This is a genomic window from Pseudomonas sp. Tn43 (genome assembly GCF_014192635.1).
Lineage (GTDB): Bacteria > Pseudomonadota > Gammaproteobacteria > Pseudomonadales > Pseudomonadaceae > Aquipseudomonas.
Genome location: NZ_JACHYG010000003.1, coordinates 56,995 through 172,337 on the forward strand (window position 1 = coordinate 56,995; position 115,343 = coordinate 172,337).

The window sequence follows — 115,343 nt, forward strand, 5'->3', positions numbered from 1 at the left end:
CGCGCGGTACTGGCGAATCTGGTAGACGTAGGCCAATACCTGAGCGACCGCCAGATACAACCCACCGGGGATTTCCTGCTCCAGCTCCGTGGAGTAGTAGATCGAACGCGCCAGTGCCGGCGACTCAAGCAGCAGCACATTGTTGGCCACGGCGATTTCGCGGATTTTCAAGGCCAGGAAATCACTCCCCTTGGCCAACAGCACCGGCGCATTGCCTTTGTCCGGGTCGTACTTGAGGGCTACGGCGTAGTGAGTCGGGTTGGTGATGACCACGTCGGCCTCGGGAATGGCCGCCATCATCCGCCGCTGCGACATCTCGCGCTGCAACTGGCGAATGCGCTGCTTGACCTCCGGTTTACCTTCCTGATCCTTGTGCTCGTCGCGCACTTCCTGCTTGGTCATCAGCAGTTTCTTGTGGCTTTCCCACAGCTGCACTGGCACGTCGACCGCCGCGATGATGATCAGCCCGCAAGCCATCCACAAGGTGCTCCAGCCGACCACTTGCAGGCTGTGAATGATTGCCAGATCCAATGGTTCGTGGGCGATGCGCAGCAGATCGTCGATGTCCGCCGACAAGACCGCCAACGCCACGAACAACACGATGAAAAACTTTGCCAGGGCCTTGAGCAACTCCACCAATGCCTTGGCCGAGAACATCCGTTTCAGGCCCGCCCCCGGATTCATGCGACTGAACTTGGGTGCCATGGAACCAGCCGCAAATAGCCAGCCACCCAGGGAGATCGGACCGATCAGCGCCGCCAGCAGCATGATGATCATCACCGGCTGAATCGCAATCAGGGCAATCTGCCCCGAATGCAGCAGATAAGTGCCCATGGAGCGCTGATCCAGAATCACTTCCCGCGAGAGCGAGAAGTTCATGCGCATCAGCTCCATCATGTCCTGTGCCAGTGCGCCGCCAAAAACCAGCAATCCACCGGCGCCAGCGAGCATGACCGCCAAGGTGTTGAGTTCCTTGGAGCGCGCAATCTCGCCCTTCTCACGGGAGTCCTTTTTGCGTTTCTCCGTGGGGTCTTCTGTTTTGTCCTGACCGCTTTCGCTCTCAGCCATGACTCAGCGCGTCCGTGCCAGTTCGCGTAGCAACTGCAAAGCCTCGGCGGCCAGCGGCTGATACTGATTGAGAATGTCCGCCAGGCCGACCCAGACAATGAACAGCCCGAGCACCAGGGTCAGCGGGAAGCCGATCGAGAAGATATTCAGCTGCGGTGCCGCACGGGTCATCACGCCAAACGCAATGTTGACCACCAGCAACGCGGTGATCGCAGGCAGCACCAGCAACAGCGCCGCACCGAGCACCCAGCCGAGTTTGCCGGCCAGTTCCCAGAAATGATGGACCATCAAGCCGCCGCCGACCGGCAGCGTAGTGAAGCTTTCGGTGAGCACTTCGAACACCACCAGATGGCCATTCATCGACAGGAACAGCAGGGTCACCAGCATGGTGAAGAACTGCCCGATCACCGCCACCGACACACCATTCGCAGGGTCGACCATCGAGGCGAAGCCCATGCCCATCTGGATCGCGACAATTTGTCCGGCAACCACGAAAGCCTGGAAGAACAGCTGCAACGAGAAACCCAACACCGCGCCAATAATGATCTGCTCGGCAATCAACAGCAGTGCACTCAGGTCCAGGGCATTGACCGGCGGCATCGGCGGCAGGCCGGGCGCGATCACCAAGGTGATCGCCAGGGCGAAATACAGACGCACGCGAATGGGCACCAGCGTCGTGCCGAAAATCGGCATGACCATCAGCAGCGAACCGATGCGAAACAAGGGCAACATGAACGTTGCCACCCAAGTGCTGATTTGGGTGTCGGTCAACTGCAGCAGCGACATGGCTAACCGATGACCTGAGGAATGCTGTGATACAGCTGCAGGATGTATTCCATGAAAGTCTGCACCAGCCACGGGCCGGCAACGATCAGCGTCACCAGCATCACCAGCAGGCGCGGCAGGAAGCTGAGGGTCTGTTCGTTGATCTGGGTGGCGGCCTGGAACATTGCCACCAGCAAACCCACCAGCAAGCTGGGAATCACCAGCACAGCAACCATCAGGGTGGTCAGCCACAGCGCTTCGCGAAAGATGTCTACGGCCACTTCCGGCGTCATGGTGAAACGCCGCCGAAGCTGCTGGCCAAGGTACCGATGATCAACGCCCAGCCATCCACCAGCACGAACAACATGATTTTGAACGGCAGGGAAATGATCAGTGGCGAAAGCATCATCATCCCCATCGCCATCAACACGCTAGCCACCACAAGATCGATGATCAGGAACGGGATGAAGATCATGAAGCCGATCTGGAACGCGGTTTTCAGCTCCGAAGTCACGAATGCCGGCACCAGAATCGTCAGCGGCGCCTGGTCAGGCGAAGCGATGTCGGTGCGTTTGGAAAGACGCATGAACAGCTCCAGATCGCTGCTGCGAGTCTGGGCCAGCATGAAGTCCTTGATCGGCACCTGGGCCTTGGTCACGGCGTCCTGTGCGGTAAGTTTTTCCGCCAGATACGGCTGTAAGGCATCCTGATTCACTCGATCGAATACCGGCGCCATGATGAACATGGTCAGAAACAGCGCCATGCCGGTGAGGATCTGGTTCGACGGTGTCTGTTGCAAGCCCAGGGCCTGACGCAGGATCGAGAACACGATGATGATCCGGGTGAAACTGGTCATCAGCATGACGAACGCCGGAATGAAACTCAGCGCCGTCATGATCAGCAGGATTTGCAGGCTGACCGAATATTCCTGAGCGCCTTCGGCGTTAGTGCCCAGGGTGATTGCCGGGATCGACAACGGCTCGGCGGCGAACGCCAGCGGCGCGGCCAGCAGCAGGGCCAGCGTCAACACGATGCGTAACGCACCCATTACTTCTTATCCTTCTGATCCTTGCCGAGCATCCTCAGCAGATGCTGGGCAAATTCCGGCGTGGCTTTCTCGGCATTGTCCGGCACCTGCACCGGCTCCTTGAGCACATGCAATGCGGTGATGCTGCCGGGGCTCAGGCCGAGCAGAATCTGTTCGGTGCCGACCTGCACCAGCATCAAACGGTCACGGGGACCCAGCGCGCGCGAACCGATCAGCTCGATCACCTGCCCCTTGCCGGCCGGCCCGGCCTGCTGGACCCGGCGCAGCAACCAGGCGAGGAAGAAAATCACCCCCAGCACCAGCACCAAGCCGAATACCAATTGCGTCAACTGCCCAGCCACACCGCTGCTGACGGCCGGCGTGGCGGCGGCTGTTGCAGCTGTCGTGACCGGCTCGGCCGCCAACGCGCTGAATGGCAAGGCCAGCACTAACCCCAGTACAAAACCCGGAACCTTTTTCACTCAGCGCAGCTTCTTGATGCGTTCGCTTGGGCTGATCACGTCGGTCAGGCGGATGCCGAACTTTTCGTTGACCACCACCACTTCACCGTGAGCGATGAGCGTGCCGTTGACCAGCACGTCCAGCGGCTCGCCGGCCAGGCGATCGAGCTCGATCACCGACCCCTGGTTGAGTTGCAGCAGGTTGCGGATGTTGATATCGGTGCTGCCCACTTCCATGGAAATCGACACCGGAATATCGAGGATCACGTCCAGGTTCGGACCATCCAGAGTCACCGGATCGTTGTTCCTCGGCACGCTGCCGAACTCTTCCATTGGCAAGCGGTTGGACGACGAACCGCTGGCATCGGCAGCCAGCAAGGCATCGATATCGTCCTGCCCGGCGTCACCGGTTTCTTCCAGGGCCGCAGCCCACTCATCAGCCAGTGCCTGGTCGTCCTGGGCGTTCATATCGTCGTTCATCATTTGTCCTCGGCGGGCACCTGCTCACTCAAGAGCAGTCAATTAAAGGGGGAAACAAGAGCGCCGGTCAGCGGCGCTCGATCGGCTCGATCACTTGCAACGCGAGGTTGCCTTTGTGCGAGCCCATCTTGACCTTGAAGGCCGGCACGCCGTTGGCGCGCATGATCATTTCTTCCGGCATTTCGACCGGAATAATGTCCCCGGGCTGCATATGCAGGATGTCGCGAAGGCGCAGCTGACGGCGGGCCACGGTGGCGCCGATCGGCACATCAACGTCCAGCACATCCTGGCGCAAGGCATTGATCCAGCGTTCGTCCTGATCGTCGAGGTCCGACTGGAAGCCGGCGTCGAGCATTTCGCGCACCGGCTCGATCATCGAGTACGGCATGGTCACGTGCAGGTCACCGCCACCACCATCGAGTTCGATGTGGAACGTCGACACCACAACCGCTTCGCTCGGGCCGACGATGTTGGCCATGGCCGGGTTCACTTCCGAGTTGATGTACTCGAAGTTCACTTCCATGATCGCCTGCCAGGCTTCCTTCAAATCGACGAAGGCCTGCTCCAGCACCATGCGCACCACACGCAGCTCGGTGGGGGTGAATTCACGCCCTTCGATCTTCGCGTGACGGCCATCGCCGCCGAAGAAGTTGTCCACCAGCTTGAACACCAGTTTGGCGTCGAGGATGAACAGCGCGGTGCCGCGCAAGGGTTTGATCTTGACCAGGTTGAGACTGGTCGGTACGTACAGCGAGTGCACGTATTCGCCGAACTTCATCACCTGCACGCCACCGACGGCAACGTCCGCCGAGCGGCGCAGCATGTTGAACATGCTGATGCGGGTGTAGCGGGCGAAACGCTCGTTGATCATTTCCAGGGTCGGCATGCGTCCACGGACGATGCGATCCTGGCTGGTCAGGTCGTAGCTTTTGACGCTGCCGGGTTCGGCAGCGTTATCGGTCTGTACCAGACCATCGTCGACACCATGCAACAGCGCATCGATCTCATCCTGGGACAGCAGGTCCTGCACGGCCATGTCGTGTTCCTACTGCAGTACGAAATTAGTGAAAAGCAACTGTTCGATCACCACTTTGCCAAGCTCTTTCTGCGCCACTTCCTGGACGCTGGCCGTGGCCTTCTGACGCAACATTTCCTGGCCGACCGGCGTCGCCAGCGTGGCGAAATCCTGACCGGAAAACAGCATCACCAGGTTATTGCGAATTACCGGCATGTGGACTTTGAGCGCTTCCAGATCAGCCTGATTGCGGCCCTGCAGGGTAATGCTCACCTGCATGTAGCGCTGACGGCCGTTCTGGTTGTAGTTAGCCACGAAGGCCGGCGCCATGGGTTCGAAGATCGCTGGCTGCTTGCCAATCACCGCCGTTTCAGCCGCGGGGGCAGGTTTGCTCTGGGCGCTGTGCATGAAGAACCAGGTCGCCCCCACGGACAAGCCGATCGCCAGCAACAAGGCCACGACGATCACAATGATCAGCTTGATTTTGCCTTTGGTTGCGGGGTCTTTCACGGGTGCTGCGTCGCTCTTAGCCATGCCAATAATCCGTCACTATTCGGGTTTTCACAGTCGCACGGCAAGGCCAGAGCAAGTGTTATGCCAGAAGTGTCGGGAGGGAGTTGAGGCGCAGGCTTAGATCCAAGGAACCGTGGGAGCGAGGCTTGCCCGCGAAGAACGATAACGCGGTTTATCGGTTAAACCGCGTTATCGTTCTTCGCGGGCAAGCCTCGCTCCTACAGGGGTATTGCGTTTGATCAGGCGTAATAATCGACGGCGCTGGAGCCAATCACGCTGGTGGTGTTGGCGGCCACCTCGGCGACAGTCGCGGGAAGCTCTTCATCGGCAGACTCGAGGCGACCGCCATTGGCGTTGGTACGCCCACCCTGCCCTTGTTGAGCCTGCTCCTGACCCTGCCCCTGCCAGCCACGGGACTGATCGGAAACGTTGACGTCGACCTGGCCCATGCCCTGTTGCGCGAACATGTCACGCAGGCGATGCATTTGCCCGTCGAGCGCTTCGCGAACGCTCGGATGGGCACTCATGAAGGTCACTTGGGTCTGCTGATCCGGCACCATGTTCACCCGAATATCCAGGCGTCCCAGCTCGGCCGGTTGCAACTGAATGTCGGCCGCCTTGAGATTGGCGCTGGACAGGTACATGACCCGGTTGACCACCTCTTCGGTCCAGCCGCTTTGATGCATGGCGATGGGCTGGTTCACCGGTAATGCATTGGCAGTCTTGGGCGTTGCCGCCTGTGTCAGTGCCGCCAGACGGTTGGCGAAATCATCGACGCGGGTGTCGCTGCTGGCGGACTTGAGATCCTTGAGGCCGTCATCGATCAAGCCGCTGAAAGCCTTCTCGCCGCCCTGGCTGGTGCTGTCCTGATCGGCTTGCACATCGAGCATGTTCGACATCCCCGTGGCAAAGTTCTGCGCCGACGTTGGCTCGCCATCGATTTGAGCCGGGGTCGGTGCCGCTTTGGGCTGGGCCTGGCTGGCGGGTGAAACGTGCCCGCCCTGCTCCATGGCCATGCGCACGGCTGGCAGGGCATCGAGAGGATCGGCTTCGGGATCGAAATCCGGATCGAGGGTTGCAACAGTCTGCGCCGCTGCCGCGGTAACCACGGCGGCAGGTGCTTCAACGGGTTGCACAGTGGCCACGACTGCCGGGGTTTGCGGTACAGCGGCTGGCATCACTGGCTGGATCAATGCAGGGTCGAGGGCCGGATCGACAGGCGCGGAATCAGCCACCGGCGTCGACGCCTCGGCCGATTCCGACGCATCATCGCTGACCGTCGTGTGGTCAGCCTGCGCCGGTTTATCGGCGGGCAAGGATTTGCCGCTATCGGCAACCGTCGGTTCCGGGGCGGCAGACTTGTCGTTACTCGCGTCCTTTTTGTCGACGTTGTCCGAGACTTTGTCGCGTGCCGGTTTAGCCGAGCTGTCCGCCATCGCGCCGGGTTTAGTCTGCGCCTGATTGGCATAGACCTGAGCGAAGCTGGAGGCCTTGTCCCCGGGCTCAGCGGTCAGCGCCGGGGCATTGGCGGACGCGGCTTGGGCCTTGGCCGTCGTAGCGGCCTGAAGAAGAATGTTTGGGGTAACGGGCATAAAACGGTCTCCGCTGCACTGGGATCGTAGGTACAGTTGAGCAAGTTCACTGCAAGGGTCGAGCCAGTTTGATTCACTGGTCGGTAAAAGCGCCGGACGGCTATGGGGTAATGCGATCTGTAGCGCTGGCGAAGCCTGCGTTCGGCTGCGCAGCAGTCGTAAAATGAAGTTGCGATACGTCAGGCAGAATGTGTCAGGCGGATTCACGACTGCTTCGCAGCCAGGTTTCGCCAGCTGCTACCCGGACGGTTGCTTTATTCAGCCAGGGAGCGTTGACGCTCCGCTTCGTAGAGAGGCCGGACAATCGCGAATTCGCCGTCAATTTCCCCGACTAGCGCTTCAATGCCTTCAAGGCTTTTTTGCTTGGCTCGCTGTTCCAGTTCATTGCATAACTCAGCCAGCCGGGTAGCGCCCATATTGCTGCTGCTGCCTTTGAAACTGTGCGCCGTGGCGCCCAGTTTATCGGCATCGTCAACTTGCCGCAGCAGACTCAAACGCTCTTCGGAATCGGCGAGAAAGGTATCGAGCAATTCTGGATACCCGTCCTCCATCACTTCCTGCAACGCGCTCAGCACGTCGCGGTCCAGATGTGTGTTGTCCACTTGTTCACTCCTTGATCAAGAACGCCTGGCATTATGCCAGAGCCTCCCAGAAAAACTCCACGCGAGCACTGCGACCATTATCGGACCAGGTCGCATGATCGCTCAACTGGCGAATCAAATTGACCCCTCGGCCTGACAGACGGACATCATCGAGGGGACGCGCCATGACCCGCGCCACATCGAAGCCTTTGCCACTGTCCTCGACCCGGACCACCAGGCAACCGCCCTCGCCTTTTGGCGTCACCTGCAAATGCACCCGCACATAGCCATCGCGCAACTCGTCCAGGCGTGCATTGCGCTGTTGATAATAACGCGCAAAACCTGCCGCATCGCGTTTCAAACTCGAATCCAGGCCCAGCACGCCATGCTCCAGGGCATTGGAATAAAGCTCTGCCAGCACACTGTAAAGCGCGCCGCTCTGAGCCCGCAAACCATGCACCTCAAGCAGCAACTGCAACAAGTACGGCAGTGGATTGAAGCGCTTGAGGGTGGCGGCGCGGAACTCGAAACTCACCGACCAGTCCAGCGGGCAAGACTGGCCGCTATCGGAATACACCGGCGTCGGCGGGCTCAGTTGCGCGGCCTCCAGCAGACGGACCTCGACCATGCTCACGTCATCACGAGCTTCGCCACGAAAGTCCCGTAGTGCCTGCTCGATTTCTTCAAACAGTGCGTCGGGCTGGCGATTGGCTGCAAACACTTGTTCCAGCCGCTCTACGCCGAACAACTGCTCATTGGCATCACAAGTATCGATCACCCCATCGGACAGCAGGAACACCCGATCGCCGACGGCCATCGGAAACACCTCGGTGCGATCATCGAAGGTTTGCGAGCTCAGTACCCCCAGCGGCAAGTGCCGTGCCGTCAGCGCCGTGCGCTCGCCACTGGCGATATTGTGCAGGTAACCGTCCGGCATTCCGCCGTTCCAGACCTCCACCGACCCTCGCTGAAAGCTCAGGCACAGCAGCGCCGCACAGCAGAACATGTCCACCGGCAGAATACGTTTGAGCTTGGCGTTCATCTCGCGCAGGGTTTCGGACAAACCGTAACCTTTGGCCGTCATGCCATAGAAGACTTCGGCCAACGGCATGGCACCGACCGCGGCCGGCAAACCATGGCCGGTAAAATCACCGAGCAGCACATGCATGTCGCCAGCCGGGGTGAACGCGGCCAGCAACAGATCGCCGTTGAACAGCGCGTAGGGCGATTGCAGGTAACGGATGTTCGGGGCATTCAGGCAACCGGAGTGGGCGACCTTGTCGAACACGGCTTTGGCCACCCGTTGTTCGTTGAGCAGGTAATCGTGGTGCCTGGCGATCAGGTCTCGCTGTTCCAGCACAGTTGCCTGCAAACGTCGCAAGCGATCCATGGCCTTGATCTTGGCCGCGAGGATCACCTGGTTGTAAGGCTTTGCCAGAAAATCGTCGCCTCCGGCCTCCAGACAACGGGCCAGCGCTTCGCTTTCGGTCAGCGACGTCAAAAAGATGATCGGCACCAGGGTTTCGCCGGCCAGCGCCTTGATCTGCTGCGCAGCCTCGAAACCGTCCATGACCGGCATCATGGCGTCCATCAGTACCAGATGCGGTCGCTGCGAGCGGAATACTTCGACCGCCTCGGCGCCATCGGCAGCCGTCAACACCTCATGGCCCTGACGCCGGACGATCGTCGACAGCAGCAAGCGATCGGCCGCGCTGTCTTCGGCGATCAGAATCGTCAGCGGTTCGAGCGACTGCATGACGGTCAACTGATGTCGAACAGCTTGTCGAAATTGGAAATGGCGAGGATTTTCTTCACATCGGAACTGCTGTTGACGACGCGAATATCGGAGCTGTCGCCACCGGCGTGATCACGCAGCAGGAGCAACATGCCCAGCGCGGAGCTGTCGAGATAGGTGGCTTCCTTGAGGTCCACGACTATGGATTCGGGTTTCTTGTTGAGTCGCTCGTAGGACTCACGAAACTCCTGATGCCGACCAAAATCGAATCGACCCTTGATCGAAATCGTCAGCTTTTGCCCATCCGGGGATACTTCTGTAACGACTGACATTTCACGGCTTCCTTGTCATTGGCGAACATACGTACGTGTACAAGGTTTAGCACCTGTTGGGGGCTGGAGCAAGGCTGAAGAGTTGTTCGGTTTGTGAAATCGCCTTCGCGGGCAAGCCTCGCTCCTACGAAAAATGGTCGAACACACCGTTGTCGTTCGACACGGCCTCTGTAGGCGCGAGGCTTGCCCGCGAAGAACGATAACGCGGGCTACCTGATTCAATACGGATCCTGACGCGGCAACCGCTGGGACAGCTCATCGAGCAGTTTCTGCTCGCGCTTGTCTTCCAGTTGCCGCGCTTCATCCCTGTAGCGCTGAACCAGTTTGCGCAAGCCTTCGACTCGGGCAAACGCCTGCTGCCAGGCATCCCGGGATTTGTTCAGGTTATTCTGGTGCCAGTTCAGGCTCTGACGCTGCTGGTCGATGGCCGTGCCCAATTGCGCGAGAAAGCCCTGATAACCCAGCAACCACTGGCCCGACACGCCGCCACTGCCGCGTACGATCCATTGTTCCTGGTATTCGAGGCGAAAGTTTTCCAGGTCGGCGAGTTTGCTTTCCGCCAGGCGAACCTGGCCCTGAAAGTGCCCCAGGCGCAGGACAGCGGTCTTTTCGGCCTTTTCAGCCATTTCCACCACAGGCGCCAGACGTGCTGCGCGGCTAGAGGCCATGACGGGTCAACCGCCCGGCGCTGGCGCAAAGATCGAAGCGAGATGGTTCTCGCTGGCGCCCATGCTGATGTTGTCATTCAAACCCTGGCGCAGGTACATGGTCATGGCCGGTTGCAGACTGATCGCGGTATCGGTTTCCCGATCACCGCCGGATACATAGGCGCCGACACTGATCAAATCGCGGCTCTGCTGATAGCGCGACCAGTATTGCTTGAACGTCTGCGCGTGGTTCATGTGCTTGATGCCTACCACCGACGGCATGACCCGGCTGATGGAGGCTTCGATATCGATGGCCGGGTAATGCCCTTCCTCGGCCAGACGCCGGGACAGCACGATGTGCCCGTCAAGCACACCTCGCGCCGAGTCGGCGATCGGGTCTTGCTGATCGTCGCCTTCGGACAATACCGTGTAGAACGCGGTGATCGAACCGCCGCCCTTTTCAGCGTTACCGGCCCGCTCCACCAGTTTCGGCAACTTGGCGAACACTGACGGCGGATAGCCCTTGGTCGCTGGAGGTTCGCCGATGGCCAGGGCGATTTCCCGCTGGGCCTGGGCGAAACGGGTCAGGGAATCCATGAGCAACAGGACATTTTTGCCCTTGTCGCGAAAATACTCGGCGATTCGCGTGCAGTACATGGCCGCGCGCAGACGCATCAGCGGCGCATCGTCTGCTGGCGACGCCACCACCACCGAACGCTTGAGGCCTTCTTCACCGAGAATGTGTTCGATGAACTCTTTGACTTCACGCCCCCGCTCACCGATCAGGCCAACCACGATGATGTCGGCCTCGGTGAAGCGGGTCATCATGCCCAGCAGCACACTCTTGCCCACGCCAGTACCGGCGAACAGCCCGAGCCGCTGACCGCGACCGACCGTCAACAAACCGTTGATGCAGCGAATGCCCACGTCCAGCGGCTCGCTGATGGGTTCGCGCTTGAGCGGGTTGATGGTCGGGCCGTCCATCGGCACCCAGTCCTCAGCCTTCATGCCACCCTTGCCATCCAGCGCACGCCCGGCGCCATCGAGTACCCGCCCAAGCATACTCATGCCCATCGGCAAGCGACCGGTATCAGCCAGGGGCACCACACGGGCACCGGGGGCGATGCCGGCGACGCTGCCGACCGGCATCAGAAAGACTTTGCTGCCAGAGAAACCCATGACCTCGGCTTCGACCTGCACCGGGTGATAGCTGTCATCGTTGATGACCATGCAGCGGCTGCCCATGGCGGCGCGCAAGCCTTCGGCTTCGAGGGTCAGGCCGACCATGCGCAGCAGGCGACCTTCGAGGATCGGCGCACCGGCAAGCTCCGTGGCCTCGGCGTAACTACCGAGGCGCTTGGCGAAGCTGGTGCGGTCAAGGCGCATCGGGAGCGTCCAGTGTCGGGTCGACCGGTGCAACCGCGGGTTTTTCGTCGATTGGCAGTTCCAGGCTCAGGTCCGGTGCGGCCGGGTGCAGCGCCTGATCGTGCAATTGATCGAACAGCTTGGCCATGACTTGGGTAACACGGGTTTCGATGGTGGCATCGATGCGGCTGTGTTCGGTCTCGATCCGGCAACCGCCCGGCAACAAGGACTCGTCCTCGACGATGCGCCAGGTTTCTTCATGGCGCTCGCGCAGGGCTTTGACTTGTTCGAAATCCTGCGGATTGATGTACAGCCGCACATTGCCCACCCCCAGCGGCAAGAGCTTGAGCGCTTGGCGCATGACGTGTTCGATCTGCGTCGAGTCGATGGCCAGCTCGCGCTGAATCACCTGCCTGGTGATGTGCTGCACAAGGTCGACCAGCGATTTTTCGATCTGCGTGTCCTGCTCGGCAATCGGCTCGAACAGGTTGGCCATCAGTTGTTCCAGGCCAGTGATCTTGGCCGCCAGGGCCACTTCGGCTTCCTGACGGACCTTGAGCGTGGTGCTGTGGAAACCTTCTTTTTCGCCAACAGCGAAGCCTTCGTTGTAGGCCTCCTGACGAATGCTCTCGAGCTCTTCAAGGGTCAGCGGCTGGACTTCTTCCAGCGGCACTTCTTCCATTTCCGGCGGTTCGGGTTCTGGCTCCGGTTCGGGTTCCGGCACAAACGGATCGAAACTGGGCAGCGACCAGATATCGAAACCACCGACGTCCTTGGCACGGATCAGGTCGGTATGAGACTCATCATGTTTGGACGACATAGTGACCTTAGATCATCTCTTCGCCGCCCTTCCCGCCGAGAACGATTTCTCCGGCTTCGGCCATACGGCGGGCAATGGTGAGGATTTCTTTCTGTGCGGTTTCCACGTCGCTGACGCGTACCGGGCCTTTGGCCTCGAGGTCGTCGCGCAACAGTTCGGCCGCCCGTTTGGACATGTTCTTGAAGATCTTCTCCTTGACGCCTTCGTCCGAGCCTTTGAGGGCCAGCACCAGGACGTCCGAGGACACTTCGCGCAACAGCGCCTGAATGCCGCGGTCGTCGACATCGGACAAGTTGTTGAACACGAACATGAGGTCTTCGATCTGACCGGACAGGTCTTCGTCGACTTCGCGGATCGAGTCCATCAGCTGACCTTCGATCGAACTGTCGAGGAAGTTCATGATGTCGGCCGCACGCTTGATGCCACCCAGGGTGGTGCGCGAGGCATTCGAGTTGCCGGAGAACTGCTTCTCGAGAATCTGGTTGAGTTCTTTCAGGGCTGCCGGTTGCACGGTGTTCAGCGAAGAGACTCGCAGGATGATGTCCAACCGGACCTTGTGGTCGAAGTTGCCCAGCACCTCACCGGCCTGATCCGGGTCGAGGTAGGCGACCACGATGGCCTGGATCTGCGGGTGCTCGTAACGAATCACATCGGCGACGGCGCGCGGCTCCATCCACTTCAGGCTGTCGAGACCACTGGTATTGCCACCCAGCAGGATCCGGTCGATCAGGCCGTTGGCCTTGTCTTCGCCCAATGCCTGAGTGAGCATTTTGCGCACGTAGTCATCGGAGCCGACGCCCAGGCTGGTCTGGTCGCCGACGATGTCGACGAATTCGCTCATCACCTGTTCGACCTGCTCGCGGTGAACGTTGCCCATCTGGGCCATCGCCACGCCAACACGCTGGACTTCTTTGGGCCCCATGTGGCGCAGCACTTGCGCAGCATCGGTGGAACCGAGGGACAGCAGCAGAATCGCGGCTTTGTCGACCTTGGTCAGTTTGGCGGCAACGGCTCGGTTATCACTCATCTGCGTTAATCCACTCTTTCACGACCTGGGCCACGCGACCCGGATCTTCTGCCACCAGACTCTTGATTGCGTTCAACTGTGCGTCATAGCCTTCGCTCGGGCTCGGCAGCAGGATGCTGGTCGGGCCACCGAGGCTGACGCGGTCGTTGGACAGTTCACCATCCAGGCCGCCCATGCCACCGAGCTCGACGTCACTGCCCAGGCCTGCGAGTTGCTTGTCTTTGCCGCCACCGGTGATGTTGTTGAGCACCGGACGCAGCACACCGAACACCAGCACCAGGATGAACAACACACCCAGCACTTGCTTGACGATGTCCCAGAACCACGGCTGGGAATAGAACGGAATCTCGGCAATCACTTCACCGCGCTCAGCGGAGAACGGCATGTTGATCACACTGACGCTGTCGCCACGACTGGCGTCGAAACCGACCGCGTCCTGTACCAGGCGAGTGAAGCGCGCCAATTCATCGGCGCTCCACGGCGCGCGAGTCGTTTCGCCGTTGGCCGCGTTGACCTTGACCTGATCATCCACCACCACCGACACCGACAGGCGATTCAAACGGCCCTGCTGTTGTTTGGTGTGGCTGATGGAACGGTCGAGTTCGAAGTTCTTGGTGGATTGTTGACGCTTGTCCGCCGGGTACGGCGCCAGCATCGGCTGGCCGGTGGCCGGGTCCATGATTTGCTGACCATTGGCATCGAGCAATGGCTGGCCTGGCTGCACCATGCCGGCCGACGCGGTAGCGCCACCGGTGGTTTGCGGCGCCGAGGCCGGCGATGGCGGCTGGTTGCTCAGAGCACCCGGTACACCTTGCGGGCCATTGCTGGCGGTGCGCTGTTCGTTGACCGATTGCTCACTGCGCAACGCCGGTTGATCGGGGTTGAACTGCTCGGAAGTCGACTCGACGGCGCTGAAGTCCACATCGGCAGACACTTCGGCTTTATAGCGATCATTGCCCAACACCGGTTGCAGGATGTTGTGCACACGCTGAGTCAGCATGCTTTCCATGCGACGGCTGTAATCGAATTGCTTGCCGGCCATGGTCAGTTCGGAGTTTTCCGCCTGATCCGACAGCAGGTTGCCCTTCTGATCGACCACAGTGATCTGGGACTTGCTCAGTTCCGGAACGCTGGTCGCCACCAGATTGACGATGGCGACAACCTGGCCCGGCTCCAGCGAGCGACCGGAATAGAGTTCAACCAGAACCGAAGCGCTGGGCTTGCGTTCGTCACGCACGAACACCGAGCTTTTCGGAATCGCCAGGTGCACGCGTGCACCTTTGACGTTGTTCAAGCTGGAAATGGTCCGTGCCAGTTCGCCTTCAAGGCCACGACGATAACGGGTCGCTTCCATGAACTGACTGGTACCCAGCCCTTGTTCCTTGTCGAGAATCTCGAAACCGATGTTGCCGTCGCTGGGAGTGACACCAGCGCCCGCGAGCTTGAGCCGCGCACGGGAAAGGTCCTCGGCCTTGACCAGCAAGGCACCGGAGTTCGGTTCAACGGTATAGGGAATGTCGGCGGCGGCCAGGGTTTCCATGACCTGCTTGGCGTCCATACCGGCAAGGCTGCCGTACAGAGGCCGGTAGTCTGGCTGCTGGGACCACAACACCACGGCAAAACCAATCGCCACGCTCGCGGCCAGGCCGACCAACAGGCCCACCTGACGCAACATGGTCATCTCGGAGAGGTTTTCCAGGAAGGACAACCCGAACAGCGGCGGTTTGCCGTCTATTGGAGTGGCCTTGGCCGGAACATTATCGGCGATTGCTTCTGCCATGACTCAATCTCGTCCTTAAACCGGCATCTGCATGATGTCTTGGTATGCCTGAACCAGCTTGTTACGCACTTGGGTCAACGCTTGAAAAGACACGCTGGCCTTCTGCGAGGAAATCATCACGTCCGTCAGGTCGACGCCGCTTTTACCGATCTCGAAAGCACTGGCCAACTGAGTGGATGCCTGCTGGGTCTCGTTCACTTTATTGACGGCCTGACCGAGCATGTCGGAAAAGCTGCTGCCACCCAATTCAGGGACTGCGGCAGTCGATTTCGGCGCAGACATGGCATCCATTTGCATGGAGCGCATATCCAGCATCAACCGATTGAATTCAATACCTTGGCTCATGGTTTCTCTCTTTGACGAAGCTACGGCTACCCGCAATTTTTTGACACTCACTCGGCGGGTAGTCAGGTGTTAGCAACAAGGGTGCCAGCTCGGTGATCGCTTGAAACAAAAGCCTTCCATGCTTTGCCTTAACCGCAAACCAGGGTGGGAGCGAGCCCTTTGTGGCGAGGGGGCTTGCCCCCGTTCGGCTGCGCAGCAGTCGCAAAATCTGAGCACACAGCAAAAAGAAGGACCGCTTCGCGCTCCAACGGGGGCAAGCCCCCTCGCCACAAAAGCTCCCTCACTACAAAACTCCCTCACCACAAAGGCGTGCTTCCAGATTTTGCTTGCATCAACTCTCAGGTGGCGAACAAGTAGCCTTCCACGTCCATTCCGGCATCGCGCATCTGCGCCAGCTTGTAGCGCAAGGTGCGCGGGCTGATGCCCAGTCGTTCGGCGGCCTCTTTGCGACGGCCGCGCTCGGAACGCAAGGTGTCGATGATCATCTGAAATTCACGGCGCCGCAGGTCATCGCCGAGGGCGCCCGCCGGTTCGGCTTCGACGGTTACGGCCCGCGTGGAGGTCGACACCAATGGCGGCAATGGCGCGCACGCCACAGGCCCGGCTAGGCAAAAATCCTGCGGCTGGATCAAGCCGCCTTGCTGCAGAATCAAAGCCCGCTGGATCGCGTTATCCAGCTCACGCACGTTGCCCGGCCACGGATAAGCGATCAGGCAAACTTGCGCCTCGGGCGAAAGCTTTGCCGCGGCATGCTTCATTTTATTGACGTGTTTGGCCAGCAGTCGCTCGGCCAGCGGCAGGATATCGGCGGTGCGCTCGCGCAGCGGACGCCAGGCCAGCGGGAATACCGACAGGCGATAGTAAAGGTCTTCACGAAAACGCCCCGCCGCCACTTCGGCGGCCAGGTCACGGTTGGTGGTGGCGACCACTCGAATGTCCAGCGTGATTGGTTTGCGTGCGCCGACTCGCTCGACTTCACGCTCCTGCAATACGCGCAGTAACTTGGCCTGCAGACTTAGGGGCATTTCGGAAATTTCATCGAGCAGGATCGTGCCGCCATCGGCCTGCTCGAACTTGCCGGCCTGCGCCGCAATGGCGCCTGTGAACGAGCCCTTTTCGTGACCGAACAAGGTGGCTTCAAGCATGTTGTCCGGGATCGCTGCGCAGTTGATCGCAATGAATGGCTGAGTGGCGCGATGAGAATGCTGATGGATGTAACGCGCCAGCACTTCCTTGCCGGTTCCGGACTCACCGGAGATCAATACCGTGGAGTCACTGCGCGCCACCCGCGCGGCCAATTCGAGCAATTGCGCACTGGCGGGCTCGAACGCCACAGGTCCTTCGCCCTCGGTCGCGCCCTGACTGCCCAGTGCGTGACGAGCGACCAGATCAAGCAAGGCTTTGGGCTCGAAGGGTTTGACCAGATAGTCCACCGCGCCCTGACGCATGGCGTCGACCGCCCGCTCGACCGCACCGTGAGCGGTCATCAGTAATACAGGCAATTGTGGCTGACGAGCCCGCAGCAACCCAAGCAGTTGGTGACCATCCATGCCCGGCATGTTGACATCGCTGAGCACCAGACCAAATGCCTCGGCGCCGACCGCCGTCAGCGCCTCTTCCGCCGAACCGACCGCCGTGTAATCGTGCCCGGCAAGCAGCAGCGTATCGGCCAATGCTTCCCGCAGTGCGCGGTCATCCTCGACCAGTAAAACCTTGATCGTCATGTCCTTCACTTCGCTCCCTGAGCGCCGGGTTGATCACCCGAAAAAAGCGGCAAAATCACCTGCGCGCAAGTGCCGCGACCCGGCCGCGAGCGCAATTGCAATTCTCCCTGATGGGCACGGACGACTGCCTTGACCACGGTCAGGCCCAGGCCGGTGCCGGTGGTTTTAGTGGTGAAAAACGGTTCACCCAGACGCGCCAGTACCTTGGTGTCGATACCGCTGCCGCGGTCGCTGACGCACAGGCGCAGATTGTTGCCACGGGTATACAGGTGAACCTTCAAACGAACGCCGCCGGCGCTGGCCTGGATGGCGTTCTCGATCAGGTTGAGGATCGCCCCGACCAAGGTGTCGCGATTGCACAACAACTCACCGGCATGACTGTCGCACTGCCAGCGAATCGGCAAGTCCTGAACGTGAGTCAGCGCCGCCGCTTGCAGCGCCTGCATCAGCATCCTGGGACTCACGCGATCGGTCAGCGGCAACTCGCCGCGAGCGAACACCAGCATGTCGCGAACCTGGTGCTCGAGTTCATGCAGACGCTCTTTCAGGCGCCCGGCAAAACGCTGCTGGGTCTCGACCGGCAACGCCTGCTCAGTCAAATGACTGGCGTAGAGCAGCGCAGCGGACAACGGCGTGCGAATCTGATGAGCCAACGAGGCCACCATACGCCCCAGAGACGACAGGCGTTCGTGGCGAGCCAGTTGATCTTGCAGATGACGGGTTTCAGTCAGGTCGTTGAGCAGCACCAACTGACCAGGCTCGGCGTCCAGCGAACGGGTAGCGATTGACAGACGCCGACCGTCCTTGAGAGAGATTTCGTGGCCGTCGTCTTCGCGCGGCGCAAAGCATCGAGCAATCACATGACGCCACAACTCGCCTTCCAGAGGCAGCCCGAGCAGCTCACTCGCAGCGGGATTCGCTTCGCGCACGATGCCTTGGGCGTCGATGACGATGACGCCGCCGGGCAACAGATCGAGGAGGTTTTGCAGGCGATTGGCCAGACGTTCTTTTTCCGCCAGCTCTTGCATGCGCTGAGCACTGACCACCGCCAGCTCGCCCTTGAGTTCGGTGACCCGGGCTTCGAGCATGCTGTAGGAATCGGTCAATTGGCTCGACATCTGGCTGAACAGCGCAAATGCCTGCTCAAGGCCAAGCCGACTTGCCTGCTCTACGGACGACGGTTGCCCCGAAGCATCAAGGGCAGGAGACATCTGGGCGGCTTGGGGCATCGGACTCTCTCGCAGGGTTGACCGTCAGTTAAACGGAACGTTGCGAGGGACATAGCAATACCCGTGCCTAAAAAAAACTCCTTATAAGTGAAGGAGTTGAAAAACAGGCGTCAATCATCCGCCTGTTCATCACCGTCTCGACGACTCATGCCGTACTTGCGCATCTTCTCCACCAACGTGGTACGACGAATACGCAGCCGTTCTGCCGCCCGCGCCACAATGCCATTGGCATCGTCTAGCGCCTGCTGAATCAGCCCTTGCTCCAGACCACCGAGGTAGTCCTTCAGGTCCAGGCCCTCCGGCGGCAGCAGGGCATTGGCGGTGAAGTCCGGGGTATGACCGTTGATGGCCACCCGTTCTTCAAGATCGCTGCGCAGGCTGTCGACCAGTTGCTCATCTTCGTCATCGACGTAGCGGAATTTTTTCGGCAATTCGACCACGCCGATCACCCCGTACGGATGCATGATCGCCATGCGCTCCACCAGGTTGGCAAGCTCGCGAACGTTGCCCGGCCAGCCATGACGACACAGCGACATGATCGCCGCCGAATTGAAACGGATCGAACCGCGCTTCTCGTGCTCCATGCGCGAGATCAACTCGTTCATCAGCAACGGAATGTCTTCGACGCGTTCGCGCAACGGTGCCATCTCGATCGGGAACACGTTCAAGCGATAGTAGAGGTCTTCGCGGAAAGTGCCGATCTCGATCATGCTTTCGAGATTCTTGTGGGTCGCCGCAATGATCCGCACATCGACGCTTTGGGTCTTGTTGCTGCCCACGCGCTCGAAGGTACGTTCCTGCAAGACACGCAGCAGTTTGACCTGCATCGGTAACGGCATGTCGCCGATTTCGTCAAGGAACAAGGTACCGCCGTTGGCCAGCTCGAAACGCCCGGCGCGACTGGTGATCGCTCCGGTGAAGGCGCCCTTCTCGTGACCGAACAATTCGCTTTCGAGCAGCTCGGCCGGAATAGCACCGCAGTTGACAGGCACGAACGGCGCATCACGCCGTTTGGAATGGTAGTGCAGGTTGCGCGCGACCACTTCCTTGCCGGTCCCTGACTCACCGAGGATCAGCACGCTGGCATCAGTGTCGGCCACTTGCTGCATCATCTGGCGGACGTGTTGAATCGCCCGGCTGGTGCCGACGAGGCTACGGAAAAGATTGGGTTCACGGTGACGACCGCGCTCACGCGCCTGGTCATACATCTCGCGATAGACCTGTGCACGGTGCAGCGAGTCGAGCAATTTGCTGTAGCTGGGTGGCATTTCGAGAGTCGAAAGCACTCGACGACGCTGGTCTTCCGGCAAGTCAATGGAAGAATTATCACCCATTAACAAAACTGGAAGGAACTCATCCCAGGTTGAGAGTGTCTTTAACAGGCCCAAAAGTGCACCAGGAGCATTTACCGTCCCGATGAGGACACAGATTACTTCACGACTTGATGACAAAGAGCCGACAGCCTGCTGCCAGTCATGGCTGCCACAGGGTAAATTTTCTTCGCCAAGAAAATTTAAAATCACCGCCAAATCGCGGCGGCGGACGCTATCGTCATCAATCAGCAGAATTTTGGTTTCACGCCACATGCAATAGCAACTTCCCTAGTCAACTCAATGCCCAAAATGAGGGGCAAGCTAGACGCTTGCAGACACGTTATGCCTGTAGACGCCTGAAATCTGGAACCAGCCACTAGTTAAGTCAAAAAACCGTGCACAGTCAAATTTATGGCGCACTATGTTTGGATTAACTGGGGGTTTAACCAAACAGATGGTAAACCTTTGCCGCGCTCTGCGCTTGGTGGATCTGCGACATCTCGTCGACTATCGCTTGGCGCTCCCCCGTCGCTGCCTCCAGAAGCTGTTTATACACCCCCAGCAACTCCTCAAGGTTGTCGCGCAACGCGGCCTCGTCCACCGAAGCTTCACTCAAGACATCTTCCATGCAGGAACGGCAAGCCAGGTCCAATTCACCAATGGCTTCCCAGTTGCGCTCGGCCAATGCACCCACGAGGGCATCCCGGGTTTGTTCGATTCGCTGCAAGACAAGACTCATGGTGATCTCCTTAGAACTGGGGAGCAGGTGCGCCAATGGCATCCCAACCGTCTTTGACCGTGCGAAGCAGATCGGCGACTTCGTCGAGAATCTTTGGATCGGTCCTGAGATTGGCTTCAGCCAGGCGTTTCATCATGTAGGCGTAAAGATTATCCAGCTCAGTCACCGAGTCGGCCTGATTTTCCAGGTCCAGACCTTCGCGCAGACCACCGATGATGCCAATGGCCTTGCCGATCAGAATGCCCTTGTTCGGAATATCCTTGCGCTCCATCGCGCCTTTGGCCTGGGCAATACGATCCAGGCCGCCTTCCATCAGCATCTGCACCAGACGATGCGGGCTGGCTTCGGAAGTTTGCGCCTGAGCGCCAATCTTCTGGTATTGGCGAAGGGCTAACATTGGATTCATGTTGTACCTCATCAGAATTCTGTGGTTCGTATAAACAATGTATCGACGACGCGTCAAAAAACTTTAGATTCAAAAACAAAAAGCCCGGGAGCGTGAAAACGCTGCCGGGCTTTTGGCACTCTGAGTGTTACGAGTTCTTCTGTTGCGCGGTCATGGCTTCGAAAATCGATGTGATGTTACTGGCGGTGGCCTTTAACTTGCCGACCAGGGTGTCCATGTCGTTGTACTTTTTGGTCAGTACCGCGGTCAGGGTCTCGATTCGGCGATCGAGGGCGGCCTGATCATTGCTCAACTTCGTCTTTGTCTTGTTCAGGCTTGTTGTGCGCTGATCCAGAATACCGCCGGTATCGGAGAACGGCGCGATAGCCTTCTGCATGCGCGCCAGCAAACCATTGTCACTGCCAGTGTCGCCAACAAACAGCTTCTGGACTTCACCACCCAGCTTCTTGTCGTTCATGGCACTGGTAAACTTAGTGCTGTCGAAGTTGAGGGCACCGGTTTTCTGATCGGTGGTGATACCCAGCTGCGCCAGAACAGTCAATTTCTCGCCCGCACCGGTTTCCGATAGCGGACCGCGCATGGCCGACAGAATCGAACGCGGCAACGCGTCACCGGTCAATGCAGCCGCAACGGTGGGATTGCCGTCATCGTCGAGCGAAGGCTTGGTCAATGCTGTGATGCCGTTGGCCAGAGCATTGTAGGCATCAACGAACTTCTGGATCGAAGCTTTCAGACCATCGTTGTTGCTGGCCACAGTGACGGTCGACGTACCCGCTGCCACCAAGTTTAAGGTCAGCCCGGAAACGGCCTCGTCTACAGTATTACTCTTGCTGGTCAGCTCCATGCCATCGATGGAGAATTTAGCATCAATGGCCGTAGCACCGATCGAACCGGCCGAGGCGGCAGTCATTGCCGGGCCGCCGCTGGCGCCAACGACATTGCTGCCATCGATGGTCAGTTCCGAAATACCGCTGACGGAAATGTCGGAGCCCGCACCCGTCGTGGTCGAGCCAAGCACCAGGCGCGAACCAAAAGAGTCGGTGATGATGTTGGCACTGATCCCTGCGCCCTTGAGCGAGGCATCGGCATTGATCGAGTCGCGAACCGATTGCAGCGTCGCCCCGGCCTCGATGTCGAGGTTGTAGGTGCTGGCGCCCTGCGTGATGCTCAACGTACCCGCAGTGATCGGGCTGGTCGTACCGCCGGCGAACGCCGCGCTGGTGACTTTCGAGGATGTAGCCAGATTGTCCACTTTCACGACGTAGCTGCCGTTTACCGCCGAGTTGCTGGCAGTGGCGCCGACGATCTTCACATCGGAGGAAGTGGCTGCAAAACCCGGAAATTGCGGGCTAGTCGTGCTGCCCAGCCCCTTCATGGCCGTATTGAAGGCAGCCATCAACGACTTCAAGGTCCCGATACCGGAGATACTCGCGGTATTGGTCGCAGTCCCACGATCGATCTGACCTTGCTTGGCCGCTTTATCAGCGTTCACCAAGGCTTTGACGATGGCACCGGTATCAAGGCCAGAACCTAAACCCGTGCCCGGTAGGATTATACTTGCCATGTGAAACTCCCTTCAGTGTGTCGCCGGCCTTTTGACCACTACAACGCCCAAAAGAACATAGCAACAAAATTCGTGCCAGCTGTCAGACTTTTGCGCTGAACAACAGGCTGCTTGCATCATTCAAACTGTTCGCCAGCTTAAGGACTTCTTCGTTGGGGATTTGACGAATCACCTCACCGGAGTCACTGGCAATCACTTTGACCACTACTTTCCCTGAAGGCTCGTCAATCGAGAACTCCAGGTTGCGCTTGACTGACTGAACGAACTTTTCGATTTCCTGAACGGCCATCTTCAGTTTTTCCTGCTCGGTCTTGTCGCTTTTACCTTCTTCCTTGACGGCAACCACTGGCGCAGTTTCCGCTAGAGGCTTTTCCGCAGACTGATCAGCAACAGTCGTCGCCTGCTTGGCCACAGGATAAGACAAGTTCAGCTTGACGCTCATATCCATGTCCATCACCTCTTAAAGTAAAAAGCGAGAGAGCGCGACAAGCGCACTCCCCCGCCAGAACTTATCAGCTATTACTGAAGCAGTTTCAGTACAGCGGATGGCAGTTGGTTGGCTTGGGCCAGAACCGCGGTGGACGCTTGTTGCAGAGTTTGTTGCTTGGTCAGCTGTGCAGTTTCAGCAGCGAAGTCGGTATCTTGTACGCGACCCAGTGCAGCAGCGGCGTTTTCGTTGATGTTCTGCAAGTTGGAGATGGTGCTGGTCAGACGGTTTTGTGCAGCACCGAGGTCGGCACGAGTGGAGTTGATGGTCGACAGAGCAGCATCGATCGCATTCAACGCAGCAGCGGTGCTGGCTTCTGCGGTGGCGCCATCGGTACCGGTGATGGCAATAGCGTCACTATCAACGGCCAGTGTTACGGCATCGGTGCCGGCAGCCAGAGAGATGGTGATCTGGTTAGTCGCGCCAGTGTTGGAACCGACCTGGAAAGTCATGGTGCCGGCAGTGCCGTCGATCAGGTTCTTGCCGTTCAGGTTGGTCGAACTGGCGATACGAGTCAGTTCGTCCGACATCGAAGCGAATTCTTTGTTCAGAGCGACACGGTCAGCAGTACCGTTGGAGTCGTTTCGTGCTTGAACAGCCAGTTCACGCATACGCTGCAGAATGTTGGTCTGTTCCTGCATCGCGCCTTCAGCGGTCTGAGCAATCGAGATACCGTCGTTGGCGTTTTTGATCGCCATGGTCTGACCACGGATCTGCGAAGTCATACGGGTAGCGATCTGCAGGCCGGCGGCGTCGTCTTTGGCGCTGTTGATTTTCAGGCCGGAAGACAGACGAGTCATCGAAGTCGACAGAGCATCGGAAGCCTTGTTCAGGTTCTTCTGTACGTTCAACGATGTAACGTTAGTGTTTACTGTTAAAGCCATGACGAATTCCTCGTTGGTTGGGTACTGCGGCTTCCGGCCCTGGCAACCGCCGGGTATGGCCTAGAGAACCTTCGTAATAGTTATCGTCGGGATTGGAACTTGCTTTAGGGGATTTTGAAAAATATTTGCCATCACGTTGCCACCCCCTGCAAATCAAGGGCTTGGCTATGTTCAAGCAGCGAAAAAATGACGTCAGGGAAATGCCGGTGACAGAGTGGCGAGGACTCGCCCGCACCGGCGGAGGAGAAACTGTTTAAATGGACAGACTGTCGCGCAGCAACTGGATCAGTTCGTATTCAAGATAGTCCGCCAGCGCCAGCCAGTTTTGCGCCTCCTGGCATTCGAGCATCCGGCCGAGCAAGAGAAGCCACTGTTGCTGAATAGCTTGTGGCAACAAATCGAAAGACGGCTGCACCGCTCCGATCAATTCGACCATCGCCAGCCCGGCTTCTACATCACGCCCCAAACGGAACAATGTTGCACATTGCTCTGAGTCGACGACAAAGGATTCAAGTCCGATCATGACGCCCACTCCGGATGAAATGCCGTACCGGCAATCATCGCCCCTGCCCGGCTGCTGTTATAGAAGCGCACCTGAGGATGGCCGGCGATAAAGCGCTCCAGCTCACACAGGTAACTGCGAAAATTGAGCTGGGTCTTGATGCGCTGACCGTTACCATCGAGCACCCAATGCTTGGCGGCGCCCAGTTGCGGTCCCAGGTCGCCATCGTTCCAGCCCGCATGGGTTTTGTCATTGGGAAAGGCAAAGTCGGCCCCGAGCAAGGTGATCTGCGCCGCGCCCATCTTCACCGCAAGATCTACTGCGGGATGAATTACGCTCCCGCCGACATACAGCTCGCCTTTGGGCTGTTGTAGACGCATCTGCTGATAAATCGGGCTGGCAGAATAACTGGCATAGCGCGGTCCCTGCCAGGCTTCAAGCACAAGGGGATCGACCATGGGCATATAGGCCAGGATGATATCGGTTGTACCTCCAGAGGGTAGATGGCGCACCGAAATGCGCTGGTCGATGCTGACCACCACATCAGGTCGGATCCCGTGATTGATCAGTGGTCGGTAGGCTGTATCGACACAAATGAACAACGGTCGTTCGGCCTGATTACGAATCGCGAGCAAGGTCTCGAAGTGCTGCTCAAGGCTCGGGCCCGTGGCAATGACGAACACCTCCTGACCTTTGCGCGAGCCGAATAACTCGGCCACATCCCGATCGCCCTGCACCAGTTCCAGGCTTGCCTGCAAGCGGTCGACGATGTCCGGAGCCTGAGGGTCGAACTCGCGATTATTGAACGCCAGGTGAGTTTCGCTGATCAACCGATCACGAATCTTGGCATTGAAGTCATCGGCCAGCACCAGTTCGGACGGCAAGGCAAAGAACGGCAGCTGGATTTCCGCCATATCGCCGGCATATAACAATTCAACTCGTGGATCGCTGAGCCACTGCTGTTGATCGAGTAGTTGCAGCACCAGCGCAAACACCGCACCGTTGAGAATGTGCACATACAAACGCTCAAGCCCCGCGCGCTGCAGTAACTCCATCTGCAGATCGCCCAATCCGGTGCCGTAGGCATGCACCACCGAACTGTCGGTAGGCAGGCTGTCGGCCTGAAGCCTGGCCTCACGAGTCCGGTCATGGCGACTGGTCAACTGAATGCCATTGATGCTCAACGTCGAGCCCAGACCTTCCACCAGATCGGCCTGCAACAGACCCGGATCTTCAGTCAGCAAACGCTCAGCCACGGCCGGCCAGCGGCGCTGTATGACCTCGACGTTGCGCTCAAAGAACTCGCTCATGGAGCCTCGCTTTTCATTCGGGCAAAAAAATAGCGTTCAAGGTTACACCTTGAACGCTTTTTTTGTGCCTGGCTTTTAGAAGCTCAAGGACGATAGATAATCGCCGAGCCCCAGGACAAACCAACACCGAAACCGCTGAGCGCCACGCGCTTCCACTTGGAATCGAGCACGTGTTTTTCCAGCAGCAACGGAATGCTCGACGACACGGTATTACCGGTTTCAACCATGTCCTTGATGAATTTCTCAGGCTCGCCTTCGAAACGCCGCGCCACGGCGTCGACAATTGCCGCGCTGCCCTGGTGAATGCAGAAGGCATCGATATCATCGGCCGTCAGGCCCGAGTCACCGAGCAGCTCATGCAAATGCGCCGGCACTTTGAGCAGCGCGAAGTTGAAAACCTGACGACCGTTCATGAAGAACACCCCGTCGGAAACCTTCAAGTGCGGCGCGCCGGAACCGTCGGTGCCGAATTTGGCCTTGCCCAGCTGCCATGGCGCGTCTTCGCCCATCCAGGTCGCCGTGGCGGCATCGCCGAAGAGCATGGTGGTGTTACGGTCTTCCGGGTCGACGATCTTGGAGTACGGATCGGCGGTCACCAGCAAACCATTCTTCAGGCCCGCGGCTTCCATGAAGCCCTTGATGGCGTAGATGCCGTAGACGTAACCCGAGCAGCCCAGGGAAATATCGAACGCCGCCACGGTCGTTGGCAGGCCCAGTTTGTCCTGAACGATGGCGGCGGTGTGCGGCAAACCTTCTTCGTCGCCGTTCTGGGTAACGACGATCAGCACGTCGATGGCTTCACGCTTCAATTCGGGATTGTTGGCGAACAGCTCGTTGACCGCTTCGACACACAGGTCCGAAGTTTCTTGCCCTGCATCTTTGCGTGGCAGGAAGGCCGAACCGATTTTGCCCAGGATGAATTCTTCATCCTTTTCGAATTTTGCACCTTGTGCGTAATTGTCCACGCCGGCTACAGGAACGTAGCTCGCAATGCTCTTTATGCCAATCATTACGGCTTCCCAATAATAAACAGCCCAATACCACCGCTCGCAAGGATCCGAGGGGCGCCGACAAACAACGAATAACGTCGCCCTCAAAGGGGTGACAACGGAAAGAATAAAAGGCCATCACCGGTCCAAGAGCAGTCCAGGCGCCATCTTCCCTTTTTATACAATACAGTGAAGATGCGCGTTATGACTCGCAGGTCACGCTATTTTGCCGAATCAACCTCACAAGCGGTTATTCAACCAACGACCAATCCAGCGGTGTTCCGCGCTTGATGGCCTGGCGCGCACGGCGGCCCAGCAGGGTTTCAGCGTGTTTGGGGGCCAGCCCCAGGCCAGGGCGGATGGCTCGCAGATTGGCAACAGTGAAAGGCTCACCGGCGGCCATGTCCTGAGTAATGTAGAGCGAACGTCGGTATACCAGAGATTTGCGCTCGGCTTGGGTCACGCCGTAATGCACCTGGCCCATGGCCTGCCAGGCGCGTTCGGTTTCGATCACCAGGCTGGCGAGTTCAGCCGGTTCCAGGGAAAAACTGGCGTCCACGCCACCGGCGGCACGGTCGAGGGTGAAGTGTTTTTCAATCACCGTTGCCCCCAGCGCTACCGCGGCGACGGACACTCCGACGCCCATCGAATGATCGGACAAACCGACCTCACAACCAAACAGCTCCCGCAGATGAGGGAGCGTGCGCACATTGCTGTTGGCCGGCGTCGCCGGGTAGGTGCTGGTGCACTTGAGCAACACCAGGTCCTTGCAACCGGCTTCACGGGCGGCACGCACGGTTTCGTCGAGTTCAGCGATGCTGGCCATGCCGGTGGAGATGATCAGCGGTTTGCCGGTGGCAGCGACTCGCCGGATCAACGGCAGATCGGTGTTCTCGAAACTGGCGATCTTGTAGGCCGGCACGTCCAGGCTTTCGAGGAAGTCCACGGCGGTGTCATCGAACGGAGTAGAGAACGCCAGCATGCCCAATTCCTTGGCCCGGGCGAAAATCGGCGCGTGCCATTCCCACGGCGTATGAGCCTTCTCGTACAGCGCGTACAGCGAAGATCCGGCCCACAGGCTGTTGGGGTCCTTGATGAAAAATTCGCCTTCGGACAGGTCCAGGGTCATGGTCTCGGCGGTGTAGGTTTGCAGCTTCAGGGCATGTGCGCCGGCCTTGGCGGCGGCTTCGACGATGTGCAGCGCCACGTCCAGCGATTGGTTATGGTTGCCGCTCATCTCGGCAATGATGAACGGCGGCGCATCGGCACCGATCGAGCGATTGCCGATCTTGAAACTGGTCATGGGTGATCCTTTAAAACGCGTGTGAACGCACAAGCACTCTGAGTGAAACCTGCCTCGCGAAAAACTTTCAGCGACCCAGAATTGGCCGGCAGCACCTGAGCGGTGATGGCTTCCAGTTGCGGCCAATGAGCGGTGACAAAGGCTTCGCCCCGCGCCAGCAGCGCCCTGCCCCAACCCAGGCCGATTCGGCCTTCGAACAGATAAATCGAGACTTCGGCTCGAGCTTCATCGAGGTCATAACGCAGCACACCAACCGGGCCATCATCCGCTTCGGCGATCAACAGCAACCGCCGCGGATTGCTCAGGCTCGCGGCCACCCAGGCCTGATGCCGTTGCCAGTCGATGACGTGGGTGTCCAGCGACCAGCGCCGAACCGCCTGGGCATTGCGCCCATCGAACAACAATCGCGCATCGTCCTGAGTGGCCTGACGAACCTGCAACACCGCACCCGCCAGCGCTGCCGCCACCCGCTGCGCCCCGCGGCCATCGACCAACTGCCGCGAACGTTCGGCCAGACTCTGACGAATCCCCTGATTGCCCACGACAAAACCGATAGCTTGGCGCAACTGCTCGACGCTGACCCGTTCACGGTTGCCCAAAAACACATGGGCACCGGAGGTCGCCATTACTTCGCCGTTGGCCTGCTGATTATTCGCGACCGCAATGCAGATCGTCGGCAGCCCCATGGCCGCCCGCTCCCAACTGGTACCACCACCGGCACCGATGAACAGATCGGCCTCGGTCATCAGCCGGTAGAAGTCGCTGACAAAACGGTGCAGGCGCCAGTTCGGGCGATAGTCCACCAGACTCTGCATCTGCTCCCAGGCCGGGTTATCGGCACCCGCCACGAAATCGACTTCCAGCTCATGGAGGTCCGCCAGCGCCAACATCGCGTGGTGAGTCTGCATGGCCGCGTCGAAGCCGCCGAAGTTCACCAGCACGCGCCGGGCTCGAGGTTTGATCTCGATTGCCGGGCAACGGAACTCATCGCGCAGCAAGGCAAAGCGGGGGCCGAGCAATGCCTGGCAATCGGGCGTCAGCAGCGAGGCATAAGCTTCTGGCGTGCCCGACAGATTTTGATTGAGCAGCAGATCGACGCGGTATTGCCGAGTGGCCAAATCATCCACCGCCGCGATTCGCGGAGCCCAGCGGCGCGCGGCAGTCTGCCAATGGTGGTCGAGACCGTAGTGGTCGACGATGATCCAGTCGAACGCCGGATGACTGTCCAATGCCTGCCCCAGCGCTGCGATCTCCGCCTGCCACGGCAGCATCGACTCGATGGCCTGCTGTGGGTCTTCATCGCGATAACGCTCCGGCAGCGCAAAGGTCTCGAAACCTTCGGCCCGCAGACTGTCCAGTCGATGCCCGGGCAACAGACGACAGGCGAAGGCAACGTGCGTGCCCTGCTTGCGCAAAACCCTGGCCAGGGTCAGGCAGCGGGCGACGTGGCCACTGCCAATGGTTGGCGACGCGTCGGCGCGGATCAGCACTCTCATTGCAGCTCACCACTCGCCTTCAAGGCGGCATAGAGGTATTCGGCGCGTTTCCAGTCTTCGAGGGTGTCGATGTCCTGCACCAAATGGCGCGGCAGAATCACCGGCAAGCTTGCTGGCGAGAACAACACATCGCCACGCAACCAGGCCTCGCTGCGCCCCCAATAGAACTGGCCGGCATCCTGAAAAGCTTCGGGCAAGTCCTGAGACCGGACCTCGCGAAATTCCGGATAGAGCGAGGTCAAGGCGCCCTGCTCGTCGAGGGTCAAGGCCCGTTGTACCGGGAAGCCAAAACCGGCGACTGAAAACGCAAAGGATCTGTCCGGGTGCCGCTCCAGCAACTCGAGCCCCTGACGCAGATAACGCGCCTGCAACAACGGCGCCGTCGCATAGACGCAGCAGGCATAGTCGAACGCTGGCAATTGCTGCAAGGCATGCACGATCACCGCTGCGGTCCCGGTGAAATCGTCGGCCAGCGCCGCGGGCCGCATGAACGGCACCTGAGCGCCATGGGCTCGCGCGAGCTCAGCGATTTCCTCATCGTCGGTGCTGACGATCACCTTATCGAACAAGTTCGATGCCAGCGCCGTGCGAATCGAACGGACGATCATCGGCACGCCATCGAACGGCTTGAGGTTCTTGCGTGGGATTCGCTTGCTGCCACCGCGGGCCGGAATGATCGCAACACAACTCAAGAGTCTCTACTCCTCAAGAATCAGTCGGCGCAATTGCTCGACCACATAATCCTGCTGTTCATCGCTCAGCAGAGGAAACAGCGGCAGGCTGATGGCCTCGGCGTAATAACGTTCGGCCTGGGGGAAATCACCCTCGGCAAAACCCAGGTCGCGATAGTACGGCTGCAAGTGCAGCGGAATATAGTGCAGGTTCACACCCACCCCGGCTGCTCGCAAACCTTCGAACACCTGTCGATGACTGAGGTTGATCCGTTCCGTCTGCAAGCGCACCACGTACAGATGCCACGCCGACTCGGCCTCGGGCTGCGCGCTGGGCAAGGTCAGCGGCAGGTACGCCAGCAACCGGTCGTAACGCGCCGCCAGTTCACGCCGACGCTCGATGAAACCGTCGAGCTTGTTCAGCTGTGACAGACCGAGGGCCGCTTGCAGGTCAGTGATGCGGTAATTGAAGCCCAGTTCTACCTGCTGGTAGTACCAGGGGCCGTGGCTGGGTTCGGTCATCTGGTCGGGATCACGAGTCATGCCGTGGCTGCGCAGGCGCTGCAAGCGCTCGGCCAGTTCCGGGCGATTGGTCAACACCATGCCGCCTTCGGCACTGGTGATGATCTTCACCGGATGAAAACTGAACACGGTCATTGCCGCGAATTCGCCGCAACCCACCGGACGCCCGGCATAGGATGCGCCGACCGCATGGGAAGCGTCCTCGATCACCGTAAAACCATAGCGCTCGGCCAGTTCGGCAATCATGCGCATATCGCAGCTCTGCCCGGAAAACGCCACCGCCACCAGCACTTTCGGCAGCTTGCCGTCGCGCTCGGCGAGCTCAAGCTTCGACGCCAAGGTGTAAGCGTCGAGGTTCCAGGTCAGTGGATCGATATCGACGAAGTCGACCTCCGCGCCGCAGTAGCGCCCGCAGTTGGCCGAGGCCAAAAAGGTGTTCGGCGTGGTCCATAACCGATCGCCCGGCCCGAGGCCGGCGGCGAGACAGGCAATGTGCAGCGCCGCCGTGGCATTGCACACCGCCACCGCGAAATCGGCCTGGCAACGCTCGGCCATGGCCTGTTCGAAACGCTCGATGGTCGGCCCTTGCGTCAGCCAGTCGGACTGCAACACGGCAACCACCGCGTCGATGTCTGCCTGATCCAGACTTTGCCGACCGTAGGGAATCATGCCGACAGCTCCGCATGCAGGTCAGCGATCTGGCCGACCGAGAGGAAGTGCGGGTTGGTGTCGGAGCGGTACTCGAAATCTTCGCTCACCGGCCGGCCCTGCTCGCCCAGTTTGTCGACAGCAAAATCCACGTCGACGCTGGTGAAGCGAATCGACGGCTGGATGGTGTAGTGATCATCGAACTCCAGGGTCATGCGCGCGTCGTCCAGCGGCACCATCAGTTCATGGAGTTTTTCCCCCGGACGAATGCCGACGTTCTTGTGCGGCAAATGTCCAGCCATGCCCCGCGCCAGATCGACGATGCGAATCGACGGGATCTTCGGCACGAACACTTCACCGCCGTGCATGCGGGCAAAACTGTCGAGCACAAACTTCACACCGTGATCGAGGGTGATCCAGAAACGCGTCATGCGCTCATCGGTGATCGGCAGCTCTTTGGCGCCTTCGGCAATCAGTTTGCTGAAGAACGGCACCACCGAACCGCGCGAACCGGCGACGTTGCCATAACGGACCACCGAAAAACGTGTGTTCTGATCCCCGGCGATATTGTTCGCAGCAACGAACAGCTTGTCCGACAGCAACTTGGTCGCGCCGTACAGGTTGATCGGGCTGGCGGCCTTGTCGGTAGACAGCGCCACGACTTTTTTCACGCCGTTGTCGATGGCCGCGGCAATGATGTTTTCCGCGCCGTTGACGTTGGTGCGGATGCATTCGGTGGGGTTGTATTCCGCCGCCGGCACTTGCTTGAGGGCCGCTGCATGCACCACGTAATCGATCCCGCGCATGGCCTGACGCAAGCGCTCGGCATCGCGCACATCGCCGATGAAGTAACGCATGCACGGCGCGTTGAACGTCTGTTGCATCTCGTACTGCTTGAGCTCATCGCGGGAGAACACCACCACCCGCTTGGGCTGGTATTGCTCCAGCAAGCGGCGGATGAAATTGCGCCCGAACGAGCCGGTGCCGCCAGAGATGAAAATCGATTTACCGTTGAACATGCCTTGAATCCTTTTACCTGTCAGCCAGGCTTATGCGAGCAACTGCGCCCAGTTCACGCTGGTCGGTTCGCCGAGAGTAAAGCCCTTGCCAGTCAAGGCCAGGTTCTGGTTGCAGGCCGAGTCGTGTTCGAAGCGGGCCTGCCACTTGTCGCGCAGAGCGGCACGGGCCTGGGTTGATTCAGGCAGCACGCCCGGGTGCAACAGTTGCGCTTGTGGCGTCCAGACAGTGAGGTAACCGGCCTCGGCGACTTTCAGGCACAGGTCGACATCAGCGAAGGCCTCGTCAAAATGCTCTTCGTCCAGGCCTCCGACCGCTTCATACAAGTCCTTGCGAATCATCAGGCACGCACCGGACACCGCCGAATAGTTCTGCTCCACTTGATGGCCATTCAGATAGCCTTTGGCGTCTTTACGCTCACCGATAAACGCCGAGTCAATATCGCCATTCAAACCCAGGACCAACCCGGCCTGGGTGGTGACGCCACGAATGTCCATCAATTTGGCGCCAACGATGCCGACTTCCGGACGCTGAGCCTGATTGAGCAGGGCATCGAGCCAATTGGCATTGATCACTTCGGACTCTGCCGACAGCAACACCAGGTAGTCTCCTTTGGCCTCCGCGCAGGCAAAATTATTCAGCGCCGAGGCACTCAGGCGCTGACCGCTGCGCACTACACGAATGCGATCGCCTTTGCCCTCAAGGCTGCTCAGCCATTCGGCCAGTTCTGGCGATTGGCTGTGGTTGTCGGCAATCAGCACTTCGTGACGCTGGTAGCGGGTGCGTTGCAGTACGCTGACCAATGCACGTTGCAGGTGTTCCAGGTTGTCCTGGCTCTGGAGGATGATCGAAACCATCGGTCGCTGAGCGTGTTGATAGTCGATCTGCCAGGTCTGCGGCAGCGTCGAGCTGACCTGGCCGCGATACCCACGATTGGTCAGATGCCGGCTCAGGACCTGACGTTCCTGAACATTCTCTTCAGTGGCCGGCGCGTTGCAGATCAGCAAGGGTTCGGCCAGATGAGCCAGACCACCGAGACCGCCGTCTTCGATCAGACGCAGCAACAGGTCAAACTCCAGGGCCTGGGTGTACTCGGTCGAGAAGCCTCTGGCCTGAGCCAACACATCACGCCGGATCAACCAATGCCGCGCCATCAGTGACGGCACGGTTTGCAGCAGGTCGAGGTTGACGCCAGGGCGGAATACATCCGCCAGAGAACCGTTGGCCTGACGCTGAATTTCATCCATCGCCACCGCACGCACACTCTCGGCACCGATCAGCTCAAGGCTGGCGCGCAGCAACCCGCTTGGGGTCAACTGGTCTCCGGCCTCGGCCAGCAGCAGCCAGTCGACAGACCACTGGACGACGATCTGGTTGATGCGCTCAACGTAGTTGGCAGTGGTGACTTTAACGAAGTGCACGGTGTCGCGCACCGACGTGGTTGCCGGCAAGTCACCGGTAGTGAAGACCACCACTTTGAAGGCTTTGCAGTGGCCGTTGACCAAGCTATCGAAGGTCGCCTGCAACTTAAACATGTCTGCGTCCAGATCAAGCAGCAGAATGCCGAATTGAGGGCCACCATTGTGCCTGGCCAGATGTTTGGAGATCGCTGAAAGTTGAGCGGTATCGGGATTGCGCGCTTCGATCCAGTCGAGCAAACGCCCGGACGGCATGTTCTGAAACAGTGTGCGGTCATCCTGCCCCGGTACCGAATCCAGACGTGTGGCCCATGCTTGAAGCTTGAGCTTCTCATTCTGGTCTTCGCTGCCTTCGAGCGACTCGATCAGGCGCTTGACCACCGACCGGTTGAACCGGTTAAGACTCAGTGCCTCCCACAAACGGGCGCGGAGGGTGCGGTCGGTGTCGTTGGGGTGAACGCGCATCAACTCATGCTGCTTGAGCAGGATGCCTTCCAGCTCCTGAAGTTGCAGGCGACCGGCAGGCATGGCGTGCAGCAGGAATTCGAACTCGGTCAACAGGTCGAACATCGGTTTGTTGTAGAACGGCATTTCGACGAACTGCTCGGGGCCGAACGAGCGAACCGGCTCGCGCCCCGCCTCGATCCAGGTCGAACGGAAGATCAGGGTAGCTCTGAGCGAGCGACCTTCGAGCAGGCAGTCGGCCATGGCGGTAAAACTGTCCAGAACAATCTGTTTGACCCGGGCCGGGTCGCTGTCACTGTCGCTGAACTGCGTCGGGATCGAGGCCAGGAATTGCGCAAACTGCTCGCGGTCGGCGACGGTTTTCGCATCTTTGTACGTCAGCACGGTCAACACATTGGTTTGGTGATCCGAGGCGCCATAATTCGCCTCACGCACAGCGTAGGGAATCGGCAAGATCCGCGCCTTGGAACACGCCAGCAGGTAGAACGCGTGGCCGATTTCCTGCCACTCGAAACTGGTGCCGGGAGGCAACAGGCTGTACCACTGTTGCAGCAGGTCCGTGCGGGTCACCGCATAGAACGGCGGCAGGAACTGGCCCATGAATTCCATTACCCGACCTTCAGGCTGTTGCGAGTTGTAATCCTCTTGTACCCTTTGGTCGCGGCGGTAGTAGTTCACTTCGGTGGCACGGGCCAGGTACATCATCCCGTAGCCATGGCACAGGCCATAGTCAGGGTTGGCTTCAAGAAACTCCACCGACTCGGTCAGGGCATCCTGCAACAGGAAGTCGTCATCGGCAGCAAACACCATGTACGGCGTGGTGACCTGATTGACGCCGTAGGTGAGTTTTTCCTGCAGCCCTTGATAGGTGTATTGCGGCAAGTGGCGATAGTCGACTGACGGGAAGTCCCGGGCCATGTGCTCATCGCCCTCAACGGACGAATCCAGAACCAGAATCGTACAGGGATAGTTACGGTAGTACTGCAAAGTACGCCGCAGGAACGCGTTCCGGTTGTGGGAAATCACCACCACCGTGAACCGCTCGCTCAGCGGCGCAACGTTGTTTTGAGCACTGTTTTGAACCTGCATCTTTCCATCCCCACAACCGGCCAATCGCCAAGAACCTGAAACCACTTTTTGTTAACGAACGCGGCGCAGATAACCATCCGGCGCTACGGTGATCAGCAGCTTGTTTTGCAGTTGCCGATCGATTTCGAAGTCCTGGTTTTCTTCCAGGTACTTCCACACCGCGGTCTTCGGGTTATCGCCCGGGCCCCAAGGACGATCCGGGAAGAAATCGGCCGGCATGTCTTCAACCACGGTGTCCATGACCACGCAGTAGCTGTCCACCGAAACCAGTGGTGCATACAGACGCAACTCTTCGAGTACGTGATCGTGGGTGTGGTTGGAGTCCAGCACCAGAATGACTTTCTTGCCTTCGGCGGCAGCGCGCACTTGTGCGGCGATCGCAGGATCGATGCTCGAGCCTTCGATCATCTTGATGCGCTTGCTCATCGGGTGGCTTTCGATGGCTTCGCGGTTGTGCGCACGGATGTCCAGGTCGATGCCCAGCACTTCGCCGTGGCCTTGCAGCTCCAGCAAGGATGCGTAGTAGATGATCGAACCGCCGTGGGCGATGCCGCACTCGATCACCAGATCCGGCTTGACCTGCCAGATGATTTCCTGCATCGCCATCATGTCTTGCGGCAGCTGGATGATCGGACGGCCCATCCACGAGAAGTGGTAGCTGTATTTGTGCTTGGCCGATTCGTTGAAAAACTCTTGGGCCAGGCCGGTGAGTTTCTGGTCGTCACCTTGCTGGGCGATTTGTTCCCGGCATTCGGCTTCGAAGGCTTTGTTGATGCTGTTGTCGGTCATTTCAGAATCTCAATAGTCACTGGAACGAAGCGCTGTCGACGGCGTGATAGACGTAGCGTCCACCGGTCATCCGCTTGATTTCTTCGAGGTAGTTGGAGTTCATCACAAACAGGTTGGCGCCTTTGGGCAAGGCATCCATGGCCTCTTGCGGTGAGGACACCCGCACGCCGCTCAGAGGTAGATAACGACCCTGTTTGGCCGGATTGATATCCACCACGCGATCCACCGCCACGCCCGCTCGTTGCAGGAACAGCGAATAAATCACGCCTTTGGACGACGCGCCCCAGATCGCCGAACCCTGCTCGGGCGCGGCCTGGATGATCTGCACGGCGCGGTCGAGGCTGGCGGTGAAATGTTCCGACAGCGTCAGCAACGACGGTGCCTCGACCGGCATGCGGCGCAACGTCGACAGATCCGCAACGATGTACAGGTACTGACCACCGAAAAGGTGCCCCGCCTCGAGCACCGTTCCGAACATTGCGCGCAAATCCGCACGACGGAAGTAATTCACGTGTTCGTAGAAAACATCGAACCAGGCGTTGTGCTCAACAATCCAGTCGAAGCACGGCACTTCGATGTAAATCTGCCCACCATGGTTGGCACGGGCAATTTCAGCCAGGAAACTGACCGGGTCGCTGATATGTTCCAGCACGTGGCGCAGGACGATCGCTTCGGCGGCCAGCCCCAGTTCCCGGGTGAAAGGGGCTTTGATCACTTCGACATTGTCACCTTCATAGGAAGGGTCGATCCCGGTGATGGCATAGCCGAGCCCCCGAAGCGTCTCCAGGAAGTAGCCTTTGCCGCAGCCGACTTCAATCAGGCTTTTACTCTTGAAATGACGTGCCAGGATCGCTTCGACATCATTCAGGTGCTGCTGAAATTGCGCCGAATGGGCCTGTTCGTTTTGATAGTCGGCGTCATAGCAGAGTTTGCTTGCGTCAAATGCCTGGTTGAAGATGAGCCCGCTCCGGCTGTCCTGCACCAGCACAATATCCGCGCTGCCCGACACCTGCGCCTGTTCAGCACTGGCAAACGTGCGGTTCTGCAGAACCGGCAGCCCGGACGCTCGATAGAGTTCATGCTGCATGCTCTTCTCCCGTCAGTTGCGAAATCCGCTGGGCAACACCCCAAAACGCCATGGGTTCATGGACGGAATAACCGTAGTGCCCAAGATTCAGGACGATGGAGGATTGGCGCTCGCGCACACGCTGCTCAACCAGCGCCCGCACGGACACCGGTTGGCCGCTGCAACAGTTGATCACACCATCGACATCGCGACGGGCAATGAGTGATGCAAGCCGGGAAGCGGCCTGCCTGATGTCCAGGTAGTCACGCAACTGGTCGCCCTTCGACATATTGAACTGCGTGTCACCGGCGTCGATGGCCCGATCGAGACTGGCCAACAAGCTGTTGGGGTTCTGTCCCTCGCCATGCAGATAGAACAGCCGTACCCACTGCAATGTGAACGCGTGCTCACGCTGCAAGGCTTCGAGGAACAGGCGCAACGTGTGTTTGGCCAGGCCATAGGGGGTGCAAGGCTGTGCGGCCATCGCCTCACTTAACGGGCCACTTTGCAGCCCATACTCAAAACAGGTTCCAGTGACCAGCACCTGGCTGACACCGGCCTCGATCAACCGCTTGAGAAACGCGTAATCCAATGGCAGGTTTCGCTCGAAATGGAACAGTGCCTGGTAGTTCGGCAGGCCGGCCCACGCCAGATGCGCAATAGCATCAATGCTATCGGCCAGGCTTTCCACGTCTAGATCCGGTGTGTGGATATCCGCGGCGACAAACTCCACTTCATCGAACCACGGCATGGCACGCGCAGCTACGATATTTCGAGAAACCGCACGGACCTTGAAGCCTTTGGCGAGCAAGGCGCTGATCAGATGCCGGCCGACAAAACCGGTGGCGCCAGTAACCAGCACTGTCATGGGGTGCCCCATCACAGTTCGACTCCGCTGAAGTCTTTGTTCAGCAGTGGATGGCACGCATCTTTGGCCGACAGGTTCTTGACGGGCAATGGCCAAGGGATCGACAGCGCAGGATCTGTGACCGACAGGCCTGCTTCATGATCCGGCGCGTAGTCCGCGTCTGTCAGATAGAGCACTTCCGAGTCGTCGGTCAGGGATTGAAAACCATGAGCGAAACCCGCCGGAATAAGCAAACTGCGCCCATCATCGGCCTGTAATTCTTCGGCGTGCCACTGCAAATACGTCGGTGACTGGGGCCGCAGATCCACCACCACGTCCCACACCGCACCACGTATGCAGGTGATCAGCTTGGACTCTGCATGACCAGCTTTCTGATAGTGCAGGCCACGCACACTCCCCTTTTCAACCGTACGCGAATGGTTGATCTGACGTATGGCAAACGGGCGGCCCTGCAATGTCAGACGGGTCTGGCAAAACAGCCGGGCAAACCGGCCTCGATCATCGCAGAACACTTTTTGCTGGATCAGATACAACCCTTCCAGCGCCAGCGTCTGGAGCGTGAACTCAGTCATGACCGTTCCCTGTAGAAATTCAATTGACACAAAGTCATCGTGCGCATGTCGTCACCGTTCTGCCACGCCAGATGCCAATCGAGGGTCTGGGTCAGGCATTGCTGCAACGACCAGCGTGGTTGCCAGCCAAGCAACTGACGAGCGCGACTGCTATCCAGGCGCAGCAAGCCTGCTTCGTGCAAATCACTGGGTTCGATGCGCAATCCACGTGCTTGCGGCCAGCGGTTGGCGAGCAACTCGACCACTTCTCCGACGCTGCACATGTCGGCTTCGCTCGGGCCGAAGTTCCATGCACCGGCAAACTCAGGGCCTTGTTCGTAGAGACCGGCAGCCAGTTGCAGATAACCGGCCAGCGGCTCTAGGGCGTGTTGCCATGGGCGCACGGCGTGCGGGTAGCGCAGGGTCACCGGTTCGTCGGCTGACCAGGCTTTGAGTACATCGGGAATCAGGCGCTCCGGGGCAAAGTCGCCACCACCCAGTACGTTGCCGGCACGGGCAGTGGCCAACGCCAGGCCGTGCTCGGCATACTTTTCGGCGGGGAAAAACGACGCGGCATAAGACTGGGCCAGCAACTCGCAGCAAGCCTTGCTGCTGCTGTACGGATCGTGACCACCGAGCGCTTCGTCCTCACGGTAGGGCCACAGCCATTCCTTGTTGGCATAGACCTTGTCGGTGGTCACCAGCACGCAGGCACGCACGCCGCCGACCTGACGGATCGCTTCGAGCAGGTTGAGCGTGCCCATGACATTGCTGGAGTAGGTGCCCAGCGGATCGCGATAGCCTTCGCGCACCAGCGGCTGGGCCGCCAGGTGCAGGACGATTTGCGGCTGCGTCTCGGCGATCAGTTCCAGCAGGGCACCGAGGTCACGCAGATCGCCGCGTTGGTCATTGATGCCTTCGTGCACCCGCGCCAGTTCGAACAGGCTTGGCTCAGTAGACGGGTCGAGGGCAAAACCGCTGACCTCGGCACCGAGGCTTTGCAGCCACAGAGTCAGCCAACTGCCCTTGAAACCGGTGTGCCCGGTGACCAGCACCCGTTTGCTGCACCAGAATTGCGGGCTCAGTCCCATTGTTTCCATGGGGCCTCCCCGCTCTGCCACAGTGCTTCGAGGTGGTTCTTGTCGCGCAGGGTATCCATCGGTTGCCAGAAGCCCGAGTGCTCGAAGGCACGCAATTGCTCAAGCTCGGCCAGACGCATCAGCGGCTCCGCTTCCCAACTGGTGGCATCACCCGCGATGTAGCGCAGTACCTGCGGTGACAGGACAAAAAAACCACCATTGATCCAGCCACCATCACCACGTGGCTTTTCCGTGAACCCCATTACCTGGTCGCCAACGCGTTGCAGGGCGCCATAACGACCAGGGGGTTGCACAGCGGTGACGGTGGCCAACTTGCCGTGGCCCTCATGAAAATTCAGCAGCGCACTGATATCGACGTCGGAGACGCCATCGCCATAGGTGAAGCAAAAGGCATTTTCGCCTTTCAGATAGGGCTGCGCGCGCAACAGACGGCCACCGGTCATGGTTTCCTCGCCGGTGTCGATGAGGGTGACGCTCCACGGCTCGCTGAAGTTCTGGTGAACATCCATGCGGTTGTTGCGCATGTCGAAGGTGACGTCGGAGGTGTGCAGGAAGTAGTTGGCGAAGAAGTCCTTGATCGCGTATCCCTTGTAGCCAAGGCAAATCACGAAGTCATGAATTCCGTGGGCGGAGTACTGTTTCATGATGTGCCAAAGAATTGGCTTGCCGCCGATCTCGATCATCGGCTTGGGCTTGAGGTGCGACTCTTCGCTGATGCGCGTACCGAGACCACCCGCCAGAATTACTGCCTTCATCGCTGTCCTCTTGCTCTTCGCGCGGCGCGGCAGCCCCTCGAGGGGGGGGGCGGCGAACCGTCAGATGCACATCATTTACCCGCAGCCACTGGGCCACTCACGCCCTTGGCAGTGAAGGTTTTATGGCGATATATGGGTGACTTGCAGGAAGTGAGCCAATTGCGCAGGACAAAAAAGATCGTCCGAACGCGGCCCGAGCCTTCGGCCAACATCCCTGTCGAAGCCTGCGATCTTTTGATGTTTAGAAGGTAATAACAGATCAGTCCGGCAACCAACCCCACAACCAGTGGTTCAAGTTATCGCCCCGCAGCATGAAGTCCCGATGAACCGCTTCGCGCAGTTCATCACCCATGCGGTAACTGGCGTCCGGGTCGGCCAGGTGCATGCGGATCGCCTGCAGCCATTCGTCCGTGCTGTTACTGAAGACTCTGGTGCACGGCAAATGGCCGCGATAGGCCTCGGTATCGGTACAGATCACCGGGTATCCGCAGGCGCCGTACTCCAGCAATCGCAGGTTACTTTTGCAATCGTTGAAGATGTGGAACTCCAGCGGAGCCAGTGCCAGATCGAGGTTCAGGCTTGCCAGTTTGAACGGGTAACTTTGCAAGCCGATAGCGGAATGAAACTCGTGAACATACGGGCGCAAGGCGTCGGGGCACATGCCAAAGAACACCCACTCGACTTCGTCCGCCAGCTCGCGCACGACCTCGGCAATGATCTCCAGGTCCCCGGTGTGACTGGTCCCGCCCCCCCAACCAACGCGCGGCTTGCTGGAGGTGCGGCGACGACTGGTCAGCGTGGCCCAAGGGTCCGGCGACAGCATGTTCGGCACCACGCGAATGTCGTTGTGCATGCTCGACAAGATATTGGCCAACGGTTGGGTCGTGACTACCAAGCGATCGCACAGGCCGATGCCTTCGCGCAGCATCTGTTCGATGTTGACCGGCTTGTTGCGGGCGTGAGCGTTTTTCTTCGGTGCGCTAATGATGTAGTCGTCGAGTTCGAAAACCCGCAGGGCGCTGGAATACTTTTTCATCCGCAGAATATCGCCGGCTGAGCCTTCGCTGTAACGCCCTTGCAGGACGATGGTGTCCGGGGACAGACGCTCGATTTCCACGATCGACGGCGACTCATGGGCCACCCGTGCAATCACTCGTCCAGTGGCTTCGAGTTCCGTCAGCGGCGCGATCACCCGGTAGTGACCGACGGCAGTGCTATTGACCGGAAGACCCAGAATCAACGGCAATGCACGGGTGCAGAACGGGTTCCAGTTGTTGCGTAGCGAAGGCTCCAGGCTGAAGCTGGAAACCCCAAGGCTCAGTGCCGGGCTGTAGGCCGGATCCTTGGCGATCTTCGGCAGCCATTTTTGATAAAAGGCGTCCTGTTCACGCTCGCACAGTTGCAGCGTCGACTCCTCGCCTTCCGGGGCCAGTACCACGCTGGAGTAAGGCGTCCAGACCACCAGGTAGCCGTTATTGTTCGCCCGCAGGCACAAATCGACATCGCTGAGGCTGTGGGTAAACGTCACCTCATCGAGCTGCCCCAGACTATCGAAAACCTCCTTGCGAACCATCAGACAGCGGTCACTGACCGCGCTCCAGTTCTGGGTCACGTGCAACCGCTGCATGTAGCCGCGAGAGTCGGCAGTCTCACCGGAAAATGGCGAACCGACCGCCCCCGCCAACCCGAGGATCAACCCGGCGCTGACGATCGCCCCCTGCGGACTGAGAATCCGGGTACCGACCACCCCCACTTCGGGACGCTGTGCGTGGTTGAGCAATTCGTCCAGCCAATCGCTGTCGCAGATCAATATCTGAGGATTGAGCAGCAGCAAGTATTCGCCATGAGCCAAGCTCGCGGCGAAGTTGCGGATCGCTGCGTCGTTGGCGTCACCGGCGTAACGGATCACCCGCAGCATCGCGGCACCCAGCTGCGTCATGGCAACCAACCAGTCGAGCATCGCCGGGTCGTCAGTGCCGCTGTCGACGATCAGGATTTCGTACCGGGTGTAAGCCGTGCGCTCGATCAAACCTTCGATGCAACGCTGCAAGGCGTAAAGCGAATCACCGGTCTGGATGATGATCGATACCAGCGGACGCGTCTCATGTCGGTAATCGATGCGATTGATCAGTGGCAATTCTTCGTGACGGATAGCGTGCGCCACGCCGATACGGTCCAGGTGCGCACCGATCATGCCAGCGTTGTTTTCGATGACTTCGGGTAATGACAGCCAGTCGGAAAAGGCCAGGCTCGACTCCACCTGAATCTCCGCGATGTGTTCGATGGTCTGCGGACCGACCTCTTCCACCAGCCGCCACATCAGGTCATGGGGGGCCAGCTCGCCGTGAGCCGGGTCAAACCCGCCCAGCTCCATGAAGTGCTGACGTTCGAAGGCCAGGGTTCGACCGACGTAGGGATAGGCGCGCATCAGATCCAGGTTGAAATCGGGTTTGAACACCGGGTCGATCGACTCGCCGTCGACCAGCGCACCCTCGTCGCTGTAGACACAGAGGAGCCCCGCAGAACCGGCAATGCGCTCTGCCAGAATCAGCAGAGCCGATTCACGCAAGGTGTCACCAGCGCGCAGCAGGTAAAACCAGTGGGCGCCTTCCAGTTGCGGAACCACGGCATTGAGCTGTTGCGCCCAGTTCGACTGGAACGGCAACTGAACGATTCGATCATCGGCATCACAGTGCGCATCGGACAGCAGCACCACCGCCTGAGGCGTATACAGCTGAGCACTGATGCTTTGCAATGTGGACTTCAACGCGGCGCTGTCGGCACGGCTGTCAATGATGATCGGCACGATCTGCGGGCGGAATGCCCAACTGTCGATGCACGCTGGCATGAGCCGCTGCTCGACTGCCGAGAACCTGCGTATCGCCAGCCATTGGCGATAGAAGTCGACGTAACTCTCGCTCTCCCCACCTACTCGACCATTGACCACCGTGCTGCGGTTGCCGAGGATGCGCGTCACATACAATTCTTCCCAGGCGTGGGGTTGATCAGTGACTTTGCTCAGGTCGATATAGCGAACCCAGCCCGATGCCGGCGCCGATTCGCCACTGCGTACCGCGAGCATCTGCGCCAGCCAGCTCCACTCGAGCGCCGCTGCCTTGAGCATCTCAGGGGTTCGACTCAGTCGCTCCGGATACAGCCGCTCGGTGCTCAACACGGTGCTTAGTGACACCAGATTAGCGCGGCGCATCAGGCACACGAACAAGGCGAAATCGAGCATGGCGATAAACCCGGCGCCTTCCTGGATCAAGGCTGGCAACAGCTCCAGCACATCAGCGCGACGCATCAAGGCAGAGCTGAAATTGCCGAGGAAGTTCTTTGGCGCGCCCTCGAAAATCGCCAGCATATCGTCGCCCTTGAGCAACGCATCGCTTGGACAAAAGCGGCAATTGTCCACCCGCGACGGCAACAGAAAATTGCCGGCGTCGCTGAGCATTCGCAGGGCAAACACTACATTCACGTCCGCGTGGTCTATCAACACCTGTGCCTGCAAGGCAATGCTCGGTGAAAACAGACGGTCGTCGTCGCACAGCACTTTAATGAACTCGCCCCGGGCTTGCTCGACGCAACGCAATACGTTTTTCTGCAACCCCAGACGCAGCGGATTGCGCAAGTAACGAAGCGGATGAGCCGGCTCGACGAAGGTCTCGACAATGTTGCGGATTTCGTCGCTGGACGAATCGTCGCAGATGACGATCTCGATGTGCTCGTAGGTCTGGGCGAGCGCGCTTTCCAGTGCCTGACTGAAGAAGCGCGGGTTGAAGGCTGGGATGACGATGCTGACGAGGGGACGTTGATTCACGGCGGGAACTCTCGAGCGGCGGGCCTCTACCCTTTCAGGCAGAGGCCCCGGAACCGCTTAAAAAAAGACGGTTGACTGCTCGGCAGGCGCAGGCTCAGACCTTGTTGAACAGGCCCAGCTGAGCAATTTTGCTGAAGGCCAGTTGCGAGGCTTGCAACATGGTTTGTTGCAAGGTCAGACGGGTCATCACTTCAGCCGGATCGGAATCGCGGATCGATGACTGGGTCTGGGCATTGGCCAGTTTCAGACTCTGGTTGGTATCGCTCTGGGTATCCAGGGCAGCACCGCGACCACCGACCGAGCTAATGGCACTGGACAGCTGATCGGTGCCGCTGGCCAGGTTGGCAATACCCGACGCCAATGACGCTTGCAGCTTCTGAGTAGCGATCGGGTCACCATTGGTTGGTGTATTCAACGCGGTTTTCAACTGGCTCACGGTGTCCAGGATGTTCTGGGTTTCATGAGTGTTGACCGCAATGCTGAACTGATCGTTGGCAGCCGGCGTACCGCTGACAGTGAAGCTCACACCCGAGGCGGTGGCGACGCTGCCGGCCATGGTTCCACTCGACACCGGCTTACTGCTGGCCGTCAAAGGCGCTGCGTACAACTCGAAGGCGGTAGCGCTGGTGAACTTGAGGATCGCCGAGCCACCAGGAAAACTGGCGTGGTAATCCGCCGGGTTGGTGATGCTGCTGTTGGTGACCTGCGCCGCCGAAGGATTGCCCGGGCTGCCGGTTGCGCTGAAAGTATCTGGCTTGGCCGCCAGGGTAAACGTGTGGCCAGGCAGCACGGTCGCCGCCGTGTCGCCGGCGTTCAGGTTGATGTTCAGGGTCAGCTCGACGCCACGGAAAGTGACGGCCTGGCCGGCCTTGCTGGCAGGATCGAATGCGCCACCCTGGCTGGCTTCGGCAGTCACATCATTGCCGCCCGAGTCAGTGATTTTCAGTTGGGTGCCACTGACGAAGTCCACGGTATACGGCTCGCCGCTGCGGAATTTGGCGTTGTAGGTGACGTTCGAAGACACTTGGCCGTTGGACAAGGTCACGCGGCCGTCATCCACGACCGGCGCGGTCCGGGTGACCTCGCTACGGCTGGTATTGATCGCCTGTTGGAATACGTCCCAACCGGTGCTGTTGGTGGCCATCGACATGGTGTCGCCGATCGCCAGGTCAAGCGTTACCTGGTCACCGTTGTAGCTGTAGGTACCATCGTTGTTGCGTGTGAACGGCACGGTATCGCCCTTGGAGCCGGCGAAGATGTATTTACCGTTCTCGTCCTTGCTGTTCATCAGGCTCAGCAACTGCTCTTCGATCTGCCCCAGCTCCGAGGCGTTGGCCTGGCGGTCGGCATCGGTATAACCGGCGTTGCCTGCGCCCACGGCCAATTCCTTGGCGCGTTGCAGCACATTATTGATGCTGGTCATCACGGCTTCAGTGGTGCCCAGGGTCGCCTTGATGGTGGTGGTGTTGGCCTCGTACTGATCAAGCATCGACGCCTGCTGACCCAGTTGCAGCAAACGCGAGGCACCGACCGGATCATCCGCCGCGGTATTCACACGAACCAGGCTGCTGGCCTCTTCGCTGCTCTTGACCACGTTGGCGAAATTCTTCTGATAGTTGGCGGCCGAGGACTCGTAAAACTGGGCGGTAGAAATGCGCATGGGCTACGACTCCTTAAAGACTGTTGATCAGTGTGCTGAAGATTTCCTGCGCAGCCTTGATGATCTGCGAAGACGCGGTGTAGTACTGCTGGTACTTGACCAGGTTGCCGGTTTCCTCATCGAGGTCGACCCCGGACAACGAGTCGCGAGCGCCCTTGGCGTTGGCCAGGATCGCTTCGGTGGCCGCGCTGTCGAGCTTGCCTTGGGCGGCTTTGGCGCCTACGCCCTCAACCAGTTTGCCGTAGGCATCGTTCAGGGAAATGCCTTTGCTCGCCGAACCGGTGTCCACGGTCTGTTTGGTCTGCAAGCCGGCCAGTGCGGTACCGTTGCGGTTGTCCAGCGTACCCGGCTGGCTGAGCGAGACATTGATCGCAGAGCCTTGGCCTGGCGAACCGGCCACGGTCATGTCAAACGACACCGTGCGCTGCACGATTGGCGGTCCCGGATCATTGATCGCCGCACCGCTGGCGTCGACCAGTGGAATGGTCAGGCTCAGCGTATTGTTTTGGCCCGGCACAATGGTGCCTGTGCTGAGCGAGTTGCCTTGGGCATCGAGCAGTTCGTAAGTCTGGGTCGCACCGCCCGTCGCGCCGAACACAATCTTGACCGGAGTCGAGGTCTTCAGACCGTTCTGGATCGTGGTGCTGGTCGCCGTGTCGTAGATATCGAATTTCGTGGTCAGGGTCGGTTGACCGCTGGCCGGAATCGTCAAGGTGCCGCTGCCGCCCGCTGCAATGGCCGCGCCCAACGGGGCCGCGATGGCCAGACGCTTGGCGTCGGTCATCTCGGTCTTGATGGTGGTCGCCGCATTGCGGGTCGGGGTGATCTTGAAGGTGTCGCCGGCGGCTGCGGTGCCACCGGTGAGCTTCATCGAGAAACCATCGATCACTGGCGGCGGCGTGGTCAGCGTGCTGAATGCGCCCATGGCGGTGCCTTCAGGCAGGCGCTGCACGGTGTAGTTGGTGGCGCTGGTGAAGATGACCTTGTAATCGTTGATGGTCAGCTTGCCGCTGTCCTCGATGCTCACCTCGAAGTTGCCCGAGCCGGCGCTGTTGCCGACCGTGGCAACGCTGCGCTGAGCCATTTGCGCGGCGCTGTTGATGCTGTTGAACAGGTTCGAACCGAAGTCACCGTTCTTGTCGATGCCCTGGGCCTGGATGGTATTCATCTGATCGGCGACGACCAGCGCCACACGTCCCAGCTCGTTCATGGCCGGGTCCAGGACGGTGCTGCGATAGCGCAGCAAGCCGCCCATTTCACCACCGCTCATCACCGAGGTGATGTCGATGGTGCTCGAACCGCGATTGAGCTGAATGGCCGAGCGCGATGGGTCGTCTTTGCTCGGCACCACTTCCAGTTTGCTGGCGGTGCTGCCCATGACCAGCGGCTGACCGCTGCCCAGGTAAATATCGAGGTTACCGTCACGCTCCATCACCTGCGCACCGGTGAAAGTGGACAGTTGGCGTACCGTCTCGTTGCGCGCATCGAGCAAGTCGTTGGGCTGGCCGCCGGCTTTGGAAACTTCGGAAATCTTCTGGTTCAGCTGGGCCACGGTGGCGGCCAGTTTATTGACCTGATCAGCCATGTCCGCCAGGTTGCCGTTGACGTTGGCGTTCTGCTGCGTCAACTGGCTGGAGATCGAGTTGAACCGGTTGCTCAGAGCTTGCGCATCGCTGAGCAGCAGTTGGCGGGAAGCATCGTCGCCCGGCTTGGCGTTGACGTTCTGTACCGAGGCGAAGAACTTGGTCAAGGCGCCATTGAGGCCGGTGCCGCTGTCCGAGAGCAAGGCATCGAGCGGGCTGATCTGCCCGGCGTAGGCCGCCGAGTCGCTGTTAAGCGAAGTGGTGGTCTGCAGCTGCGCATCGAGGTAGCTGTTGTACACCCGACGCACATCGGCCAGGGTCGTACCGGTGCCAATGTAGACATTGCCGAACGGATTCGAAGCCTTGGTGCCCTGCACGGTTTGCTGGCGTGAGTACCCGGCGGTGTCGGCGTTGGCAATGTTATTGCCGGTCACCATCAACGCGGTTTGACCCGCGGATAAACCCGACATCCCGATATTGAGCAAACTCATGGTTCAGACCTTATGCCTTGTGCCTATAAAGGCGTAATGGAAGCGCCCGCCGCAGCGTAGTTTTGGTAACTGGTCATCTGCTTGGCTATCTGCGAAATCTTGCTTGCGTAATCCGGGTCGGTTGCATACCCGGCTTTTTGCAACTCGCGTACAAACTGTTCTGGGTTATCGGCCGACTTCAGCACATCTTGATAGCGATTATTGCTTTGCAGCAGCGTTACAAGGTCATGGAAGCTGTCTTTGAAAGAGCCGTAGGAACGGAACTCGGCCGTCTCCTTGACCATCGCCCCATTTCTGAATTCGCTGGTGATCGCCCGCGCCGAATCGCCCTTCCAGTTACTGCTGGCCTTGATGCCGAACAGGTTGTGGCTGCTGCTGCCATCCTGGGCACGCATGACCGATTTGCCCCAACCGGTTTCCAGGGCAGCCTGAGCCACCAGGTAACGTGGATCGACTCCGATACGGTCGGCAGCTTCTTTGGCCATCGGCAGCATGGTGTTGACGAATTCGTCGGCGGAACTGAAGGCTTTTTTCGGCGGAGCCAAGGGGATTTGAGCCATGGCACGCCCATAAATCTGCAGGCGCCCGCGGGCTGTCGTATCCGTTTGCGCAGCCAGCCAATCGCCGTTGTACAGAGGGCCGGAACCGGTCCTGGTGCTCTGCGGCATTGCGATAGTGTTCTGCGCCGTTGTGGCGGTTGTTGCAGTTGTTGCAGTGCTCGATGCCGACGGCACCAGCCCGGCGAGCAAACGATCAGCCAGTTTCGGCGGCAGTGCCAGACGCCGCTGATTGATCAGCGCCATGTCATTGCGATGAGCGCCCTCGCCCGCGCTTTCCGGCGTTTTCACCGAGCGCGAAGCCCACAACGGGCGCTCACCGTTGAGACGCGACAGCGGCCCGTGGGTGGCAGCCGTACCGGCGGCAATCGGCGTTTCCACGGCGGCTTTCGCGGCCGCTTGCTTGGCGGCAGACGCTGCCGCGGCCTCACCCGGCGCCATTGGTTTGTTCTTCGACATCTGGCGCATCAGCACGTCCGCCAGGCCAATACCACCGCCTTCGCGGGACAGGGAAACGGCCAACTGCTGGTCGTACATTTCCTGGTATTGCTTGGCGGCCGGTGTGTTGAGCGGGTTGTCCTGGCCCAGCGCTTCGGTGGCCGAACGCATGGACTTGAGCATTTCACCCAGAAACAGCGATTCAAATTCCTGCGCCACTTTGCGCAGGTTCGCATCACTGTTCTTGTCGCCGACCTTGAGTTGGTTCAGGCGATTGAGGTCCGAGTAGGAACCCGAATCGCTGCTGCTGACCAGACCGCTTTTACGCATATCCATGGTCGCCGTCCTCAGATCACAATCAGATCGGCTTGCAACGCGCCGGCCTGCTTCAGCGCTTCAAGGATCGCCATCAAGTCACCCGGCGCCGCGCCGACCTGGTTCACCGCACGGACGATTTCATCGAGGGTGGTGCCCGGGCCGAATTTGAACATCGGCTTGGCTTCTTGCTGAGCGTTGACCCGCGAGCGCGGCACAACCGCCGTCTGCCCGTTGGACAGAGGGCCGGGCTGGCTGACGATCGGGTCTTCGGTGATGGTCACGGTCAGGCTGCCGTGGGTCACGGCGGCCGGAGAAACCTTGACGTTCTGGCCGATCACGATGGTGCCGGTGCGCGAGTTGATGATGACTTTCGCCACCGCCTGACCCGGATCGACTTCGAGGTTTTCGAGGATCGACAAATAGTCGACCCGCTGGCTCGGATCGAGTGGCGCAGTCACGCGGATCGAACCACCGTCGATGGCCTGAGCGACGCCAGGGCCTAGCATGTTGTTGATCTTGTCGACGATGCGCTTGGCGGTGGTGAAGTCCGAACGGTTGAGGTTCAGGGTCAGGCTGTTGCCCTGATTGAAACCGCTTGGCACGGCACGCTCGACCGACGCACCGCCAGGGATGCGACCGGCCGACGGAACGTTGACGGTGATCTTCGAACCGTCACGTCCTTCGGCATCGAAACCACCCACCACCAGGTTGCCCTGAGCGACGGCATAGACGTTGCCGTCGATACCCTTGAGCGGCGTCAGCAACAAGGTACCGCCACGCAGGCTCTTGGAGTTACCGATGGACGCAACGGTGATATCTATCTGTTGACCCGGCTTGGCGAACGCCGGCAGATCAGCACTGATCGACACCGCCGCGACGTTCTTCAATTGCACGTTGCCCGAACCTGCCGGCACCTTGATGCCGAACTGCGAAAGCATGTTGTTGAAGGTCTGCAGGGTGAACGGGGTCTGGGTCGTCTGGTCGCCGGTGCCGTTAAGCCCGACCACCAGCCCGTAGCCGATCAATTGGTTGGAACGCACCCCGGAAATACTGGCGATATCCTTCAGCCGCTCGGCTTGAGCGTCGAAGGCTGCGGACATCAGGAGCGCAGCCACCATCAGGTGTTTGAAGTTCAACATGCTCACCAGAGAAGCCACCTAGAAAGGGAACAGCGGGCTGAGGAAGAAACGGTCGAACCAGCCTGGCTGACTCGCATCGGCAAACGCACCGGTGCCCGAATAGGTGATGCGCGCATCGGCGACGCGGGTCGACGACACGGTGTTGTCGGTGGCGATGTCATCGGCGCGAACGAGGCCGGCGATACGCACCAGCTCATCACCGGTGTTCAGGGTCAGCCACTTCTCGCCGCGCACGGCGATGATGCCGTTGGGCAACACGTCGGCGACGGTCACGGTGATCGAACCGGTCAGGCTGTTGCTCTGGCCGGACTTGCTGTCGCCCTTGGTGGCGCGGTCACCTTCATAACCGACGTCCAGGCTCAGGCTACCGCTGCCCACTGGATCACTGGTGCTCAGGCCGCCCCCGAAAAACGAGCTCAGGCCGATGTCGGTCTTGCTGTTCTTGTCGATCTGCGAGTTGGCGTTCTTGCTCGCCTGGGTACGCTCATTCAGGGTGATGGTGATGATGTCACCGACCCGGAACGCCTTGCGGTCGCTGTACAGGTTCTGTTCGAAACCGGCCTGGTAGATCGAGCCGTTATTGGCGGCAGCCGGCAGCGGCGTGCGCGGCAACACCGGGGCGTAGTAAGGGTCATTGGGCTTGGGCGGCGGGGCAACGCAGCCCGCAAGCGCGACGACCCCACTCAGTGCCAGAACAGATACAAAGCGATTCATGACCCTACCTCACGGTGTTGCAGGCGACCTCATGGCCGCCTCATAGACTTGATTACAGATTCTGCGTTACGAACGAGAGCATCTGGTCGGCGGTGGAGATCACCTTGGAGTTCATCTCGTAGGCGCGCTGAGTGGTGATCATGTTGACCATCTCTTCAACGGTGCTGACGTTGGACGTTTCCAGGGTGTTCTGCAGCGTGGTGCCGAAACCGGCAAGGCCCGGGGTGCCGACTTGCGGCGCGCCACTGGCAGCGGTTTCCAGGAACAGGTTGTTACCCACCGCTTGCAGACCGGCCGGGTTGATGAAGTCGGCGGTTTGCAGGTTGCCGATCACCTGGGAGGCCGGGTTGCCGGCAACGGTGATGGACACGGTGCCGTCACGGCCGACGGTGAAGGTCTGGGCATCGTTGGGAATGACAATGGCCGGCTCCAGGGCGAAACCGCTGGCGTTGACGATCTGGCCGTTGGAATCGAGGTGGAATGTACCGTCACGGGTGTAGGACGTGGTGCCGTCCGGCTGCAGGATCTGGAAGAAACCGCGGCCGTCGATGGCCATGTCCAATGGCTGCTCGGTGGTTTGCAGGCTGCCGGCGGTGAAGTTCTTCTGGGTGCCGACAATGCGCACACCGGTACCCACTTGCAGACCCGACGGCAATTCGCTGTCCTGGGTCGACTGGGCGCCTGGCTGGCGTTTGATTTGATACAGCAAGTCCTGGAACTCGGCGCGGTCACGTTTGAAACCCGTGGTCGATACGTTCGCCAGGTTGTTGGAAATGGTGGTGAGGTTGGTGTCCTGGGCGGACAGACCTGTTTTGGCAACCCATAGAGCCGGAAGCATTCGATTCTCCTCGTGCGCCTGTTTTACGGCGCGACGTTCTGATAATTAGCTGATCTGCAAGACCCGAGCCATGGCCTGGTCGTCGTCTTTGGCGGTGTTCATCATCTTGATGTGCAGCTCGAACTGCTTGGCCAGCGCCAGCACCGAGGTCATTTCTTCCACGGCATTGACGTTGCTCGACTCAAGGAAACCGGACACCAGTTTGACGTTGGCATCGGCCTGCGCCGGCTTGCCATCCTTGGTGTGGATCGAACCGTCCAGGCCTTTGGTCATGTTCTTGAAGTCCGGGTTGACCAGTTTGATCCGGTCGACTTCAGCCATTACGCGTGGGCCTTCACCCATCGCCCGGATGCTGATGGTGCCGTCTTCGCCGACTTCGATTTGCTGCTCGGGCGGCACCGCAATCGGTCCGCCATTGCCTACCACCGGCATACCGTTGCCGGCACGCAGCACGCCCAGGGCGTCAACGTTCAAGCTGCCGGTGCGCACGTAGCTTTCGCCGCCATCGGGGTTCTGCACGGCGATCCAGCCGTTGCCCTGCACCGCGACGTCGAGGTCGCGACCGGTTTCCACCAGCGAGCCAGGAGAGAAGTCGGTGGCTGGACGTTCGCTCATGGCAAACGCACGCGCCGGAAAGCTGTCACCAAACACCGGCATCGAACGGGCCTGTTCCAGGTCCTTCTGAAAACCGTTGGTAGAGATGTTCGCCAGGTTGTTGGCATGAGCCTTCTGCGCCAGTGCATTCTGGCTGGCGCCGGTCATTGCCACATAAAGGTACTTGTCCACACTCTTTCCTCTGCATGCCGGACGTTTGCCGCCCACCGCTGTACTGCTGAGCCATAAGCAATTAGCAGACCAACTTTTTTCTGGCGGCGCTGCGCCCGGCAAACAAAGGACTTGAGGGATTTAGAGGGGATTGGGGGAATGTTTCGAAGACGAAAAACCGGCGGTGTTATGCCGCTTCGCGGCAACAGATCAAAAGATCGCAGCCTTCGGCAGCTCCTACATGGGAAGTGCATTTTCAGTAGGAGCTGCCGAAGGCTGCGATCTTTTGATCTTCAATTGCTGTCCTTGCCAACCTCATACTCACGCAACTTGTTGGCAATGGTGGTATGCGAAACCCCCAACCGCTTGCCCAGTTGCCGACTGCTCGGATGCTCGGAATACAAACGCTCCAGCACCGCTTTTTCAAAGCGCCCGACAATCTCGTCCAGGCCGCCCTCAAGGGAAAAATCGCCCAGGGGCTGACGCACGCCGTAATCCGGCAGACGAATATGTTCCGCCTTGACCGTCCCGCCGTCGCACAGGGAAACCGCCTGGAACAGTACGTTTTCCAACTGCCGTACATTGCCCGGCCAGTGATAGTGACTGAGCCGTTCCATCGCCGCTGGCGCCAGTTTCGGCAACGGGCAACCGATCTGCCGGCTGGCCTGATCGAGGAAGTGCTCCACCAGCGGTGCCAGCCCATCGAGGCATTCGCGCAGCGGCGGGATGTGCAGCGAGAGCACGTTCAAGCGGTGGTACAAATCCTGGCGAAACTCACCGCGCGCACACAGCTCGGACAAATCCACTTGCGTTGCGCAGATCACCCGCACATCCAGATAAACCTCTTCATCGCTGCCGACACGACGGAAGCAACCGTCCTGCAGGAAGCGCAGCAATTTCACCTGCAAGCGCGGGCTCATTTCGCCGACGCCGTCGAGGAATAACGTACCGCCCGCCGTCAGTTCCAACAGCCCAAGCTTGCCTTCGGCCCGCGCCCCTTCGAAGGCACCGGGACCGTAGCCGAACAATTCGGTTTCGGCCATGGACTCCGGCAAACCGGCGCAGTTGAGCGCCATCAACGGTGACTGCCCACGGGGGCTCGCCAAGTGACAGGCCCGCGCCAACAACTCTTTGCCGGTGCCGGTTTCGCCCTCTATCAATAGCGGCGCATCCAGCGGGGCCATGCGCCGCGCTTCGCGCACCACTGCTGCCATCACTTTCGAGCTCTGGAAAATGCTATCGAAGCCGCGCAATTCCTGCTTGCGCACGTTATAGATGCGCTCGCCCACCCGGTCTGCCCGGTGCAACGTCAACACCGCACCGGCCATGGCCTCGCTTTCGTCATGCTCCGATTGCAGCGGGGCGATATCGGCGAGAAACACGTCACCCTTGACCTTGACCCGCAAGCCGTTGATCCGTGACTTGTTGGCGCGCACCAGTTCCGGTAAATCGAAATCCTCGGCGTACCGTGACAGCGGAATACCTGGCACCTCGTCCACCCGCACCCCGAGCAATTGCGCTGCCGCACGGTTAGCGGCGACGATGGAGCCGCCCATGTCGATCGACAGCACCGGAAACTCCAGGGCGCCGAGCAAGGCATTGAGTTCCATGTGCCGACGCTCGCTGGGCATCAGCCCGACGCGTTTGACGCCGAATACCCCGCCAATCGCCTCGAACTTCGGACGCAACGCCTGGAACTGAATATTGATCAGGTTCGGGCAGTGCAAGTAGATCGCATTGCCGTGCTCACCGCCCACTTCGCCGCGAGCGACGTTGATCCCGTACTCGACCAGCAGGTTGAGAATGTCGCGCAGAATACCGATGCGGTTCTGGCAGTGAACTTTGATACGCATATAAAGGCCCGTAACAGCGATGAATGAGGCCCGGCGCAAGAAAATTTTTGCGAGGGCACCCAGTTAGTCGTCAAGATTATGTGACACCCGTGGGCCATTTCAAACCCGAAAATATCAATACTTACGCCACACCAATCAAACCGTAACGAATATTTTACAAAAAACACGGGCTTTTCCTGCTTTTACCGCGACCCCCCTGCTGTAACACCGCACGCCTTGGGGTATTTCTAGGTCCATAGCTGTACACACAACAAGAACGAATCCCCTAGCAGGAGAGCAGCATGAAGCAGACGCAATACGTGGCTCGTGAGCCCGATGCGCAAGGTTTTATCGACTACCCCGCCGAAGAACACGCGGTGTGGAACACGCTGATCACTCGCCAACTGAAAGTGGTCGAGGGCCGTGCGTGCCAGGAATACCTGGACGGTATCGAAAAACTCGGTCTGCCCCACGACCGCATTCCGCAACTCGGTGAAATCAACAAGGTCCTGGGTGAAACCACCGGCTGGCAGGTTGCCCGAGTTCCCGCACTGATTCCCTTCCAGACCTTTTTCGAATTGCTGGCGAACAAGCAGTTCCCGGTGGCGACGTTCATTCGTACCCGCGAAGAGCTGGATTACCTGCAAGAGCCGGATATTTTCCACGAGATTTTTGGCCACTGTCCGCTGCTGACCAACCCCTGGTTCGCCGAATTCACCCACACCTACGGCAAACTTGGCCTAAAGGCTTCCAAGGAAGAACGGGTGTACCTGGCGCGCCTGTACTGGATGACCATCGAGTTCGGCCTGGTCGATACGCCACAGGGCCTGCGCATCTACGGTGGCGGCATTCTGTCCTCGCCCAAAGAAACCGTTTACTGCTTGTCGAACGAGCCTGAGCACCAAGCCTTCGACCCGCTGGAATGCATGCGCACGCCGTACCGCATCGACATCTTGCAACCGCTGTACTTTGTCCTGCCGAACCTCAAGCGCCTGTTCGACCTGGCCCACGAAGACATCATGGGCATGGTCAAGCAAGGTATGCAGCTGGGGTTGCACGCGCCGAAATTTCCGCCAAAAGCCGCGTGACCCGCGCCTTTTGGCATCAAGTGAGTCTGTTACGGATCGCCGCTTTGCTTTAGCGTGATCCCACTGACGACCGTTTTTCAAAACACTCGATTTCAGGAACACATCATGTCCACATTGAACCAAGCCCATTGCGAAGCCTGCCGCGCCGACGCCCCACAGGTCAGCGACGAAGAATTGCCGATCCTGATCAAGCAGATCCCTGACTGGAACATCGAAGTGCGCGACGGGGTGATGCAGCTGGAAAAAGTTTTCCTGTTCAAGAACTTCAAACACGCGCTGGCGTTCACTAACGCCGTCGGCGAAATCTCCGAGGCCGAAGGTCACCACCCGGGCCTGCTGACCGAGTGGGGCAAAGTCACTGTGACCTGGTGGAGCCACTCCATCAAAGGCCTGCACCGCAACGACTTCATCATGGCCGCGCGCACTGACGAAGTGGCGAAGAGCGCCGAGGGCCGCAAATAATGCATTTCGACGCCATCGGTCGAGTGCCCGGCGACCCGATTCTCGGCCTGATGGAGGCCTATGCGCTGGACCCTGATCCGCGCAAGTTCGACCTTGGCGTGGGCGTTTACAAAGACGCCCAGGGCCAGACGCCCATCCCCGAAGCGGTGAAGCTCGCCGAGCAACACCTGGTGGATCGTCAATCCACCAAAACCTACATCGGCGGCCACGGCAATGTAGCGTTCGGCAAAGTGATCAACGAGTTGGTGCTTGGCGCCGATTCGGCGCTGATCGCCGAACAACGGGCCGGCGCCACTCAGACGCCGGGGGGCACTGGCGCGTTGCGTTTGAGCGCCGACTTCATTGCCCAATGCCTGCCGGGCCGTGGCGTTTGGTTGAGCAACCCGACCTGGCCGATCCACGAAACCATTTTCGCGGCAGCCGGGGTCAAGGTCAGTCATTACCCTTACGTGGGCAGCGACAACCGTCTCGATGTGGAAGCAATGCTGGCGGTGCTCAATGAAGCCCCCAAGGGCGACGTCGTTCTGCTGCATGCCTGCTGCCACAACCCGACCGGTTTCGATCTGTCCCATGACGATTGGCGTCGAGTGCTGGACGTGGTGCGCCGTCGCGATTTGCTGCCACTGATCGACTTCGCCTATCAGGGTTTCGGTGACGGCCTGGAGCAGGATGCCTGGTCGACCCGGCTGTTCGCCGCCGAGTTACCGGAAGTGCTGATCACCAGTTCTTGCTCGAAGAACTTCGGCCTGTATCGCGACCGCACCGGCGCATTGATTGTCTGCGCGAAAACCGCCGACAAGCTGGTGGATATCCGCAGCCAACTGGCCAACATCGCCCGTAACCTGTGGTCGACGCCACCGGATCATGGCGCTGCCGTGGTCGCGACCATTCTCGGCGATCCAGAGCTGAAAAGCCGTTGGGCTGACGAAGTGGAAGCCATGCGTTTGCGTATCGCCCAGTTGCGCAGCGGCCTGGTCGAAGCGCTTGAACCTTATGGCTTGCGCGAGCGATTTGCGCACATCGGCGTGCAACGCGGGATGTTTTCCTACACCGGTTTGTCGCCGGAACAGGTCAAGCAACTGCGCGAACGCCACAGCGTTTATATGGTCAGCTCAGGTCGGGCGAACGTTGCGGGGATCGATGCGACGCGTCTGGATCTGCTGGCCGAAGCCATCGCTGACGTCTGCAAGTAACCCTCCCCCAATGATCGTTCCCACGCAGAGCGTGGGAACGATCATCGCAGGCTGCACTAGCGCCTACACAGACCTGTCTAGACAATCCCATCCGTCGCAACAAATGGATATAAAAGTCTATTTGTCATTTCTCCTGCTGTATCCTGCGCAGGCTTTTTTAAAAGCGCGGATCTACCAGATCTATCAACAGACTTAGCGAGGAGCGCGAACATGCACGAGATCCCTAATCTCCCCTTCCCAAGCCTGCACGAAACTGAGCAGACAACCACGCAACAAGCCGGTGCCCAACAGCCCGAAATGAAAGAAGCACCTGAACGCCGCCAGGCCGACAGCGAAGACTGATACACCTGCAATGCCAGACCGTGTGGAAAGCGCTAACATGCGCTTTCCACACTGCCTGAACCGCGAGCCCGCACCATGAGCGATGATTTCACTGAAGCCCAGGCCAGCGTCCTGATCGGCACCGCCGAGAAGATGATCGAGATCTGGAACCGCCTTTCCCCCGAGAAACAAGCCGCGTTGCTGGCCCGTTTCGGCAGCGAAGAAAACGCGCTGGCCGCGCTGGTCACTACGCACCTGGTAGCCCCCGCAAAATCCTGATTATCCCAGCCCGCCAAATAGTTTTACTTTTTCACGCCCCGCGACCGTCCACGCCGCTATCATAAGCAGCCTATCTATCCTGCTGCCCCGTGGACCTTTACCCATGCCAGAAACCCAGCGCCCCATGGCGGTCACGCTGCAAGTCGTTTCCATCGTCCTGTTCACCTTCATCGGTTACCTGAATATCGGCATTCCCTTGGCCGTGTTGCCCGGCTATGTCCACAGCGACTTAGGCTTTGGCGCCGTGATCGCCGGGCTGGTGATCAGCGTGCAATACCTGGCCACCCTGCTCAGCCGTCCTTACGCCGGGCGCATCATCGATAACAAGGGCAGTAAACTGGCGGTGATGTATGGCCTCGCCGGCTGCGGTTTGAGCGGTGTATTCATGTTGATTTCGGCCTGGACACAAAGCCTGCCGATGTTAAGCCTGATCAGCCTGTTGATCGGCCGGCTGGTGCTCGGCAGCGCAGAAAGCCTGGTCGGTTCCGGATCGATCGGCTGGGGCATCGGCCGGGTCGGCGCAGCGAACACCGCCAAGGTCATCTCCTGGAACGGCATCGCCAGTTACGGCGCGCTGGCGGTCGGCGCACCGCTGGGGGTGCTGCTGGTGAATCAACTGGGGTTGTGGAGCATGGGCGTGAGCATCGTGCTGTTGGCCATTCTGGGCCTGGTGCTGGCCTGGCCAAAAACCGCTGCACCGATCGTAGCCGGCGAACGCCTGCCGTTCATGCATGTGCTGGGGCGGGTATTTCCTCACGGTTGTGGCCTGGCCTTGGGTTCCATCGGCTTTGGCACCATCGCTACATTTATCACCCTGTATTACGCCACTCAGCAGTGGTCCAACGCGGTACTGTGCCTGAGCCTGTTTGGCGCCAGTTTTATCGGTGCGCGATTGTTGTTCGGTAACCTGATCAATCGCCTCGGCGGCTTTCGCGTGGCGATTGCCTGCCTCTCGGTGGAAACCCTCGGGCTGTTGCTGCTGTGGCTGGCACCCGATGCCCATTGGGCACTGGCCGGCGCGGCGCTGAGCGGTTTCGGTTTTTCGCTGGTGTTCCCGGCCTTGGGCGTGGAAGCGGTCAACCTGGTGCCCGCCTCCAGCCGTGGCGCGGCAGTCGGGGCGTATTCGTTGTTCATCGATTTGTCGCTGGGGATCACCGGACCGCTGGCGGGTGCGATTGCTGCAGGATTTGGTTTTGCCTCGATCTTTCTGTTTGCCGCCCTCGCCGCTTTGAGCGGATTGATGCTGAGCGTCTACTTGTACCGGCAGGCGCCAAAGTATCGCGAAGAAAGAGAAACGCGTTAAAAGTCGACCTTTCCGCGCCCGGCCTTGATGCTGCCGCGCTTGGTTTTTGATTCGAGCCGACGCTTTTTCGAACCGAGTGTCGGCTTGGTCGGACGGCGCTTTTTCTCGACCTTGGTGGCGCTGAGGATCAACTCGGTCAGGCGTTCCAGCGCATCGGCACGGTTCTGTTCCTGCGTGCGATATTGCTGGGCCTTGATGATCAACACGCCGTCGCTGGTGATGCGACTGTCACGCAGCGCCAGCAGCCGCTCCTTGTAGAACTCGGGCAAGGATGAGGCCGGAATGTCGAAGCGCAGGTGCACGGCGCTGGAAACCTTATTGACGTTCTGCCCACCGGCGCCCTGGGCGCGGATGGCCGTCAACTCGATCTCGGCATCCGGCAGATGCACGTTATTGGAAATCACCAGCATGGAAAAAGGTCCGTATTCAGAACAAGCAGGATACCCCGAATAGACAGAAGGAATGCGGCCCCTGTGGGAGCGTGGCTTGCCCGCGATGAACGATAACGCGGTTTGCCTGATGAACCGCGGCGCCTGAATCGCGGGCAAGCCACGCTCCCACAGGAAACCCATAAATGACAAACCCGGCACATGGCCGGGTTTGTTGTTTCTGCGCTTTGCACTTACTTGGCAGCGGAACCCGCGGCCAGCAACGCCTGCTGCGCACTGCGCTTGTTCTTGATGCCGTAGCAGATCCACATGAAGACGACCCACACCGGAATCGCATACACCGAGATCTGGATGCCCGGGATCAGCAGCATCACGCCAAGGATGAACACCACGAACGCCAGGCAAACATAGTTGCCGTACGGGTACCACAGGGCCTTGAACAACGGCGTCTGTTTGGTCTTGTTCATATGCTGACGGAACTTGAAGTGCGAGAAGCTGATCATCGCCCAGTTGATCACCAGGGTGGCCACCACCAACGACATCAACAGTTCCAGCGCATGTTGCGGAACCAGGTAGTTAAGCAGCACCGCGACCAGGGTCACGGCGGCCGACGCCAGAATCGAACGCACCGGTACGCCACGCTTGTCGATCTTCGACAAGGCCTTCGGCGCATCGCCCTGTTCCGCCATGCCCAGCAGCATACGGCTGTTGCAGTAGGTGCCACTGTTGTATACCGACAGCGCCGCGGTCAGGACCACGAAGTTGAGAATGTGCGCGGCGGTATCACTGCCCAGCATCGAGAACACTTGCACGAACGGGCTGCCGCTGTAGGCATCGCCGGACGCGTTCAGCGTCGTCAGCAGGCTGTCCCAAGGGGTCAGCGACAACAGAACCACCAATGCGCCGATGTAGAAAATCAGGATCCGGTAGATCACCTGGTTGATCGCCTTCGGGATCACGGTTTTCGGTTTGTCGGCTTCGGCAGCGGTGAAACCGAGCATTTCCAGGCCGCCAAAGGAGAACATGATGATCGCCATGGCCATCACCAGACCACTGACGCCGTTCGGGAAGAAGCCGCCGTGTTCCCACAGGTTGGTCACCGAGGCTTGTGGGCCGCCGTCGCCGCTGACCAGCAGGTAGCTGCCGAGTGCAATCATGCCGACGATGGCCACGACTTTGATGATCGCGAACCAGAACTCCGCCTCACCAAAGACTTTGACGTTGGCCAGGTTGATCAGGTTGATCAATACAAAGAACCCGGCTGCCGAGACCCAGGTCGGGATGTCCGGCGCCCAGTAATGGATGTATTTGCCGACCGCGGTCAGCTCGGACATGCCCACCAGGATGTACAGGATCCAGCAGTTCCAGCCCGACAGGAAGCCGGCAAAACCGCCCCAGTATTTGTGGGCGAAGTGGCTGAAGGAACCGGCGACTGGCTCTTCGACGATCATTTCACCCAGTTGGCGCATGATCATGAAAGCGATGAAGCCGCAGATGGCGTAGCCGAGGATCATCGACGGGCCGGCGGATTTGAGCACGCCGGCCGAGCCGAGAAACAACCCGGTACCGATCGCGCCACCGAGGGCGATCAGTTGAATATGGCGATTTTTCAGGCCGCGTTTCAGCTCGCCTGAATGCGAGTTTTGTCCACTCATGAAAAGGGTCTCACGCAAGGTTTGATGATGTTCAGTAGACGTTGCTGCTCAGTTGCGATTTCAAGCAGCGCCGATCAAACCCCAGCGCAGGCACCAGGAGTTCAGCGTTTTTACGACAGTCATGCGTCACCTGTTTGTTTTTATCTGTGACGAAATCGAACCCGACACGCTCGTGACGCGGCGGAGTGAACAAAGCGATTAGCCTTGAGGTTTGCGCTGTTGCGCAGAGGGTCACAGTTAAAACGCGGCGCATTGTACACCTGTAACCCCCTGCTGCCAGACACCACTGGATCAGCGTGTCGGTTGCCGGGATTGCCTGTGTCCGCCTCGAGAGTCTCGGGCGACTGCAAAAATGGAGTCAGACCTTTGCAGGTCGTCGATAAGGGCAGCGGGAAAAGCGCCCTTTTGGGGGAGATGGAGATGAGTCACGGCGTACATTGCGCCTCCTTCTTGTTATGTCCTGCACGACAGGCATGGGGCGCATCTCACCCTTGATACGCTGCCGAAACAAGCGCGCCAGAGCCGTGGAAGGCCACCAACTCGGCGGCTGGCGGCAGGTTTTCCTTACAGAATTTTTTCTCGTGGCATTCCACGGGATTCAACAGCGCTTTTCGTAAGATTTTATTGACAAGGCGTAACGTAAATTTTCCAAATCAGATTTAGAAGCCCGGTGACTGTAAATTGACGATAGGAAGCTTCCTAAGGAAATGTCCTGCCTAGTTTTCTGTTTTCCATTAAAAATATTGGTCCTTGAAAAATGGAATAAATAGTTCAAATGGAAATTGTTTAATTATTTTTTTGCATTTCAAAATCCTGTGAACTAGGTTTTCAGCGACTTGCCGAGCGGCATCGATCGGCACGTTGACGCGCTCTTCAATGAGTGAAAAGCACGCCGCTGTTCTCAGCGAAGTTGTTCTTACCGAAGAATCATCTAGGAGACTCACCATGCAAGCATTGGACAAAGACCTGGACACTGAACTGCAACTGGACGATTGGTTTGCAGCACCGACCCATGATGCCGCCGTCGAGATGATGCAAGCCGATGCGGTTGTTCCGTTTGGCACGGCGATGTGGCCTCTGTAAGACATCCAGGCAGGCACGATCCGGCCGGTCGTGCCTGCCACTTATTCGGTTCGTCAGGGAGGACTCCATGGATAAGCAACGCGCCGTCTCGCATTTCCTTTACTACCTCGAACATCACCCTGCCGTTGCCGGTATCAACCCGGCGAAGGTCTTGCTTGGCCATACTGCTGATTACGAGACACATACCCGCGCCATCGTCGAACAGGCCGGTAACAGCCCACGGTTCAGCTTCAGCGCGATGCGTCTGGACCTCGAACCCACCGAATGGCTGACACAGGCGATTACCGACAGCGATCTGTACATTTTCTTCTACGATTCTTCCACCCTGCCCAACCCGCGTCCCGATGGCCCGGAGTTTGTCCGTGCGCTGCAAGGCGTGATGGCGCAGAACTGGAAGAAGTCATTGTTGTTCAAGGATTACGGCGATTACTTCTACGACACGTTCAGTGTCACCCCGCAGCGAATTGCCGGGTTGAATAGCCATTTGATCCAGCGCATGTCCCACGCCACTACCCTGAATTTCAAAGATGAGCACGGGTCGTGGTTCGAAACACCGTTGAGCAGTATCAAGAAGTGGACCGACATCAACGGGATCGGCAACTTCGACCTGGCGCCTGGCGAGATCGCTACCCATAGCGAAGCCATTAACGGGCGGGTGAAATTCATGGGGACTTTCCTCGGCACGATTCCATTTGCCCGCAAGTACGGCGTATTGGCGTCACCGCTGGAGTTGTGGATCGAAAACTCGACCATCAGCAAAATCGCCACCGATGTACCGGGGCTGGAACATGACTTCAACAAGTACCTGGACGCCAATCCGTCCAATCGGCGAATCGAGGAATTGGGGATCGGCACCAATGAAGGCGTGAAAGATTTGTATGCGCGCAATGCCGGGTTCGAGGAGCGCCATTGCGGCTTGCACCTGGGGTTGGGCGGAGGCGCCAAGGGTAGCCATCATCTGGACCTGATCTTCTCCAGTGGCGTGTTGGCGCTGGATGATGACCCGGTGTTTGATCGGCGGTTTGTGTTCTAGCTGATCGTTCCCACGCTCCGCGTGGGAATGCCTCAATGGACGCTCCGCGTCCGCTTTCGAGAGGTGACGCGGAGCGTCACAGGCTGCATTCCCACGCAGAGCGTGGGAACGATCAAAAAACACCACATCCCTAAAACCAGACCTCAAAAAAAACGCCATCCCGAAGGATGGCGTTTTTCATGCGGCGCTTAACGATTATTCAGGTTTGCGACGACCGAAGCCCGGGCGCTGGCCGGAACCGGCGGGTGCGCCGCGGCGTTTGCCTGATGGCGCGTCACGGTCGACCAGTACGATGCCTGGGCGTTTCTTCGGCGCCGGCTTGGCCGGGCGCTTGGTATCGGCCGGGCGGTCTGCCACAGGCGTGCCACGACCGGCAGGCGCACCGCGATCGCTACGACCACCAGCCGGAGCGCCACGGCCTTCGCCACGCTCAGTGCGACCGTTGGCCGGACGCGGCGTGCGTGGACCGCGCTCGCCATCCTGACGTGGCGCAGGCTTGCGGGCCGGGCGCTCACCCTCGATCTGTGGCTCGCGGGATTCGCGCGGGCTGACAGCGGCCGAACCCGCGGCTGGACGCAGGGTACGCACCCGTTCGGTCTTGCCCACCGGACGGGACGATTTGCGCTGCATACGCTCAAGCTTGTCTTTGCTCTTGGCGTTCATTTGCGGCATTGCCACCGGGGTCAGGCCGACTTCAGCACTGAGAATGTCGACTTCGTACTGGCTCATTTCGCGCCAGCGGCCCATCGGCAGGTCGGAGTTGAGGAACACCGGACCGAAACGCACGCGCTTCAGGCGGCTGACCACCAGGCCCTGGGATTCCCACAGACGACGGACTTCGCGGTTGCGACCTTCCATCACCACGCAGTGATACCAGTGGTTGAAACCTTCGCCACCCGGAGCCTGTTTGATGTCGGTGAACTTGGCCGGGCCGTCTTCGAGCACCACGCCTGCCTTCAGGCGTTCAATCATCTCGTCGTCGACTTCGCCACGTACACGTACCGCGTATTCACGGTCCATTTCGTAGGAGGGGTGCATCAGGCGGTTGGCCAATTCGCCGTCGGTGGTGAACATCAGCAAACCGGTGGTGTTGATGTCCAGACGACCGATGTTGATCCAGCGACCTTCTTTGGGGCGCGGCATCTTGTCGAACACGGTCGGACGACCTTCAGGGTCGTTACGGGTGCAGATTTCACCGTCGGGCTTGTTGTACATGATCACGCGGCGTACCGACTCGGCGGCTTCTTCGCGCTTGATCACCCGGCCATCGATGGTAATGGCGTCATGCAGGTCGACGCGCTGGCCGAGGGTGGCGTCTTTGCCATTGACCTTGATGCGGCCGTGGCTGATCCAGGCTTCTACGTCACGGCGCGAACCGACGCCGATACGGGCGAGGACTTTCTGCAGCTTTTCGCCTGCTGGGCCGATTTCCTGGTCGTCTTTCTGGTCGTTGATACTCATCTGGGCACCTCCCGGTGTGGTCTGTTCAGGCTTTTGCCTGAAGATGTGAAAGCTGGTCGTTTGACGAAGATCGCCAAAGGGTCGCGAATCATACGCTCATGGAGACGTTCGCGCATCAGAGACTAGCTGATCGACAGTCGGTTATTTGCTTTTGCGCCGAACGGTGGTGCCGGGGTCTTTGATTGCCGACACAAAACACTGTGGGAGCGGGCTTGCCCGCGATTGCGGTGGGTCAGACAGCAATGATGTGACTGACACTCCCTCTTCGCGGGCAAGCCCGCTCCCACAGGTATTTCCATTGTCCACAGGATTTGGGTCAATCTTCGAACTGGCGACGTTCGGCCTCAATTGCTTCTGCCAAAGCCTTGGCTTCGGCTTCTTCGTCGGTCAATTCGGGCTCAGGTTTCGACTGTTCGAGCGCGGCGACGGCGGCCAGGAGTTTTTCACGGGCTTCGGCGACACCAAGAATGTCATCTTCCTGTTCGGGTTCGGGTTCGGGTTCGACTTCAGCTTCAGCCTCAATCCGAGGTTCAACTTCGGTTTCAGACTCGGGTTGAGCCAACTCCCCTTCGCTCTCGTTCACCGCCCCATCTCGCAACAAATCGTCGAAGTCGGTCTTGAGCCCCTCTTCCATGGTGTCCAGTTCCAGCAACAGTGTGTGGAAACTGGTTTCTTCCTTTGGTTCTTCCGGCTCGGCACTGGCGTCGGCCAGGTCCTGCAAGCCTTGCGGCACCGGAGCGTCGTCGAAATCCAGCACAGGATCCGGTTCCAGCTCACGCAGTTCAGCCAGCGGCGGTAAGTCGTCGAGGTTTCTCAGGTTGAAGTGATCGAGAAACGCCTTGGTGGTGGCGAACATCGCCGGTTTGCCGGGCACGTCGCGGTAACCGACGATGCGGATCCACTCACGCTCCAGCAGGGTTTTCACAATGTGGCTGTTGACGGCCACGCCGCGCACGTCTTCGATCTCGCCCCGGGTGATCGGCTGGCGATAGGCGATCAGGGCCATGGTTTCGAGCATGGCGCGGGAATAGCGTTGCGGCCGTTCTTCCCACAAACGTCCGACCCACGGCGCGAACTTTTCGCGGATTTGCAGGCGATACCCGGAAGCGACTTCCTTCAACTCGAAAGCACGGCCGTCGCAGGACTTTGCCAGAATCGTCAGCGCTTTCTTGAAAACAGGTGGCTCGGGCCGCTCGCCTTCTTCGAACAATTCAAACAGGCGTTCAAGCGATTGCGGTTTTCCCGAGGCCAACAGAAAGGCTTCAAGCAGTGGCGCCAGCTCGCGGGGTTCAGTCAGGTTCATGATTCAACTCGTTATTCGGCTCGGGCCCGGACATGGATCGCCGCGAACGGCTCATTCTGCACCAGCTCGACCAAGGATTCCTTGACCAGTTCGAGGATTGCCATAAAGGTCACCACCACGCCCAGGCGCCCTTCTTCAGCGGTGAACAGCTCGACAAATGGCACAAAACCACCGCCCTTGAGCCGTTCCAGTACATCGCTCATTCGCTCGCGGGTGGACAGCGCTTCACGGCTGACCTGGTGGCTTTCGAACATGTCGCCACGGCGCAGCACCTCGGCCATGGACATCAGCAACTCTTCCAGGCTCACATCCGGCAACAGTTTGCGCGCCCGGGCTTGCGGGGCATCGAGCTTGGGCACCACCACGTCGCGACCGACGCGGCTCAGACCATCGATGCCTTCGGCGGCAGCCTTGAACCGCTCGTACTCCTGCAAGCGGCGAATCAGCTCGGCGCGAGGATCGTCCTCTTCGTCCTCAATCGTTTCGGCACGGGGCAACAACATCCGCGACTTGATCTCGGCCAGCATCGCGGCCATCACCAGATACTCGGCGGCCAGCTCCAGGCGCACCGACTGCATCAACTCGACATAGCCCATGTACTGACGGGTGATTTCCGCCACCGGAATGTCGAGGATGTTGATGTTCTGTTTGCGGATCAGGTACAGCAGCAAGTCGAGTGGGCCTTCGAAGGCCTCAAGAAACACCTCGAGCGCATCCGGCGGGATGTACAGGTCCAGGGGCATTTCCATGACTGCCTGGCCATAGACCATGGCGAAAGGCAGTTCTTGCTGGGCACCGGCCTGGCTGTCGACGGGTTCTACTGCAGACATCTAGGCCTCGGCCATGAAAGGCGCAGGGTCGCCGCAACCGACACGCAGAACTTCCGGTTCGCCGTCGGCGAGGCTGATCACGGTGGATGCCTTGATCCCGCCGTAACCGCCGTCGATGATCAGGTCCACTTGATGCTCAAGCAACTGACGCATCTCATAGGGATCGGTCAACGGGTCAGTGTCGCCGGGCATGATCAGGGTCACGCTCATCAGCGGCTCGCCGAGTTGTTCCAGCAACGCCAGCGCTATCGGATGGCTGGGCACACGCAGGCCGATGGTGCGTTTCTTTGGATGCAGCAACAACCGCGGGACTTCGCGAGTGGCGTTAAGAATGAAGGTGTAAGGACCCGGCAAGTGAGCCTTGAGCACCCGAAAGGTGCCGGTATCGATCTTGGCAAACAGCCCCAACTGCGACAGGTCGCTGCAAATCAGCGCGAAGTTGTGTTTCTCGTCCAGCTGACGCAGCCGGCGCACGCGCTCCACGGCGTTTTTGTCGCCGATCTGGCAACCAATTGCGTAGGACGAGTCCGTGGGATAAATCACCACCCCGCCGTTGCGGATGATCTCGACAGCCTGTTTGATCAGGCGCGCTTGCGGGTTTTCCGGATGAATCTGGAAAAATTGACTCACATTCTCTACCTGTTCAGACGACGGCAATAATTGGGTCATGTTTGAATCGACACCACAGTGGTGGCAGATCCTCCGGAAGCGGGCGGTATTCACCGATCTCGGACCAGCCTCCAGGGCCATGAAAATCACTGCCGGCGCTGACCAGCAGACCAAACTCGCGGGCAAGAATGGCCAGGCTGCCCACTTGTTCGGCGGGCTGATGGCCATTGACCACTTCAATCGCGTGGCCCCCTGCTTGAATATAGTCGGCAATCAGGCGGCGACGCTTGCTGCGAGTGAAATCGTAGTGCCAGGGATGCGCCAGGCTGACCCAGGCACCCGCGGCGCGCAGGGTGGCGACGGTGTCTTCGAGGGTTGGCCAGTGTTGTTTGACGTCCCCCAACTTGCCGGCGCCCAGCCATTTGCGAAACGCTTCGGCGCGATCCTTGACGAAACCTTCACGCACCATCCAGTCGGCGAAATGCGGACGGGCCGGCGCGTTACCGCTGTCGCCCAGTTCCTGTTGGATGGCCCGGGCGCCCTCGAGCGCCCCCGGCATGCCTTTAAGCGCCAACTTGCGGCTTATTTCTTCGGACCGTAGCCAGCGGCCATCGTGCAATTTTGCGATGGCCTCGGCCAACGGCGGCGCTTTGACGTCGAAACCGTAGCCCAAAACATGAATGGTCGCCCCGCCCCAGGTGCAGGACAATTCAACGCCATTGACCAGCTGCATGCCCAGCGCCGTCGCGGCGCTACGGGCCTCGTCGAGGCCTTCAAGGGTATCGTGATCGGTCAAGGCCAGGACTCGCACACCTTTCTCGAACGCACGCGCAACCAGTGCCGCCGGCGCGAGGGCGCCATCGGAAGCCGTGCTATGGCAGTGCAAATCAACATTCACAGGACTGTGTAACCTCAAATCAGCTGGCGCTATCGCGCGTCAATATGTTTGTTATTATGCCGCCACATCCTGCTTCTGGCTGCCACTGTGAAACAATTCATCGACTTCATCCCGCTTCTGCTGTTTTTCATCGCCTTCAAAATCGATCCACAGATCGTCGACATCGGCGGCTTTCAACTGTCTATCGGTGGCATTTACAGCGCCACCGCCGTACTGATCATCAGCTCCCTGGTGGTCTACGGCACGCTGTTCATCAAGCAGCGCACACTGGAGAAGAGCCAGTGGCTGACCCTCATCGCCTGCCTGGTCTTCGGTAGCCTGACCCTGGCGTTCCACAGCGAGACGTTCCTGAAATGGAAAGCTCCGGTGGTCAACTGGCTGTTCGCCCTCACGTTCATCGGTAGCCACTTCATCGGTGATCAACTGTTGATCAAACGCATCATGGGACACGCGCTGACACTGCCAGAGCCGGTCTGGACCCGCCTGAACATCGCCTGGATCGGTTTTTTCCTGTTTTGCGGCGCCGCTAACCTGTTTGTTGCGTTCACCTTCCAGAGCTACTGGGTCGACTTCAAGGTCTTCGGCAGCCTGGGCATGACGTTGCTGTTCCTGGTCGGCCAGGGCATCTACCTGTCCCGCCACTTGCACGATGCCGACACCACAACACCAAAAACCGAGGACTGACATGCTTTACGCAATCATTGCCACAGACGTTGCCGATTCCCTGCAAGCCCGCCTGGCCGCACGGCCTGCGCACCTTGAGCGCCTGCAAGTGCTTAAAGGTGAAGGTCGCATCGTATTGGCCGGTCCGCACCCGGCCATCGACAGCAATGATCCGGGCGCGGCGGGTTTCACCGGCAGCCTGATCGTTGCCGAATTCGATTCCTTGAGCGCCGCCCAAGCCTGGGCCGACGCTGATCCGTACATTGCCGCAGGCGTCTACGCCAATGTTTTGGTCAAGCCCTTCAAGCAAGTCCTGCCTTAGTACCCTGTCGCGCGATGAGCCTTGTCGGTTCATCGCGCGTTCAATCGCTCATTATTCTCGTTTACCGGCCGACAACCTGCCCAATACCCGTATTGGAATCAGGAGTTGCGATGCGCAAAGGTCCGTTGTGTCTGATGTTGGTGACGTTGTCGATCATGGCGCCCGCCCACGGTGAAGAAAGCGTCGATGTTGGCAATTCCACGCCGCTGTCCTTGAGTGCCGGCAGCCAGATCACCGAGTTGCAGCAGCGCTTGAAGGCAAGCGAGCAGCAACGAGAAGCACTGAGCAAACAATTGCAAAATACCGATGGCGAACGCGAAAGCGCTCAGTTGAGCCGGTTGCGCCAAGAGAATCAGCGCCTGAAGCTGCAACTCAAGGAAATCCAGGCCAGTCCGCTGCCACGCCTGCTGACAGATCAGCAACAGTGGTTCGTGATCGGGGCCGGAGTAGCGCTATTGGCGCTGCTCTGCGGTATCTTCGCCAGTGGTGCACGTAGAAAACGTCGGCAATGGCTAAATTGAGTGAGTCATGAGCGAGCTGTTATTAATTGATGATGATCAGGAGCTGTGTGAGCTCCTGAGTAGTTGGCTGAGCCAGGAAGGCTTTCAGGTCCGCGCCTGCCATGATGGCCGGAGCGCGCGCCGCGCGTTGGCTGAAACGTCCCCGGCGGCTGTGGTGCTGGATGTGATGCTGCCTGACGGCAGCGGCCTGGAACTGCTCAAGCAACTGCGCAACGACCATCCGGAATTACCAGTGCTGATGCTGTCGGCCCGTGGCGAACCGCTGGACCGTATTCTCGGCCTGGAACTCGGTGCCGATGATTACCTGGCCAAACCGTGCGACCCCCGGGAACTGACAGCCCGCTTGCGTGCAGTATTGCGCCGCAGTCATCCGACGGCAGTTTCCAGCCAGCTCGAATTGGGTGACTTGTGTTTCAGCCCGGTGCGTGGCGTGGTCAGCATCAATGAACAGGAATTCACCCTCACCGTCTCCGAAAGCCGTCTGCTCGAAGCCCTGCTCAAGCAACCGGGCGAGCCGCTGGACAAACAGGAACTGGCACAAATCGCCCTCGGTCGCAAACTGACGCTGTACGACCGCAGCCTGGACATGCACGTGAGCAACCTGCGCAAAAAAATCGGCCCACACTCCGACGGCCGCCCGCGCATCGTGGCCCTGCGCAGTCGCGGTTATTACTACAGCCTCTGAACCTGACGCGAACCTTTGTAGCAGCTGTCGAGCCCCAGCGAGGCTGCGCAGGCTCGCTGAGGCTCGACAGCTGCTACCAAGGCCATGTTTCGTTGGAGAGAAATCGGCGAAGTGTTGGAAGTGTCAGGAAGGTAGAAAATCATCTTTACCCAAGCTTTACGCTCCGCTGACCGCCGCTGACCTTGATCTGCGTAATCTGCACACATCCGGAACGTACCGGGAACCAGACAAGGAGATACACCATGCGCAAGACTCTTATCGCTCTGATGTTTGCTGCCGCCCTGCCGACCGTTGCCATGGCCATGCCGGAAGGCGCAGGCCCGATGGGTGACCACATGGACGGCTCACGCCACGGCGGTCAGATGCACGGCATGCACGGTAAAGGCCCTTACAGCCAACTGGACCTGAGCCGCGAACAGCGCGAGCAAATCCGCAAGATCATGGGCGAGCAGATGCGTGAGCGTCAGCAATTGGTCGACAAGTACCTGGAAAAACTCTCGCCAGCGGATCAGAAAGCCCTGAAAGACGAGATGGCGGCCAAGCACAACAAAGCCGAAGCCGACGTTCGCGCACTGCTGAAACCGGATCAACAGAAGCAATTCGACGAGATCCAGAAGAAAAAGGCTGAGCGTCGCGCCGAATGGGCCGAGTTCAAGGCCTGGAAAGCGGAAAAAGCGCAAAAAGCGCAATAATGGGCTAACCCCGGACCCGACGGCCAACACCGTTGGGTCTGTTGCCATTCAGTCTAATGCGGGAACGGGCTTGTGTGGCGAGGGGGCTTGCCCCCGTTGGGTCGCGAAGCGGCCCCGACATTTCAAAGTTAAACCGCAGGTAATGGTTTACGACTGCTTCGCAGCCGAACGGGGGCAAGCCCCCTCGCCACACGGGCCCCCTCACCACAGGGCTCGCTCTCACATGGATTTGTGTTTGTTTGAGGATTTTCTGTGCGCTCATTGTTCTGGCGTATCCTGGCCAGTTTCTGGCTGGCCATCGCTCTGGTTGCAGGGCTTTCGATTCTGCTTGGGCACATGCTCAATCAGGACACGTGGATTCTCAGTCGCCACCCAGGCCTCAACACCTTGGCCGAACAGTGGACGCAAACCTACGAAAGCCAGGGAGAAGAAGCCGCCCAGAACATTCTGGAACAACGCAAGCGCCAGTATCACATCAACGTCCAAGTGCTCAACGAGGCCGGCGACCCGGTGGTACGCGGCACCTTTCCACCGCGGGCGGCGGCCTTCGAAGCACGGCGGAACAACGATGATCGACGCCTGCCATGGCGGCGTCTGACCGATGAATACACCAGCGCCAAGACGGGCGACACCTATCTGCTGATCTATCGCGTTCCGCACCCCGAACTGGACGCCTGGCATCGCGAAAGCCTGCTCTGGCCGTTGAGTGCACTGGGCATCGCATTGGTGGTGTTGACCCTGTTCAGCTTGCTGGTGACCTTCTCCATCACGCGCCCCCTGAGCCGTTTACGAAGCGCCGTGCATGACCTGGGGCAGACCACGTATCAACAGACCAGCCTGGCGCAACTGGCCAACCGCCGCGATGAATTCGGCGTGCTGGCCAACGACTTCAATCGCATGGGCGCGCGCCTGCAAAGCCTGATCGGCAGCCAGCGGCAATTACTGCGGGACGTGTCTCACGAATTACGTTCACCCTTGGCCCGATTGCGCATTGCCTTGGCATTGGCCGAACGGGCCAATCCTGAGGAGCGAGAAAAACTCTGGCCACGCCTGACCCGTGAGTGTGATCGACTGGAAGCATTGATCAGCGAAATCCTGGTACTGGCGCGCGTCGATGCCGACAACGCCAGTGCTGAAGAGGTCGATCTCAATGCGCTGCTCACTGCCTTGCAAAAAGACGCCCAGTTGGGTTCGCCCGAGCAGAACGTGCGCCTTAAGGCCGAGCCGCAACTGAACCTCAAAGGCTGGCCGACCATGATCGAGCGCGCCGTGGACAACCTGCTACGCAATGCCCAGCGTTTTAACCCGGTCGGGCAACCGATCGAAGTGCAAGCGTTGCGTCAGGGCGACAGGATTGTGGTCAGTGTGCGCGATCATGGCCCCGGCGTAGAAGCGGAGCATTTGAATCAGCTGGCGGAACCGTTCTATCGGGCACCGGGGCAAACAGCGGCCGGGCATGGCCTCGGGCTGGCCATTGCGCGTCGTGCGGCGGAGCGTCATGGCGGCAGTCTGGTGCTGGCCAATCACCCCGAGGGCGGGTTTGTTGCCAGCCTGGAATTGCCGTTGGTGCCGGGGGCGGTAGTGCAACCTTAAATTCGGTGGTGATGCAAGAAGATCGCAGCCTCGTTTCACTCGACAGCTCCTACACAGCTCCTACAGATGTACATATTTCCCTGTAGGAGCTGTCGAGTGAAACGAGGCTGCGATCTTTTGATCTTCAGACCTTACCGGACCAAGCGCTGACAAACTCGGTCAAATCAACTTTCTCCGCCACCCGTGGTTCTTTCTGCGGCGTGCCCAGGTAAAGAAACGCAATCACCTGCTCCCCTTCCGCCAATCCCAAACCTTTGGCCACATGCGCCGAATAAGCCAGCTCACCGGTACGCCACACCGCGCCAATGCCCTGCGCATAAGCGGCCAGCAAAATCCCGTGAGCGGCACAGCCAGCTGCCAGTAATTGCTCGGACTTCGGCACTTTGGCGTGTTCCTGCAATCGGGCAATCACCACAATCACCAGCGGCGCACGCAGCGGGCCGTTGCGCGCCTTGTCCAGCAAGGCTTCGGACACATCACTGTCTTGCAGTTTCGCCGCCTCGGCCAGCAACTCGCCCATCTGCTCGCGCGCCGCGCCTTCGACTGTCAGGAAGCGCCAAGGCTGCAAGTGGCCATGGTCTGGCGCGCGCATCGCAGCGCGAAACAGCACTTCGCGTTGTTCGGCAGTGGGTGCCGGATCGAGCAGTCGTGGGACGGAAACACGGTTGAGCAAAGCGTCGAGAGCCTGCATCGGCCACCTCCTGTAGAAAATGTTTGGCTATTCTAGCGTCAACTGTCGTGAAGGCGTCGGTTTACATGCCCTGCCCCGCAGGTAGAATGGCGCCCTTCCTACTATTAGCCCGAGCGGACTTCATGGCGTTGCCGACCTTACGGATCATTGGTTTCATCATCGGCATCTTCCTGATCACGCTGGCCATCGCCATGGTCGTGCCCATGGCCACGCTGGTGATCTTCGAGCGCACCAGCGATCTGCCGTCGTTCCTCTGGGCGAGCATGATCACCTTTGTCGCCGGCCTGGCCCTGGTGATACCCGGGCGTCCCGAGCACATCCATCTGCGTCCGCGCGACATGTACCTGCTGACCGTCAGTAGCTGGCTGGTGGTGTGTATCTTCGCCGCCCTGCCGTTCCTGTTGACCCAGCACATCAGCTACACCGACTCGTTCTTCGAAAGCATGTCCGGCATCACCGCCACTGGAGCGACGGTGCTCAACGGCCTGGACACCATGTCCCCCGGCATCCTGATGTGGCGCTCCTTGCTGCACTGGATCGGTGGCATCGGCTTTATCGGCATGGCGGTAGCGATTCTGCCCCTGCTGCGCATCGGTGGCATGCGGCTGTTTCAGACCGAGTCGTCGGACCGTTCCGAAAAGGTCATGCCCCGTTCGCACATGGTGGCGCGTTTGATCGTTGCGGCCTACGTCGGCATTACCATTCTCGGCAGCCTGGCCTTCTGGTGGGCCGGGATGAGCCTGTTCGATGCCATCAACCATGCGATGTCAGCGATTTCCACCGGCGGCTTCTCCACCTCCGACAAGTCCCTGGCCAAGTGGCCGGAGCCTGCGGTGCATTGGGTCGCCGTGGTGATCATGATTCTCGGTGCCCTGCCATTCACACTGTACGTGACGACGCTGCGCGGTAACCGTCAGGCCTTGATCAAGGATGAACAGGTTCGGGGCCTGCTCGGTATGTTGCTGGTGACCTGGCTGGTGCTCGGCACCTGGTACTGGTGGACGACCCAGCTGCATTGGCTGGAAGCCTTGCGGCATGTGGCGCTGAACGTGACGTCGGTGGTGACCACCACCGGTTTTGCACTGGGGGACTACAGCCTCTGGGGCAACTTCTCACTGATGCTGTTCTTTTATCTGGGGTTTGTTGGGGGCTGCTCGGGGTCGACCGCTGGCGGGATCAAGATTTTCCGCTTCCAGGTTGCCTACATTCTGCTCAAGGCCAACCTTAACCAGTTGATTCACCCGCGCGCGGTGATCAAGCAGAAATACAACGGCCACCGTCTCGACGAAGAGATCGTGCGCTCGATCCTGACCTTTTCGTTCTTCTTCGCCATCACCATTTGCGTCATCGCACTGCTGCTGTCGCTACTGGGCGTGGACTGGATGACCGCGCTGACCGGCGCGGCCGCCACGGTGTCTGGCGTAGGCCCGGGGCTTGGCGAAACGATTGGCCCGGCGGGTAACTTCGCCAGCCTGCCGGATGCCGCGAAGTGGATTCTATCGTTCGGCATGCTGCTGGGCCGGCTGGAGATCATTACGGTGTTTGTCCTGTGTATCCCGGCGTTCTGGCGTCACTGATCGGCATGGGCGCTGCCATCAGCCGCGCCCGGTATTCGCCGGGCGTGGAATCGTACCAGCGTCGAAAGGCACGGAAGAAGTTGCTCGGATCGGCAAACCCCAGCAGGTAGGCAATTTCCAGCAGAGTCATGTTCGGTTGTGCCAGGTATTGCTCAGCCAGTTCACGCCGGGTGTCATCCAGCAACGTCTGAAAACTCGTGCCTTCTTCCTGCAAGCGACGTTGCAAGGTGCGTTGCGACAAGTGCAGCGTCTGGGCCACCGCATCGCGCTTGGGTTCGCCCTGGGGCAGCAGACGGCATAATACCTGCCGTGCCTTGTGCGTCACGCGGCTCTCGGAAAACCGTGCCAGGTATTCGCCGGCAAACCGGTCGTGCAGCCGCGCCATGGCCTCGTTGGCGGTGGGCAGCGGCGCCTCCATGTCAGCGCGCTCGAAGATCAAGGCATCATAGGGCGCATTGAACATCAACGGGGCGTGGAAAGCTTGTTTATAGGGTTCAAGATCGACGGGGTAATCGCCTTGCAGCAAGACCTTGCGCGGCTGAAGCGTACGGCCGGTCAGCCAGCCGCAAAGTGCCAGGGCACAGGCCAGCGAGGCTTCGGCACTCTGGCGGGTGGGCGGCAGATGATCGCCATGCACCGTCAGAATCAGCGCATACCCCTCATCCAGTAATCGGAAACTCAAGTCGGCACTTTCGGCGATGATGCGCTGATAACGCACCAGGCGTTGAAAGCCTTCGGCCAGGGTCTGGCTGGACATCAGCGCATAACCGGCGACATGGAAGGACGCCGGTCGCACCACCTTGCCCATGTTCAGGCCGATCGCCGGGTTGCCGGACAGCTCGACCGCGCGCTGCCAGAGCCGCGTCATGGAATCTTGCGGGAAGCGCGCATCAGGGTCATCCAGTGCCGCATAGTCGAGCCCCAGCTGTTTGAACAGAACCCGGCAATCCAGGCCGTCCATTTCCAGTGCTTTGACAATCCCCATCGCCCAGCTTGCAGAAGTCGTTCGTTCGCTCATGGCGTTTACTACGTGATGGCCGCATGCCACGACCCAATACCCAAGGATACTAAAGTGGCGCCTATTGTCACTGGCTGATACCAATGATCACTCTAGACTTAAATAAGCTACCTGCAGAACAACTTGTCGCGTGCACAGCTACCACAGAGATTGCAGTCGTGGACAACATCAAGCGTTTCAACAGCTTCGCTGAGTTTTACCCGTATTACCTCAGCGAACATCGCAACAGCACCTGTCGACGATTGCACTTTGTCGGCACTTCTCTGGTTATCTTCATTCTGGTGCTGGCCATCGGCAACGGCGCGTGGTGGATGTTACTGGTCCTGCCGCTGGCCGGTTACAGCTTCGCCTGGGTCGGGCATTTCTTCTTCGAGAAAAATCGCCCTGCCACCTTCAAGCATCCTCTTTACAGCCTGCTCGGCGATTTCGTCATGTACCGCGACATGATGCTGGGTCGCGTGGCGTTCTAGGGGGCGTTGAATCCAAGCCCTACACTCAACACATCCCTTTCAATCAGAACAAGAGGATAGCCGATGAATGCCCACGCCCGTTTTACCCATATGCAGGACGGCACGCAGGAAGACTGGGCGATCATCGCCGCAGATTTCAGCGCCTATGCCCGGCAATTGTCCAAACGGATCGTGGCGCATCTGAAGTTACTGGAGGGGGATTTTGGCGGTTTCCCGGTGGATCGTCTGACCCACTCCCTGCAAACCGCCAGCCGAGCCTGGCGCGATGGTCGGGACGAAGAATACGTGGTCTGCGCCCTGCTCCATGACATCGGTGACACGCTGGGTTCCTACAATCACCCGGACATCGCCGCAGCGATCCTCAAGCCGTTCGTCAGCGCCGAGAACCTGTGGATAGTAGAAAAACACGGAATTTTCCAAGGCTATTACTTCTTCCATCACTTGGGCATGGATCGGCATTTGCGCGAGCAATTCAGCGGTCATCCGCAGTATCAGGCGACCATCGAATTTTGCGCCCGCTACGATGCGGCGGCGTTTGATCCGGCGTACGACACACTGCCGCTGAGCTTCTTCGAACCGATGGTAGAGCGGCTGTTTGCGCAACCGAAGCATTCGATTTACAAGGCGGCGATGGAAGAACATTCGCCGGCCTGATCAGTGTCAGCGTCTGTGGCGAGGGGGCTTGCCCCCGTTCGGCTGCGCAGCAGTCGTAAAAACCGACAAATGCGGTTTACCCCATACAACCGGGATGAATGATTTCGGGTTCGCTTTGCGCCCCAACGGGGCAAGCCCCCTCGCCACAAAGGCTCCTCTGGTTCACACCGGCTCGGCGACCTTCACCGCCTTCAATCCGGCCTCCCGCGCCTGGGCATCGGCCAACCGATACAGCTCGATCGAGCCATCCCAATGCTCGATCAGCGCCGTGCACGACTCCACCCAATCCCCACAATTGAGGTAATCGACTCCGCCAACCTTACGAATCTCGGCATGGTGAATGTGCCCGCATACCACGCCATGCAACTCGCGTTTAACGCATTCATGGGCGATGGCTTCTTCAAAATCGCTGATGAAGCTGACGGCGGTTTTGACCTTGTGCTTGAGGTACGCCGACAGCGACCAGTAGCCGTAGCCATAACGGGCCCGCCAATGGTTGAGCCAGCGATTGAGCGTCAGGGTGAATTCGTAGGCCGAATCGCCGAGGAATGCCAGCCAGCGGTGGTAGCGGGTGATCACGTCGAACTGATCACCGTGAATCACCAGCAGATGACGACCATCGGCGGTCACGTGCACGGCTTCGTCTACCAACTGGATATTGCCCAAGATCAGCTTCGAATAACGGCGCAGGAACTCGTCATGGTTGCCGGTGACGTAGATCACCTCCGTACCGCGCTTGCTCATGGTCAGCAGACGACGAATCACATTGGTGTGCGCCTGGGGCCAGTACATGCCGCTGCGCAGTTTCCAGCCATCGATGATGTCGCCGACCAGGTAGACCTTGTCCGCGTGGTAGCCCTTGAGAAATTGCGACAGGTGTTCGGCCTGGCAGTCCCGGGTGCCCAGATGCACATCGGAAATCCACAAGGTCCGCACACGTTGCTTACGGCTGGGTTTGGCGAGCTCGGCGCTGGTCATGGGCAAACCTCAGGACAAGTTTTGGCAAGCTTGCGCCGGTCGGGTGAATTGCCCATGACAATCGCAAGTCAGTCCTGTGACAACACGCGCATGCGTACCCTCGGTGTAGACTGGCGCCTCCCTCATCAAAATCGCCATGAGACCTGCGATGAGACCGATCCTCACACTTCGCCAGTACACCCACGACCTGATCGTCCACAGCCACGACCACGCACAACTGGTGTTCGGGCTGTCGGGCGCGCTGGACTTCGAGGTCGAAGGGCATGGTAGTCAGGTGGTGCAGCAGAGTTTTGTGGTGGTGCCGTCGGGCGCACATCATGCCTGCGACAGCGCCCGTGGCAGTCGTTGCCTGGTGCTGGATGTGCCGAGTGCACAGTGGGTTTCGCAGTCCCTTGGCGATCACGCCGAAGCCAGCCGCCGCTTGCTCGACAATGCCGGGCGCCTGTCGCTGGACGCCGGGCAAAGCCAGCTGGTGAGTTGGCTGGCAGGCAGTCAAATCAATGATCCGCTGATAGCGCAGCAAGGCGCGGTGCTGTTGTTGGCCAGCTTGAACAACGCCAAACCCGACAGTGTGGGCGGTCGGCGCCTGCCCTATGCGGCATTGAATGCGCACATCGATCAGTACGCGGCCTATCCATTGCAAGTCGCCGATCTGGCGCGCATTGCCGGCCTGTCCAGCGCCCGGTTGCATGCGCGGTTCGTGGCGGAATGCGGGCAAACGCCGATGGACTACATTCGCAGTCGCCGGCTGCACATTGCCGTGCGCCTGTTGCGCGATTCAGCGCTGCCCATTGGCGAGATTGCCTGTCGGGTCGGTTACAGCTCGCAAAGTGCATTCGCCGCCGCAGTGCTGCGTGAGTTCGGCGCCTCGCCCGGTAAATTGCGCCGCGAGGCTGGCGACAAATGACGCGAGTCTGGCGACAGACATAACCAGCCCGGCACGATTAAATGTAGCCGCTGGCGGAGCCTGCGTTTGAGCGCGAAGCGGTCGTAAAAACCAGTGCACGCGGAGTCTCAGGCACACCACACTGTCCCGATTGCGACCGCTTCGCGCTCGAACGCAGGCTCCGCCAGCTGCTACAGAAGGCAGCGATCTTTGGGATCGACGAAGATCAAGATCAAAAGATCGCAGCCTTCGGCAGCTACCACAGGGCCGATGGTTGTCGGCTGGATTCGATACGTCTTATCAAGGATTGCAATGACTCCCCGTACCGCCCTTGGCGCTCTGCATATCGGTGCACTGATGTTCGGCCTGACCGGTGTATTCGGTAAACTCGCCGCTGCTTCGCCGGCGATCATCGTGTTTGGCCGGGCCGCGTTTGCCGTCCTCGCCCTGGCATTTTTCGCACGGTTCGCAAGCGCTACCCGTTGGCAGAAACTCGATGCAGTGGACCTGCGTCGCCTGCTACTCAGTGGCTTGCTGCTGACCGGGCACTGGGTGAGTTTCTTCATCGCCGTGAAGGTGGCCGGAGTGGCAATCGCGACCCTGGGGTTTGCCAGTTTCCCGGCGTTTACCGTGATTCTCGAAGGGCTGATCTTCCGCGAGCGCATCCGCGCCAATGAAATCCTCTTGGTGGTACTGGTCAGCATCGGATTGGTGCTGGTCACGCCGGATTTCGATCTGGCCAGCGGCGCTACCACCGGCCTGTTGTGGGCGGTGGCTTCCGGCTTGTTATTCGCTCTGCTGTCGCTGACCAACCGCGCCAGTTCGGGACGCATTGCGCCGGTGCAGGCGGCTCTGTGTCAGAACGTGGTGGTTGCGATCTGCCTGCTGCCGGTGGCGGCGCCCCAGTTGAGCGAAGTGCGAGCCATCGACTGGCTGTGGATCGGCCTGCTCGGGGTGTTCTGTACCGGCGTTGCCCATAGCCTGTTCGTCGCCAGCCTGGCGGTGATCAAAGCCCGGACCGCGTCTGTGGTGTTTGCCCTGGAGCCGGTTTACGGCATCACCCTGGCCTGGTTGTTGTTCAATGAAAACCCGACCTTGCGCATGTTGATTGGCGGCGCGCTGATCATCGTGGCTATTGTGGTTTCCAGCCGATTGTCCGGCAGTTCAAGCAAGAGTGCCGTGGGGGCGCAAGCCCCGTCTCACTGAGTGCGGTCGTTGTGGCCCAGGTCGCGGTCCGGATCGATCTGATCACGGACCCGCTGCTTGAGCACCTTGGCCTCGGGAAAACCACCGTCGGCCTTGCGCTCCCAGAGCTGCACATCGTCACAGAAAATGTGAAAAACCCCGCCGGTGCCGGGCACCAGAGACACTTTGCCCAGGTCGTCGCCGAAGGTGCTGAGCAGTTCCTGGGCCAGCCAGGCGGCGCGCAACAGCCATTGGCATTGCGTGCAATAGGTGATGACGATTTCCGGTTTACGTGCGCTCATGATTGGCAAAACTCCTGGGCCTGGGGGCGTCGCCATAATAGCCGCCTTGCCCCTGATTCTGTAGGAGCGAGGCTTGCCCGCGAAGAACGATGACGCGGTTTATCAGGACAACCGCATTGTCGTTCTTCGCGGGCAAGCCTCGCTCCTACATGGGTAAGGGTGTTATCGGATACCGGCCAACAGCGTCCGGGCCGTTTCCTTGAGCGGTTCGTCGCCTTCCTTGAGCAGCTCGTTAAGCAGTTCGATGGCGCTGTCCAAATCGCCGTCGTCGATGCAGGTCTGGGCCTGTTCGAGTTTGCCCGCGCTGCTCGGTCCGGACGGTTCCACATCCATCAATTCGGCACTCAGCGGCTCAAGTTCCAGCGGCTGGCCTGGGTCGCTGAACGCGTTGAGAAAGGTCTCGTCCAGCGATTGAGCGTCGGGTTCGGCGATCCATTCAAGCTCGGGCTCGTCCAGCATCGGCTCCTCGGGCATTTCGAAAACATCAGGCAACACGTGCAGGTTCGAGGTAAACCCGGGCTCGTCTGCCTGCGTGGGCTCATTCGACGGTTTGGTGCTGGACGGTGAGTTTTCGAAGGGGCTGATCAGGTCCCAGTTCGAATCCATCGACAGGTCATCGAGGTTCAACTGGAACTCATCGCTCGGCGCAGCTTCAGGGATTGCGGGGGTGGGAGGAACCACTGCCACGGCGGCGATTATCGGTGCGGCGCTGACCAATTTCGGATGGCGGGCGCGGATATCCTGAAGCTGCTGTGCATCGAACCCGGCCTCTCGCAGGCTGCTTTCCTGCGCATCATAAGCTTGCACGTCGCCCTGCTTACCGAGGACTTCCAACAGTTGCACGGCCAGATCGGTGCGCTGGGGTTCCCTGACCAATGCGTCTCGCAACAAACCGGCCGCCTCGGACAAACGGCCATACGCCAGATAAATACCCACCCCTTCCAGCACGTCGCCTGCCGGAGGTTCTTCAGTCGATCCGGCTAGTGGTTGCGGCCGGGACGTCAACCTGATCGGCTCTTGCGTGTGGTGGGGCTCCGGTTCATGACGCAACGGCTGCACAGGTAACGGCTCGGCCTGGACCCGAGCCTCAGCTTGCTGTCGTTGACGACGAATGAAAACGGCAACCGATAGCAACGTCACCAGTGCCAGCAACCCGATGATCAGCAGCCACGGCGTCGGTTCGGACTCCTCTTCTACAACGGGCGCAGGTACCGTCACCTGCGGCACGACCGGCTCTACCGGCGCCTGTTTGACTTCCGCCAATTGGGCTTGCAGCTCGATCACCTGCTTTTTCTGCCCGGCGATCTGCTCATCCTGCGCCTGAAGCCTGGCATTGAGTTCATCGATAGACTTTTGCAGCTGCTGGTTCTGCAGCACGCTGGCGGCCAACTGTTCGGCAATAGCATCATTCGCGGGCGCGGCAGCTGGTTTATCGGCATCAGGCTTGGGCGTCGCCGCCTTCGCAGCAGGTGGCGATGCAACAGCCGGTTCGACGGACGGAAACGCAGAAGACTGAAGGCCCGGCGCGGGTTCGTCGTTGACAGGAACAATGCCCGGTGACCCCGGCGGATCGATCAGCACTGTGTATTCGCGCAGCAATCGCCCGCTGGGCTGATTGAGCTGCACCAGAAAATTCAGGAAGGGTTCATTGACCGGTTTACTGGACGTTACCCGGATCAGGCTGCGATTGCCCCGCAGGATCGGTGTGAACTTCAGGTCGTTGAGGAAGAACACCCGCTCGACGCCAGCGCGGCTGAACTCGTCCGCCGTCGCCAGGCTGACCGATAACTCGCCCTCCGCCAGGCCGCCAGCGTCCACCAAAGCAATGTCGGCATTGAACGGCTGATTCAACGCAGAATGCTGGGTGATCTCACCCAACCCGAGCGCAGGGGCCAATGCCGAGTAAGTGACAGCACCACCGACCAGCAGCAGCCTGGTGCAACACCGCAATACAACGTGCCAACTCTCGAGCATGAGCATCCCTTAGATAACCTGAACCAACCTGTACGTATTCGCACATCCGGTACGAACACGATATCGACTAGTAGTTCTTTATAGTCTGCCCAACGGGGTATCTCAAAAGTCCGGCGCGTGGTTATGCCTCAAGATTTTTCCAGGTTACCCAGGATGTGCCCGTGGACCCGCATGCAGACTTTCAAATCCGCCTCATCGACGCCTTCGAACAGTTCGTGGCGCAATTGAGTGGCAATGGTTTCAATTTGTTCGATCAAGGGTCGGGCCGGGGCACAGAGGACGATTTTTTTTGCCCGACGGTCTTCCAGTACGGATTGGCGTTGCACCAGGCCCTGGCTTTCCAGGCTGTCGAGCAGTCGGGCCAGTGTAGGCCCTTCGACGCCGACGCTTTGCGCCAGTTCGCGTTGGGTGGGAGCAGTCTCGAAACGTGCCAGGTGCAGCAGCACCAGCCAGCGCGCCTGGGACAGACCCAGGCCAGCCAATCGGCGGTCCAGTTCGGCACGCCAGCCCCGAGACATCTGGGCCAGTTGCATACCAAAGCGGTGTTGATCGGTTAACGGCATAAAACACTCATGGTTAGACTGAAAATAGAGAAAAGCTAATTATTAGTCAGCTAAGCATGACCTTTGGCTATAGGCAAGGCTTGCCCCTGTACTGAATCGTTACATCTGTGCCGCAGGTCATTCAGACTTCGAATTCCGACTGCAGGGCGGCACGAACGCAATACAAAACGCCTTCCGGAACCCTGCCCGCGAACAGCGCGGCAATCTCTGACACCGGTGGCAACTCGCCTTCGCCGTCAAGGAAAGCGTCCTGAACTTCGCCCATCAACTCTTCAGGCAGGTCCAGCGCCTGTTCCAGTGACAACTGCTGCTTGCCAATGGCCTCGGCAAGCATTGTGTAAACGTTCTTTTCCGAGCATTGCAGCTGACCGGCGATCTGCAGCGGTGTCATGCCGGCCCGGGCCAGCGTGATCAGCTCATGACGCACATCGGCCACCACTTTCGGCGCCTCGACCTGACCGCCGAGCACTTCGAGGAAGGCTTCGCCGTAACGTTCCAGTTTGCGGGCGCCGACACCGCTGACCGTGGCCATTTGCGCCAGCGAAGTTGGCTGGCTGCGGAGCATTTCCAGCAGGGTCGAGTCAGGGAAGATGACGTACGGCGGCACGCCATGCTCTTCGGCGAGTTTGCGACGCAGGGCACGCAAGGCTTCCCACTGTTCGCGCTCTTCGCCGCGAACCAGTTGGCTGGCCTGGCTCTTGCTGCTTTTGGCGGTGGTTTGCGGCTTGAGGTCGCGACGCAGTTCCAGGGTTACTTCGCCCTTGAGCAATGGCCGGCAGGTGTTACTCAGGCGCAGGCCGCCGTAGCCTTCGAGATCGATATCCGCCAGGCCACGGGCAACAAGCTGGCGGAACAAGGAGCGCCATTCGCTCTCCCCCATCGCTTTGCCTACGCCGTATACCGACAGATGCTGATGACCGAAGCTGCGAACCTTTTCGTTGTCCTTGCCCAGCAATACGTCAACCAGATGACCGACGCCATAACGCTGGCCGGTGCGGTAAATCGCCGACAGCGCCTGACGGGCCGGCTCCGTGGCATCCCAGGTTTGCACGCCGTCGATGCAGTTGTCGCAATGGCCGCAGGGCTCGGGCATGTCTTCGTCGAAGTAGGCGAGCAGGGTCTGGCGGCGGCAGCGGGTTTCTTCGCAGAGCGAAAGCATGGCGTCGAGCTTGTGCTGCTCCAGACGCTTGTGACGCTCGTCGCCTTCGGAGTTTTGCAGCATCTGCTTGAGCATCACCACGTCCTGAAGACCGTACGCCATCCAGGCATCCGCTGGCAGGCCGTCACGCCCGCCGCGACCGGTTTCCTGGTAATAAGCCTCAAGGGACTTCGGCAAATCCAGGTGCGCGACAAAACGCACGTTGGGCTTGTCGATGCCCATGCCGAACGCCACGGTGGCGACCATGATCAGGCCTTCCTCATTGAGGAAGCGCTTTTGGTGATGGGCTCGCGTGTCGTTGGCCAGACCGGCATGGTATGGCAGCGCCGGGAAACCTTGCTCGCTGAGGAACACCGCCACTTCGTCGACCTTTTTACGGGACAGGCAGTAAACAATGCCGGCGTCGCTGCGCCGCTCAGCGAGGAACGCCAGCAACTGCTTGCGCGGCTGTTCCTTGGGCACGATGCGATAAAAAATATTGGGGCGGTCGAAACTCGAAAGGAAGCGCTCGGCATTCTGCAAATGCAGGCGATCGACGATTTCTTCGCGGGTACGCTTGTCGGCCGTTGCGGTCAGGGCAATGCGCGGGACATTGGGAAACAATTCCGCCAATTGCCCCAGTTGCAGGTATTCCCGACGGAAATCGTGACCCCATTGGGACACGCAGTGCGCTTCGTCGATGGCGAACAAGGCGATTTGTAGGCTTTGCAGGAAGGCCAGCATGCGTGGCTGAACCAGACGCTCGGGCGCCAGGTAAAGCATTTTCACCTCGCCGCGCTTGATCCGCGCCGCCAGATCACGCTGTTGCTCAGCGCTTAGCGTGGAGTTCAACGACGCCGCGGCGACGCCCAGCTCTTCGAGGGTCGCGACCTGATCGTCCATCAGCGCGATCAGCGGCGACACCACCACCGCCAGGCCTTCACGCAGCAGTGCCGGCACCTGGAAGCACAAGGACTTGCCGCCACCCGTAGGCATCAGCACCAGGGCATCGCCGCCACTGGCCACGCGCTCAATGATTGCACCCTGACGGCCACGGAAACTGTCGTAGCCGAAGATGTCCTTGAGGACGCGTTGAGCCTGTTCGAGCATAAAAACTCCAAAAATCACCGAAACATCCCTGCAAGGCTGGTTCAGAACCACGGAAGCTGCACTGACAAATCGTAAGTACGCATTGCATGCCCTTCACATTTCAGCCGTGACGCCAGCAGGGCATCACAAAACGCGCGAGTATACCCGAGGCCTGTCCGGCAAAGGACGCCGCTGAGAAGAGGAACGCACCGCCGCTCCCACAGGGATTGGGCCAGACTGGCGGTATCGACAACCACAGAATCCCCCCGCAAGGCTGCAAATATGCCGAGCGGCTGGCCCAAGCGCTCAAGAAGGCCTAGAATTCCCGCATCGTATATTCCCCAAGGTAGCCCTTTAATGTCCTTCGCTGAGCAACTAACCCGCCTGCAAGTCTTCCTCGACGCCGACGAGCTGCATGACGAGGCGCTGGACTACGTGGCCGCCCACGGCTACCTCACCGCGCTGTCGATCTGTTCCGAAGAAGTTCCCGAGCGTGAATGGATCGACGCGCTCTTCGCTGAAGAGCCGCATTACGCCGACGACACCGAGCGTGAAGCGATCGAATCCACGCTGGTGCTGCTCAAGGCGCACATTGCCCGCCAACTGGCGTCCGATGAAGAATTCGAGCTGCCATGCGAGCTCGACCTGGGCGACGACCCGGACGATTCCGACCTGCGCGGCTGGTGCATCGGCTTCATGGAAGGCGTGTTCCTGCGCGAAGCGGCCTGGTTCGAAACCGCCGAAGAAGAAGTCAGCGAAATGCTGCTGCCGATCATGGTCGGTTCCGGTCTGTTCGACGAACAGCCAGAGTTCGAAGACATCGCCAAAGATGCCAACCTGATGGACGACATGATCGTGCAGATCCCGGAAGCCCTGACCGCGCTGTACCTGCTATGCCAGGCTCCAGACGAAAAACCGGCGATTCTCAAGCCACGTCACCACTAAGGTTTTGCCTATGGACAACCCCATAGGCAACCGCCCCCTGATGTTGCGCTACGTGCTGCTGGCCATCGGCTGGCTGAGCGTAGCGCTGGGGGTGATCGGGATTTTCCTGCCGGTGCTGCCCACCACACCGTTTCTGTTACTGGCGGCCGCCTGTTTTGCCCGCAGTTCGCCACGTTTCTATCAGTGGCTGGTCGAACATCCACGGCTTGGGCCGTGGGTTCGCGATTACCTGGATGGCAATGGCATTCCGCTCAAGGGCAAGGTCTATGCGATCGGGCTGATGTGGGCGAGCATCCTGTTCTCTTGTTATCTGGTGCCGCTGCCGTGGGCGCGGGGGTTTATGTTGACCAGTGCGGTGCTGGTGACGCTCTATATCCTGCGGCAAAAGACCCTGGATAAAACCTGAGGATGATCTGGCCGGCCTCCTCCACTTCACCGAGGTGGGGAAAATCACTGGAAACGGCCTGCGGGCCGTTTTTTTGTCGGTTTGAAAGCCTCCATGCCAACCACTCGTCGAAAACCTGCCCCGACCTGTCAGATCTGACAGTTGCCGTTCTCTCTCCTCGGGTGTGAGATGAGCCTCCCTATCGGATACGGCTCGTCAGGAGCAAACCATGGACATCCAGTCTTCAGAGTTGAACGAAGTGTTTGTGCTGTATCCGATTATCATCCAAGGCTGGGTCACGCCAGTGAAACCTGACGGCATCGCTCACGGCGGCATTCCCAAACTCCTTTATGATGGAGAGCCACAAGGCCTGGAATGCCTGGTCGACCCCTGGTCTGAACTTCGGTTGTTCAACTCGACCATGGCGGTAGATGATCGCGTCGATCTGTACGTCAACGACGACATCACGCCAGCGGTGGGCGAGACCATCGCGCCGGGCGAGGAGCAATTGCGTGTACGTTTATACCTGCCGCACGGCCGGTTGAATCATGGCGTGAATCGGCTGTATTACAAGGTCACCCGAGCGGGTGGCAACATCGAGACCTCCCGGGACCTGAGGGTGCTGTACCACCTGCGAATCGCCGAGGGCCTGGACCTGGTGATTCCGCCGGATGTTCTCAGCGACGGCGTCGATGCCGCCCGCGCAACGCAAGGCGTGGAGTTCGGGTTTACCTACAATAACCGCCGCGCTTACGACCGTATCGAATTCCGGCCGGGGGATACCTCGATCCTCTTTGACGTACCGAATGCACCGGCAGCGGTGACGCAAACACTGTTCACCGACGCCTTTCAGAAAGCGGGCGACAACCCCAGTGCAGTGGCCGAATTTTATGTTATCGATCAGTTAGGCAACCGCAGCAAGTCGCCGGAAAAGCGTGTGGACATTCATCTCAGCCGATTGAATCTGCCCGCCCCGACCGTGAAAGGCCAGATCGGAAACAATTTCAGCCCCACCCAGCCGGAATTGCGAGTGCTGGTTCCGCGAGGCGCGCTATTGCTCAGCGACCTGTTGTCAGTCATCTGGCAAGGCGCGACGGGCATTGCGGCAGGTTCCTACACCAGCACGCCACGGTTGGTCAGCGCCGGACTTGAAATCGCCGTGCCACGATCGGTTCTGGCCTATAGTCTGGCCAAAGTGGTGACTGTCACTTATGTCATTGAGCGTAATGGCGTACGCAGCACTTCATTGCCGTTGAAGCTGAATATTCTCGCATTGCCGGCAACGGCCCTTAACCCGCCGAAGATCATCGAAGCCGACGCTAACAACTTCCTGGATGTCATTGCACTCGGGACAAAAAACGCCACCATCCATGGCTTGCTCTGGACGCTGATCGAAGTGGGACAGCAGGTGTGGTTGAAACTGGAGGGGAAAAAAGCCAATGGCACGGCGCATAACCTGACTATCTGGAATGGCAGTGGACACTATGTCAACGGAACCTGGGTCGCCCAGGGCTTTTGGCCAAGATCATTGGTCAACAGTTACCTGAAAGAACTGGGTGACGGTTCCACCTTGACCCTGAAATTCAAGGCCGCATTGGATAAGAGCAACATCCAAGCCAATGCCGTGGTGTTTCCGGACCGGGTCTACACGATCCGGGCAGCGGCCCTGCTCAGCCCGACGATCACCTCGGTCAAAGGCTCACCGAGCAATGTCGAGATCGCCAACGGTGCGAGTACCTCTGACACCACACTCGTGTTCAGCGGCAAAGCTGCGCCCGGTCAGCAGATCGAGTTGCGTGACAAAGGCGTGGTCAAAGCCACGGTGGCCGTGGATGCGGCAGACAACTGGAACCATACCCTGACCGGACAAGCCATCGGTGCCCATAGCTACACCGCCAAGGCGAAATACGGGACTCTGCCGGAGTCGGTAGCGCGGACACTGACCGTCGTAGCCCTCATACTGCAGGAAAACTTCGATAGCTATTCAACCAGAATAATATCCGTAGGCGAACATATCAGCCTGCCAAGTATGAAGATTTACTTTCTTAGTGGAAGTGGATATCTAGGAATTACAAGCCTTTCAAGTATAAGCGAAGCCCATGGCGGTCCATTTAGCGCAATACCCAACCAAAGCGCAGGGCAGATTCTGGAGATGCATGTAAATGCTTCTGGCACGTCACAAACTATGCGCATCCGCTTTAACTGGGGATATTCAAATGTCAGCTGCTATTGGAGATTCGTTCAATTCAACGACATCTTGGTGTCCTTCCTCAATGAGCAAAACCAACAACTGCATACTACATACCTGTTAGACAAGGCCGAACCACAATTAGTCTCATATGGAACCGCTGAGAACAGCATCTGGGGCATGGAAATCAAAACTCCAAGAATGGATTTGATTGCCATGGACCACGTCAGACTGCAGCGCAAATAAATTTTTGAGAAGGTTACGTTCGCAGCCTCCGACCACTCTTACACATATTGTATTCGCACTGTAAAGTACCGAAGGCAGCGATCTATTCAGGCGCCTGTTTTTAGCCCGCAGTTCGCCAAGTGGCTAGTTGAACATCCACGGCTTGGGCCGTGGGTTCGCGACTACCTGGATGGCAATGGCATTCCGCTCAAGGGCAAGATCTATGCGATCGGGCTGATGTGGGCGAGCATCCTGTTCTCTTGTTATCTGGTGCCGCTACCGTGGGCGCGGGGGTTTATGTTGACCAGTGCAGTGCTGGTGACGCTCTATATCCTGCGGCAAAAGACCCTGGACAAAACCTGAGGATGATCTGGCCGGCTTCCCCCACTTCACCGAGGTGGCAGTGCCCATAGCTACACCGCCAAGGCGAAATACGGGACTCTGCCGGAGTCGGCGGTCCGTACACTTACTATCGTGGCGAATATCGCTCCGACTGGGTTACATATAAAGTAGAATTGAGGGAATTACTTATCCAACAGTGCGGTAACTTTCTCGCGATAGCGGTGGGGTCAATCAACAGTATGTCGAATTATCGTAATGATATCGGCCCCACTCGACGCTCTTGACCGTTCGTCTTAAACCTCCGTTTACCTGTCAGATATGACAGTAGGCAAGTATTGCTGCCCACGCTCTAATCCTTTTCGAACCCCACGTCCTGCGGGCGTCTCAAAAAGGTATTCCGTCATGACCAACTTATTGTCCAATACCGATATACAAGCCCTTGTATTTCCCCCCGATCGCGGTATCGGAGTTCTGGCCGTCCCGCCACCCTACCCGGTCGGTCACAAACTGCAAAACGATGGTGCATCAGGGGTCAACATCAACATGGTCTATGGCGACCGGGACGGATTGCTGGTCTACATCCTCGCTTATCTGGGCATGGCGGTCGGCGACTACATCAAGGTTTACCTCGATTCAAGGAATGCTCCTGTTGCCGAATTTTTTGTCACCGATGCGCACTTCGATGGGCCAGAACCGAAGAATATTCCGTTCTACATCTCGGCCAAAGATATGGAAGCCAGGTTTTCGCCTTTACTGTCTGCAAACAAGAACCTCTGGTTCTGGGTCAGACGCATAAGTGAGAATACCGAAGAATCACCGCCCGTTTCGCTGTTTTACAAGTATCCGGCACCCGGCGAAGTGGATACCGACGGCGGAAAGCCATTCAATCAAGGGCTCAAGTTGCCCGTGGCTTCGGAGAGCTTTGTCGATCAGACGGTGATCAACGACGGCATGTTCGTGACGGTGGTTGAATACTTCAATCAATCCATTGGTGACAGGGTGGTACTTGTCTTTGGCTCCCGGAAGCTGGAAGTCATCGTCTCTGCATTAGGGGATGTGATTTTTGAGCTGACACCGGAGTTGCTTGCGACCCTGACGTCCACCAACAGCCTGGTGGTGCGCTGGGAAGTGTTCGATGCAGTGGAAAACTCCAGCGGCTGGTCGGATGCTCTCATTCTCCCGTTCAAACCCGGCATCGTATTGTTGGCCGCACCAATCTTTGAACAAGCGGACCCCGATAATGTGCTGCACCACGATTTGCTCTTGGGCGGTCCTACCAATGTACTGGTCATTGGGGTATTTGCACTAAACGACCGGATCGAGCTGACTCTGACAGGCTTCACCAAAGGTGGCGAACCAGTCAGCCATACCTACAGCCAGACACTGAACGCCGCCAGCAGAACAGTGAACTTTCCAATCGAGAATGAAAAACTGCGCAATCTGATCGGGGGTTCCTTGCGTGCGTCTTATCAATTGATCAAGGCCAGCGGGACCCAACTCTCGAAACCTGCCGATATCACCATCAGCGGCACATCCCTGTCATTGGGCTTACCGATTGTCGAGCCGTTGGTGGACAACAAACTACCAGTGGACACCGTCATGGCCTCGGTGCGGGTCGCTGATTACTGGCCGTTGAAAGCCGGTGCTACCGTCGAGGCCCGCTGGCAAACCAGTGATCCGGACGGAATTGCGGCCCTGTTCATTTTCCGCCTGATCGTCACCGACCCTACACAACCGGTGATTTGCAAAGTACCTGCCAAATACATCGCGCCCTATACCAGTAGCCCTTTGACGGTGCAATGTGTGATCACCAATGTGGGAGAGTCGCCGGTTTATTCACAATTGCTGCAATTGATGATTGGCGGCGAAACCCAGATTGTTCTGAAACCAGCGTTTCCGGTGGCGGCGGCGAGTCCGATTGACGTACTGGCCTATCCGAACGGGGTGACTATGCGCATCGAATACCTCGACGCGCTGGACGGGGATCGGGCACGGTTAGTCGAAGTCAATCCGCCGACCGGGACACCGCAGTTTCCGCTGGTAGCGTTCAACATCAATAAACGGGTGAATACGGTGTTGAGTCCGGCGTTTCTGGCGGCTCGGCAGGGCAAGGACATTGGATTGCGGTGGAATTTGAATCGGGGCGGAGTGCTGGTTGGCAAGTCGCCGGTGATGACGCTGAGTGTGTTGAAAATTGTAGAGGGGGATATTCGGCTGCCGATACCTACCATTGCTGGCGTGAGCGACAATGGCCTGGACGTAAACAAATTGCAGGCCAGTGACCTGTTGCAAGTGAGCCAATGGCCGCTACAGGCAGTGGGGCAACCCGTGTCGTTGAGCTACGCAGGGATCGATGACAACGACAACCCGGTGGTTTACGAAGATCGTAAAGGTGAGCCCAATACGCAAATGCCAGGGTTTACCAGTCCTGTGCCGCTGAGCTGGTTGAAAACGCTCAAGAATAACAGCGTGCTGAAGGTGTTCTTCAAGGTGAACTTTGACGGTGTGCCTGACAGTGCTTCGGCAACGGGTTTTCCTGTACGAAGTTATACCGTCAGTGTGTTGGCGGAGGATATGACACTCAAGATCACCTCGGTCAAAGGCTCCCCGAGCAATACCGAGATTACCGATGGCGCCAGCACCGCCGAGAAATCGTTTGTGTTCAGGGGCAAGGCTGCGCCCGGCCAGCAGATTGAATTGCGTGACAAAGGCGTGGTGGTCGGAAACCCAATCCCAGTGGATACGGCACACGACTGGACCCATACCCTGACCAATCAGGCCACCGGCGACCATAGCTACACTGCCAAGGCGTTATATGGCAGCGGGGCAGAAACAGTGGCGCGGACATTAAGGATCACCGCTGGCTTTGCGCTGGCGATCACCTCGGTGAAGGATTCCTTCAATCAGCACATCCGACAACATGGAGGCGCGGTTACCGCAGTAAAATCCGTGTCGGGCAAAGCCCCTGTTGGCACGGAAATAGTGCTCAGTGACGCCAGCGATGGCAGTTTTCTGGGCAGCACAAAAACCACGTTGCAAGAAACATGGAATATCCCCACCAGTAGTAGTCTCGACTTAAGGCAGGGGCCATACCGCTTTGTCGTATATGACAAGAACGATCCCGGAGCGACATCTGCTGAATACCTTGTCAGCGTCGAGACTCGAATTGCTCATCGAATCACTCGGCTAGAGGATCAGGACGGTAACCTCATCACCAATGGTTCAACTACCTACAATTCCACTTTTATCTTGAGAGGCATTGCTACACCGAAGCAAACGATTAGCGTCAACTACGGCTATAATCCCTCCGGCGAAACTATTGGCTCAATGGACGCTCAGGCGGATGCTCAAGGTAACTGGAACTGCACTTTCTTTTCGCTGAGTCCTGGATATTGTTGGTTCGGTGTGTATGCCCTTTCTAGCTGGAGCGAGTTCTGGGAAATTAGCATTATATAATAGTAACCAGTATTGACTTTCATTCGCCGCCCCCTCTAAAGACAGTCAAAAAAAGCGCGGACGGATTTATATATCGATTATCTCCCTGTCGATTTATTTATCCGTCCAATCTTCATTCGACTTCAGCACATTCGAAGGCAACTGGTATTTAATCGATAGCCGCACCTATGCATTCTGTTTTGTGTTTCCGAGAACGGCTTTTGCCGGGCGACCATGCCCAAGGGGCTTGCCTTACCCCGTGGCTCGGTTTTTTTGTGGTGAAGGGGCTCGCCCCCGCTGGGTTGCAAAGCAACCCCAGAACCGCCAACCGATCTTGTCCTGACGCTCCGCATTGATTGGTTTTACGACTGCTGCGCAGCCGAACGGGGTGATGCGGCGTTCCGACAAACCCCCTCGCCACAAAAGCATCTCGCTGACGTCCTTTCGTCCGACGACCTGCCCTACCCCGCCCAAATCAACGCCTAGACTTCAGACATCTGCAGCCGAGCAGCCAGACATGTCCCGCAGTCCGCGTAGCCCAGGATGGTTGACGCTCCGACTTCGGTTCGGCGGATGGCTGTTGGCGAGTTTTCTGCTGGCCGGGTTGGGCAGTGTCTGGGCCGACCGGGATTTTGCGCAGGTTCTGCAAACCGCCGAAAAACGCTATGGCCCCCTTGGCCCCGCCCGGGGGCGGATCGAGGCCTGGAGTCAAATGCTGCAAAGCCAACTCAATCAGCCCGAGCGCGAACAACTGAACGCGGTCAATCGCTTCTTCAATCAACAATTGAATTTTCAGGATGACACGCGCATCTGGCGTCAGACTGATTACTGGGCCACACCAGTGGAATCCCTGGTCAAAGCCGCAGGCGACTGTGAAGACTACGCCCTGGCGAAATATTTCAGCCTGCGTTACCTCGGAATTCCCAGCGAGAAACTGCGCATTACCTACGTCAAGGCATTGACCCAGAACCAGGCGCACATGGTGTTGACCTTCTACAGCAGCCCCACGGCCGACCCGCTGGTGCTGGATAACCTGATTGGCGAGATTCTCCCCGCCTCCCAACGCAAGGATCTGCTGCCGGTGTACGCCTTCAATGCCGAAGGCCTGTACTTGCCGGGGGCCCATGGTGGTAAACGCAGCAGCGACTCGAAAAAACTGTCGCGCTGGCAAGAGGTGTTGCAAAAGATGCACATCGAAGGGTTCGCCGTGGGCGAAGGCTAGCCGCACAGCAAGGAGCGTTTTATGTCATTGCGCAAACAGTTGTTCCTGGCCATCTGCGTGTTCTTGCTGGTGGCGTTCAGCGGCAGTTTTTTTGTCAGCCTGGAAAGCTCCCGTGAGCAGGTGCTCAGCCAGTTGCGCGCTCACGCCCAAGACGCAGCCACGGCACTGGGTTTGTCATTGACCGCACAGATCGACGACCCGGCAACGATCGAATTGATGGTCAACTCGATTTTCGATAGCGGCTATTTCAGCAGCATCCGGATCATCAGCATCGAGAATGAACAGGTGCTGGTAGAGCGCAGCGCACCGGCGCGGATAAAGGACGTTCCAGAGTGGTTTGTGAATTTGGTCGATCTGCGCCCGCAAGGTGGTGATGCACTGATCACACGGGGCTGGGAGCAGGCAGCACGGGTCGAAGTGTGGAGCAATCCGCAATTCGCTTTGGCCAAACTCTGGGACAGCACCCTCGGCAGCCTGATCTGGTTGCTGATTTGCGGGCTGCTCAGTGCCGTATTGGGGGGATGGATATTACGTCGACAACTGCGTCCGCTCGACAACATGGTCAAACAGGCTGAAGCCATCAGCAAACGCGAATTCCGCAGTTTGCCAAAACTGCCGCGCACGCCGGAACTCAAACGCGTGGTGCTGGCCATGAACCAGATGGTCGAAAAGCTCAAAGCATTGTTCGCCGAGGAGGCCGCGCGCAGTGAAAATCTGCGAGCCGAATCCTATCAGGACGCCCTCACGGGTCTGGCGAACCGGCGCTTGCTGGATGAACATTTGGCCGACCAGTTATTGGTATCCGAGCAAAGCCGCGACGGTCATTTGCTGATGCTGCGGATCAATGACCTGATCGGCCTCAACCAACGCTTGGGCGGCCAGCGCACCGATGCCCTGATCAGCGCTGTCGGCGAATTGCTCAAGCGCTTGACGCAACCGCCAGAGCGTCGAACCTGGCTGGGGGCGCGCAATCGCGGCGGCGAATTCAGTTTGTTGACCCCAGGCCTGGACAGCAAGGACGCTGCACGCGTGGCCAGCGAAATCAGCGCCACCCTGGAAAACCTGCGTCTTACCGGTGCCAGCGACTGTATGCCGGTGGCGCACTTGGGCGTGGTCGCCTATCACCCCGGCGAACCGGCGAGCGAGGTGCTGCTACGCCTCGATCAGGCGCTGACCCAGGCCCGGCAACATCCCGAGCGCCCCTGGGTATACCAGGCCCATGCCGATACCGCGCCGAACCATTCCCGACACGATTGGCGCAGCTGGATCGACGAGGCACTGACCGAAGGCAAGATCCAATTGTATTTCCAACCGGTGGTGCAGTGCGTCGACACCAGCCAGGTGTTGCACCATAAAGTCCTCGCTCGCCTGCTCGATCCGCAGGGTGAGGCCATTGCCGCCGGCCATTTCCTGCCATGGATCGAACGCCTTGGCTGGTCGGCGCGGTTCGATCTGGCGATGCTCGAAACCACCCTCGAATACCTGGCCGCCAATCGTTGGCCCCTTGCGCTGAGCCTGTCCGGCAGTACCCTGCGCGACCAGGCGCAGCTTCAACATATTCTCGACCTGCTCGAATCGCTGCCGGAACTCGCGCCGCTGCTGATCCTGGAAATCGACGAACGCCAACTGCCGCCCCCCGAAGAACTGCAACGCCTGAGCCACAGCCTGCTCACCACCGGTTACCGCATCGGGTTGCAGCATTTCGGCGGCAGCTTCAGCCAGATCGGCAACCTGACGCAACTGGGGCTGGCTTACCTGAAAATCGACGGCGCCTACATACGGGGTATCGATGAACAGACGGACAAGCGCCTGTTCATCGAGGCGATTTTCCGGGCGACCAACAGCATTGACTTGCCGTTGATTGCCGAGATGGTGGAAACCCAGGGCGAATTGGAGGTAATTCGGCAGCTGGGGTTATTTGGGGTGATGGGAAGACTGATCGGGCCGCCGGAGCCGATGTGAGTCAGCCGGCCTGAAGTTGCAGGGTTGCCCTGCAACATGGAATCTCTCACAGGTCAGGGCCGACGATCCTCAACCCGAACCTGGCTCTTGCTCCAATCGGTGAGCAGACTATAAGCCACGGCTAACAACGTCGGGCCGATGAACAAACCGATGAATCCAAACGCGATCAACCCGCCGAACACCCCGAGCAGCACAATCACCAACGGCAAATTCCCGCCCCGGCTGATCAGGTACGGCTTAAGTACGTTGTCGACGCCGCTGATAATGAACGTCCCCCAGCAGCCAAGGAACACCGCCATCCCGTACTCGCCCTTCCAGGCCAGCCACGCCGTGGCTGGAATCCACACCAACGGCGGCCCCATCGGAATCAAGCTGAGCAGGAAGGTCACGATCCCCAGCACCAACGCGCCGGGCACACCGGCAATCAGGAAGCCGATCAACGCCAGAATAGCCTGAGCCGCCGCGGTGCCGATCACCCCATTGACCACCCGCTGCACGGTACCTGCCACCAGTTCGATGTAATAGCTGGCACGCTCGCCGATCAGCCGTTCCAGCAGCCCATGAACAAACACCGCCAACCGTGGCCCGTCGCGGTAGAAAAAGAACACGAACACAATACTCAGCGTCAGCTCGAGAATCCCGCCGCCAATCTGCGCACTGCGCGCCAGTAACCAGTTACCGACCTGCCCCAGATAAGGCTTGATCGCCAGCATCATCGCCGCGCCTTGCTGATCGATGCTGTTCCAGATCCCCACCAACCGCGCACCGACCAAGGGAATATCGCCCAGCCAGGTTGGCGCCTCGGGCAGTCCATCGACCTGTATATCCTTGATGAGCGCCGTGGCATCGCGCACATGATCCGCCAGATTGAACCCCAGCCACACCAGCGGCACCGCCACCAGCACCATCCAGCCGAGTGTGAGGACCAGCGCCGCCAGGGATTCACGGCCATTGAGCCAGCGGGTCAACAGACGCATCAGCGGCCAACTGGCAAACGCCAGCACCGCGCCCCAGAACAGCGCCGACCAGAACGGCGCCATCACCCATAAACTCGCGCCAAACAGCACCAGGAGCAGGATCTGCACCAACAGACGATCGTTATTGAGCATGTAAGATCCTGAAAAAGTCAGCCGAAAAAATCAGTCAACAAAGCGTAGGCGAACGCTTGGCACGCGCTCGCCGAATGCAGCTTAACGCAACAGTTCGAAGTGCAAGCCAGAGCCTTCGACGCTGCCGGTTTCCATCCGTGCAGCCCTTACGCCCTGGCCGATCAGCGCCTGACGCCAGGCTTCGGCATTGGACCCCGAAACATTGACGCGCAACGTGGTGTCCAGGTTCAGGCCTCGGGAAATCAGACGCAGCCAGGTTTCGTCAGGGTCGCCGACGAGTTTGGGGAAATCGAGTTTTCCAGTGCTCTTGAGCTGCCTCAACAAGGTCGCGGACGTCGGTAGCAAATCACCCAGCGGCGTTATCGCGTCGAACTGTTCGACGTGCAGATAAGCCCTGCGATTGCCGCGAGTGATGCTGTAAAGCGCCACCAACGTGTTGTCTTGAGGGGCCGCCAGACGCAGCAACAAATACGCCTGCTGATTATCGCTGCCGTACAATTTGGCGTTGCCGAAGACTTCGTTGGCCCACAGGCTGCTTTCCCCGCAATCCCGCGCCTGGCACCAGAACAACAGCTCGGCGCCCTGTTTCTGCAAGGCTTCGCGAGCCTCGGTGAAGGCGTCGGTAGAAGAATGCTCCGGTGGCAATTCGTAGGTGACCGAGGTGGTTTGACCCCGAGCGGTAACCTGGCCGTCAAAACGCAACTGACCGCTGATCTTGCGGATCGAACCCAGCGGGTAAATCCGTTCCAGTTCAGCCGCAGGGCGATAGTCGACGATCTGCGCATCGGCCATGCGCGGCACGATCGGCAAGTCCTGACTGCCCGGGATATCAGCGGCTAATAAAAGAGGACTGGAACAACACAGCGCCAGAAGACTGAGAGAACGCATGGATAGACTCATCGAATCAGCATGGCCTTAGCGCCCTTGATGACACTGTCGTCATCGATGCGCTCGGGCACCAGTAAACCGCGTTGTACTGCGGGGCGTGCGTCCATGGTCGCCATCCAGCGCTGCAAGGCCGACAAGCCATCCACCGCGACGCCGGACCATTCATGGCCACGTACCCACGGAAAAGTCGCAATGTCGGCAATGCTGTATTCCCCCGCCAGGAATTCTACGGTTTGCAGACGCGTGTCGAGCACTTCATACAAGCGCCGTGTTTCATGTTGATAGCGATCGATGGCGCCTTGGAGTTTTTCCGGAAAATAGCGGAAAAACACGTTGGCCTGGCCCTGCATCGGACCGATTCCGCCCATCTGGAACATCAGCCACTGCAGTACCACCGAGCGCCCCTTCGGGTCTTGAGGCAGCAGCTTGCCGGTCATCTCGGCGAGGTAAATCAGGATGGCACCGGACTCGAACACGGCGAAATCGCCATTGGCGCGGTCGACAATCGCCGGAATCCGCCCATTGGGATTGATCTTGAGGAAGTCCGGGGACTTCTGTTCCTTTTTGTCGAAACTCAAGGCATGCACCGTGTAGGGCAGGCCGAGTTCCTCGAGCACGATAGAGACCTTGTGGCCATTCGGGGTCGCAGCGGTGTACAGATCTATCATGGTTGTCTCCCATTTCAACCCGCCCAGCCTCGACAGTTGCCCGGCGCAAGTCAAGGAATGGCGAAGAACCGATTGAAACAGTCTGCGACAAGGTCGGCACCGGATTCGTCATTCAGGTGCAAATGGTGGCCGCCAGGCAACTGTTCCCGGCTAAAGGGTAGACGCTCCAGCAACTCTGGATGTTTGGCGAGCATTCCGTCAGCCGCAACCACCAGCTGTGCAGGACAATTGACGCGCTGGACGAAGGCCATCGCCTGTTCCGTGGTCAGACGCAGCGGCGATGGAAGGGTGAGGCGGTTGTCGGTGCGCCAGGTATAACCGCCCGGCACCGGCATCAAGCCGCGCTGGGCCAGGAGTTCAGCGGCTTCGCGACTGACCGCCACCAAGCCTTTCATCCGTGCTTCGATGGCGCGGTCGAGGGTGTTGTAGACCGGTTTGCGTTTTTCCCGCAGATCCAGCTGCGCTTGCAGGGCCATGCCCATGCGCTCGGCGGCATTTTCGCCTTTGTCGGTAGGAGGAATGATGCCGTCGATCAAGGCCAGCTTCGTGACCCGCTCGGGCAACGACCCGGCCAGCACCAGCGAGACGATTGCCCCCAGGGAATGCCCCAGCAGCGCAAAACGCTTCCATTCCAGTTGCTCGGCCACTTGCAGCACGTCGTGGGCGTAGTCCCACAGCGCGTAACCGGCACCTTTGGGCCGATGCCCCGAATGGCCGTGCCCGGCGAGGTCCAGCGCGATGATGCGCAAGCCTTTGAGCTTGGGCGCCAGCCGCGCAAAGCTGTTGGCGTTGTCCAGCCAGCCGTGCAAGGCGATCACCGGCACGCCGTCCTCGGGACCGAACAGGTGCGCCGCCAACTCAATATGCGGCAGGCTCAGGCGAACTTCTTCAACAACGCTGCTCATGCGCAATCCTGTTGGCGGTGACCTTCCCAGCGACTGAACAGATGCTTCAGCAGCGTGGCCGTGTCCTGTGGGCGTTCGAGAGGAAACATGTGGCCCCCTGGCATGGTCAAGGACTCGCCCAGGGGCATGCGCCCGACGGAACGGGCGTGATGGCGCATCACCACCCGACTCTTGTGCCCGCGAACCACCGCCAGCGGCACTTTCAGTTGCCGTGCACGGCCGGGGCTGGTGTGGGGTACGCCGCGATAAATGCTGATTTCCGTGGCAGGATCGAAACGCAAACGCAGCTTGTCGCCGACCTTTTGCAAACCATGTTGAAGATAGGCCTCGAAGCATTCCGGGTCGAAGCCACGAAACAGGGTTTTACCGGCGAAATACAGGCGCGCCGCGTCCAGATTGGCAAACTCTTCCCGTCGTCCCAGCGTACGACCGGCGGGGGTCAGGCGATCGATGAAACCGAAGCGCTTGGCGGCACGGATCACCCATTGATCGGCGCGGGTCAGCACCGGCGAATCGAGCATCACCACGCCGCGATACAGCTGGGGGCAACGCAATGCGGCGTGCAGATGCAGGACGCCGCCAAAGGAATGGCCAACGCCCCAGACCGGTTCCGGTTGCTGCTTGAGGTGATGGATCAGTTCATCCACCAGATTGCTCCAGTTGTCGTCCGCCGGAAAACGCGGGTCATGGGCGTGCTGCTCCAGATGTGTCACCTGATACTCGGGCGCCAGGGCCGCGAACAACTTGCCGTAGGTACCCGAAGGAAAGCCATTGGCGTGAGCGAAAAATATCTGTTGCGACATACCTGCAAATCCATGAGCGAGAACGAGGGTTGATTGTCCGTAAGACGGAGTCCTGCAGCAATGACCGTAACTGCCAGGAATGATGACAGTCGGGTCAGGGCTATGGCGCAAGGATGACGCCTATCCTTGGTAGCAGCTGGCAAAGCCTGCTGCTACACCGAGCGTGCCGAAACTCAACGCGCCGGCGGATTCTCACCCAATGGCACCACCGCCATGGTCAGGCGCGATACGCAACTGACCTTCCCTTCATCGCTGGTCAGGCGGATATCCCAGACATGCGTCGTGCGACCAATGTGAATCGCCTTGGCTACCGCCGTCACTCGCCCACTGCGCAGGCCGCGCAAATGATTGGCGTTGATTTCCAGGCCCACGCAATAAAACTTGCTGGCGTCGATGCACAGATAACTGGCCATCGAGCCGACGGTTTCGGCCAACACCACCGAGGCGCCGCCGTGCAGCAAACCGAAAGGCTGATGCGTGCGATGGTCGATGACCATACTGGCGGTCAGGGACTCGTCATCGAAGGCTTCAAAGCGAATATCCAGCACTTCGCTGATGGTATTTTTCCCGATTGCGTTCAACTGCTCGACGTTGGGAATGGTGCGCCACAGACTCATCGTTACGTTCCTTTGCTGGAGTTGTTCGTGGCTCAATCCTGCCATAGCACCGCCTCACTACGCTCGCTCCATTCTTCAAAGCGCGCACCGTAAGCGGCTTCGATCATGTTGCGCTTGATCTTCAGGGTCGGTGTCAGGAAGCCGTTTTCCACCGCCCAACTGTCCTTGACCACCACCAGCCGAAGCAAGCGCTCATGCCTGTCGAGGACGCCGTTGACCTCCTCCAGCAGTTTTTCCAGGCTTGAATGCAAACCCGCCCTCGCCGTCCCGCTGGCGTCCTGCTGACCGACCGCCGACAACACGCACAAACCCAGTGGTGCACTCAAGCCGTCGCCGACCACGCACACTTGTTCGATTCGCGAATGCACCGCCAGACGATTCTCGATCGGGGCCGGGGCAACGTATTTGCCCTTGCTGGTCTTGAAGATTTCTTTCAGGCGCCCGGTCAGGCGCAGGTTGCCTTCGGCGTCTTCCTCGCCCTTGTCACCGGTGCGCAGGAAACCGTTCTCGGTGATGGCTTCGGCGGTTTTCCCGGGCTCCTTGAAATAGCCAAGCATGGTCGCGCCGCTACGCACCAATACTTCGCCGCAGGGTTCGATGCGCACTTCCACTTCCGGGCATGGCTTGCCGATCCAGCCTGGGCTGTTCTGGCCCGGCAGGCCGATGTGGGAGTAACCGCAGCTTTCGGTCATGCCGTACACCTCCAGCACGTCCAACCCCAGTTTTCGGTACCAGAGCAACAAGGTTTGCGGCACGGGCGCCGCACCGGACAATGCAATGCGCAAGGCGTCCAGCCCCAGCCCGGCAAGGACTTTGTGCCCAACCCGCTTGCCGATAAAGGGCAAGCCGAGCATGAAATCCAGGCGTTTGGCCGGGATTTTGCTGTAGACACCCATCTGGAATTTGGTCCAGATCCGCGGTACGCCGAACAGCGCGGTCGGCCGGGCACGTTTCAGATCAGTGAGAAAGGTGTCGAGGCTCTCGGCAAAAAATACTGTTTGCCCGGTATAAATCGACGACAACTCGACGAACATCCGCTCGGCAACATGGCATAGCGGCAGGTAGGACAGCAGACGATCCGACTCATTCAGGCCAAACAACTGCGTACCACGGGTGGTGGCAAATCCCAGCGTGCCGAAACTGTGCATCACGCCTTTAGGCTGCCCGGTGGTGCCGGAGGTGTAGATGATGGTCGCCAGCTGATCGGCGTCAGGTTTTGGGTCGTCCTGAATCGGTGAGCTGCGCTGCAGATCGGCCCAGCTGAAATCGAAGGACCCGGCCGGGCACAGCGGCAGACTGATGGTTGGCAGATCGGACCTGACCCCGGCGGACATGCCCGGCCAGTCATCCAGTTTGCCAATGAATGCCAGCGCAGCTTCGGAATGATCGAGCACCTGGGCCACGGAATCGGCGGTCAGATTGGGATACAGCGGCACCGAGATATGCCCGGCCATCCAGATCGCCAGATCGGCGATGATCCAGTGGGCGCAGTTTTTCGAGATCAGCGCGATGTGGCTGCCTTGTGGCAATTCCCGAGCCCGCAACCAGTGAGCGGCACAACGTGCCTGGTGGCCGACGTCGGCCCAGGTCAGCGTCTCGACCTGGCCCCCCTCCATCGGCTGGACCAGAAAACGCTGGCGAGGATGACGGGCTTCACGTTCGTAGAAGACGTCCAATGGCAAACGGAAAGCGGCAGACATGCGACTTGCTCCATTATTTTTTGTCTGGAGCAAGCGTAGTCAACCAAGCAAGTGCTTGGTTGACTATTTCACACAAAAACCAAGAACAAAAACTAAACGCCACCGCCCCTGTAGGAGCGAGGCTTGCCCGCGAAGGGGCTTCGAAAACGCTAAAAGCTTCGCGGGCAAGCCTCGCTCCTGCAAAAGCAGAAGCAAGGGCCACAGCTAGAACAGAAGCAGATTACGGGTGCTTGATGCTGTTGAGCTTCATCGACCCGATCAGCAGTTCATTGTTCTCCAGCTCGGCCAGGCCGGCGGTGCTGACTTTTTCCGGTGGATGGCCGGCACCGTGCTGCAAATAGCTCAGCAGGTTGCCCACCAGCGGATTGTGACTGACCAGCAGCACATCACTCACCGATACAAGCTGTTCCGCCACCTTGTCCGGATCGGTATCCGGGGTCAGCCAGTCGACGGTGCGAATCTCCGGCGCGAAATTGAGCGCCGCACGCACAATTTCTGCCGTCTCCTGCGCTCGCTGATAAGGGCTGGCATAAATGGCGGTGAGTGGCTTGCCCATCAAATAGGCGGCAGCGCGCAACACCTCTTCACGTCCCTTGAGGGTTAATGTCCGCTCGGAGTCCGGGCGAGTGCCGTGAGGCTCGGCTTCACCATGACGCAGTACCCAGAGTTTCATAGTTTTGGCTCCTCATCTCGGACCGGATGCGGTGCCGGCGCCACAACATGCGGGGCTTCACCTTCCGGAGTACGCGGCGTCGGCCAATCGGCGAACGGCCAGGGCTTCTGATCGCTGTGGAAGCTGCCGAAACGACCGATCTGCGCCAGGAACTGGCTCAGGCTGTCGCCGAAGTTCATCAGGCTGGCGCTCGGGGCGCCATAAATCAAACGATAGATCAGCTGCACCAGCACCACTGCACCGAGGATCAATTGCGCCACTTGCCAGACCAGCAGATAAACAATCATCCACAGCACCCGCAGCAGGATGGATTCGTACTTGGCTTCTACTTTCGGATCGTTCATGTTTCGCTCCCTGCCCTGATGGGTGTTTAGTTGAAACCGCTGGTGGAGATAAAGTCGACGTCGGTTTTAGGCTCGGCACGCATCAGTAGACCGATGACCTGCTCCAGCGTGCGCCCTTCGAAGAGGATGGCATGCAATCCGGCGACCAGCGGCATATACACGCCCGCTTCCTGCGCCTTGGCCTTGAGCACTTTGAGGGTGTTCACGCCTTCGGCGACTTCGCCAAGCCGCGTCACCGCATCCTCAAGGCTCAAACCCTGGCCGAGGGCAAACCCGACCTGATAATTGCGGCTTTTTGGCGACGAACACGTCACGATCAAGTCGCCCACGCCCGCCAACCCAAGGAACGTCATCGGGTTGGCGCCCTGATTCACCGCAAAGCGGGTCATTTCCGCCAATGCCCGGGTGATCAGCATGCTCTTGGTGTTTTCACCCATGCCCAACGCCACCGCCATGCCGGCGATGATCGCGTACACGTTTTTCAACGCCCCGCCCAACTCCACGCCATAGCGGTCGGCGCTGGCGTACACACGAAAGGTCTTGCCGTGCAGCGCTTCCTGGACCCGTTGGCAGAGTTCTTCGTCTTCACTGGCGACCACCGTGGCGGTCAGCGCGTGTTCGGCGATTTCACGCGCCAGGTTCGGGCCTGACAGCACGCCGATGCGCGCTTGCGGGGCGATCTCTTCAAGGATCTCGCTCATCAGCTTGAACGTATGCGCTTCGATGCCTTTGGTCAGGCTCACCAGCAGTTTGCCGCGCAAACGTTCGGCGTGAGGAACCAGCACCGAGCGCAACGCGCTGGATGGCAGCGCGACGAAGCACAGGTCGCAGGCCTCCAGGGTGGCTTGCAGGTCTGTGACCGCTTCCACTGCCGGAAGAATCTTGATGCCCTTGAGGTAACGCGGGTTCTCACGATTGACCCGAATGGCCTCGGCCTGTTCCGGGTCGCGCATCCACAGCCGGACCTGATGCCCATTCTCGGCCAACAGATTAGCCACGGCGGTACCAAAACTTCCGCCTCCCAGGACCGCTATTGGGCGCTGTTCAGTCATATGCAATCCGTTAATCCATACCAATGGCGATGCCGGCATTATACGGAGCGGCCCGGTCGCGGCCAGCCCCAGCATCAATTACCGACACTTGTAGGAAGAAGACCAAGAAAACCGAGGAAAATGCCCATAACGTGACTGGAAAAGTCTTTGCGCTCGGTTAACATGCGCGCCAACTAATCGCTATCAAGGCCGTGCCGTGTCTTTTGGCTTTCCCCGTGCTCGCTCGCCGCTGGTATTGACGCTGATCTTCAGCTCGCCATTGCTGGCCGACGATCTGTTCCTTGATAACGCTCCGCTGCCGCAAGTGCTGACCGCGACGCGCCTGAAGCAATCGCCTGCGGCGGTGCCGGGAAGCATGACGGTGATCGACAATGAACTGATCAATGCCAGCGGCGCGCGGGATATCAGCGAGCTGCTGCGGCTGGTGCCGGGAATGATGGTCGGCAATATCAACGGCAATCAGGCGGCGGTGAACTATCACGGCACCAATGCCAGCGAAGCGCGGCGCATGCAGGTGTTGATCGACGGCCGTTCGGTGTACCGCGCCGGCCTGGCCACGGTGGACTGGAGTGATATTCCGGTGGCCATGGAAGACATTGAGCGCATCGAGGTTTTCCGTGGCCCGAACACCGTCAGCTATGGCGCCAACGCGCTGATGGCGGTCGTCAATATCATCACCCGCAAACCGGCCGACAGCCACGGCACGCGGCTGAAAGTCACCCGTGGCCAGCGCGGTATCAATGATTTCTACGCCAGCCAGGGCATGGGCTGGGACAACGGCGACTTGCGTCTGTCGTTGTCCGGCCAAGAAGATGACGGCTTCGACTCGGATCGCACCGGCGCCAATTACCGCGACAGCCGTCGCTTGAACCGCTTCAGCCTCGCTGTCAGCCAGACACTCAATGACAACCAGAGCATCGACTGGCAACTGAATGCCAAGGACGGGACCAACCAGCGGCCTTATACCTACCGTCCGGTGTTCTCAGGCATTACCGCCGCGGGGAACAATTCCGACGTCATCGCCAAGGATTATGCCGGCTCGCTGCGCTGGAACCTGGACATCAATTCCGATCACAGCCTTTATATTCAAGGCTCCGCGCAACACTGGGATCGCCAGCAGACGTGGCGAGCCTGTGACGCCGAGGTCTCGTTCAGCCCGGAACTGACCGAGCTCTGGCAACTCAATCCCAACTACGCCGAACGTCTGGCGCGCAACATGGAGCGCTACTCCGGTTCCGGCGCACCGGCCGGGACAGCGGCTGAACGTGCGCTGGGCAATCAGGTGCTCAGACAATGGCAAAACGGCGCCCGGCAAACCCTCTGCGGCGACATTGACCAGAGCGCCAGGGAATCGCGTTACGACCTCGAGCTGCAAGACACGCTCAGCCTGTCCGACAGTCTGCGGCTGGTCAGCGGGATAAACTATCGCTACGATCGTGCCAATTCCGAGACCTACTTCAATGGCACGCTCGATGACACCACCTGGCGGGCGTTCGGCCAACTCGAATGGCGCGCCACCGAGCACTGGTTGTTGCAGGGCGGGGCGATGTACGAAGACACGCAATTGACCGGCAACTCGCTGACCCCGCGGGTGGCGGTCAATTACCTGATCAACCCGCGCCACGGCTTGCGCGCGGTGTATTCAGAAGCCATCCGTTCACCGGACATGTTCGAGAACAACGTCAACTGGAGCTATCAGGTCACCAACCTCAACCCACGCGCCTATGGCCAGTCCAGCGCCCGTTATTTCGTCAAGACCCGTGGCCCGGGCGACCTCGAACAAGAACGCATGCGTTCCCGGGAACTGGGCTACAACGGCTACTTCGCAGAGTGGGGGCTGGCGGTCGATGTGAAGCTGTTCTATGACGAAATCACCGGCATGATCAGTGAACCGCTACGCAACAACCAGTACATCGCCAGCAACTCGAACAACTCGCGCTTCACCGGGACTGAAACCCAACTGGATTGGCGCGTCAGCAGCGCCGATCGTTTGCGCCTGACCTATGCCTATATCGATGCCCAAGCCAGCAACCCGCTGGATGCCCAACAGACCGCGCGCAACAGCGGCTCCGCCGGTTGGCTTCGCCACTGGGGCCAGGGCTGGAACAGCGCGCTCTTCTACTATGGTGCCGACGCCCTCAACGGTTATCGCTTCGAACGGGTCGATACCCGCATCGCCAAACGCATCGGTTTGGGCAAGGCCAGTCTGGAGCTGGCCGGGGTCCTCCAGCAACGCCTCGACAATCAGCCCACCACCTTCGTCGACAACAACTACGACGATCGCCGGGTGCTCTACTTCAGCGCGGAGCTGGAGTTCTAAGATGCCATATCGCCCGTCACCGAAGACGCCAACCCTTGGCCGCCTGCTGGCGGGGTTGTGCCTGGTGTTTATCGGGCTGCTGTGCAATCTGCCGGCGCGGGCCGCCGACATTCTGTTGACTGGCGCCGAGGACAATCCCGGCGTGCAATCTTTCGTTCAAGCCCTCAGCGAATTGCGCCCCACCGACAATGTGCGCTTCCAGCCTGTCGCCAGCCTGCCGGCGCCAGGCCAACTGCCCCTCGACATCCGCCTGGTGCTGCTCGACTTGCCCAGCCTCGACTGGCGCCTGCAAGACGCCCAAGGCCCCGCAACGCTGGTGTTACGCATCAGTCGTTTGCAAGCCCGCCAACGCTTGGGCAATGACCTGCCGCCGCACCTGAGCCTGCTCTGGAGCGATCCGCCGCTGCACCGCCAGTTGCGCCTGACCCGATTGGTCCTCCCCGAGGCCCGCCGGGTCGGTGTGCTTTTCGACAGCCACAGCGAATTCCTTTTGAAAGAACTGCGTCAGGCCGCCCTGCCCCTTGGCCTGGAAGTGGTCACCGAGCGTTGGGATAACACCCATGACAGCCGCCCTTTGCAGGCCCTGCTGAAAAACAGTGATGTGCTGTTGGGCCTGGACGACCCTGATCTGTACAACCCGAAAACCGTGAAAAACCTGCTGCTCAGCAGCTATGCGCGGCAACTGGCATTGATCGGCCCCAACGCAGCCTTTGTCAGGGCCGGTAGCCTGGCCAGTACTTACAGCGACCAGAACGATTGGCTGAAGATTCTCGACGAACTGCTCGACCGGCCCTCGAGCACCTGGCCACGCGCACTTTACCCGCAACACTTCAAGGTCTTGAGCAACCCGCAAGTGGCTCGTTCACTGAGTATTGAACCGATGAATGAAGCCTCTGTCGCAACACAGCTGGCCGAAGGAGAACGCCGCCCATGACCTTCCGTCGCGGTTGGGACATCAATACCCGCACCCAGATCATCAGCCTCGGCCCGGCCCTGCTGCTGACCTTGCTGCTGATCAGTTTTTTCACCTTCGTGCGAATCCAGGACCTGCGCCAGGAACTCAATCACACCGGTCAGCTGATCGCCAATCAACTGGCGCCCGCCACCGAATACGGGGTGATTTCAGGCAACAACGAGGTGCTCGAAAGTTTGCTCAAGGCCACCCTGGCCACGCCCAACGTGCGCTTTCTGGAAGTACAGGACAGCGCCAACCGGATTCTGGTGTATGTCGAGCAACCCTCGGAAGCGCACAACCGCTCGCATCAAGTCGAAGTGTTCCAGGCGCCGGTGCGCCTGCAACGCATCGCGCTCAACAATGACTTTTTCCAGAACAGTCGTACCGTTGCCAGTGCACCGGGCGAGGATTATCTGGGCCGGGTGATCGTCGGCTTGTCCAATGACGCATTCAATCAGCGCCAGCAGGAAATCCTCTTCAAGGCCGGGATCCTCGCCTTGTTCGCGCTGCTGTTTACGTTTCTGCTGGCCCGGCGCCTGGCCAGCAGCCTGTCGCAACCGATCCACGACATCGGCAATGCGGTCAAGGCGATCCAGGAAGGCGACTATAAAACGCCCCTGCCGATTGTCGACGACACCGAACTGGGCGCCCTGTCGCAACACATCAACAACCTTGCCCAGGGCCTTGAGCAAGCCAGTCGCGAACAGCATCAGGCCATGGCGCAATTGATCCAGACCCGTGAAGAAGCGGAAAAGGCCAACAACGCCAAATCCGATTTCCTGGCGATGATGAGTCATGAGTTGCGCACGCCGATGAATGGCGTGCTGGGCATGCTGCAACTGCTGGAAACCACTGAGATGACCGAGGAGCAGATCGAATACGCGGCGCTGGCCTCGGAATCCACCGAACACCTGCTCAAAGTGATCAATGACATTCTCGATTTCTCGCGCATCGAGCGCTCTGAACTGGAGCTGGAACATATTCCGTTCAACCTCGCAGACCTGATCAGCAGCTGCGCCCAGTCGTTCCAGCACAGCGCGGTGCAACGCGGGCTAGACCTGCAACTGCGCATCCCCGAAGACATGCGCACCCTTCAGGTTCAGGGCGATCCAACGCGAATCCGGCAGATATTGGTCAATCTGGTGGGCAACGCGCTGAAATTTACCGAACGAGGCCGCATCACGATCGAACCCCAGTGGCAGTCCCTGGATCATGAACTGCTGTGGTTTACCTGCACCGTACGCGACAGCGGAATCGGCATTCCGGCCGCAAGCCTGGAGTTGATGTTCAACGCGTTTCAGCAGGCCGACAGTTCTATTTCAAGACGTTACGGCGGAACCGGGCTTGGGTTGCCGATTGCCCGCACCCTGGCTGAGCGGATGGGTGGCACCTTGCGCGCCCAGAGCGAAGAAGGCGTTGGTTCGTCATTCACCCTGGAAATCCCTTTGGCGCTGTATAAGCAGCCACTGCCGGTACTGACCCCGCGAGGCCATACCGGCGATGACCACGGCGAAGGTCGCAACGTGCTGCTGGTGGAGGACAACCCGGTCAACCGCACGGTTGTCGAAGCAATGTTGCGCAGTCTGGGCTTTACTGTCAGCGTCGTCACCGACGGTGCACAAGCAGTGCGCAGTGCCGAGAATCTGACTTTCGAAGCGATTCTGATGGACTGCCGATTGCCGGTCATCGACGGCTACGAGGCCACCCGACAGATTCGTCGATTGCCCGGCTGCGCTGATGTGCCGATCATCGCTCTGACGGCCAATGCGTTGCAGGGCGATCGCGAAGCCTGTTTATCGGCGGGAATGAACGATTACCTGGCCAAGCCCTTCAAACGCGCTGATCTGCAGCAAGTTCTGCAGCGATGGGTGCAGTAGAACAGGCCATTCGGCTATCTGCGACTGGCGTGAACGACGAAAGTGCGGCAGTCTTAGGCACCCGAACGAGCCCGAAAAGGGGCTTGAATAATAATTTCAGTGCACAAGTGTACATTCATGTCCTTGGTGCTGTGACTTTCACTACAACGCAATAGTCTATGAGTAGGCTGCTGACTCGAGGCATGAACGCTTCGATCGGCCGGGAGATTCGCCCCACCCTGCCGCATGGACTATTGAGGAGCTCGCATGACCAAACAAAACGCCTTTACTCGGGAAGACCTGCTGCGCTGCAGTCGTGGTGAGCTGTTCGGCCCAGGTAACGCGCAACTGCCCGCCCCGAACATGCTGATGGTCGATCGCATCACCCATATCAGCGAAGAGGGTGGCAAGTACGGCAAAGGTGAATTGGTCGCCGAGCTGGATATCACTCCGGACCTGTGGTTTTTCGCCTGCCACTTCGAAGGTGATCCGGTGATGCCGGGCTGCCTGGGCCTCGACGCCATGTGGCAACTGGTCGGCTTCTTCCTCGGCTGGCAAGGTCTGCCGGGCCGCGGTCGCGCCCTGGGTTCTGGCGAAGTGAAATTCTTTGGCCAGGTACTGCCGACTGCCAAGAAAGTCACCTATAACATCCATATCAAACGCATCCTGAAGGGCAAGCTGAACATGGCTATTGCCGATGGTTCGGTGACCGTTGACGGCCGCGAAATCTATACCGCCGAAGGCCTTCGGGTCGGCGTTTTCACCTCCACTGACAACTTCTAAGGGTTATTCGCATGCGCCGCGTCGTTATCACTGGTCTGGGCATCGTTTCGTGCCTGGGCAATGACAAAGAGACCGTCTCCGCTAACCTGCGTGCAAGCCGCCCTGGCATCCGGTTCAACCCGGAATATGCTGAAATGGGTCTGCGTAGCCAGGTTTCCGGCTCCATTGACCTTCCCCTCGAAGAGCTGATCGATCGCAAGATCTATCGCTTCGTCGGCCACGCGGCGGCTTACGCCTACCTGGCCATGAAAGATGCCATCGCAGATTCCGGTCTGACCGAAGAGCAGGTTTCCAACGTGCGTACCGGCCTGATCGCCGGCTCCGGTGGCGCGTCGACCTTGAACCAGATGGAAGCGCTGGACATCCTGCGCGAGAAAGGCGTCAAACGCGTAGGCCCGTACCGCGTCACGCGGACCATGGGCAGCACCGTTTCGGCTTGCCTGGCGACGCCATTCAAGATCAAGGGTGTGAATTACTCGATCTCTTCCGCGTGCGCCACCAGTGCTCACTGCATCGGTAACGCTGTGGAGCAGATCCAGTTGGGCAAGCAGGACATCGTGTTCGCCGGCGGCGGTGAAGAAGAACACTGGAGCCAATCGTTCCTGTTCGACGCCATGGGCGCACTGTCCAGCCAGTACAACGAGACCCCGGAAAAAGCCTCGCGCGCCTATGACAAGGATCGCGATGGTTTCGTCATCGCCGGCGGTGGTGGCATGGTCGTGGTCGAAGAGCTGGAACATGCTCTGGCTCGCGGCGCGAAGATCTATGCGGAAATCGTTGGCTACGGCGCGACCTCCGACGGCTACGACATGGTCGCCCCAAGCGGCGAAGGCGCCATCCGCTGCATGCAGATGGCCATGGCCACCGTCGATACTCCGATCGACTACCTGAACACCCATGGCACCTCGACTCCGGTCGGCGACGTCATGGAAATGAAAGGTGTGCGTGAAGTGTTCGGCGACAAGGCTCCAGCCATCAGCTCCACCAAGAGCCTGTCGGGTCACTCCCTGGGCGCCGCTGGCGTTCACGAAGCGATCTACTGCCTGCTGATGATGGAAGGCAACTTCATGGCGGGTTCCGCCAACATCGACGAACTGGACCCGGAAGTGGCAGACATGCCAATCCTGACCAAGACTCGCGAAGACGCCACCATCAACACCGTGATGAGCAACAGCTTCGGCTTTGGTGGCACCAATGCCACGCTGGTACTGAAGCGCTGGCAGGCGTAGGAGCTGCCGCAGGCTGCGATCTTTTGATCTTTAGCGCCCGTTAAGACGCTGAAAAGATCGCAGGCTTGGCCAGCCTCACACAAAAACGCCCCGACTGGTTCGGGGCGTTTTTTTGTGCCTGTAAATAATGTTCATGATGCGTGGATTGCTCTTGTAGGAGCCAGGCTTGCCGGCGAAAGCGTCCTTGAATACGCCTTCGCCGGCAAGCCTGGCTCCTACAGGTGCAAGCCGCGTTTTCTGTCTCGCCAACATGAAACATTTGTCATGAAACTCAATGGCCTGCGGCTGAATGTCGCGCATTTCGTGGGCTGCAGGACTTTTGCCGATTCTGCAAGAATGGGTTGCCCAACTCTGCCGTTTACTTAGCCAGCTAACAAAACATATAACAAAGGCCTGCACACGCCTTGCTGCAGATAACAGAGATTGGAGCTAGCAGATGACTGTAAAAGTAACTGAACGCGACGATTCACATATGTCCCATGAAGGCATCGCCGCCGGTATCCGCATCTGGGATGTCCATCAACAAGGCCTGCTGGTCGGGATGTTCCACTCCGAGACCGAAGCCCATCAATACAGAGCTGAACTGGAAACACTGGAGCAGCAGCGCGAAGCACGCTCTGCATAACGACCCCATTGAAAACGACAAACCCCGCCATGAGCGGGGTTTGTCGCTGTTGCAGTCCCTAACGACTTACCACATCAGATCATCAGGAATCTGATAAGCCGCGTACGGATCGTCTTCGGCGCTGACTTCTTCTGTCTTCACATTCAGCTGCACGATGCGCTGTGGATCGCGCTCCTGAATCTTCAGGGCCGCTTCACGAGGGATTATTTCGTAACCACCGGCATGATGCACGATCGCCAGCGAACCGCTGCTGAGTTTGTTGCGCATCAGCGTATTGACCGAGATGCGCTTGACCTTCTTGTCGTCGACGAAGTTGTAGTAATCCTCGGTGGTCAGCTTGGGCAGGCGCGAGACTTCGATCAATTGCTTGACCTGGGCGGCGCGGGCCTTCGCCTCTGCTTTCTCCTGCTGCTGGCGGTTCAGCTCCTGGTCGCGCTTGACCTTCTCGGCCATGGCTTCCTGAGCCGCACGCTGCTGGGAATCATCGAGTTCGATCTGGCCTTTGTGGGCCAGGCGTTGCTGCTTCTGCTTTTCTTTGCCGACCTGTTTGGCCTGCTTTTGATTGACCAGCCCTGCTTTGAGCAACTGGTCGCGAAGGGAAAGGCTCATGGTGCTTATTTCTCACTTAGGCAACTGCTCAACCGCAGCTGGGCAAATTCTTTTCCTGACGTTTGGCTTCGCCCCACAAGGCGTCCAACTCTTCGAGGGTGCAATCTTCTATGGGACGGTGGGTGTCGCGCAATGCCTGTTCGATAAATCGGAAGCGTCTTTCAAACTTTGAGTTCGCGCCGCGCAGTGCGGTTTCCGGATCGACCTTGAGGTGTCGCGCCAGATTGACCACGGAAAACAGCAAGTCGCCGATTTCATCGGCAATCGCCGCCGAGTCATTATCGGCCATGGCTTCGAGCACTTCATCAAGCTCTTCGCGCACCTTGTCGAGCACCGGCAAGGCGTCCGGCCAGTCAAAACCGACCTGCCCTGCGCGCTTCTGCAGTTTTGCCGAACGGGACAGCGCCGGTAAGGCGGCAGGCACGTCGTCGAGCAAGGACAACTGCTGCGGTGCCGAAGACTTCTCGGCACGTTCTTCAGCCTTGATCTCTTCCCAGCGTTGCTTGACCTGTTCTTCATTCAGACGCGGGATGTCCAGCGGCGCATACAGATCACCGGTGGAGAACACGTGAGGATGACGGCGGATCAGCTTGCGCGTGATGCTATCGACCACACCATCGAACTCGAAACGCCCTTCTTCCCGGGCCAGTTGGCTGTAATAAACCACCTGGAACAACAAGTCGCCCAACTCACCCTGCAGATGATCGAAGTCCCCGCGCTCGATTGCATCGGCGACTTCGTAGGCTTCTTCCAGAGTATGCGGGACGATGGTCGCGTAGGTTTGCTTGATGTCCCACGGGCAGCCGTATTGCGGGTCGCGCAGACGGTTCATCAGGTGCAGCAAATCTTCAAGTGAATACATCTTCTAATCTCTACACACTTCACTTGTAGGAGCGAGGCTTGCCCGCGAAGGCGGCATACCTGACACACCGCCTTCGCGGGCAAGCCTCGCTCCTACAGGTGTCACCATCAATTTCCGTGCAGATCTCTCACGGCGTGCGGTTACGACGGGTTTCGATGATGTTCGGCAACTGGGAAATCCGCCCCAGCAACCGCCCCAGTGCATCCAGCCCCGGAATCTCGATGGTCAGGGACATCAACGCCGTATTGTCCTCTTTGTTCGAGCGAGTGTTGACCGCCAGCACATTGATCCGCTCGTTGAGCAGCACCTGCGACACGTCACGCAGCAAACCGGAACGGTCGTAGGCGCGGATGATGATGTCCACCGGATAGGTGAGCACCGGCACCGGCCCCCAGCTGACCTGGATGATCCGCTCCGGCTCGCGCCCGGCCAGTTGCAGTACCGAGGCGCAGTCCTGACGGTGAATGCTCACGCCACGGCCCTGGGTGATGTAACCGACGATCGCATCCCCTGGCAGCGGCTGGCAGCAGCCGGCCATCTGGGTCATCAGGTTGCCGACGCCCTGGATCTGAATGTCGCCGCGCTTGCCTGGTTTGTAGCCGGTGGCTTTGCGCGGGATCAGCTCCAGCTGTTCGTTGCCGCGTTCCGGCTCGACCAGTTGCTGCGCCAGATTCACCAATTGCGCCAGGCGCAAATCGCCGGCGCCCAATGCAGCGAACATGTCCTCGGCGGTCTTCATGTTGGCCTTCTCGGCCAGCTTGTCGAAGTCCACCTGCGGCAGGCCGAGGCGATTGAGTTCGCGCTCGAGCAAGGTTTTACCGGCCGCGACGTTCTGATCCCGGGCCTGCAATTTGAACCAGTGAACGATCTTCGCCCGCGCCCGCGAGGTGGTGATGTAACCCAGGTTCGGGTTCAGCCAGTCGCGACTCGGCGTGCCGTGCTTGCTGGTGATGATCTCGACCTGTTCACCGGTTTGCAGGCTGTAGTTGAGCGGTACGATCCGCCCGTTGATCTTGGCGCCGCGGCAGTTGTGGCCGATTTCGGTGTGCACGCGGTAGGCGAAGTCCAGCGGTGTCGCGCCCTTCGGCAAATCGATGGCGTGACCGTCCGGAGTAAAGAT

109 protein-coding genes and 1 pseudogene (2 of these 110 only partly in view) are annotated in these 115,343 nt (G+C 59.2%); 32 read left to right on the forward strand and 78 right to left on the reverse strand.

Going from position 1 to position 115,343, the window contains the following annotated elements; all coding sequences use genetic code 11:
• From flhB to FHW68_RS09015, 50 genes are all read right to left on the reverse strand, one after another.
• A protein-coding gene (flhB, locus tag FHW68_RS08770) for a flagellar biosynthesis protein FlhB (protein WP_095634477.1) crosses the window boundary here: on the reverse strand, nt 1-1,068 show its 5' portion. 72 nt of this gene lie to the left of the window's left edge; only the first 1,068 of its 1,140 coding nucleotides appear in the window; its start codon is at nt 1,066-1,068; its stop codon lies beyond the left edge, outside the window.
• Nucleotides 1,069-1,071: 3 nt separating this feature from the next.
• Nucleotides 1,072-1,854 (reverse strand): flagellar biosynthetic protein FliR, encoded by a 783-nt coding sequence (gene fliR, locus FHW68_RS08775; RefSeq protein WP_095634476.1) that lies wholly within the window; start codon nt 1,852-1,854, stop codon nt 1,072-1,074.
• A gap of 2 nt (nt 1,855-1,856) precedes the next feature.
• Nucleotides 1,857-2,126 (reverse strand): flagellar biosynthesis protein FliQ, encoded by a 270-nt coding sequence (gene fliQ / locus FHW68_RS08780; RefSeq protein WP_063342917.1) that lies wholly within the window; start codon nt 2,124-2,126, stop codon nt 1,857-1,859.
• Nucleotides 2,123-2,881 (reverse strand): flagellar type III secretion system pore protein FliP, encoded by a 759-nt coding sequence (fliP, locus tag FHW68_RS08785; RefSeq protein ID WP_095634475.1) that lies wholly within the window; start codon nt 2,879-2,881, stop codon nt 2,123-2,125. The genes fliQ and fliP overlap by 4 nt, the downstream gene beginning before the upstream one ends.
• The gene (gene fliO / locus FHW68_RS08790) at nt 2,881-3,342 is read right to left on the reverse strand and encodes a flagellar biosynthetic protein FliO (RefSeq protein WP_095634474.1); all 462 of its coding nucleotides are present in this window, start codon (nt 3,340-3,342) and stop codon (nt 2,881-2,883) included. The genes fliP and fliO overlap by 1 nt, the downstream gene beginning before the upstream one ends.
• Complete coding sequence (gene fliN / locus FHW68_RS08795) at nt 3,343-3,801, reverse strand: flagellar motor switch protein FliN (protein WP_095634473.1); 459 nt, start codon at nt 3,799-3,801, stop codon at nt 3,343-3,345.
• A 67-nt stretch (nt 3,802-3,868) separates the two neighbouring features.
• Nucleotides 3,869-4,837, reverse strand: a complete 969-nt coding sequence (gene fliM, locus FHW68_RS08800; protein WP_008072629.1) for a flagellar motor switch protein FliM — start codon at nt 4,835-4,837, stop codon at nt 3,869-3,871.
• Between the two features lie 9 nt (nt 4,838-4,846).
• On the reverse strand, nt 4,847-5,350 hold the full coding sequence (gene fliL / locus FHW68_RS08805; protein WP_008072628.1) for a flagellar basal body-associated protein FliL: 504 nt from the start codon (nt 5,348-5,350) through the stop codon (nt 4,847-4,849).
• Nucleotides 5,351-5,568: 218 nt separating this feature from the next.
• On the reverse strand, nt 5,569-6,921 hold the full coding sequence (locus tag FHW68_RS08810) for a flagellar hook-length control protein FliK (RefSeq protein ID WP_183680009.1): 1,353 nt from the start codon (nt 6,919-6,921) through the stop codon (nt 5,569-5,571).
• Nucleotides 6,922-7,175: 254 nt separating this feature from the next.
• Complete coding sequence (locus tag FHW68_RS08815; RefSeq protein WP_095634471.1) at nt 7,176-7,523, reverse strand: Hpt domain-containing protein; 348 nt, start codon at nt 7,521-7,523, stop codon at nt 7,176-7,178.
• A 31-nt stretch (nt 7,524-7,554) separates the two neighbouring features.
• On the reverse strand, nt 7,555-9,258 hold the full coding sequence (locus tag FHW68_RS08820) for a fused response regulator/phosphatase (protein WP_095634470.1): 1,704 nt from the start codon (nt 9,256-9,258) through the stop codon (nt 7,555-7,557).
• A gap of 5 nt (nt 9,259-9,263) precedes the next feature.
• Entirely contained in the window at nt 9,264-9,569 is a 306-nt protein-coding gene (locus FHW68_RS08825; RefSeq protein ID WP_095634469.1) for an STAS domain-containing protein, read from the reverse strand.
• A gap of 218 nt (nt 9,570-9,787) precedes the next feature.
• Nucleotides 9,788-10,237 carry a flagellar export protein FliJ gene (gene fliJ / locus FHW68_RS08830; RefSeq protein WP_095634468.1) on the reverse strand — a complete coding sequence of 150 codons (450 nt, stop codon included), beginning with the start codon at nt 10,235-10,237 and terminating at the stop codon, nt 9,788-9,790.
• Nucleotides 10,238-10,243: 6 nt separating this feature from the next.
• Nucleotides 10,244-11,602, reverse strand: coding sequence for a flagellar protein export ATPase FliI (gene fliI / locus FHW68_RS08835; protein ID WP_095634467.1), 1,359 nt, complete (start codon nt 11,600-11,602; stop codon nt 10,244-10,246).
• Nucleotides 11,592-12,401 carry a flagellar assembly protein FliH gene (fliH, locus tag FHW68_RS08840; protein WP_095634466.1) on the reverse strand — a complete coding sequence of 270 codons (810 nt, stop codon included), beginning with the start codon at nt 12,399-12,401 and terminating at the stop codon, nt 11,592-11,594. The genes fliI and fliH overlap by 11 nt, the downstream gene beginning before the upstream one ends.
• A gap of 7 nt (nt 12,402-12,408) precedes the next feature.
• Nucleotides 12,409-13,428, reverse strand: coding sequence for a flagellar motor switch protein FliG (fliG, locus tag FHW68_RS08845; RefSeq protein ID WP_007894195.1), 1,020 nt, complete (start codon nt 13,426-13,428; stop codon nt 12,409-12,411).
• Complete coding sequence (fliF, locus tag FHW68_RS08850; protein WP_095634465.1) at nt 13,421-15,208, reverse strand: flagellar basal-body MS-ring/collar protein FliF; 1,788 nt, start codon at nt 15,206-15,208, stop codon at nt 13,421-13,423. The genes fliG and fliF overlap by 8 nt, the downstream gene beginning before the upstream one ends.
• A 15-nt stretch (nt 15,209-15,223) precedes the next feature.
• A complete protein-coding gene (gene fliE, locus FHW68_RS08855; RefSeq protein ID WP_183680011.1) occupies nt 15,224-15,553 on the reverse strand; it encodes a flagellar hook-basal body complex protein FliE in 330 nt (109 codons plus the stop codon).
• 338 nt (nt 15,554-15,891) lie between these two features.
• Nucleotides 15,892-17,277, reverse strand: coding sequence for a sigma-54 dependent transcriptional regulator (locus FHW68_RS08860; RefSeq protein ID WP_183680013.1), 1,386 nt, complete (start codon nt 17,275-17,277; stop codon nt 15,892-15,894).
• A 5-nt stretch (nt 17,278-17,282) separates the two neighbouring features.
• Complete coding sequence (locus tag FHW68_RS08865; RefSeq protein ID WP_183680475.1) at nt 17,283-18,488, reverse strand: PAS domain-containing sensor histidine kinase; 1,206 nt, start codon at nt 18,486-18,488, stop codon at nt 17,283-17,285.
• 128 nt (nt 18,489-18,616) lie between these two features.
• Nucleotides 18,617-20,092 carry a sigma-54 dependent transcriptional regulator gene (locus tag FHW68_RS08870; protein ID WP_007894189.1) on the reverse strand — a complete coding sequence of 492 codons (1,476 nt, stop codon included), beginning with the start codon at nt 20,090-20,092 and terminating at the stop codon, nt 18,617-18,619.
• A 169-nt stretch (nt 20,093-20,261) separates the two neighbouring features.
• The gene (locus FHW68_RS08875) at nt 20,262-20,558 is read right to left on the reverse strand and encodes a hypothetical protein (RefSeq protein ID WP_008006639.1); all 297 of its coding nucleotides are present in this window, start codon (nt 20,556-20,558) and stop codon (nt 20,262-20,264) included.
• Nucleotides 20,559-20,568: 10 nt separating this feature from the next.
• Entirely contained in the window at nt 20,569-20,964 is a 396-nt protein-coding gene (gene fliS, locus FHW68_RS08880) for a flagellar export chaperone FliS (RefSeq protein ID WP_095634461.1), read from the reverse strand.
• A gap of 127 nt (nt 20,965-21,091) precedes the next feature.
• Nucleotides 21,092-22,528: a flagellar filament capping protein FliD gene (gene fliD / locus FHW68_RS08885; protein ID WP_183680015.1), complete on the reverse strand. Its 1,437-nt coding sequence runs from the start codon at nt 22,526-22,528 to the stop codon at nt 21,092-21,094.
• 82 nt (nt 22,529-22,610) lie between these two features.
• Complete coding sequence (locus FHW68_RS08890; protein ID WP_183680017.1) at nt 22,611-22,976, reverse strand: flagellar protein FlaG; 366 nt, start codon at nt 22,974-22,976, stop codon at nt 22,611-22,613.
• 71 nt (nt 22,977-23,047) lie between these two features.
• Nucleotides 23,048-23,899, reverse strand: a complete 852-nt coding sequence (locus FHW68_RS08895) for a flagellin domain-containing protein (protein WP_183680019.1) — start codon at nt 23,897-23,899, stop codon at nt 23,048-23,050.
• 253 nt (nt 23,900-24,152) lie between these two features.
• On the reverse strand, nt 24,153-24,422 hold the full coding sequence (locus FHW68_RS08900; RefSeq protein WP_183680021.1) for a hypothetical protein: 270 nt from the start codon (nt 24,420-24,422) through the stop codon (nt 24,153-24,155).
• Nucleotides 24,419-25,711, reverse strand: a complete 1,293-nt coding sequence (locus tag FHW68_RS08905) for a motility associated factor glycosyltransferase family protein (RefSeq protein ID WP_095634457.1) — start codon at nt 25,709-25,711, stop codon at nt 24,419-24,421. Before FHW68_RS08905 ends, FHW68_RS08900 begins: the two co-directional genes overlap by 4 nt.
• A gap of 83 nt (nt 25,712-25,794) precedes the next feature.
• The gene (locus FHW68_RS08910) at nt 25,795-26,721 is read right to left on the reverse strand and encodes a ketoacyl-ACP synthase III (protein ID WP_095634456.1); all 927 of its coding nucleotides are present in this window, start codon (nt 26,719-26,721) and stop codon (nt 25,795-25,797) included.
• A gap of 229 nt (nt 26,722-26,950) precedes the next feature.
• Nucleotides 26,951-28,003, reverse strand: coding sequence for a pseudaminic acid synthase (gene pseI, locus FHW68_RS08915; protein ID WP_095634455.1), 1,053 nt, complete (start codon nt 28,001-28,003; stop codon nt 26,951-26,953).
• Nucleotides 28,000-29,499, reverse strand: coding sequence for a UDP-2,4-diacetamido-2,4,6-trideoxy-beta-L-altropyranose hydrolase (gene pseG / locus FHW68_RS08920; RefSeq protein ID WP_183680024.1), 1,500 nt, complete (start codon nt 29,497-29,499; stop codon nt 28,000-28,002). The genes pseI and pseG overlap by 4 nt, the downstream gene beginning before the upstream one ends.
• Entirely contained in the window at nt 29,496-30,191 is a 696-nt protein-coding gene (gene pseF, locus FHW68_RS08925; RefSeq protein WP_183680026.1) for a pseudaminic acid cytidylyltransferase, read from the reverse strand. The genes pseG and pseF overlap by 4 nt, the downstream gene beginning before the upstream one ends.
• Nucleotides 30,192-30,197: 6 nt before the next feature.
• Nucleotides 30,198-31,361, reverse strand: coding sequence for a UDP-4-amino-4,6-dideoxy-N-acetyl-beta-L-altrosamine transaminase (gene pseC, locus FHW68_RS08930; RefSeq protein ID WP_095634452.1), 1,164 nt, complete (start codon nt 31,359-31,361; stop codon nt 30,198-30,200).
• Nucleotides 31,358-32,359: a UDP-N-acetylglucosamine 4,6-dehydratase (inverting) gene (gene pseB, locus FHW68_RS08935; RefSeq protein ID WP_095634451.1), complete on the reverse strand. Its 1,002-nt coding sequence runs from the start codon at nt 32,357-32,359 to the stop codon at nt 31,358-31,360. The genes pseC and pseB overlap by 4 nt, the downstream gene beginning before the upstream one ends.
• 30 nt (nt 32,360-32,389) lie before the next feature.
• A complete protein-coding gene (locus FHW68_RS08940; RefSeq protein ID WP_183680028.1) occupies nt 32,390-35,329 on the reverse strand; it encodes a TIGR00180 family glycosyltransferase in 2,940 nt (979 codons plus the stop codon).
• Nucleotides 35,330-35,380: 51 nt separating this feature from the next.
• Nucleotides 35,381-36,118 (reverse strand): cephalosporin hydroxylase family protein, encoded by a 738-nt coding sequence (locus FHW68_RS08945; protein WP_183680030.1) that lies wholly within the window; start codon nt 36,116-36,118, stop codon nt 35,381-35,383.
• Nucleotides 36,119-36,134: 16 nt separating this feature from the next.
• Nucleotides 36,135-37,205 (reverse strand): class I SAM-dependent methyltransferase, encoded by a 1,071-nt coding sequence (locus FHW68_RS08950; RefSeq protein WP_183680032.1) that lies wholly within the window; start codon nt 37,203-37,205, stop codon nt 36,135-36,137.
• Nucleotides 37,195-38,052, reverse strand: coding sequence for an NAD(P)-dependent oxidoreductase (locus FHW68_RS08955; protein ID WP_183680034.1), 858 nt, complete (start codon nt 38,050-38,052; stop codon nt 37,195-37,197). Before FHW68_RS08955 ends, FHW68_RS08950 begins: the two co-directional genes overlap by 11 nt.
• 11 nt (nt 38,053-38,063) lie before the next feature.
• Nucleotides 38,064-38,624 carry a dTDP-4-dehydrorhamnose 3,5-epimerase gene (rfbC, locus tag FHW68_RS08960; protein WP_183680036.1) on the reverse strand — a complete coding sequence of 187 codons (561 nt, stop codon included), beginning with the start codon at nt 38,622-38,624 and terminating at the stop codon, nt 38,064-38,066.
• Nucleotides 38,621-39,703 (reverse strand): CDP-glucose 4,6-dehydratase, encoded by a 1,083-nt coding sequence (gene rfbG, locus FHW68_RS08965; RefSeq protein WP_183680038.1) that lies wholly within the window; start codon nt 39,701-39,703, stop codon nt 38,621-38,623. Before rfbG ends, rfbC begins: the two co-directional genes overlap by 4 nt.
• On the reverse strand, nt 39,685-40,458 hold the full coding sequence (gene rfbF, locus FHW68_RS08970; protein WP_183680040.1) for a glucose-1-phosphate cytidylyltransferase: 774 nt from the start codon (nt 40,456-40,458) through the stop codon (nt 39,685-39,687). The genes rfbG and rfbF overlap by 19 nt, the downstream gene beginning before the upstream one ends.
• Nucleotides 40,459-40,717: 259 nt before the next feature.
• Nucleotides 40,718-44,278 (reverse strand): glycosyltransferase, encoded by a 3,561-nt coding sequence (locus FHW68_RS08975; RefSeq protein WP_183680042.1) that lies wholly within the window; start codon nt 44,276-44,278, stop codon nt 40,718-40,720.
• Between the two features lie 94 nt (nt 44,279-44,372).
• On the reverse strand, nt 44,373-45,938 hold the full coding sequence (locus FHW68_RS08980; RefSeq protein ID WP_183680044.1) for a flagellar hook-associated protein 3: 1,566 nt from the start codon (nt 45,936-45,938) through the stop codon (nt 44,373-44,375).
• A gap of 13 nt (nt 45,939-45,951) precedes the next feature.
• The gene (flgK, locus tag FHW68_RS08985) at nt 45,952-48,012 is read right to left on the reverse strand and encodes a flagellar hook-associated protein FlgK (RefSeq protein WP_183680046.1); all 2,061 of its coding nucleotides are present in this window, start codon (nt 48,010-48,012) and stop codon (nt 45,952-45,954) included.
• Nucleotides 48,013-48,035: 23 nt separating this feature from the next.
• Nucleotides 48,036-49,343, reverse strand: coding sequence for a flagellar assembly peptidoglycan hydrolase FlgJ (gene flgJ / locus FHW68_RS08990; protein WP_183680048.1), 1,308 nt, complete (start codon nt 49,341-49,343; stop codon nt 48,036-48,038).
• Between the two features lie 11 nt (nt 49,344-49,354).
• Nucleotides 49,355-50,464, reverse strand: coding sequence for a flagellar basal body P-ring protein FlgI (locus FHW68_RS08995; protein ID WP_008072568.1), 1,110 nt, complete (start codon nt 50,462-50,464; stop codon nt 49,355-49,357).
• Between the two features lie 18 nt (nt 50,465-50,482).
• Entirely contained in the window at nt 50,483-51,178 is a 696-nt protein-coding gene (gene flgH / locus FHW68_RS09000; protein WP_095634438.1) for a flagellar basal body L-ring protein FlgH, read from the reverse strand.
• A gap of 52 nt (nt 51,179-51,230) precedes the next feature.
• Nucleotides 51,231-52,016 (reverse strand): flagellar basal-body rod protein FlgG, encoded by a 786-nt coding sequence (gene flgG, locus FHW68_RS09005; protein ID WP_008011001.1) that lies wholly within the window; start codon nt 52,014-52,016, stop codon nt 51,231-51,233.
• 45 nt (nt 52,017-52,061) lie between these two features.
• Entirely contained in the window at nt 52,062-52,802 is a 741-nt protein-coding gene (locus tag FHW68_RS09010; RefSeq protein ID WP_008074885.1) for a flagellar basal body rod protein FlgF, read from the reverse strand.
• 272 nt (nt 52,803-53,074) lie between these two features.
• A complete protein-coding gene (locus FHW68_RS09015; RefSeq protein ID WP_183680050.1) occupies nt 53,075-54,634 on the reverse strand; it encodes a sigma-54-dependent transcriptional regulator in 1,560 nt (519 codons plus the stop codon).
• A 281-nt stretch (nt 54,635-54,915) separates the two neighbouring features.
• Between FHW68_RS09015 and phhA the strand changes: the two genes are divergently transcribed.
• The 6 genes from phhA (at nt 54,916) to FHW68_RS09040 (ending at nt 59,259) form a co-directional block, all read left to right on the forward strand.
• Entirely contained in the window at nt 54,916-55,701 is a 786-nt protein-coding gene (gene phhA, locus FHW68_RS09020; protein ID WP_095634437.1) for a phenylalanine 4-monooxygenase, read from the forward strand.
• Between the two features lie 105 nt (nt 55,702-55,806).
• Complete coding sequence (locus FHW68_RS09025; RefSeq protein WP_095634436.1) at nt 55,807-56,163, forward strand: 4a-hydroxytetrahydrobiopterin dehydratase; 357 nt, start codon at nt 55,807-55,809, stop codon at nt 56,161-56,163.
• Nucleotides 56,163-57,356: an amino acid aminotransferase gene (locus FHW68_RS09030; protein ID WP_221217082.1), complete on the forward strand. Its 1,194-nt coding sequence runs from the start codon at nt 56,163-56,165 to the stop codon at nt 57,354-57,356. The genes FHW68_RS09025 and FHW68_RS09030 overlap by 1 nt, the downstream gene beginning before the upstream one ends.
• 210 nt (nt 57,357-57,566) lie before the next feature.
• Complete coding sequence (locus tag FHW68_RS27270; protein WP_256348506.1) at nt 57,567-57,698, forward strand: hypothetical protein; 132 nt, start codon at nt 57,567-57,569, stop codon at nt 57,696-57,698.
• Nucleotides 57,699-57,773: 75 nt separating this feature from the next.
• The gene (locus tag FHW68_RS09035; RefSeq protein ID WP_095634434.1) at nt 57,774-57,956 is read left to right on the forward strand and encodes a hypothetical protein; all 183 of its coding nucleotides are present in this window, start codon (nt 57,774-57,776) and stop codon (nt 57,954-57,956) included.
• Nucleotides 57,957-58,059: 103 nt separating this feature from the next.
• Nucleotides 58,060-59,259: an MFS transporter gene (locus FHW68_RS09040; RefSeq protein WP_183680053.1), complete on the forward strand. Its 1,200-nt coding sequence runs from the start codon at nt 58,060-58,062 to the stop codon at nt 59,257-59,259.
• Here the strand turns inward: FHW68_RS09040 and arfB are convergent.
• Entirely contained in the window at nt 59,256-59,669 is a 414-nt protein-coding gene (arfB, locus tag FHW68_RS09045; protein ID WP_008074893.1) for an alternative ribosome rescue aminoacyl-tRNA hydrolase ArfB, read from the reverse strand. The two genes, FHW68_RS09040 and arfB, sit on opposite strands and share 4 nt — an antisense overlap.
• A 212-nt stretch (nt 59,670-59,881) precedes the next feature.
• On the reverse strand, nt 59,882-61,303 hold the full coding sequence (locus FHW68_RS09050; protein ID WP_183680055.1) for an amino acid permease: 1,422 nt from the start codon (nt 61,301-61,303) through the stop codon (nt 59,882-59,884).
• Nucleotides 61,304-62,248: 945 nt separating this feature from the next.
• Here FHW68_RS09050 and FHW68_RS09055 point away from each other — a divergent pair.
• Nucleotides 62,249-62,386, forward strand: coding sequence for a hypothetical protein (locus tag FHW68_RS09055; RefSeq protein WP_168185136.1), 138 nt, complete (start codon nt 62,249-62,251; stop codon nt 62,384-62,386).
• A gap of 67 nt (nt 62,387-62,453) precedes the next feature.
• Nucleotides 62,454-63,419 carry a leucyl aminopeptidase gene (locus FHW68_RS09060; RefSeq protein WP_183680057.1) on the forward strand — a complete coding sequence of 322 codons (966 nt, stop codon included), beginning with the start codon at nt 62,454-62,456 and terminating at the stop codon, nt 63,417-63,419.
• Between the two features lie 195 nt (nt 63,420-63,614).
• Here the strand turns inward: FHW68_RS09060 and rluB are convergent, their stop codons facing one another.
• The 5 genes from rluB to FHW68_RS09085 all read right to left on the reverse strand — a co-directional run bounded on the left by rluB (nt 63,615) and on the right by FHW68_RS09085 (nt 68,520).
• Nucleotides 63,615-64,880: a 23S rRNA pseudouridine(2605) synthase RluB gene (gene rluB / locus FHW68_RS09065; RefSeq protein ID WP_095634430.1), complete on the reverse strand. Its 1,266-nt coding sequence runs from the start codon at nt 64,878-64,880 to the stop codon at nt 63,615-63,617.
• A 316-nt stretch (nt 64,881-65,196) separates the two neighbouring features.
• Complete coding sequence (gene scpB / locus FHW68_RS09070; RefSeq protein ID WP_183680060.1) at nt 65,197-66,183, reverse strand: SMC-Scp complex subunit ScpB; 987 nt, start codon at nt 66,181-66,183, stop codon at nt 65,197-65,199.
• Nucleotides 66,184-66,194: 11 nt separating this feature from the next.
• Nucleotides 66,195-66,953 (reverse strand): ScpA family protein, encoded by a 759-nt coding sequence (locus FHW68_RS09075; protein WP_183680479.1) that lies wholly within the window; start codon nt 66,951-66,953, stop codon nt 66,195-66,197.
• A 60-nt stretch (nt 66,954-67,013) separates the two neighbouring features.
• The gene (locus FHW68_RS09080; protein WP_095634427.1) at nt 67,014-67,643 is read right to left on the reverse strand and encodes an L-threonylcarbamoyladenylate synthase; all 630 of its coding nucleotides are present in this window, start codon (nt 67,641-67,643) and stop codon (nt 67,014-67,016) included.
• Between the two features lie 13 nt (nt 67,644-67,656).
• Nucleotides 67,657-68,520 carry a PHP domain-containing protein gene (locus tag FHW68_RS09085; RefSeq protein ID WP_095634426.1) on the reverse strand — a complete coding sequence of 288 codons (864 nt, stop codon included), beginning with the start codon at nt 68,518-68,520 and terminating at the stop codon, nt 67,657-67,659.
• Nucleotides 68,521-68,607: 87 nt separating this feature from the next.
• On the opposite strand from FHW68_RS09085, the gene FHW68_RS09090 reads away from it, so the two are divergent.
• The 6 genes from FHW68_RS09090 (at nt 68,608) to FHW68_RS09115 (ending at nt 72,996) form a co-directional block, all read left to right on the forward strand.
• Complete coding sequence (locus FHW68_RS09090; protein ID WP_095634425.1) at nt 68,608-69,204, forward strand: septation protein A; 597 nt, start codon at nt 68,608-68,610, stop codon at nt 69,202-69,204.
• A gap of 1 nt (nt 69,205) precedes the next feature.
• Nucleotides 69,206-69,505, forward strand: coding sequence for a YciI family protein (locus tag FHW68_RS09095; protein ID WP_183680062.1), 300 nt, complete (start codon nt 69,206-69,208; stop codon nt 69,503-69,505).
• A gap of 110 nt (nt 69,506-69,615) precedes the next feature.
• Complete coding sequence (locus FHW68_RS09100; protein ID WP_095634423.1) at nt 69,616-70,026, forward strand: translation initiation factor 2; 411 nt, start codon at nt 69,616-69,618, stop codon at nt 70,024-70,026.
• 7 nt (nt 70,027-70,033) lie between these two features.
• Nucleotides 70,034-70,711, forward strand: a complete 678-nt coding sequence (locus FHW68_RS09105; protein ID WP_095634422.1) for a response regulator transcription factor — start codon at nt 70,034-70,036, stop codon at nt 70,709-70,711.
• A 242-nt stretch (nt 70,712-70,953) separates the two neighbouring features.
• Nucleotides 70,954-71,403 carry a Spy/CpxP family protein refolding chaperone gene (locus tag FHW68_RS09110; protein ID WP_183680064.1) on the forward strand — a complete coding sequence of 150 codons (450 nt, stop codon included), beginning with the start codon at nt 70,954-70,956 and terminating at the stop codon, nt 71,401-71,403.
• A 252-nt stretch (nt 71,404-71,655) separates the two neighbouring features.
• Nucleotides 71,656-72,996 carry a HAMP domain-containing sensor histidine kinase gene (locus FHW68_RS09115; protein ID WP_183680066.1) on the forward strand — a complete coding sequence of 447 codons (1,341 nt, stop codon included), beginning with the start codon at nt 71,656-71,658 and terminating at the stop codon, nt 72,994-72,996.
• A 124-nt stretch (nt 72,997-73,120) separates the two neighbouring features.
• Here the strand turns inward: FHW68_RS09115 and FHW68_RS09120 are convergent, their stop codons facing one another.
• Nucleotides 73,121-73,687: an NAD(P)H nitroreductase gene (locus FHW68_RS09120; RefSeq protein ID WP_183680068.1), complete on the reverse strand. Its 567-nt coding sequence runs from the start codon at nt 73,685-73,687 to the stop codon at nt 73,121-73,123.
• 122 nt (nt 73,688-73,809) lie between these two features.
• Here FHW68_RS09120 and FHW68_RS09125 point away from each other — a divergent pair, with 122 nt between their 5' ends.
• Nucleotides 73,810-75,264 carry a TrkH family potassium uptake protein gene (locus FHW68_RS09125; protein ID WP_095634418.1) on the forward strand — a complete coding sequence of 485 codons (1,455 nt, stop codon included), beginning with the start codon at nt 73,810-73,812 and terminating at the stop codon, nt 75,262-75,264.
• On the opposite strand, the gene FHW68_RS09130 is transcribed toward FHW68_RS09125, so the two are convergent.
• Nucleotides 75,221-76,282 carry an AraC family transcriptional regulator gene (locus FHW68_RS09130; protein WP_183680070.1) on the reverse strand — a complete coding sequence of 354 codons (1,062 nt, stop codon included), beginning with the start codon at nt 76,280-76,282 and terminating at the stop codon, nt 75,221-75,223. The two genes, FHW68_RS09125 and FHW68_RS09130, sit on opposite strands and share 44 nt — an antisense overlap.
• A gap of 158 nt (nt 76,283-76,440) precedes the next feature.
• Here FHW68_RS09130 and FHW68_RS09135 point away from each other — a divergent pair, with 158 nt between their 5' ends.
• Both FHW68_RS09135 and FHW68_RS09140 read left to right on the forward strand, forming a co-directional pair.
• Nucleotides 76,441-76,752 (forward strand): DUF962 domain-containing protein, encoded by a 312-nt coding sequence (locus FHW68_RS09135; protein ID WP_095634416.1) that lies wholly within the window; start codon nt 76,441-76,443, stop codon nt 76,750-76,752.
• A gap of 63 nt (nt 76,753-76,815) precedes the next feature.
• Nucleotides 76,816-77,406, forward strand: coding sequence for an HD domain-containing protein (locus tag FHW68_RS09140; RefSeq protein ID WP_095634415.1), 591 nt, complete (start codon nt 76,816-76,818; stop codon nt 77,404-77,406).
• Between the two features lie 162 nt (nt 77,407-77,568).
• On the opposite strand, the gene FHW68_RS09145 is transcribed toward FHW68_RS09140, so the two are convergent.
• Nucleotides 77,569-78,384, reverse strand: coding sequence for a UDP-2,3-diacylglucosamine diphosphatase (locus FHW68_RS09145; protein WP_095634414.1), 816 nt, complete (start codon nt 78,382-78,384; stop codon nt 77,569-77,571).
• A 148-nt stretch (nt 78,385-78,532) separates the two neighbouring features.
• Here FHW68_RS09145 and FHW68_RS09150 point away from each other — a divergent pair, with 148 nt between their 5' ends.
• Both FHW68_RS09150 and FHW68_RS09155 read left to right on the forward strand, forming a co-directional pair.
• On the forward strand, nt 78,533-79,291 hold the full coding sequence (locus FHW68_RS09150) for an AraC family transcriptional regulator (RefSeq protein ID WP_095634413.1): 759 nt from the start codon (nt 78,533-78,535) through the stop codon (nt 79,289-79,291).
• A gap of 291 nt (nt 79,292-79,582) precedes the next feature.
• The gene (locus FHW68_RS09155; protein WP_095634412.1) at nt 79,583-80,476 is read left to right on the forward strand and encodes a DMT family transporter; all 894 of its coding nucleotides are present in this window, start codon (nt 79,583-79,585) and stop codon (nt 80,474-80,476) included.
• Here FHW68_RS09155 and FHW68_RS09160 read toward each other — a convergent pair.
• The 4 genes from FHW68_RS09160 to recQ all read right to left on the reverse strand — a co-directional run bounded on the left by FHW68_RS09160 (nt 80,470) and on the right by recQ (nt 85,542).
• Nucleotides 80,470-80,757: a SelT/SelW/SelH family protein gene (locus FHW68_RS09160; RefSeq protein WP_095634411.1), complete on the reverse strand. Its 288-nt coding sequence runs from the start codon at nt 80,755-80,757 to the stop codon at nt 80,470-80,472. The two genes, FHW68_RS09155 and FHW68_RS09160, sit on opposite strands and share 7 nt — an antisense overlap.
• Before the next feature lie 162 nt (nt 80,758-80,919).
• Entirely contained in the window at nt 80,920-82,731 is a 1,812-nt protein-coding gene (locus tag FHW68_RS09165; RefSeq protein WP_183680072.1) for a FimV/HubP family polar landmark protein, read from the reverse strand.
• A gap of 128 nt (nt 82,732-82,859) precedes the next feature.
• Nucleotides 82,860-83,294 carry a MarR family transcriptional regulator gene (locus FHW68_RS09170; RefSeq protein WP_008074924.1) on the reverse strand — a complete coding sequence of 145 codons (435 nt, stop codon included), beginning with the start codon at nt 83,292-83,294 and terminating at the stop codon, nt 82,860-82,862.
• A 121-nt stretch (nt 83,295-83,415) separates the two neighbouring features.
• On the reverse strand, nt 83,416-85,542 hold the full coding sequence (recQ, locus tag FHW68_RS09175) for a DNA helicase RecQ (RefSeq protein ID WP_183680074.1): 2,127 nt from the start codon (nt 85,540-85,542) through the stop codon (nt 83,416-83,418).
• A gap of 336 nt (nt 85,543-85,878) precedes the next feature.
• On the opposite strand from recQ, the gene FHW68_RS09180 reads away from it, so the two are divergent.
• From FHW68_RS09180 to lapD, 7 genes and pseudogenes are all read left to right on the forward strand, one after another.
• Nucleotides 85,879-86,466 (forward strand): YecA family protein, encoded by a 588-nt coding sequence (locus tag FHW68_RS09180; RefSeq protein ID WP_095634408.1) that lies wholly within the window; start codon nt 85,879-85,881, stop codon nt 86,464-86,466.
• Between the two features lie 10 nt (nt 86,467-86,476).
• Nucleotides 86,477-86,872: a YbaN family protein gene (locus FHW68_RS09185; RefSeq protein ID WP_183680076.1), complete on the forward strand. Its 396-nt coding sequence runs from the start codon at nt 86,477-86,479 to the stop codon at nt 86,870-86,872.
• Between the two features lie 208 nt (nt 86,873-87,080).
• The gene (locus FHW68_RS09190) at nt 87,081-89,285 is read left to right on the forward strand and encodes a hypothetical protein (protein ID WP_183680078.1); all 2,205 of its coding nucleotides are present in this window, start codon (nt 87,081-87,083) and stop codon (nt 89,283-89,285) included.
• A gap of 102 nt (nt 89,286-89,387) precedes the next feature.
• Nucleotides 89,388-89,627, forward strand: a pseudogene (locus FHW68_RS09195) (YbaN family protein); the annotation flags it as partial.
• 381 nt (nt 89,628-90,008) lie between these two features.
• Nucleotides 90,009-93,062, forward strand: a complete 3,054-nt coding sequence (locus FHW68_RS09200; RefSeq protein WP_183680080.1) for a hypothetical protein — start codon at nt 90,009-90,011, stop codon at nt 93,060-93,062.
• A gap of 496 nt (nt 93,063-93,558) precedes the next feature.
• Entirely contained in the window at nt 93,559-94,263 is a 705-nt protein-coding gene (lapG, locus tag FHW68_RS09205; protein ID WP_183680082.1) for a cysteine protease LapG, read from the forward strand.
• 21 nt (nt 94,264-94,284) lie between these two features.
• Entirely contained in the window at nt 94,285-96,225 is a 1,941-nt protein-coding gene (gene lapD / locus FHW68_RS09210; RefSeq protein ID WP_183680084.1) for a cyclic di-GMP receptor LapD, read from the forward strand.
• A gap of 53 nt (nt 96,226-96,278) precedes the next feature.
• On the opposite strand, the gene FHW68_RS09215 is transcribed toward lapD, so the two are convergent.
• From FHW68_RS09215 to FHW68_RS09260, 10 genes are all read right to left on the reverse strand, one after another.
• Complete coding sequence (locus tag FHW68_RS09215) at nt 96,279-97,334, reverse strand: AI-2E family transporter (protein ID WP_095634403.1); 1,056 nt, start codon at nt 97,332-97,334, stop codon at nt 96,279-96,281.
• An 81-nt stretch (nt 97,335-97,415) separates the two neighbouring features.
• The gene (locus FHW68_RS09220) at nt 97,416-98,222 is read right to left on the reverse strand and encodes a DUF4892 domain-containing protein (protein ID WP_183680086.1); all 807 of its coding nucleotides are present in this window, start codon (nt 98,220-98,222) and stop codon (nt 97,416-97,418) included.
• An 8-nt stretch (nt 98,223-98,230) separates the two neighbouring features.
• Nucleotides 98,231-98,890, reverse strand: coding sequence for a glutathione S-transferase family protein (locus FHW68_RS09225; RefSeq protein WP_183680088.1), 660 nt, complete (start codon nt 98,888-98,890; stop codon nt 98,231-98,233).
• A 50-nt stretch (nt 98,891-98,940) separates the two neighbouring features.
• Nucleotides 98,941-99,795 carry an alpha/beta hydrolase gene (locus FHW68_RS09230; protein ID WP_095634400.1) on the reverse strand — a complete coding sequence of 285 codons (855 nt, stop codon included), beginning with the start codon at nt 99,793-99,795 and terminating at the stop codon, nt 98,941-98,943.
• On the reverse strand, nt 99,792-100,598 hold the full coding sequence (locus tag FHW68_RS09235) for an alpha/beta fold hydrolase (RefSeq protein WP_183680090.1): 807 nt from the start codon (nt 100,596-100,598) through the stop codon (nt 99,792-99,794). Before FHW68_RS09235 ends, FHW68_RS09230 begins: the two co-directional genes overlap by 4 nt.
• 173 nt (nt 100,599-100,771) lie before the next feature.
• The gene (locus tag FHW68_RS09240; protein ID WP_095634398.1) at nt 100,772-101,215 is read right to left on the reverse strand and encodes a hotdog fold thioesterase; all 444 of its coding nucleotides are present in this window, start codon (nt 101,213-101,215) and stop codon (nt 100,772-100,774) included.
• A 32-nt stretch (nt 101,216-101,247) separates the two neighbouring features.
• A complete protein-coding gene (locus FHW68_RS09245; protein WP_183680092.1) occupies nt 101,248-102,915 on the reverse strand; it encodes an AMP-binding protein in 1,668 nt (555 codons plus the stop codon).
• 220 nt (nt 102,916-103,135) lie between these two features.
• On the reverse strand, nt 103,136-103,588 hold the full coding sequence (gene sixA / locus FHW68_RS09250) for a phosphohistidine phosphatase SixA (protein WP_183680094.1): 453 nt from the start codon (nt 103,586-103,588) through the stop codon (nt 103,136-103,138).
• A complete protein-coding gene (locus tag FHW68_RS09255; RefSeq protein WP_095634395.1) occupies nt 103,585-103,932 on the reverse strand; it encodes a DUF4389 domain-containing protein in 348 nt (115 codons plus the stop codon). The genes sixA and FHW68_RS09255 overlap by 4 nt, the downstream gene beginning before the upstream one ends.
• Before the next feature lie 26 nt (nt 103,933-103,958).
• On the reverse strand, nt 103,959-104,984 hold the full coding sequence (locus FHW68_RS09260; protein WP_095634394.1) for an NAD(P)H-dependent glycerol-3-phosphate dehydrogenase: 1,026 nt from the start codon (nt 104,982-104,984) through the stop codon (nt 103,959-103,961).
• A 196-nt stretch (nt 104,985-105,180) separates the two neighbouring features.
• Here FHW68_RS09260 and FHW68_RS09265 point away from each other — a divergent pair, with 196 nt between their 5' ends.
• The 5 genes from FHW68_RS09265 to fabB all read left to right on the forward strand — a co-directional run bounded on the left by FHW68_RS09265 (nt 105,181) and on the right by fabB (nt 112,127).
• Complete coding sequence (locus FHW68_RS09265; RefSeq protein WP_183680096.1) at nt 105,181-107,304, forward strand: TonB-dependent receptor domain-containing protein; 2,124 nt, start codon at nt 105,181-105,183, stop codon at nt 107,302-107,304.
• Nucleotide 107,305: 1 nt separating this feature from the next.
• On the forward strand, nt 107,306-108,238 hold the full coding sequence (locus tag FHW68_RS09270) for an ABC transporter substrate-binding protein (RefSeq protein WP_183680098.1): 933 nt from the start codon (nt 107,306-107,308) through the stop codon (nt 108,236-108,238).
• Nucleotides 108,235-110,136: an ATP-binding protein gene (locus FHW68_RS09275; protein ID WP_095634391.1), complete on the forward strand. Its 1,902-nt coding sequence runs from the start codon at nt 108,235-108,237 to the stop codon at nt 110,134-110,136. The genes FHW68_RS09270 and FHW68_RS09275 overlap by 4 nt, the downstream gene beginning before the upstream one ends.
• 246 nt (nt 110,137-110,382) lie before the next feature.
• The gene (fabA, locus tag FHW68_RS09280) at nt 110,383-110,898 is read left to right on the forward strand and encodes a 3-hydroxyacyl-[acyl-carrier-protein] dehydratase FabA (RefSeq protein WP_095634390.1); all 516 of its coding nucleotides are present in this window, start codon (nt 110,383-110,385) and stop codon (nt 110,896-110,898) included.
• Nucleotides 110,899-110,909: 11 nt separating this feature from the next.
• Nucleotides 110,910-112,127 carry a beta-ketoacyl-ACP synthase I gene (fabB, locus tag FHW68_RS09285; protein ID WP_183680100.1) on the forward strand — a complete coding sequence of 406 codons (1,218 nt, stop codon included), beginning with the start codon at nt 110,910-110,912 and terminating at the stop codon, nt 112,125-112,127.
• Between the two features lie 75 nt (nt 112,128-112,202).
• Here fabB and FHW68_RS09290 read toward each other — a convergent pair whose 3' ends face one another.
• On the reverse strand, nt 112,203-112,427 hold the full coding sequence (locus FHW68_RS09290) for a hypothetical protein (RefSeq protein ID WP_183680102.1): 225 nt from the start codon (nt 112,425-112,427) through the stop codon (nt 112,203-112,205).
• A gap of 136 nt (nt 112,428-112,563) precedes the next feature.
• On the opposite strand from FHW68_RS09290, the gene FHW68_RS09295 reads away from it, so the two are divergent.
• Nucleotides 112,564-112,752, forward strand: coding sequence for a hypothetical protein (locus FHW68_RS09295; RefSeq protein WP_183680104.1), 189 nt, complete (start codon nt 112,564-112,566; stop codon nt 112,750-112,752).
• Nucleotides 112,753-112,818: 66 nt separating this feature from the next.
• Here FHW68_RS09295 and FHW68_RS09300 read toward each other — a convergent pair whose 3' ends face one another.
• From FHW68_RS09300 to relA, 3 genes are all read right to left on the reverse strand, one after another.
• On the reverse strand, nt 112,819-113,361 hold the full coding sequence (locus FHW68_RS09300) for a DUF2058 domain-containing protein (RefSeq protein WP_183680106.1): 543 nt from the start codon (nt 113,359-113,361) through the stop codon (nt 112,819-112,821).
• Nucleotides 113,362-113,389: 28 nt separating this feature from the next.
• On the reverse strand, nt 113,390-114,223 hold the full coding sequence (gene mazG, locus FHW68_RS09305) for a nucleoside triphosphate pyrophosphohydrolase (protein WP_183680108.1): 834 nt from the start codon (nt 114,221-114,223) through the stop codon (nt 113,390-113,392).
• A gap of 127 nt (nt 114,224-114,350) precedes the next feature.
• Nucleotides 114,351-115,343 carry the final stretch of a GTP diphosphokinase gene (gene relA / locus FHW68_RS09310; protein WP_095634385.1) on the reverse strand. It continues 1,251 nt past the right edge of the window, so 993 of the gene's 2,244 nt are visible here — the last part of the coding sequence; its start codon lies off the right edge, out of view; it ends in the stop codon at nt 114,351-114,353.

Coding starts and splice junctions, on each gene's coding strand:
- flgH (WP_095634438.1), bottom strand. CDS start 51,178: ATGAATCGCTTTGTATCTGTTCTGGCACTGAGTGGGGTCGTCGCGCTT.
- FHW68_RS08860 (WP_183680013.1), bottom strand. CDS start 17,277: ATGACGATCAAGGTTTTACTGGTCGAGGATGACCGCGCACTGCGGGAA.
- FHW68_RS09260 (WP_095634394.1), bottom strand. CDS start 104,984: ATGACTGAACAGCGCCCAATAGCGGTCCTGGGAGGCGGAAGTTTTGGT.
- rfbF (WP_183680040.1), bottom strand. CDS start 40,458: ATGAAGGCAGTAATTCTGGCGGGTGGTCTCGGTACGCGCATCAGCGAA.
- FHW68_RS08950 (WP_183680032.1), bottom strand. CDS start 37,205: ATGCAGCATGAACTCTATCGAGCGTCCGGGCTGCCGGTTCTGCAGAAC.
- FHW68_RS09225 (WP_183680088.1), bottom strand. CDS start 98,890: ATGATAGATCTGTACACCGCTGCGACCCCGAATGGCCACAAGGTCTCT.
- FHW68_RS08955 (WP_183680034.1), bottom strand. CDS start 38,052: ATGACAGTGCTGGTTACTGGCGCCACCGGTTTTGTCGGCCGGCATCTG.
- FHW68_RS09255 (WP_095634395.1), bottom strand. CDS start 103,932: ATGAACGATCCGAAAGTAGAAGCCAAGTACGAATCCATCCTGCTGCGG.
- FHW68_RS09060 (WP_183680057.1), top strand. CDS start 62,454: ATGGATAAGCAACGCGCCGTCTCGCATTTCCTTTACTACCTCGAACAT.
- FHW68_RS08900 (WP_183680021.1), bottom strand. CDS start 24,422: ATGATCGGACTTGAATCCTTTGTCGTCGACTCAGAGCAATGTGCAACA.
- fliQ (WP_063342917.1), bottom strand. CDS start 2,126: ATGACGCCGGAAGTGGCCGTAGACATCTTTCGCGAAGCGCTGTGGCTG.
- FHW68_RS09030 (WP_221217082.1), top strand. CDS start 56,163: ATGCATTTCGACGCCATCGGTCGAGTGCCCGGCGACCCGATTCTCGGC.
- FHW68_RS08895 (WP_183680019.1), bottom strand. CDS start 23,899: ATGGCTTTAACAGTAAACACTAACGTTACATCGTTGAACGTACAGAAG.
- FHW68_RS09150 (WP_095634413.1), top strand. CDS start 78,533: ATGAGACCGATCCTCACACTTCGCCAGTACACCCACGACCTGATCGTC.
- FHW68_RS09295 (WP_183680104.1), top strand. CDS start 112,564: ATGACTGTAAAAGTAACTGAACGCGACGATTCACATATGTCCCATGAA.
- FHW68_RS09110 (WP_183680064.1), top strand. CDS start 70,954: ATGCGCAAGACTCTTATCGCTCTGATGTTTGCTGCCGCCCTGCCGACC.
- FHW68_RS09270 (WP_183680098.1), top strand. CDS start 107,306: ATGCCATATCGCCCGTCACCGAAGACGCCAACCCTTGGCCGCCTGCTG.
- FHW68_RS08980 (WP_183680044.1), bottom strand. CDS start 45,938: ATGCGCATTTCTACCGCCCAGTTTTACGAGTCCTCGGCCGCCAACTAT.
- FHW68_RS08825 (WP_095634469.1), bottom strand. CDS start 9,569: ATGTCAGTCGTTACAGAAGTATCCCCGGATGGGCAAAAGCTGACGATT.
- FHW68_RS08875 (WP_008006639.1), bottom strand. CDS start 20,558: ATGAGTCTTGTCTTGCAGCGAATCGAACAAACCCGGGATGCCCTCGTG.
- FHW68_RS09025 (WP_095634436.1), top strand. CDS start 55,807: ATGTCCACATTGAACCAAGCCCATTGCGAAGCCTGCCGCGCCGACGCC.
- lapD (WP_183680084.1), top strand. CDS start 94,285: ATGTCATTGCGCAAACAGTTGTTCCTGGCCATCTGCGTGTTCTTGCTG.
- fliF (WP_095634465.1), bottom strand. CDS start 15,208: ATGGCAGAAGCAATCGCCGATAATGTTCCGGCCAAGGCCACTCCAATA.
- FHW68_RS09230 (WP_095634400.1), bottom strand. CDS start 99,795: ATGAGCAGCGTTGTTGAAGAAGTTCGCCTGAGCCTGCCGCATATTGAG.
- FHW68_RS09215 (WP_095634403.1), bottom strand. CDS start 97,334: ATGCTCAATAACGATCGTCTGTTGGTGCAGATCCTGCTCCTGGTGCTG.
- FHW68_RS09235 (WP_183680090.1), bottom strand. CDS start 100,598: ATGTCGCAACAGATATTTTTCGCTCACGCCAATGGCTTTCCTTCGGGT.
- FHW68_RS09120 (WP_183680068.1), bottom strand. CDS start 73,687: ATGCAGGCTCTCGACGCTTTGCTCAACCGTGTTTCCGTCCCACGACTG.
- flgK (WP_183680046.1), bottom strand. CDS start 48,012: ATGAGTTTGCTCAATATCGGGATGTCGGGTTTATCCGCGGGTCAAACC.
- fliM (WP_008072629.1), bottom strand. CDS start 4,837: ATGGCCGTGCAGGACCTGCTGTCCCAGGATGAGATCGATGCGCTGTTG.
- fliJ (WP_095634468.1), bottom strand. CDS start 10,237: ATGGCCTCTAGCCGCGCAGCACGTCTGGCGCCTGTGGTGGAAATGGCT.
- FHW68_RS09185 (WP_183680076.1), top strand. CDS start 86,477: ATGGACAACCCCATAGGCAACCGCCCCCTGATGTTGCGCTACGTGCTG.
- FHW68_RS09040 (WP_183680053.1), top strand. CDS start 58,060: ATGCCAGAAACCCAGCGCCCCATGGCGGTCACGCTGCAAGTCGTTTCC.
- FHW68_RS08890 (WP_183680017.1), bottom strand. CDS start 22,976: ATGGATATGAGCGTCAAGCTGAACTTGTCTTATCCTGTGGCCAAGCAG.
- FHW68_RS09220 (WP_183680086.1), bottom strand. CDS start 98,222: ATGCGTTCTCTCAGTCTTCTGGCGCTGTGTTGTTCCAGTCCTCTTTTA.
- FHW68_RS08865 (WP_183680475.1), bottom strand. CDS start 18,488: ATGTCTCCTGCCCTTGATGCTTCGGGGCAACCGTCGTCCGTAGAGCAG.
- arfB (WP_008074893.1), bottom strand. CDS start 59,669: ATGCTGGTGATTTCCAATAACGTGCATCTGCCGGATGCCGAGATCGAG.
- flgG (WP_008011001.1), bottom strand. CDS start 52,016: ATGCTTCCGGCTCTATGGGTTGCCAAAACAGGTCTGTCCGCCCAGGAC.
- FHW68_RS08810 (WP_183680009.1), bottom strand. CDS start 6,921: ATGCCCGTTACCCCAAACATTCTTCTTCAGGCCGCTACGACGGCCAAG.
- fliR (WP_095634476.1), bottom strand. CDS start 1,854: ATGTCGCTGCTGCAGTTGACCGACACCCAAATCAGCACTTGGGTGGCA.
- fliI (WP_095634467.1), bottom strand. CDS start 11,602: ATGCGCCTTGACCGCACCAGCTTCGCCAAGCGCCTCGGTAGTTACGCC.
- FHW68_RS09165 (WP_183680072.1), bottom strand. CDS start 82,731: ATGCTCGAGAGTTGGCACGTTGTATTGCGGTGTTGCACCAGGCTGCTG.
- FHW68_RS09105 (WP_095634422.1), top strand. CDS start 70,034: ATGAGCGAGCTGTTATTAATTGATGATGATCAGGAGCTGTGTGAGCTC.
- fabB (WP_183680100.1), top strand. CDS start 110,910: ATGCGCCGCGTCGTTATCACTGGTCTGGGCATCGTTTCGTGCCTGGGC.
- FHW68_RS09015 (WP_183680050.1), bottom strand. CDS start 54,634: ATGCGTATCAAAGTTCACTGCCAGAACCGCATCGGTATTCTGCGCGAC.
- fliD (WP_183680015.1), bottom strand. CDS start 22,528: ATGGCAAGTATAATCCTACCGGGCACGGGTTTAGGTTCTGGCCTTGAT.
- FHW68_RS08945 (WP_183680030.1), bottom strand. CDS start 36,118: ATGACCGACAACAGCATCAACAAAGCCTTCGAAGCCGAATGCCGGGAA.
- rfbG (WP_183680038.1), bottom strand. CDS start 39,703: ATGGAAACAATGGGACTGAGCCCGCAATTCTGGTGCAGCAAACGGGTG.
- mazG (WP_183680108.1), bottom strand. CDS start 114,223: ATGTATTCACTTGAAGATTTGCTGCACCTGATGAACCGTCTGCGCGAC.
- FHW68_RS09155 (WP_095634412.1), top strand. CDS start 79,583: ATGACTCCCCGTACCGCCCTTGGCGCTCTGCATATCGGTGCACTGATG.
- fabA (WP_095634390.1), top strand. CDS start 110,383: ATGACCAAACAAAACGCCTTTACTCGGGAAGACCTGCTGCGCTGCAGT.
- fliL (WP_008072628.1), bottom strand. CDS start 5,350: ATGGCTAAGAGCGACGCAGCACCCGTGAAAGACCCCGCAACCAAAGGC.
- FHW68_RS27270 (WP_256348506.1), top strand. CDS start 57,567: ATGCACGAGATCCCTAATCTCCCCTTCCCAAGCCTGCACGAAACTGAG.
- pseC (WP_095634452.1), bottom strand. CDS start 31,361: ATGATTCCCTACGGTCGGCAAAGTCTGGATCAGGCAGACATCGACGCG.
- rfbC (WP_183680036.1), bottom strand. CDS start 38,624: ATGACTGAGTTCACGCTCCAGACGCTGGCGCTGGAAGGGTTGTATCTG.
- fliG (WP_007894195.1), bottom strand. CDS start 13,428: ATGAGTGATAACCGAGCCGTTGCCGCCAAACTGACCAAGGTCGACAAA.
- rluB (WP_095634430.1), bottom strand. CDS start 64,880: ATGAGTATCAACGACCAGAAAGACGACCAGGAAATCGGCCCAGCAGGC.
- FHW68_RS09290 (WP_183680102.1), bottom strand. CDS start 112,427: ATGCGCGACATTCAGCCGCAGGCCATTGAGTTTCATGACAAATGTTTC.
- recQ (WP_183680074.1), bottom strand. CDS start 85,542: ATGCTCGAACAGGCTCAACGCGTCCTCAAGGACATCTTCGGCTACGAC.
- FHW68_RS09145 (WP_095634414.1), bottom strand. CDS start 78,384: ATGACCAGCGCCGAGCTCGCCAAACCCAGCCGTAAGCAACGTGTGCGG.
- flgJ (WP_183680048.1), bottom strand. CDS start 49,343: ATGGATATGCGTAAAAGCGGTCTGGTCAGCAGCAGCGATTCGGGTTCC.
- FHW68_RS09300 (WP_183680106.1), bottom strand. CDS start 113,361: ATGAGCCTTTCCCTTCGCGACCAGTTGCTCAAAGCAGGGCTGGTCAAT.
- FHW68_RS09170 (WP_008074924.1), bottom strand. CDS start 83,294: ATGCCGTTAACCGATCAACACCGCTTTGGTATGCAACTGGCCCAGATG.
- sixA (WP_183680094.1), bottom strand. CDS start 103,588: ATGAAACTCTGGGTACTGCGTCATGGTGAAGCCGAGCCTCACGGCACT.
- fliP (WP_095634475.1), bottom strand. CDS start 2,881: ATGGGTGCGTTACGCATCGTGTTGACGCTGGCCCTGCTGCTGGCCGCG.
- FHW68_RS08870 (WP_007894189.1), bottom strand. CDS start 20,092: ATGTGGCGTGAAACCAAAATTCTGCTGATTGATGACGATAGCGTCCGC.
- FHW68_RS08995 (WP_008072568.1), bottom strand. CDS start 50,464: ATGTTGAACTTCAAACACCTGATGGTGGCTGCGCTCCTGATGTCCGCA.
- FHW68_RS09050 (WP_183680055.1), bottom strand. CDS start 61,303: ATGAGTGGACAAAACTCGCATTCAGGCGAGCTGAAACGCGGCCTGAAA.
- FHW68_RS09055 (WP_168185136.1), top strand. CDS start 62,249: ATGCAAGCATTGGACAAAGACCTGGACACTGAACTGCAACTGGACGAT.
- FHW68_RS08905 (WP_095634457.1), bottom strand. CDS start 25,711: ATGAGCGAGTTCTTTGAGCGCAACGTCGAGGTCATACAGCGCCGCTGG.
- scpB (WP_183680060.1), bottom strand. CDS start 66,183: ATGAACCTGACTGAACCCCGCGAGCTGGCGCCACTGCTTGAAGCCTTT.
- FHW68_RS09035 (WP_095634434.1), top strand. CDS start 57,774: ATGAGCGATGATTTCACTGAAGCCCAGGCCAGCGTCCTGATCGGCACC.
- pseI (WP_095634455.1), bottom strand. CDS start 28,003: ATGACCAGTTTCAAGATCGGCAATCGCTCGATCGGTGCCGATGCGCCG.
- FHW68_RS08940 (WP_183680028.1), bottom strand. CDS start 35,329: ATGCAGGTTCAAAACAGTGCTCAAAACAACGTTGCGCCGCTGAGCGAG.
- FHW68_RS09075 (WP_183680479.1), bottom strand. CDS start 66,953: ATGGTCTATGGCCAGGCAGTCATGGAAATGCCCCTGGACCTGTACATC.
- fliE (WP_183680011.1), bottom strand. CDS start 15,553: ATGAGCCAAGGTATTGAATTCAATCGGTTGATGCTGGATATGCGCTCC.
- FHW68_RS09140 (WP_095634415.1), top strand. CDS start 76,816: ATGAATGCCCACGCCCGTTTTACCCATATGCAGGACGGCACGCAGGAA.
- FHW68_RS09275 (WP_095634391.1), top strand. CDS start 108,235: ATGACCTTCCGTCGCGGTTGGGACATCAATACCCGCACCCAGATCATC.
- phhA (WP_095634437.1), top strand. CDS start 54,916: ATGAAGCAGACGCAATACGTGGCTCGTGAGCCCGATGCGCAAGGTTTT.
- FHW68_RS09125 (WP_095634418.1), top strand. CDS start 73,810: ATGGCGTTGCCGACCTTACGGATCATTGGTTTCATCATCGGCATCTTC.
- FHW68_RS09190 (WP_183680078.1), top strand. CDS start 87,081: ATGGACATCCAGTCTTCAGAGTTGAACGAAGTGTTTGTGCTGTATCCG.
- fliS (WP_095634461.1), bottom strand. CDS start 20,964: ATGAATCCAATGTTAGCCCTTCGCCAATACCAGAAGATTGGCGCTCAG.
- FHW68_RS09200 (WP_183680080.1), top strand. CDS start 90,009: ATGACCAACTTATTGTCCAATACCGATATACAAGCCCTTGTATTTCCC.
- FHW68_RS09130 (WP_183680070.1), bottom strand. CDS start 76,282: ATGAGCGAACGAACGACTTCTGCAAGCTGGGCGATGGGGATTGTCAAA.
- FHW68_RS09100 (WP_095634423.1), top strand. CDS start 69,616: ATGCGCAAAGGTCCGTTGTGTCTGATGTTGGTGACGTTGTCGATCATG.
- pseG (WP_183680024.1), bottom strand. CDS start 29,499: ATGAGAGTGCTGATCCGCGCCGACGCGTCGCCAACCATTGGCAGTGGC.
- lapG (WP_183680082.1), top strand. CDS start 93,559: ATGTCCCGCAGTCCGCGTAGCCCAGGATGGTTGACGCTCCGACTTCGG.
- FHW68_RS09180 (WP_095634408.1), top strand. CDS start 85,879: ATGTCCTTCGCTGAGCAACTAACCCGCCTGCAAGTCTTCCTCGACGCC.
- FHW68_RS09240 (WP_095634398.1), bottom strand. CDS start 101,215: ATGAGTCTGTGGCGCACCATTCCCAACGTCGAGCAGTTGAACGCAATC.
- FHW68_RS08820 (WP_095634470.1), bottom strand. CDS start 9,258: ATGCAGTCGCTCGAACCGCTGACGATTCTGATCGCCGAAGACAGCGCG.
- FHW68_RS08910 (WP_095634456.1), bottom strand. CDS start 26,721: ATGATTGGCATAAAGAGCATTGCGAGCTACGTTCCTGTAGCCGGCGTG.
- fliN (WP_095634473.1), bottom strand. CDS start 3,801: ATGAACGACGATATGAACGCCCAGGACGACCAGGCACTGGCTGATGAG.
- FHW68_RS09095 (WP_183680062.1), top strand. CDS start 69,206: ATGCTTTACGCAATCATTGCCACAGACGTTGCCGATTCCCTGCAAGCC.
- pseB (WP_095634451.1), bottom strand. CDS start 32,359: ATGTTCAACGGTAAATCGATTTTCATCTCTGGCGGCACCGGCTCGTTC.
- FHW68_RS09160 (WP_095634411.1), bottom strand. CDS start 80,757: ATGAGCGCACGTAAACCGGAAATCGTCATCACCTATTGCACGCAATGC.
- FHW68_RS09245 (WP_183680092.1), bottom strand. CDS start 102,915: ATGTCTGCCGCTTTCCGTTTGCCATTGGACGTCTTCTACGAACGTGAA.
- fliH (WP_095634466.1), bottom strand. CDS start 12,401: ATGTCGTCCAAACATGATGAGTCTCATACCGACCTGATCCGTGCCAAG.